The sequence below is a fragment of the Tannerella forsythia genome (assembly GCF_001006485.1).
Classification (GTDB): domain Bacteria; phylum Bacteroidota; class Bacteroidia; order Bacteroidales; family Tannerellaceae; genus Tannerella; species Tannerella forsythia.
Genome location: NZ_JUET01000119.1, coordinates 1 through 115343, shown reverse-complemented (window position 1 = coordinate 115343; position 115343 = coordinate 1). Strand labels below are relative to the sequence as shown.

At 45.7% G+C, this 115343-nt stretch carries 100 protein-coding genes, 6 tRNA genes and 2 pseudogenes (1 of these 108 running past the window's edge); 37 read left to right on the top strand and 71 right to left on the bottom strand.

All coding sequences use genetic code 11. The features are described 5' to 3' along the window. Positions 1 to 774 carry the 3' portion of a glycosyltransferase family 2 protein gene (locus Tanf_RS11115; protein ID WP_046825903.1) on the top strand. It extends 219 nt beyond the left edge of the window, so 774 of the gene's 993 nt are visible here — the last part of the coding sequence; the start codon falls outside the window, past its left edge; its stop codon occupies positions 772 to 774. A gap of 138 nt (positions 775 to 912) precedes the next feature. Here Tanf_RS11115 and Tanf_RS11110 read toward each other — a convergent pair whose 3' ends face one another. The 36 genes and pseudogenes from Tanf_RS11110 to Tanf_RS10950 all read right to left on the bottom strand — a co-directional run bounded on the left by Tanf_RS11110 (position 913) and on the right by Tanf_RS10950 (position 40365). Further along, positions 913 to 1998, bottom strand: a complete 1086-nt coding sequence (locus Tanf_RS11110; RefSeq protein WP_046825902.1) for a BF3164 family lipoprotein — start codon at positions 1996 to 1998, stop codon at positions 913 to 915. A gap of 15 nt (positions 1999 to 2013) precedes the next feature. Next, positions 2014 to 2322: an NVEALA domain-containing protein gene (locus Tanf_RS14465; RefSeq protein ID WP_074452703.1), complete on the bottom strand. Its 309-nt coding sequence runs from the start codon at positions 2320 to 2322 to the stop codon at positions 2014 to 2016. 684 nt (positions 2323 to 3006) lie between these two features. Beyond that, positions 3007 to 3114: pseudogene (locus Tanf_RS15665) on the bottom strand (signal peptidase I); the annotation flags it as partial. A 257-nt stretch (positions 3115 to 3371) separates the two neighbouring features. Continuing rightward, positions 3372 to 4595 (bottom strand): DUF4934 domain-containing protein, encoded by a 1224-nt coding sequence (locus Tanf_RS11100; protein ID WP_074452701.1) that lies wholly within the window; start codon positions 4593 to 4595, stop codon positions 3372 to 3374. Positions 4596 to 4791: 196 nt separating this feature from the next. Beyond that, positions 4792 to 5079 (bottom strand): NVEALA domain-containing protein, encoded by a 288-nt coding sequence (locus Tanf_RS14460; protein ID WP_080948632.1) that lies wholly within the window; start codon positions 5077 to 5079, stop codon positions 4792 to 4794. Between the two features lie 236 nt (positions 5080 to 5315). Continuing rightward, positions 5316 to 6209 (bottom strand): signal peptidase I, encoded by an 894-nt coding sequence (gene lepB, locus Tanf_RS11095; RefSeq protein WP_046825899.1) that lies wholly within the window; start codon positions 6207 to 6209, stop codon positions 5316 to 5318. After that, positions 6193 to 7836 (bottom strand): O-antigen ligase family protein, encoded by a 1644-nt coding sequence (locus Tanf_RS11090; protein ID WP_046825898.1) that lies wholly within the window; start codon positions 7834 to 7836, stop codon positions 6193 to 6195. Before Tanf_RS11090 ends, lepB (Tanf_RS11095) begins: the two co-directional genes overlap by 17 nt. Positions 7837 to 7842: 6 nt before the next feature. Next, complete coding sequence (locus tag Tanf_RS11085; RefSeq protein ID WP_236684435.1) at positions 7843 to 8811, bottom strand: DUF1573 domain-containing protein; 969 nt, start codon at positions 8809 to 8811, stop codon at positions 7843 to 7845. After that, a complete protein-coding gene (locus tag Tanf_RS11080; protein ID WP_161794964.1) occupies positions 8798 to 9811 on the bottom strand; it encodes a BF3164 family lipoprotein in 1014 nt (337 codons plus the stop codon). Before Tanf_RS11080 ends, Tanf_RS11085 begins: the two co-directional genes overlap by 14 nt. Positions 9812 to 9927: 116 nt before the next feature. Next, complete coding sequence (locus Tanf_RS11075) at positions 9928 to 10176, bottom strand: NVEALA domain-containing protein (RefSeq protein ID WP_046825896.1); 249 nt, start codon at positions 10174 to 10176, stop codon at positions 9928 to 9930. 272 nt (positions 10177 to 10448) lie between these two features. Further along, entirely contained in the window at positions 10449 to 11534 is a 1086-nt protein-coding gene (locus Tanf_RS11070; protein ID WP_046825895.1) for a BF3164 family lipoprotein, read from the bottom strand. Between the two features lie 78 nt (positions 11535 to 11612). After that, entirely contained in the window at positions 11613 to 12506 is an 894-nt protein-coding gene (lepB, locus tag Tanf_RS11065; protein ID WP_046825894.1) for a signal peptidase I, read from the bottom strand. Further along, the gene (locus tag Tanf_RS11060; protein WP_046825893.1) at positions 12490 to 14142 is read right to left on the bottom strand and encodes an O-antigen ligase family protein; all 1653 of its coding nucleotides are present in this window, start codon (positions 14140 to 14142) and stop codon (positions 12490 to 12492) included. The genes lepB (Tanf_RS11065) and Tanf_RS11060 overlap by 17 nt, the downstream gene beginning before the upstream one ends. Positions 14143 to 14177: 35 nt before the next feature. Then, positions 14178 to 16100: a transglutaminase domain-containing protein gene (locus Tanf_RS11055; RefSeq protein ID WP_046825892.1), complete on the bottom strand. Its 1923-nt coding sequence runs from the start codon at positions 16098 to 16100 to the stop codon at positions 14178 to 14180. A gap of 93 nt (positions 16101 to 16193) precedes the next feature. Continuing rightward, entirely contained in the window at positions 16194 to 16994 is an 801-nt protein-coding gene (locus tag Tanf_RS11050; protein WP_052449097.1) for a DUF1573 domain-containing protein, read from the bottom strand. A 112-nt stretch (positions 16995 to 17106) separates the two neighbouring features. Next, a complete protein-coding gene (locus tag Tanf_RS11045) occupies positions 17107 to 18132 on the bottom strand; it encodes a 6-bladed beta-propeller (RefSeq protein WP_014223829.1) in 1026 nt (341 codons plus the stop codon). Positions 18133 to 18255: 123 nt separating this feature from the next. Further along, positions 18256 to 18489 carry an NVEALA domain-containing protein gene (locus Tanf_RS14455; protein ID WP_041590566.1) on the bottom strand — a complete coding sequence of 78 codons (234 nt, stop codon included), beginning with the start codon at positions 18487 to 18489 and terminating at the stop codon, positions 18256 to 18258. Between the two features lie 263 nt (positions 18490 to 18752). Next, positions 18753 to 19859, bottom strand: coding sequence for a BF3164 family lipoprotein (locus tag Tanf_RS11040; RefSeq protein ID WP_080948626.1), 1107 nt, complete (start codon positions 19857 to 19859; stop codon positions 18753 to 18755). Between the two features lie 45 nt (positions 19860 to 19904). Further along, the gene (locus Tanf_RS11035) at positions 19905 to 20954 is read right to left on the bottom strand and encodes a 6-bladed beta-propeller (RefSeq protein WP_046825889.1); all 1050 of its coding nucleotides are present in this window, start codon (positions 20952 to 20954) and stop codon (positions 19905 to 19907) included. 175 nt (positions 20955 to 21129) lie between these two features. Beyond that, positions 21130 to 22161, bottom strand: a complete 1032-nt coding sequence (locus Tanf_RS11030) for a DUF4221 family protein (RefSeq protein ID WP_046825888.1) — start codon at positions 22159 to 22161, stop codon at positions 21130 to 21132. Between the two features lie 392 nt (positions 22162 to 22553). Further along, positions 22554 to 24419 carry a M56 family metallopeptidase gene (locus Tanf_RS11025; RefSeq protein WP_052449094.1) on the bottom strand — a complete coding sequence of 622 codons (1866 nt, stop codon included), beginning with the start codon at positions 24417 to 24419 and terminating at the stop codon, positions 22554 to 22556. Positions 24420 to 24425: 6 nt separating this feature from the next. Further along, positions 24426 to 24785: a BlaI/MecI/CopY family transcriptional regulator gene (locus Tanf_RS11020; protein WP_014223794.1), complete on the bottom strand. Its 360-nt coding sequence runs from the start codon at positions 24783 to 24785 to the stop codon at positions 24426 to 24428. Between the two features lie 122 nt (positions 24786 to 24907). Next, on the bottom strand, positions 24908 to 25687 hold the full coding sequence (locus Tanf_RS11015; RefSeq protein ID WP_046825887.1) for a polysaccharide deacetylase family protein: 780 nt from the start codon (positions 25685 to 25687) through the stop codon (positions 24908 to 24910). A gap of 32 nt (positions 25688 to 25719) precedes the next feature. Beyond that, complete coding sequence (locus Tanf_RS11010; protein WP_046825886.1) at positions 25720 to 26925, bottom strand: glycosyltransferase family 87 protein; 1206 nt, start codon at positions 26923 to 26925, stop codon at positions 25720 to 25722. Between the two features lie 208 nt (positions 26926 to 27133). Continuing rightward, on the bottom strand, positions 27134 to 28054 hold the full coding sequence (locus tag Tanf_RS11005) for a helix-turn-helix transcriptional regulator (protein ID WP_046825885.1): 921 nt from the start codon (positions 28052 to 28054) through the stop codon (positions 27134 to 27136). A gap of 30 nt (positions 28055 to 28084) precedes the next feature. Continuing rightward, positions 28085 to 28639, bottom strand: a complete 555-nt coding sequence (locus Tanf_RS11000) for a type II toxin-antitoxin system death-on-curing family toxin (RefSeq protein ID WP_046825884.1) — start codon at positions 28637 to 28639, stop codon at positions 28085 to 28087. Positions 28640 to 29106: 467 nt separating this feature from the next. Continuing rightward, positions 29107 to 31215 (bottom strand): dynamin family protein, encoded by a 2109-nt coding sequence (locus Tanf_RS13910; RefSeq protein WP_052449093.1) that lies wholly within the window; start codon positions 31213 to 31215, stop codon positions 29107 to 29109. A 3-nt stretch (positions 31216 to 31218) separates the two neighbouring features. Beyond that, positions 31219 to 33117 carry a dynamin family protein gene (locus Tanf_RS10990; protein ID WP_046825883.1) on the bottom strand — a complete coding sequence of 633 codons (1899 nt, stop codon included), beginning with the start codon at positions 33115 to 33117 and terminating at the stop codon, positions 31219 to 31221. A gap of 1 nt (position 33118) precedes the next feature. Further along, a complete protein-coding gene (locus tag Tanf_RS10985) occupies positions 33119 to 33511 on the bottom strand; it encodes a hypothetical protein (RefSeq protein ID WP_046825882.1) in 393 nt (130 codons plus the stop codon). Positions 33512 to 33517: 6 nt separating this feature from the next. Beyond that, positions 33518 to 34144 carry a hypothetical protein gene (locus tag Tanf_RS10980; RefSeq protein WP_046825881.1) on the bottom strand — a complete coding sequence of 209 codons (627 nt, stop codon included), beginning with the start codon at positions 34142 to 34144 and terminating at the stop codon, positions 33518 to 33520. A gap of 73 nt (positions 34145 to 34217) precedes the next feature. Beyond that, positions 34218 to 35186 (bottom strand): IS5 family transposase, encoded by a 969-nt coding sequence (locus tag Tanf_RS10975; protein WP_046825880.1) that lies wholly within the window; start codon positions 35184 to 35186, stop codon positions 34218 to 34220. 55 nt (positions 35187 to 35241) lie between these two features. Continuing rightward, complete coding sequence (locus Tanf_RS10970) at positions 35242 to 36450, bottom strand: dynamin family protein (protein WP_046825879.1); 1209 nt, start codon at positions 36448 to 36450, stop codon at positions 35242 to 35244. A gap of 89 nt (positions 36451 to 36539) precedes the next feature. After that, complete coding sequence (locus tag Tanf_RS10965) at positions 36540 to 36797, bottom strand: C2H2-type zinc finger protein (protein ID WP_046825878.1); 258 nt, start codon at positions 36795 to 36797, stop codon at positions 36540 to 36542. A 25-nt stretch (positions 36798 to 36822) separates the two neighbouring features. Beyond that, a complete protein-coding gene (locus tag Tanf_RS10960; protein WP_236684434.1) occupies positions 36823 to 37428 on the bottom strand; it encodes a uracil-DNA glycosylase family protein in 606 nt (201 codons plus the stop codon). A gap of 707 nt (positions 37429 to 38135) precedes the next feature. After that, positions 38136 to 39554 (bottom strand): DUF4270 domain-containing protein, encoded by a 1419-nt coding sequence (locus tag Tanf_RS10955; protein ID WP_014223783.1) that lies wholly within the window; start codon positions 39552 to 39554, stop codon positions 38136 to 38138. Position 39555: 1 nt separating this feature from the next. Beyond that, a complete protein-coding gene (locus Tanf_RS10950; RefSeq protein ID WP_041591022.1) occupies positions 39556 to 40365 on the bottom strand; it encodes a glycogen/starch synthase in 810 nt (269 codons plus the stop codon). Between the two features lie 197 nt (positions 40366 to 40562). Between Tanf_RS10950 and panC the strand changes: the two genes are divergently transcribed. From panC to Tanf_RS10935, 3 genes are all read left to right on the top strand, one after another. After that, a complete protein-coding gene (gene panC, locus Tanf_RS10945) occupies positions 40563 to 41402 on the top strand; it encodes a pantoate--beta-alanine ligase (protein WP_046825877.1) in 840 nt (279 codons plus the stop codon). Positions 41403 to 41423: 21 nt separating this feature from the next. Next, positions 41424 to 41774, top strand: a complete 351-nt coding sequence (gene panD, locus Tanf_RS10940) for an aspartate 1-decarboxylase (RefSeq protein WP_014223780.1) — start codon at positions 41424 to 41426, stop codon at positions 41772 to 41774. Between the two features lie 72 nt (positions 41775 to 41846). Then, positions 41847 to 43169 carry an MATE family efflux transporter gene (locus Tanf_RS10935; protein ID WP_046825876.1) on the top strand — a complete coding sequence of 441 codons (1323 nt, stop codon included), beginning with the start codon at positions 41847 to 41849 and terminating at the stop codon, positions 43167 to 43169. Between the two features lie 11 nt (positions 43170 to 43180). On the opposite strand, the gene Tanf_RS10930 is transcribed toward Tanf_RS10935, so the two are convergent. The 10 genes from Tanf_RS10930 to Tanf_RS10885 all read right to left on the bottom strand — a co-directional run bounded on the left by Tanf_RS10930 (position 43181) and on the right by Tanf_RS10885 (position 58679). Next, positions 43181 to 44053 carry a hypothetical protein gene (locus Tanf_RS10930; protein ID WP_052449091.1) on the bottom strand — a complete coding sequence of 291 codons (873 nt, stop codon included), beginning with the start codon at positions 44051 to 44053 and terminating at the stop codon, positions 43181 to 43183. 25 nt (positions 44054 to 44078) lie between these two features. After that, the gene (locus Tanf_RS10925) at positions 44079 to 46331 is read right to left on the bottom strand and encodes a GH92 family glycosyl hydrolase (RefSeq protein ID WP_371706613.1); all 2253 of its coding nucleotides are present in this window, start codon (positions 46329 to 46331) and stop codon (positions 44079 to 44081) included. A 1-nt stretch (position 46332) separates the two neighbouring features. Continuing rightward, positions 46333 to 46683 (bottom strand): non-ribosomal peptide synthetase family protein, encoded by a 351-nt coding sequence (locus Tanf_RS10920; RefSeq protein ID WP_014223776.1) that lies wholly within the window; start codon positions 46681 to 46683, stop codon positions 46333 to 46335. A 58-nt stretch (positions 46684 to 46741) separates the two neighbouring features. Next, positions 46742 to 49282: a S9 family peptidase gene (locus tag Tanf_RS10915; protein ID WP_052449090.1), complete on the bottom strand. Its 2541-nt coding sequence runs from the start codon at positions 49280 to 49282 to the stop codon at positions 46742 to 46744. Continuing rightward, the gene (locus tag Tanf_RS10910) at positions 49272 to 51722 is read right to left on the bottom strand and encodes a cytochrome c biogenesis protein CcsA (protein WP_046825874.1); all 2451 of its coding nucleotides are present in this window, start codon (positions 51720 to 51722) and stop codon (positions 49272 to 49274) included. Before Tanf_RS10910 ends, Tanf_RS10915 begins: the two co-directional genes overlap by 11 nt. Positions 51723 to 51821: 99 nt before the next feature. Further along, a complete protein-coding gene (locus Tanf_RS10905) occupies positions 51822 to 52991 on the bottom strand; it encodes an OmpA family protein (RefSeq protein WP_041590550.1) in 1170 nt (389 codons plus the stop codon). Positions 52992 to 53210: 219 nt separating this feature from the next. Beyond that, entirely contained in the window at positions 53211 to 54101 is an 891-nt protein-coding gene (gene rfbA, locus Tanf_RS10900; protein ID WP_014223771.1) for a glucose-1-phosphate thymidylyltransferase RfbA, read from the bottom strand. A 4-nt stretch (positions 54102 to 54105) separates the two neighbouring features. Further along, the gene (locus Tanf_RS10895; protein ID WP_046825873.1) at positions 54106 to 55245 is read right to left on the bottom strand and encodes an adenylyltransferase/cytidyltransferase family protein; all 1140 of its coding nucleotides are present in this window, start codon (positions 55243 to 55245) and stop codon (positions 54106 to 54108) included. 315 nt (positions 55246 to 55560) lie between these two features. Then, a complete protein-coding gene (gene fucP / locus Tanf_RS10890; RefSeq protein WP_046825950.1) occupies positions 55561 to 56871 on the bottom strand; it encodes an L-fucose:H+ symporter permease in 1311 nt (436 codons plus the stop codon). A gap of 14 nt (positions 56872 to 56885) precedes the next feature. Next, positions 56886 to 58679, bottom strand: coding sequence for an L-fucose isomerase (locus Tanf_RS10885; RefSeq protein ID WP_046825872.1), 1794 nt, complete (start codon positions 58677 to 58679; stop codon positions 56886 to 56888). Between the two features lie 160 nt (positions 58680 to 58839). On the opposite strand from Tanf_RS10885, the gene Tanf_RS10880 reads away from it, so the two are divergent. After that, entirely contained in the window at positions 58840 to 59220 is a 381-nt protein-coding gene (locus Tanf_RS10880; protein ID WP_014223766.1) for a YkvA family protein, read from the top strand. Positions 59221 to 59222: 2 nt separating this feature from the next. On the opposite strand, the gene Tanf_RS10875 is transcribed toward Tanf_RS10880, so the two are convergent. From Tanf_RS10875 to Tanf_RS10840, 8 genes are all read right to left on the bottom strand, one after another. Then, positions 59223 to 60029, bottom strand: coding sequence for an MBL fold metallo-hydrolase (locus Tanf_RS10875; RefSeq protein ID WP_046825871.1), 807 nt, complete (start codon positions 60027 to 60029; stop codon positions 59223 to 59225). Between the two features lie 159 nt (positions 60030 to 60188). Continuing rightward, a complete protein-coding gene (locus Tanf_RS10870) occupies positions 60189 to 60815 on the bottom strand; it encodes a LysO family transporter (protein WP_046825870.1) in 627 nt (208 codons plus the stop codon). Between the two features lie 26 nt (positions 60816 to 60841). Next, positions 60842 to 61093: a LysO family transporter gene (locus Tanf_RS10865; RefSeq protein WP_236684438.1), complete on the bottom strand. Its 252-nt coding sequence runs from the start codon at positions 61091 to 61093 to the stop codon at positions 60842 to 60844. A gap of 37 nt (positions 61094 to 61130) precedes the next feature. Beyond that, entirely contained in the window at positions 61131 to 64265 is a 3135-nt protein-coding gene (gene lacZ, locus Tanf_RS10860; protein ID WP_046825868.1) for a beta-galactosidase, LacZ type, read from the bottom strand. 30 nt (positions 64266 to 64295) lie between these two features. Continuing rightward, a complete protein-coding gene (locus Tanf_RS10855; protein WP_046825867.1) occupies positions 64296 to 65807 on the bottom strand; it encodes a RagB/SusD family nutrient uptake outer membrane protein in 1512 nt (503 codons plus the stop codon). 23 nt (positions 65808 to 65830) lie between these two features. Next, the gene (locus tag Tanf_RS10850) at positions 65831 to 68941 is read right to left on the bottom strand and encodes a SusC/RagA family TonB-linked outer membrane protein (protein WP_046825949.1); all 3111 of its coding nucleotides are present in this window, start codon (positions 68939 to 68941) and stop codon (positions 65831 to 65833) included. A gap of 318 nt (positions 68942 to 69259) precedes the next feature. Further along, on the bottom strand, positions 69260 to 70843 hold the full coding sequence (locus Tanf_RS10845; RefSeq protein ID WP_046825866.1) for a tetratricopeptide repeat protein: 1584 nt from the start codon (positions 70841 to 70843) through the stop codon (positions 69260 to 69262). Positions 70844 to 71293: 450 nt separating this feature from the next. Further along, a tRNA-Pro gene (locus tag Tanf_RS10840) sits at positions 71294 to 71371 on the bottom strand. Between the two features lie 262 nt (positions 71372 to 71633). On the opposite strand from Tanf_RS10840, the gene Tanf_RS10835 reads away from it, so the two are divergent. The 11 genes from Tanf_RS10835 (at position 71634) to Tanf_RS10785 (ending at position 77143) form a co-directional block, all read left to right on the top strand. Further along, positions 71634 to 72446: a purine nucleoside phosphorylase I, inosine and guanosine-specific gene (locus tag Tanf_RS10835; protein ID WP_014223757.1), complete on the top strand. Its 813-nt coding sequence runs from the start codon at positions 71634 to 71636 to the stop codon at positions 72444 to 72446. Positions 72447 to 72465: 19 nt separating this feature from the next. After that, the gene (locus tag Tanf_RS10830) at positions 72466 to 72963 is read left to right on the top strand and encodes a prolyl-tRNA synthetase associated domain-containing protein (RefSeq protein ID WP_046825865.1); all 498 of its coding nucleotides are present in this window, start codon (positions 72466 to 72468) and stop codon (positions 72961 to 72963) included. A gap of 96 nt (positions 72964 to 73059) precedes the next feature. Continuing rightward, positions 73060 to 73830, top strand: a complete 771-nt coding sequence (locus Tanf_RS10825) for an SGNH/GDSL hydrolase family protein (RefSeq protein WP_046825948.1) — start codon at positions 73060 to 73062, stop codon at positions 73828 to 73830. A 366-nt stretch (positions 73831 to 74196) separates the two neighbouring features. Continuing rightward, positions 74197 to 74269: transfer RNA gene (locus Tanf_RS10815), tRNA-Gly, on the top strand. Positions 74270 to 74391: 122 nt separating this feature from the next. Continuing rightward, positions 74392 to 74473: transfer RNA gene (locus Tanf_RS10810), tRNA-Leu, on the top strand. Between the two features lie 12 nt (positions 74474 to 74485). Beyond that, a tRNA-Leu gene (locus tag Tanf_RS10805) sits at positions 74486 to 74569 on the top strand. 118 nt (positions 74570 to 74687) lie between these two features. Further along, positions 74688 to 74927, top strand: coding sequence for a 50S ribosomal protein L28 (rpmB, locus tag Tanf_RS10800; RefSeq protein ID WP_014223753.1), 240 nt, complete (start codon positions 74688 to 74690; stop codon positions 74925 to 74927). 24 nt (positions 74928 to 74951) lie between these two features. After that, positions 74952 to 75140 (top strand): 50S ribosomal protein L33, encoded by a 189-nt coding sequence (gene rpmG, locus Tanf_RS10795; protein WP_014223752.1) that lies wholly within the window; start codon positions 74952 to 74954, stop codon positions 75138 to 75140. Positions 75141 to 75165: 25 nt separating this feature from the next. Beyond that, positions 75166 to 75321: a DUF4295 domain-containing protein gene (locus Tanf_RS14445; protein ID WP_014223751.1), complete on the top strand. Its 156-nt coding sequence runs from the start codon at positions 75166 to 75168 to the stop codon at positions 75319 to 75321. 172 nt (positions 75322 to 75493) lie between these two features. Further along, complete coding sequence (gene galE, locus Tanf_RS10790) at positions 75494 to 76528, top strand: UDP-glucose 4-epimerase GalE (protein WP_041591018.1); 1035 nt, start codon at positions 75494 to 75496, stop codon at positions 76526 to 76528. Positions 76529 to 76549: 21 nt separating this feature from the next. Then, positions 76550 to 77143 carry a hypothetical protein gene (locus Tanf_RS10785; RefSeq protein ID WP_014223749.1) on the top strand — a complete coding sequence of 198 codons (594 nt, stop codon included), beginning with the start codon at positions 76550 to 76552 and terminating at the stop codon, positions 77141 to 77143. Between the two features lie 622 nt (positions 77144 to 77765). On the opposite strand, the gene Tanf_RS15655 is transcribed toward Tanf_RS10785, so the two are convergent. From Tanf_RS15655 to Tanf_RS10745, 9 genes and pseudogenes are all read right to left on the bottom strand, one after another. After that, complete coding sequence (locus tag Tanf_RS15655; protein ID WP_236684433.1) at positions 77766 to 78014, bottom strand: Abi family protein; 249 nt, start codon at positions 78012 to 78014, stop codon at positions 77766 to 77768. Between the two features lie 66 nt (positions 78015 to 78080). Continuing rightward, a pseudogene (locus Tanf_RS15650) lies at positions 78081 to 78251 on the bottom strand (Abi family protein); the annotation flags it as partial. Positions 78252 to 78318: 67 nt separating this feature from the next. Next, complete coding sequence (locus Tanf_RS15645; RefSeq protein WP_236684437.1) at positions 78319 to 78471, bottom strand: hypothetical protein; 153 nt, start codon at positions 78469 to 78471, stop codon at positions 78319 to 78321. A gap of 353 nt (positions 78472 to 78824) precedes the next feature. Further along, positions 78825 to 79151 (bottom strand): RteC domain-containing protein, encoded by a 327-nt coding sequence (locus Tanf_RS10775; protein ID WP_046825863.1) that lies wholly within the window; start codon positions 79149 to 79151, stop codon positions 78825 to 78827. 366 nt (positions 79152 to 79517) lie between these two features. Further along, positions 79518 to 80195: a porin family protein gene (locus Tanf_RS13905; protein WP_161794962.1), complete on the bottom strand. Its 678-nt coding sequence runs from the start codon at positions 80193 to 80195 to the stop codon at positions 79518 to 79520. A 36-nt stretch (positions 80196 to 80231) separates the two neighbouring features. Continuing rightward, positions 80232 to 81461 (bottom strand): hypothetical protein, encoded by a 1230-nt coding sequence (locus tag Tanf_RS10760; RefSeq protein WP_140230595.1) that lies wholly within the window; start codon positions 81459 to 81461, stop codon positions 80232 to 80234. 7 nt (positions 81462 to 81468) lie between these two features. Beyond that, entirely contained in the window at positions 81469 to 82479 is a 1011-nt protein-coding gene (locus Tanf_RS10755; RefSeq protein WP_046825861.1) for a DUF805 domain-containing protein, read from the bottom strand. A 58-nt stretch (positions 82480 to 82537) separates the two neighbouring features. Continuing rightward, on the bottom strand, positions 82538 to 83098 hold the full coding sequence (locus Tanf_RS10750; protein ID WP_046825860.1) for a hypothetical protein: 561 nt from the start codon (positions 83096 to 83098) through the stop codon (positions 82538 to 82540). Between the two features lie 177 nt (positions 83099 to 83275). Then, positions 83276 to 84388: an InlB B-repeat-containing protein gene (locus Tanf_RS10745; RefSeq protein ID WP_080948622.1), complete on the bottom strand. Its 1113-nt coding sequence runs from the start codon at positions 84386 to 84388 to the stop codon at positions 83276 to 83278. A 222-nt stretch (positions 84389 to 84610) separates the two neighbouring features. Between Tanf_RS10745 and Tanf_RS10740 the strand changes: the two genes are divergently transcribed. The 15 genes from Tanf_RS10740 (at position 84611) to mfd (ending at position 103676) form a co-directional block, all read left to right on the top strand. Beyond that, positions 84611 to 85687 (top strand): PDDEXK nuclease domain-containing protein, encoded by a 1077-nt coding sequence (locus tag Tanf_RS10740; protein ID WP_036788007.1) that lies wholly within the window; start codon positions 84611 to 84613, stop codon positions 85685 to 85687. Positions 85688 to 85693: 6 nt separating this feature from the next. Continuing rightward, entirely contained in the window at positions 85694 to 86962 is a 1269-nt protein-coding gene (locus Tanf_RS10735; protein WP_046825858.1) for an ATP-binding protein, read from the top strand. Positions 86963 to 87064: 102 nt separating this feature from the next. Beyond that, on the top strand, positions 87065 to 88975 hold the full coding sequence (locus Tanf_RS13900) for a tetratricopeptide repeat-containing sensor histidine kinase (RefSeq protein WP_052449087.1): 1911 nt from the start codon (positions 87065 to 87067) through the stop codon (positions 88973 to 88975). Beyond that, positions 88972 to 89583, top strand: a complete 612-nt coding sequence (locus tag Tanf_RS10725; protein ID WP_046825857.1) for a response regulator — start codon at positions 88972 to 88974, stop codon at positions 89581 to 89583. The genes Tanf_RS13900 and Tanf_RS10725 overlap by 4 nt, the downstream gene beginning before the upstream one ends. Before the next feature lie 802 nt (positions 89584 to 90385). Then, a complete protein-coding gene (prmA, locus tag Tanf_RS10715) occupies positions 90386 to 91240 on the top strand; it encodes a 50S ribosomal protein L11 methyltransferase (RefSeq protein WP_046825855.1) in 855 nt (284 codons plus the stop codon). Between the two features lie 101 nt (positions 91241 to 91341). Then, a complete protein-coding gene (locus Tanf_RS10710; RefSeq protein ID WP_041590543.1) occupies positions 91342 to 91581 on the top strand; it encodes a YtxH domain-containing protein in 240 nt (79 codons plus the stop codon). A 14-nt stretch (positions 91582 to 91595) separates the two neighbouring features. Continuing rightward, positions 91596 to 91997, top strand: a complete 402-nt coding sequence (locus tag Tanf_RS10705; RefSeq protein WP_014223731.1) for a hypothetical protein — start codon at positions 91596 to 91598, stop codon at positions 91995 to 91997. After that, the gene (locus Tanf_RS10700; RefSeq protein ID WP_041590542.1) at positions 91960 to 92343 is read left to right on the top strand and encodes a hypothetical protein; all 384 of its coding nucleotides are present in this window, start codon (positions 91960 to 91962) and stop codon (positions 92341 to 92343) included. Before Tanf_RS10705 ends, Tanf_RS10700 begins: the two co-directional genes overlap by 38 nt. A 249-nt stretch (positions 92344 to 92592) precedes the next feature. Continuing rightward, positions 92593 to 93603: a type I glyceraldehyde-3-phosphate dehydrogenase gene (gap, locus tag Tanf_RS10695; RefSeq protein ID WP_046825854.1), complete on the top strand. Its 1011-nt coding sequence runs from the start codon at positions 92593 to 92595 to the stop codon at positions 93601 to 93603. Between the two features lie 584 nt (positions 93604 to 94187). Then, the gene (miaA, locus tag Tanf_RS10685) at positions 94188 to 95105 is read left to right on the top strand and encodes a tRNA (adenosine(37)-N6)-dimethylallyltransferase MiaA (RefSeq protein WP_014223724.1); all 918 of its coding nucleotides are present in this window, start codon (positions 94188 to 94190) and stop codon (positions 95103 to 95105) included. Between the two features lie 26 nt (positions 95106 to 95131). Beyond that, positions 95132 to 95938 carry a 3-deoxy-8-phosphooctulonate synthase gene (kdsA, locus tag Tanf_RS10680; protein WP_014223723.1) on the top strand — a complete coding sequence of 269 codons (807 nt, stop codon included), beginning with the start codon at positions 95132 to 95134 and terminating at the stop codon, positions 95936 to 95938. Between the two features lie 417 nt (positions 95939 to 96355). After that, positions 96356 to 97243 carry an electron transfer flavoprotein subunit beta/FixA family protein gene (locus Tanf_RS10675; RefSeq protein ID WP_041590540.1) on the top strand — a complete coding sequence of 296 codons (888 nt, stop codon included), beginning with the start codon at positions 96356 to 96358 and terminating at the stop codon, positions 97241 to 97243. 267 nt (positions 97244 to 97510) lie between these two features. Then, positions 97511 to 98530 (top strand): electron transfer flavoprotein subunit alpha/FixB family protein, encoded by a 1020-nt coding sequence (locus Tanf_RS10665; protein WP_046825852.1) that lies wholly within the window; start codon positions 97511 to 97513, stop codon positions 98528 to 98530. Positions 98531 to 98538: 8 nt separating this feature from the next. After that, positions 98539 to 100245: an acyl-CoA dehydrogenase family protein gene (locus Tanf_RS10660; RefSeq protein WP_046825851.1), complete on the top strand. Its 1707-nt coding sequence runs from the start codon at positions 98539 to 98541 to the stop codon at positions 100243 to 100245. Positions 100246 to 100328: 83 nt separating this feature from the next. After that, positions 100329 to 103676 carry a transcription-repair coupling factor gene (gene mfd / locus Tanf_RS10655; protein ID WP_046825850.1) on the top strand — a complete coding sequence of 1116 codons (3348 nt, stop codon included), beginning with the start codon at positions 100329 to 100331 and terminating at the stop codon, positions 103674 to 103676. Positions 103677 to 103720: 44 nt separating this feature from the next. On the opposite strand, the gene Tanf_RS15165 is transcribed toward mfd, so the two are convergent. From Tanf_RS15165 to Tanf_RS15640, 5 genes are all read right to left on the bottom strand, one after another. Next, positions 103721 to 104041: a hypothetical protein gene (locus tag Tanf_RS15165; RefSeq protein WP_046825849.1), complete on the bottom strand. Its 321-nt coding sequence runs from the start codon at positions 104039 to 104041 to the stop codon at positions 103721 to 103723. A 135-nt stretch (positions 104042 to 104176) separates the two neighbouring features. Continuing rightward, entirely contained in the window at positions 104177 to 105277 is a 1101-nt protein-coding gene (locus Tanf_RS10645) for a T9SS type A sorting domain-containing protein (RefSeq protein ID WP_046825848.1), read from the bottom strand. Between the two features lie 190 nt (positions 105278 to 105467). Next, positions 105468 to 105553, bottom strand: a tRNA-Leu gene (locus tag Tanf_RS10640). Between the two features lie 17 nt (positions 105554 to 105570). Further along, a tRNA-Gly gene (locus tag Tanf_RS10635) sits at positions 105571 to 105643 on the bottom strand. Between the two features lie 11 nt (positions 105644 to 105654). Beyond that, entirely contained in the window at positions 105655 to 105858 is a 204-nt protein-coding gene (locus tag Tanf_RS15640) for a hypothetical protein (protein ID WP_046825847.1), read from the bottom strand. A gap of 331 nt (positions 105859 to 106189) precedes the next feature. Between Tanf_RS15640 and Tanf_RS10625 the strand changes: the two genes are divergently transcribed. The 4 genes from Tanf_RS10625 (at position 106190) to Tanf_RS10610 (ending at position 108932) form a co-directional block, all read left to right on the top strand. Continuing rightward, complete coding sequence (locus tag Tanf_RS10625) at positions 106190 to 106726, top strand: GNAT family N-acetyltransferase (protein ID WP_014223714.1); 537 nt, start codon at positions 106190 to 106192, stop codon at positions 106724 to 106726. Between the two features lie 8 nt (positions 106727 to 106734). Next, entirely contained in the window at positions 106735 to 107208 is a 474-nt protein-coding gene (locus Tanf_RS10620; protein ID WP_046825846.1) for a DUF4494 domain-containing protein, read from the top strand. Next, positions 107205 to 107870: a YggS family pyridoxal phosphate-dependent enzyme gene (locus Tanf_RS10615; RefSeq protein ID WP_046825845.1), complete on the top strand. Its 666-nt coding sequence runs from the start codon at positions 107205 to 107207 to the stop codon at positions 107868 to 107870. Before Tanf_RS10620 ends, Tanf_RS10615 begins: the two co-directional genes overlap by 4 nt. A gap of 84 nt (positions 107871 to 107954) precedes the next feature. After that, positions 107955 to 108932 (top strand): dihydroorotate dehydrogenase-like protein, encoded by a 978-nt coding sequence (locus Tanf_RS10610; RefSeq protein WP_046825844.1) that lies wholly within the window; start codon positions 107955 to 107957, stop codon positions 108930 to 108932. Between the two features lie 98 nt (positions 108933 to 109030). Here Tanf_RS10610 and Tanf_RS10605 read toward each other — a convergent pair whose 3' ends face one another. After that, entirely contained in the window at positions 109031 to 111511 is a 2481-nt protein-coding gene (locus tag Tanf_RS10605; RefSeq protein WP_046825945.1) for an endonuclease MutS2, read from the bottom strand. Between the two features lie 23 nt (positions 111512 to 111534). Continuing rightward, a complete protein-coding gene (locus Tanf_RS10600; protein WP_046825843.1) occupies positions 111535 to 112956 on the bottom strand; it encodes a PDZ domain-containing protein in 1422 nt (473 codons plus the stop codon). 247 nt (positions 112957 to 113203) lie between these two features. On the opposite strand from Tanf_RS10600, the gene Tanf_RS10595 reads away from it, so the two are divergent. Both Tanf_RS10595 and dnaJ read left to right on the top strand, forming a co-directional pair. Then, positions 113204 to 113788 carry a nucleotide exchange factor GrpE gene (locus tag Tanf_RS10595; protein WP_231964125.1) on the top strand — a complete coding sequence of 195 codons (585 nt, stop codon included), beginning with the start codon at positions 113204 to 113206 and terminating at the stop codon, positions 113786 to 113788. A 27-nt stretch (positions 113789 to 113815) separates the two neighbouring features. After that, the gene (gene dnaJ, locus Tanf_RS10590; protein WP_014223706.1) at positions 113816 to 114967 is read left to right on the top strand and encodes a molecular chaperone DnaJ; all 1152 of its coding nucleotides are present in this window, start codon (positions 113816 to 113818) and stop codon (positions 114965 to 114967) included. 194 nt (positions 114968 to 115161) lie between these two features. Here dnaJ and Tanf_RS10585 read toward each other — a convergent pair. After that, positions 115162 to 115343, bottom strand: a 182-nt coding sequence (locus Tanf_RS10585) for a T9SS type A sorting domain-containing protein (RefSeq protein ID WP_046825287.1), incomplete at its 5' end; no start/stop codon positions are given.

Here is a 115343-nt window from a genome sequence, read left to right as displayed (position 1 = left end):
GGGATGAAACATGCCCAAGGACGTTACTTGATCTTCTTCGACTCGGACTGCATCATCCCGCCCGATTACTTCGAGACGGTTCGGAAAAATCTTCACGACGATTATGCCGACTGTTTCGGTGGACCGGACAGGGAACATCCCTCGTTCACGACAACTCAGAAAGCAATCAGCTATGCCATGACTTCGTTTTGGACCACCGGTGGCATACGGGGCGGAAAAACCCATATGGAGAAATTCAAACCGCGTACGTTCAACATGGGATTTTCGAGGGAGGTTTATGAAAAGGTCGGCGGATTCAAAGATATGTATGGAGAAGATATCGACCTCAGCATACGGATACAGCAGGCTGGCTTCGTAACCAAACTGTACCGGAATGCGTTTGTGTATCACAAACGTCGCGGCAATCTGAAAAAGTTCTACAAGCAGGTGCATATCTTCGGACAGGCACGCATCAATCTCTATAAACTGTATCCCGATTCGCTCAAGCCGGTGCATGCGTTGCCGGCGCTGTGCGTTATCGGGAGTATCGTTGTTCTGCTGTCGGCCGTCTTTATTTCACCCTGGTTCCTGCTGTTTCCGGCCGTTTACCTCTTGCTGCTATTTGCCGATGCATTGCTGAAAACGAGAAGTTTTCCTATCGCAGGACTGTCGGTTGCCGCTTCGTTGATTCAGATTTTCGGCTACGGGCTCGGATTTATCCGTTCTTTTGTCGACAAAATCATTTTCAGGCATGGACTCGAAGATTTGGAAACGTTGAAAAGGGTATACAAATAATTCTCGCTGCCCGATAAAAAAGACTCTCTTTTTTGTTTCGAGAATGGCTTTTATCGGGCAGCAATGTTTCTATTCGGCTCCGTATGTCTTTGATAATCGGATTTAAATCGTTGCGGCAAAGTCTGTAAGAAAAGAATCTTAATCGATTTTGAATTTGACTAGTTTGATTCCCTCGTCTTTTTTATCTCCCATGATTGCGTAGCCGTACTTATCGTTATTTTCAATAACAACATCATACAGACCGTCGTCAAAATGCAGCATCCCGGCCGGATTTCCTTCCCAGTCGAAGACGGCAATCAGGGTACCGGAATTTTTATAGCGGCTATCGTCTCTATATTTGGCATAGATACGGGCGTCGGTACATGCCATTCCCCAAATTCCGTTTACGACGTTTTCGGCACATTGAACGAAAGGATATTTTACGTTCTTTTTCGTTACTTTGTATTCAGGTTCAAAGAAACGTTTCGTAACCGAAGGCCGGATTGTTTCCTTACAGTCGAAAATTTCGAGGATGCATCCGCTCCATGTGGCATGGACGAATTTTTTGCCGTTGGGCTTTACGGCTAATCGCCCCATGTAGGAGAAATAGGAATGTTCGACCGCTATAAATTCGTCCGGTTCGTTTAAACGGGGATATTCGTTACACGTACTGACCGTATCGACAGAGGCTGTTTTGATAAACCGGTAAGAATTCCCGAAGAAACTGCTATAGGCTGTGATAAACTGACCGTTTCCGATCGAAAAACACATATCGCCTCTGGTGTTCTTTGTTTCGGGAGGCAACATGTATTCATTAGCTTCGACGACAATCTCGCCGTTGTGGTTACGGATAGCGTATTCCACCATCTTGGTTTGCATCGCATCGTAACAATAGACTTTGTCTTCTTTCCGATCGGTCGAGTATCCCATAACAGGCCATGAGATTTCGCAGGGCCCCTGTCCGATGGTTCCGAAACTCTTTATATAGGCCCCGCTGTTTTTCGAAAACAAATGAAAGACATAGTCGTTTATATCCGTCTTGCCGGAGCAGATAAGCAATGTGTCGAGTTGATCGATGCTCCCGATATCGAAAATAAACGAATCGTTCAGGCATTCGACAGTTATCTCCTTTGTTTCGGGAAATACGGGAGCAGCATAACCTTCATCTACCGACTCCGTAGAGTTCTTGCACTGAAGAAAAAAAAGAAATAAGGAAAATAGAAATACGATATGCTTGTTTTTCATATGTACAAGAGTTTCTTATTTGCAACTACTAACCGGAGTACCACAAACACTACATACTCCTGAAACAGATACTAAATTATCTCCATAACCGGTACTTTGATATAAAGCATCACATGCACAACATCTATAAAAACAATGACTTTCCGTATTTTCGTCCGTAGTACGACAATCCCCACTAACATTACCTGCTGCTAATGCTTCAATATTTTTTATTGCCATCTCCGAAAGATCGGTATCTTTCTGCATGCTCCTGTTCACTCCGTAGCCTGTAGCTACCATCACTGCGAGGGCAAATATTCCTCCTAAAATTTTTGTCTTCATCATATTTTGGTTTTAAAATTTGTTTTGCAAACATATAGCGTCTTTTTGATGTATCCAAATAATGAGTTGTTCTTTTTGTTTTTTTTTAACCATTTAAAGGGGTATTGTTTTATCATCTAAGTGTGATTTTTTCTTTTAGAACTATTGTCCAATATTAAAGATGATTTTTTTTGTACTCGGCAAAAAAGAAGATGTTTTTTTGAGAAAAGAAATAAATAACTCTACAAAATTGTATATTCCGCCATTTATCGTACTGATATTTTTAACCCAAATTACGCGATACACTGTTCGGCGTTTACCATTAATAATGGACGTATGAATGTACGACAAGGGTCACGTCAGGCTTACAGCCCTCCGCCGAGATGCGATGCCTTTTTCCCCAACACTTCGCATTGGGCTGAATGATCTTGCCCCCTATTTATTAATGGTTAATTGTCATGCCGGGTACATGATTCGGCGTGTAACACGCATAACCATTACCCGAAAGGGCTGAAAGCCCAAATTATTTCAGCCCCATCCCGCAAGGGTGGGGTATCGACATCCGGACCTTGTTCGGAGGGCTGAAGGCCTGAATTAAATTCATGCTTATTGGTTCTATTGCGGAATCTGGGTTTAATCAGGACAATGCTTATAAAGGGAAAGAGATAGGATGTTGCAGATAAGGATATTTGGGGAATCTTTTCTATATTATTGAATGGATTTCATAAAACGTTCCCACCTGATTTGATGGGAATAAGGGTCGATGGATTTCCAGATAAATGATGCTTTGCCAATGATCAGCTCGTCGGGAAGCAACTCCTGTTGTGTTATCCGATTCAGTTTTTGCTCGGCGGCAAAGCCTTTTCTGCCAGAGTGAATCTTATTTTTTAACGCTGGATTCGCATTATTCGTATATTAATAAAGACCGCTCGGTTATTTTATACGAAATTGAATGCAATAATTCTGAAAAACGCGGTCTTTATTATTTGTTGAAATTTCAAAAAAAAACAGAGTTGATTTTCTCCTAATAACGTCTTTATTACTGGCGTATATTCCTATGTGTCCAATAAACATTATAAGTCGTTTTTAAGCTTTGCCATGACTATTATCGGATCACTATCGGCTGATATTTCGCCTAGGCCCTCAACATAAACTTTTTCATCCATATCATTAAAATAAAGATCGGGGAGAATAATATCGACTAAATAATCTTCATGCAAAACTTGGTGTACACATCCGAAAAAATAGGAACTAATATAAAGCCGATCGGGAAAGACAGAAAGATCATTTTTTATCATCTTGGCGTGATAAACTTTTTTGCTTTTTTTGAATTTTACATATTGACGAAAATCACTTTCTTTGATCCATCGTTCTGTATCACTCTCTTTGAAGTAGTATGAAAATGCAAAGATTCTGTCATCATAGATGTTCAGTACTGGAAAAGAAGCCACATGATTCATATTCCGAATATATTCCATCTGTTCTCTCGTCGATTGAAGTCCTACAAACTCACTCATATTATATGTCCCAAAATCAATTTGGAATAAAGGAATTGCTTCCCAATCTTTTAATTGATAAAATCTATTTCCATACATGGGCGAGAAGAAAAGTTCTTCTTTGTTATTAATTGAAAAACACTCATTCGTCATAGAGAAGTAATGGCGCTCTGTTATAATCTTTTTATCAAACAAAACCTTAAAATTATTCTCGCTATCACAGATGACCAAGTCGCCATTTGTATCTTTGTCGTTTATATGATTGTCTATTTGTTGGATTGCGAAGTAGAATAATCCTTTATGTCTCTTTACTGAATTTGCACTGATGTCTGGATAGGACAAGGTTGTGTTTATATAATCAAAAGACAAATTCTTATATCGTAAGATGGATTGTTTTCCGCCTGTATAATTTACAATCTCAATATAAGACTCATCATCATCAATAAAAACAGGTCCTATACGAGAGTATTCACCTGGGCCTCGCCCTTTTTTATTCAGTTTTGTCACTAATAGACCTTCTTTATTAAAAACAAATATAACTTGTTGGCTTATATCTACAGCATAGATGTATTTTTTTTTGATGATGATTTCTCGTATCCGTCCCATTGCATCTCCTGAGTCTATTTGCAGCTTGATGCATTTGATAGAATCTGCAATTTCTGATAATGGAATAAATTCATCTGCTTCCATGGGATGGATATTGATTGTTTCTATCTCAGAAGAAGTCTGGCTATTTCTTATATTGCATCCGTAAAACGCATACATTAAAATGAATAATGTGATTGTTTTTTTTAATCTCATATCAATGTGGATGTTGAATTTATTTATTTTGGAATGTGTGCTGAGATTATTTATAAAAGTTATCTGTCCGAACTTTTCTTTTTAAATTTGATAATTTTCTGTTTTTGTTTTTACATGATTGGTGTATTAATGAGGGCACCAAATTTCAGTCTAAAAAACTATTTTTATGATTTTTGATGCCCCGACTTTCAAATGCTCATTCACAACTGCAAGTACCAAATGACAAATCACATTTAGGCTTTAATCCTGAAGGGCAACATGCCGTACACGATCTGCCAAAAGAGTCAGTCATAGAGCAAGTTCCTCCTGGGCAACCTATTGTATTGCCATCGCCATCGCCTCCTTCAAACCAAGCCAAGGCCTCCACATTGCTCAATGCCACATCTGAAAGATCGGTATCTTTCTGCATGCTCCTGTTCACTCCGTAGCCTGTAGCTACCGTCACTGCGAGGGCAAAGACCCCTCTTAGAATTTTTGTTTTCATCATATTTTGATTTTAAAATGTGTTTTGCAAATATATGGCGTTTTTTTGATGTATCCAAACAATGAGTCGTTTTTTGTATTATTAACAATTTTAACACTGTTATATTGTTATTCATTATTCAAAGACTGTATTCTTCTCTTAAATTTACCGTTAAGAGCATCGTACTTGAATGAGAAAAATCACGAAGATAAATTTATGGGATCGTCACATGGTAGATTATTTCAAAATGGGCGACATCAATTTATGATTTTCATAAAACGTTTCCATCTGATTTGATGGGAGTGAGGGTCGACGGATTTCCAGATAAACGATGCTTTTCCGATGATCAGCTCGTCGGGGAGCAGTCCCCAATAGCGTGAATCCTGGGAGTTCTCGACCTTGTCGCCGCCCATAAAGTAATAATCATGCGTAAACGTGTAGTAGGTAATCGGGGTGTTTCCGTCGCGCAATGTATCCTTTTCGATACGTAGCGTGCGATCGGTCTCCCATTCGATGATTTTCCGATAGACAAGCGCTTCTGTTCTGCCTAATCGGATACGGTCGCCTTTGCGGGGAATGTATAGAGGACCGAAATTTTTGATATTCCATCCCAATACGGAATCTCCCGGAAAAGTATCATAAATGCCTTTGGGTATTTCCTGCCGTGTCGTCCGACTTAGTTTTTGTTCTGCGGCGAGATTACCGTAATGTCGGACCGTATCGGAGTTCATGCGGTAGAAACCGTTCACGATACGCAACGTATCGCCCGGCAATCCGATGCAGCGTTTGATGTAACATTTAAACATATCCATCTCGATTTTATCCCATCCGTGAGGGTGGGGGATATGAAAAACAACTACATCGTTATGTTTGACATGGGTGTATCCGGGAGTGCGTCTGATTTTTACTTTTTTTCTTTCGAGGGCATCGAAAAGATCGAAGAGACGCGCTCCGTAAGCCAATTTATTGACTAAGACATAATCGCCGGGAATAATGGCAGGTGTCATCGAATCTGTGGGTATGCGGTATGACCCAAACACGAACACACGCATGAGGAGGAATCCGATGATGATCATCGAGATGCCGTTGAATACGTTCAGGGCGATATTTAGCACTCTTCCGAGCTGTTGTCGTTTAGTTTTTTTTATCATCGGTCGCATTTTTCTTTTTTAGTATTTTTTCGACTTCGTCACGCATCTCGTCAATGGCCGTTGAGTGTACTTTGGCTTCTTTCTTTAAAACAATCGATGCAGCCCATTGCATTTTTTCAGGCGGATAACCGGCCGCAGAATCGGCATACAACTTTGTGAGCAAATAGTACGGATAAATCCTTTCGGGTATCAGATAGGTTGCATTCATATAGCATGCTTCCGCCTTGCGATAGGCTCCCATTTCGTGATAATTACGTCCTTTGACATTATAAAACATCGGATCGCAGCTTATCCGGAGCCCACGTGATAAAATGCTGTCAGCCTGTTCGTTCCGTTTTTCAGCATTAAGCGTCACTGCATACTCGAAAACGAATTTCGGATCATGATTCAACTGCGGATAAAGACGAATATAATCATCGATTATCTTGGAGTATGCCTTCATCGTATAAAAGGGACGTATCTTTTCCCATTCCTTACTTGCCCGATGATAAGAAAGCCATTGCATTATACAAATCGATAAGCCGGCGACCAGAATAAATACAGCAAAGGAAGTAAAAATAAAAATTTGGCGGTTTTTAGAAAACTTCGATAAAGAAAACTCTGTTTGAGAGATACAAATTGTTGCAAGCAGTACCCAAACTACCAAAAACTCCCACAAATAATAGGGATATGATGCGATTGCAAAAACAGACAGGCTTAGAAAACTTCCGGCAGCTCCTGTATGTTTGTTTTTTATTCCATGACAAATAATCAGCCCTGTGAGGAAAAGGAACAAAATACCGCCTGCTATTCCTTGTTCGAGAAAAATACGCAGGTATTCATTAAACGCATATTCAGGGCTTCCGGCAACATGTTTTTCTATTGCGGAAGCTTCTCTTTCTTTAAAATAATTCATCTGCGATTGGGCATACGCTGCAGGAAATCCACCGAGACCAACATTTTTCAATGAGGTATTTTGGATAGCCAAGGCCGTTATTTTCCATATAAATAATCGTCCGTTGGCAGAATCTTTTTTAAATTGATAGATGCCATAGATGACTCCGCCGGATAACAAGCAAAACAATGCGATGCATAAGACGGCTCTTCTCCGGTATTTTTGATATAAGTCTTTCAACTTGTCTGTTATTCCGGTCTCATATATCACAACGAGCATACAACCGATAACAGCCGCACCCCATGCGGTACGACTTAAGGTAGCCGGAAAAACCAACAGACAAACCATACCGATGGAGAGAAACACATGTCGGAGAATCTTCTTTCTTTTCCTGAAATAAAGCCAGTAGTGGAAAGTCAAAGGAAACATCAATGCAATAAATCCACCATACGGGCCGGGATTGAGAAATGTTCCGGTAGTCTTAAACAACTGATGCCCGGAAGGAAAGAATCCGTATAGCTGACCTAACCCGATGATTGCCTCGACAAAACCGACGATTAAAATACCATAGACAGCCCCTTTTGATAGAGCCGGGAAAAAGAAAAAGCAAAGCCTGCATAAGCCCCATAAGATTCCCATCTGAATAATCGTCAAAAGCGATTCGGGGGCAAGAGACAAACGATAGTCGTATGTTAAAAAAATGATGACAATAAATACAAATGCAATTATATCTATTCGATTATACTTAATCACGATCTTTTAATTTGTCTTTACTTCCCCTTTTAAGTTTATCGTTAATGGCGAAGTGTCCATATTACCGTAGATAGAGACTGTTTTATGGATAGGCCCCTTCTTATCGGCATGATAGGTGAGATTAATTTCGGTGGTGTTACCGGAAGCAACAGGTCGCTTAATATAGTCAATATGTACGCATCCGCATGATGTTCTTGCGTCATGTATAATAAGCGGTAATTTCCCGATATTACGTATCGTAACGCAGATTTTACGGCTGTCACCTTCTTTTAAAGAACCCAGATCGAACTCCGTTTTGTCGGCTTCTATTCGGGTTATTCCCGACGGTTGAACAGATGGATTATGCTTACCGTTTGAAATGGTAGACAGATAGATATCTCTGATCTTCCGGTTATGGACCGGGTTGCCGATACAGATTACTTTATTTTCTTTGTCTACCAGAAAGCATTGATACATCTGATGAGAAGGGAAGTGATTGATCCGGTTCATTCTATTCTGCTTATCGATGCAGACCGGGATATGGATGCTATCTCGTCTCAACAAGAATGAGATTTCACGCAGATCTTTAGGATAAAAAAAGAATAATACTGGAACTGCACCATTTGTTAAAGAATCAACTTCAGTAATAAATTCTTTCCATTTATGTAATTGAAGTTTACATTCCGTACAACCAACAGAATCGACATACATGATAATTTTATAATCCGAAACCGATATATTATATTTGACTGTGTCTTTTCCATATTTCGTGAAAATAAGTTCTTCCGGAAAAATGATCTCTTTTCCCTGCCACGATTTGATCATCTCTTCTATCTTCTTTTTCGTAGTATTTCTTCTACTACATGAACAAAGAGATAATCCTATAGCCAAATAAAACACGCCAATATGTAAGATTCTTTTTAGTCTTTGACTAATCGTGATTTGGCGTATAGGTTGTTTATAGCGCAGCAAAATAATATTACTATAATAGTTCATATTCTATTAATATGCCTTCTGGATTATAAGCAATTCCATAAATAGAATGAGTCTCTCTATTATATCTCATAGAATAAAGAGGAATATCTAGTATATATCGCTTGACAGGATTACCATTCCAATCATATATGAGCAAATTTTCACAATGATGATTTAATGTTCCGAATTTATTAAATGTTTTGCCCGAATACAATGCATAAACATACTTGTCATCACAGTCTACAGCGCAGAAGCCTACTTTGTTATTTTTTGAGAAAGCAATATTTCCTTTTTCTTGAATCTCAAATATAGGAGCATAATAAAGTATTTGTTTATATTCTATTATTCCATTATTATTAATATGACAAAAAGAAAGAACACCATGCTTTTGTGTAGCTGCAATCATTTTATGATTGTCAGGCGAATTAGCCATCAAAGTACTGATGTATAATATGGAAAGTTGGGTCTTAGGAATGTCTTTTGTTTCTTCAAATATCGGAAAGTCCACGGTTGAAATGGTTTCTCCCTGTTTGTCTATATGCGCTAACCAATAATCGTTGAAAATACCTGTCGCTATATAGTTCGTATCTATGCAGTTCACCATAAACAAGCGATTCGGCGACTTGATTTTCTCTATTTCTTTTATTATTAACCGTGTAGACATGTCTGATGAAAATTGAATTTCATTGATTTTCTTTTGCGATATGTCGAAAAATACGATTTTATCGTTTTTGTATTGAAAACTGCCGGGCATCCCGACGTCATGAGGACCAGAACCTCTTTCTCCTCCTTTTATCATGCTGCGCGATAAAGGATCAACGAGGTTAAACATATTTTTTACTTGAGTGTCATAGATAAAATAATTGCTGCCGACTTGGATTGCATCGGCCGGTTTTAATATTTCGTAATCTTCTAATTGGATGATTCGAGATGGTTTAATTTTTTGCTCTTCTCTTTTGTTGAAGTGGACAATTGGGTCATTGATTTTATCAGAGCAAGATGTATAAATGTGTATCAACATTAGACTTAAGATGTATTTAACCCACATTGATTGTCTCATTTTTCCAGTTAGTTGTATTAATCAAACAGCCAATGAGAATATGTAATTTTTTCACACATCCTCATTGGTTGAAATTACTATAAGTAAAATTCACCTTCTACAAATAGATCATTCGGATCGTTTTCTGTTGGAGGATAATAGCACCAGCAAAAAGAGCACGTTTCCATACAAGGAAGAAATACATCAATTTCTCCAGCCAAAGCTTCTACATTTTTCAATGCCATCTCCGAAAAATCGGTATCTTTCTGCATACTCCGGTTCACTCCGTAGCCTGCAGCTACCATCACTGCGAGGGCAAAGATCCCTCTTAGAATTTTTGTCTTCATCGTATTTTGGTTTTAAAATTTGTTTTGCAAACATATAGTATCTTTTTGATGTATCCAAAACAATGAGTTGTTTTTTGCATTATTAACAGTTTTAATACTGTTGTATCATTATTCAAAGACCGTATTCTTCTCTTATCTTAAATTTACCGTTAAAAGGCATCGTACTTGAATGAAAAAAATCACGAAGATAAATTTATTGGATCGTATTTGACTCCGTATGTCTTTGATAATCGGATTTAAATCGTTGCGGCAAAGTCTGTAAGGAAAGGATATTAATCGATTTTGAATTTGACTAGTTTGATTCCCTCGTCTTTTTTATCTCCCATGATTGCGTAGCCGTACTTATCGTTATTTTCAATAACAACATCATACAGACCGTCGTCAAAATGCAGCATCCCGGCCGGATTTCCTTCCCAGTCGAAGACGGCAATTAGGGGACCGGATTTTTTATAGCAACTATCGTCCCTATATTGGGCATAGATACAAGCGTCGGTACATGCCATTCCCCAAATTCCGTTTACGACGTTTTCGGCACATTGAACGAAAGGATATTTCACGTTCTTTTTCGTTACTTTGTATTCAGGCTCAAAGAAACGTTTCGTAACCGAAGGCCGGATTGTTTCCTTACAGTCGAAAATTTCGAGGATACATCCGCTCCATGTGGCATGGACGAATTTTTTGCCGTCGGGCTTTACGGCTAATCGCCCCATGTAGGAGAAATAGGCATGTTCGACCGCTATAAATTCGTCCGGTTCGTTTAAACGGGGATATTCGTTACACGTACTGACCGTATCGACAGAGGCTGTTTTGATAAACCGGTAAGAATTCCCGAAGAAACTGCTATAGGCTATGATAAACTGACCGTTTCCGATCGAAAAACACATATTGCCTGTGGTGTTCTTTACTTCGGGAGGCAACATACATTCATTAGCTTCGACGACAATCTCGCCGTTGTGGTTACGAATAGCATATTCCACCATCTTGGTTTGCATCGCGTCGTAACAATAGACTTTGTCTTCTTTCCGATCGGTCGAGTATCCCATAACAGGCCATGAGATTTCGCAGGGCCCCTGTCCGATGGTTCCGAAACTCTTTATATAGGCCCCGCTGTTTTTCGAAAACAAATGAAAGACATAGTCGTTTATATCCGTCTTGCCGGAGCAGATAAGCAATGTGTCGAGTTGATCGATGCCTCCGATATCGAAAATAAACGAATCGTTCAGGCATTCGACGGTTATCTCCTTTGTTTCGGGAAATACGGGAGCAGCATAACCTTCATCTACCGACTCCGTAGAGTTCTTGCACTGAAGAAAAGCAAAGCAGGAAAGAAGCAGAAAAAATACATGTTTCTTTTTCATATCTTATTTATATTTACTGCTGCAAACTTACGACATTTTCGTAATATAGACAAAAATATCTCGCTTATTTTTGCCGTATTACCGAATAGATTTCATAAAACGCTCCCATCTGACTTGATGAGAATCAGGATCGATAGATTTCCAGATAAATGACGCTTTTCCAATGATCAACTCATCAGGAAGCAATCCCCAGTAACGTGAATCTTGTGAGTTTTCGACCTTGTCACCACCCATAAAATAATAATTGTGTGTAAATGTGTAGGATGTAATCGGGGTGTCGCCATTATATAGTGTATCGCGTTCGATATGTAGCGTATGTCCGGTTTCCCATTCGATGATTTTTTTGTAGATAAGCGTTTCCGTTCTACCCAATCGGATGCAGTCTCCTTTGCAAGGAATATACATGGGTCCGAAATTTTTGATATTCCATCCCAATACGGGATCTCCCGGAAAAGTATCATAAATGCCTTTGGGTATTTCCTGCCGTGTCGTCCGACTCAGTTTTTGCTCGGCAGAAAAATTACCGTAATGCCTGATTGTATCGGAGTTCATGCGGTAGAAACCGTTCACGATACGCAACGTATCGCCCGGCAATCCGATGCAGCGTTTGATGTAACATTTAAACATATCCATCTCGATTTTATCCCATCCGTGAGGGTGGGGGATATGAAAAACAACTACATCGTTATGTTTGACATGGGTGTATCCGGGAGTGCGTCTGATTTTTACTTTTTTCCCTTCGAGGGCATCGAAAAGATCGAAGAGGCGCGCTCCGTAAGCCGGTTTATTGACTATGACATAGTCTCCGGGGATAATGGAGGGGGTCATCGAGTCGGTCGGTATGTGATACGACCCGAACACGAACACACGCATGAGGAGGAATCCGATGATGATCATCGAGATGCCGTTGAATACGTTCAGGGCGATATTTAGCACTCTTCCGAGCTGTTGTCGTTTAGTTTTTTTTATCATCGGTCGCATTTTTCTCTTTTAGTATTTTTTCGACTTCGTCACGCATCTCGTCAATGGCCGTTGAATGTACTTTCGCTTCCTTTTTTAGAACGATCGATGCGGCCCATTGCATTTTTTCAGCCGGATAACCGGCAGCAGAATCGGCATACAACTTTGTGAGCAAATAGTACGGATAAATCCTTTCGGGCAGTAGACAGATCGCATTCATATAGCATGCTTCCGCCTTGCGATAGGCTCCCATTTCGTGATAATTACGTCCTTTGACATTGTAGAACATCGGATCGCAGCTTATCCGGAGCCCACGTGATAAAATGCTGTCGGCCTGTTCATACCGTTTTTCAGCATTAAGCATCACTGCATACTCGAAAACGAATTTCGGATCATGATTCAACTGCGGATACAGACGGGCATATTGGTCTATTATGTTCTTGTATGCCTTCATCGTATAAAAGGGGCGTATTTTTTCCCATTCCTTACTTGCCCGATGATAAGAAAGCCATTGCATTATACAAATCGATAAGCCGGCGACCAGAATAAATACAGCAAAGGAAGTAAAAATAAAAATTTGGCGGTTTTTAGAAAACTTCGATAAAGAAAACTCTGTTTGAGAGATACAAATTGTTGCAAGCAGTACCCAAACTACCAAAAACTCCCACAAATAATAGGGATATGATGCGATTGCAAAAACAGACAGGCTTAGAAAACTTCCGGCAGCTCCTGTATGTTTGTTTTTTATTCCATGACAAATCATCAGCCCTGTGAGGAAAAGAAACAAAATACCGCCTGCTATTCCTTGCTCAAGAAAAATACGCAGATATTCATTAAACGCATATTCAGGGCTTCCGGCAACATGTTTTTCTATTGCGGAAGCTTCTTTTTCTTTAAAATAATTCATCTGCGATTGGGCATACGCAGCAGGAAATCCACCGAGACCAACACCTTTCAATGAGGTATTTTGGATGGCCAGGGCCGTTATTTTCCATATAAATAATCGTCCGTTGGCAGAATCTTTTTTAAATTGATAGATGCCATAGATGACTCCGCCGGATAACAAGCAAAACAATGCGATGCATAAGACGGCTCTTTTCCGGTATTTTTGATATAAGTCTTTCAACTTATCTGTTATTCCGGTCTCATATATCACAACGAGCATACAACCGATAACAGCCGCACCCCATGCGGTACGACTTAAGGTAGCCGGAAAAACCAACAGACAGACTATACCGATGGAGAGAAACACATGTCGGAGAATCTTCTTTCTTTTCCTGAAATAAAGCCAGTAGTGGAAAGTCAAAGGAAACATCAATGCAATAAATCCACCATACGGGCCGGGATTGAGAAATGTTCCGGTAGTCTTAAACAACTGATGCCCGGAAGGAAAGAATCCGTATAGCTGACCTAACCCGATGATTGCCTCGACAAAACCGACGATTAAAATACCATAGACAGCCCCTTTTGATAGAGCAGGGAAAAAGAAAAAACAAAGCCTGCATAAGCCCCATAAGATTCCCATCTGAATCATCGTCAAAAGCGATTCGGGGGCAAGAGACAAACGATAGTCGTATGTAATGCATACCATACAGATAAAGAGCAATACAGAAATATCTACGGTATTCAGGTTATATTTTAAACGCATATTGATTCGTTGTTCGAAGATTTATCTATAATTCATTATCTAAAAAACACCTGTTTTTCATTCTCATAGATAAATAATTGTTCTTCGTATCCTCTAGTCAAGTTTCTCAACCATAATAATGCATTATAAGGAGCTTTATAATACAAAGCATTAGTTTCTGCCTTCTTTTTTCCTAAAGATTTCCATCCCCAATCTTTGTCAATATGGTAGAACAATTCATATTCATCTCCAATACGAATAAAATTATCATCATTTCTTGGTATGAATTGTAGTTTTTTTACATCATATTCCTTTTGCAGATCAATGATTATCGATTTGTTTTTTTCAATGCTTCTGTAAAATGACAATGGATCATTATCATGCATTTTATCTGACAAGATCGGCTTTTCATCAAGAACCCGATAAGAAATCGTATCTTTCATCTGTAAGTCTTGAAAAAATAATAATTCTGCGATTTCCAAATGGCAATCTTTTGGGGCAGTACATCTTATGTATCTTATTCTTCTTGATGGTTTAATTGTATAATTGTTGTAATTTGTTCGGATTGTGTCTGTTATCTCGAATAGGTCGTTTCCTGTAGAAGATGTTGGCATTTTGATATCCTGTATCTTTAGTCCGATTGCATTATCTAAATGTTTAATTATACGCTGAGGTAATTTTGTTTTTCTTGTTATTTTAATTAACTGAATTCTGCTTTCATCCGGAATAAAATAACGTACGCTCTTTCCGTCAAAATGGAAAGGAAAACTGACTGCGTGTAATTTATTCTGATAATTGTAATACAGGCTATAAATCATATCAGGACCAATATTGTAAAACTCAGCAACTCCTTTCTCTACATTTGCCGCATCAACCGGTAATAAAAAATGCCTTGTCAGAAAGACTTGACCTTCTACAATATTGGGCTTCAATATTAATGTAGACTTGCCATAGTAATCTGCTGTAATATCTTTTAATATTGGATTGTCCAAAATTTTCGATAAAAAATGCCCATTGAGATTTAGCTCATTCTTCTCTTTAATACTATATGTTTGTCGATATATTTTCCACTTGGGTCTTATATCATCATCATTATTCCCTTTTTTTATGTGGACATCCTCTATATCTTTCTCGAGCCAAAAAGGAATTGTTGCGTCTGTTTTATCTCTAATAGAATTCCAATAGTGAGCTTGACTTAATTTATCTGCATAAAACAATATGTCAATATTTACAGGTATGCCTAATGCCCGCATCATATATGCAAAAAAGGCAGTAGATTCTTTACATCCTCCTACTTTGTTTTTCAAGAGAAAGAGAGCGTCATAAACAGGTGGTTCCGCCGGTATCTTGTAATTGTTTGGAAATCCGTGTTTTGTAATGTGTCGAACTAACGCATTGCAACACTCGAGCATATCAGTTCCTTTATAGAGAGAATCTAAGACAGGAGAAAATTCATTATAATAAGCTTCTTTCCATGCTTGGAGTGGCTCATTGCTTATCCGATATGGAAGAATTGATTCACAAAATTCTTCGAATGAATAATGTTTATTCCATTCCCTGTGTCTCCAAATCTTAAATGAGAAATCAATATTATTGATTATATATTCAGACGTAATAACATGACTGTCAAAAATCTTTTCTGTAAGATCAGATTGTCGGGCATAAATAAAAGCTTCTAATGAGTCTTCTTTTGTGAAGTGATTGTCTCTTACAGACTTAGCTTTAAGTGTTTCCCATTTATCGTGATGAGGTATCTTATAACTGAAATGTATTGGCATATTCTTTATCAAGAAACGAGCAGCCTCTAATTTCAATGGCTCATTTTCATAATGTAATAACACCTTTTCTAATTCTCTCCGATTATTACCGGCAAACTGTAATGCTGCCTCCAACTCTGAATCTTTATTTTTACAAGAATGGATAAAAATAGCTAGAATAAATAAAAAAAGATATTTGATTAAGGGAGAGAGTCTTTCCATATGACATTATTACAACTAGTTTACAAGATACCTACATTATAGAGGAGAATGAGCTTTAATCTCAAATATGATCTATTCTAAGTTGACAATCTCTTAATCTTTTACCTCGCCCTTTAGATGTACTATTAAAGGTGAAGAGTCTATATTGCCATAAATAGAGACTGTTTTATTGATAGGCCCTGTCTTATCAGCATGATAGGTAAGATTAATTTCGGTGGTGTTATTGGAAGCAACAGGTTGCTTAATATAGTCAATATGTACGCATCCGCATGATGTTCTTGCGTCATGTATAATAAGTGGTGATTTACCAATGTTACGTATTGTAATACACGTTTTTGGACTATAACCTTTCTTTAGTACTCCTAAATTGATCTCCGTTTGATCAACTTTTACTTGGGTGATTCCCGATGATTGAACAAGCGGACTATACTTACCGTTTGATATGGTAGACAGATAGATATCTCTGATCTTCCGGTTATGGATGGGATTGCCAATGCAGATTACTTTATTCTCTTTGTCCAACAGGAAGCATTGATACATCTGATGAGAAGGGAAATGATTTATCTGATTTAGTCTATTTAGCTCATCAATACAGACTGGAATATTAATACTATCTTGTTTTAATAACAAAGGAATCTCACGTCGATCTTTAGGATAAAAAAAGAATAATATCGGAACTGCATCATTTGTCAAAGAATGAACTTCGGTTATAAAATCTTTCCATTTATGTAATTGTAGCTTACAGCTTGTACAGCCGACTGAATCGACATACATGATGATTTTATAATTCGAAACCGGAATGTTATACTGAACTGTGTCTTTTCCATATTTCGTGAAAATAAGTCCTTCGGGAAAGATGATTTCTTTTTCTTGCCATGATTTAACCATCTCCATAATCTCTTTATTCTTATTGTTCCTATGACAGGAAGATAGAATTATAGTGATCAAGACGATAAATATCTTCAAGATTACAAAGACATGTGTTTTCATTATGGAATAATATACATTAGTCTAATAATTCCTTTAAATCAAGATAAGCGAACTGAATGTCGTCGTCTAAAGACATGATAAGTCGCTTATTCTCTTTGTCGTAACAAAAATCAGATATATGATAGCCTGTTTCTATTGTTTTCAAATAGTAGCCTTCTAAATCAAAAATAATAAATTTAGTCGGCAGATAATCTTTGGATAAGCGATCACCACCAGAATATGAAGCTACTATTTTATTTTCACAAAAGACCACTCCCCCAAAATGATAAAGTTGATCTTGCTCTCCATTCTTCCAAGAATTTCCATATATATTACACATTAAATTACCGTTCAAATCCAAAATAGTGATCAAATCATGATTGTGATAGCATTCGATATATTTATCGTTTTCAATAGATACAGCCAATGCTATACGCTTCTTTTTAATTTTAGGATGAGTATATTTAATAGGAGTTATATTATCTGTTTGCATATTCCATTTTGCAATAAATTCGTTATAGCCAGAATTGCCTGTAGGAACGATAATTCTTGCAAAGGAAAGCGTGTCATTAACAAATTCATATTCACTTGGAAATTGAATCTTATTTATTTCTTTTTTAATATCAGGTGTATACAAAGGATTGCTAAAAATGCTGTCTATTTTATAACTGAATATTTTCAGCTTTCCATGATCAGATAGATAAAATTCTCTTTTGTCCTCATTAGTTGCAATGTACCCCATGTTAGTAATTTCACCAGGCCCTTGCCCTCTAGGCACTGCATTCATCACATGTTCAAAATTATTATCTTTATTCAAAATGCAAATTAACATATCCTGAGAGCGATAATCTGCTATAATTAAGTATTTATCTAAGAGAAATAGCCGATTAATCGCACCAATCATAGTTTTGTCTTCTGGGATTAGTATTTCTTTAACTTGGTCATGTACATCTACAATATTGTTCTTTCTATCCTGATATTTCTCGGTTTTAGAGTTGCTTGTGCAGCTTGTAAGTATTATAGCAAAATGCAAAAGTAATAAAACTATTCTGTTCTTTTCCATAAAAATACTTCTTTTTTGATGATTTTATATAATATATGGAGAGGGTTTTGTCCTCTCCATATTCATTTAATTTAAAAAACTTTGCTCAATCTTTTTCCAAAGAGAGTGAGCGTTATGAGCAATCTATTTTGCTTCTCTGTAACAAGGATACCAATCATAGCACCAACATCCATCCCCATTAGCAAAGCATCCATACTCACAATCCGCTAATTCTCCGCTTGCTAATGCCTCTACATTGCTTAATGTCATATCCGAGAGGTTGACATCATTTCGCATACTTTTACTTTTGTCCACTCCGTAGCTTACCGCTACCATCACTACGAGGGTAAATATTCCTCCTAAAATTTTTGTCTTCATTGTATTTAGTCTTTAAAATTTGTTCTGCAAACGTATAGCATGTTTTTGATATATCCAAATGTTTGTCTTGTTTTTTTTACTTTTTTAACTTTTAAACCCTTGCCATATTACCGAATGGATTTCATAAAACGTTCTTATTCGGTTTCCGAAAAAAACATATAGAGGAGCAATTATAGTTTATACTCTACCCATATTCCTTCGGGGTTATAGGCAATTCCATAGATGGAGTGATTTCTTTATTCCTCTATATGTCTACAAACTGCTTACTGCCCGATTTTTGTCAGTATCTCGCTGATATCGTATTTATGAAGGACTTCATCCTCAAGATCGAACGTGTAAAGCGTACGGTTGCGGAGATCGATATCGAATGTCGTGATAAAATGTTGTAATTTCAGTTCGGCTAAAGGCTTACCCTCCCAATCGAACAAATAAATGCAGGGTAATTTTTTTCTGCCGGTTTGATAGGTCTTTGCATCTTCATTGATATACACAACTCCCCAAAAATCAGGGAAAGTCGCTATGTCGTTAAACGTATAGATTCGTTCCCATAGTTTTTTGTTCTGAATATCTTCGATATCGTCTACTTTATCGCCGATACAGAGGGTTCGGGTAAACATTCCGTCGAGCGAATACATGTTCAGATAATTCAGTCCGACAGGCATTTCTACGACGATATTGCGAGCCGGATTGAATTTGGTGATGGTCGACAAGATGTTGATATCTTGCATTTCTTCAAGTTTAACGCAATTCAATGAATCAAAAACAGCCGGATGCAGTTGTTTGTCTCTTTCGATAAGATATCTGGTCTGCTGAGTCTGCTGATGGTTGGCTTCTTTGCAAAAATAGCGCGCGGAGTCGATGATAAAGAAGTTAAACAGAAAAGGCGGCAATGAATCCCGCATAAGATGCATGTCGAGCTTTCCGGTTTTAAGTGTTTGCGTAATATTGGCATTGAATACTCTCCCTCTTTGAAAGTCGTAGATGCCGGCATGCAACTCATCCCGCTCGTTGAAAAAAGTAGCCGAACTCACCCAGGGAGCCTGAATAAATTCGTTCGGACCATTTCCTTTCGTTAGCAGGCTACCCAAGTAATCGTATCGGGGCAAGGAATAACAAGCCCAAAGATTCTCTTGTCCTTTTCCGGAAAAAATAATCATCGTATCGCAAATCTGAATATCCTGTATACCGATGATGTCGATATCGGGAACCGTCTCGCCCGAAAGGGTAAAAGTCTGAGAAAATTCTTTTACATAAACGATCTGATCTTTGAATCCCATAAAAGAAGTGGGAGAGGTCTCATGCGAAATTTGACAACTTGATAACATGGAAAAACCCATGATTACGAACCATAAAAATACGTTTTGTTTCATCTGTTTCAGGATTTAATTTATAATGAAGTGTGTGTATTATGTTAGTTAATCCAATAATCCGTTTAAGTCAAGGTATGCGAATTGAATCTCATCGTCTAACGACATAATAAGCCGGTTATAGTCTTTATCGTAACAGAATCTGACAATATGATAATCTGTCTCCAATGTTTTTAGATGATTTCCATCTAGATCGAAGATCAAAAATTTGGTTGGAAGATTAATCTCTCTTTTGTTTATGACGAATCGATCATCTCCTGTATAAAGGGTTATAATTTTATCTCTACAGAACCATACATTCGTGTGGTAGCCTCTGGGCCTCGGATAGTCTTTGCCCCATTCCGGTCCGTATGTATTACAAATTAAATTACCGTCGAGATCGGCAATGGTCATCAAATCGTGGTTCGTATAACTTTCTACATAAAGATTATGTTCTTCAGATGCATCAAACTCATATCGTTTCTTCTTGATATCAGGATGTTTATACGGCATAGGGTTTATTTTATCTGTTTTCATATTCCATCGGGCTATTGAGAGATTAAAATCAGAATTACCCATAGCGATCATTGTGTTTATTATAGCCAGTGTATCATTGATATAAATATAATTTAGAGGAGCAATACTGTCATTTATACTTAACCATGTTTCAGGCTTATAATTTTTATTTTGAATAATACTGTCAAGATGATAACTGAAAATTTTCTTCTTCCCATGATCGGAAACATACAGCAAACGTTTATCCTTATTAAACACAATATGTCCGATTCGTGTAATTTCATCGGGCCCAATGCCCCTGTCTGCGGTACCGGTTATATAACGATACGTATTTTTATCGAAAAAAAGAAGTTGTTTTTCGTACGATTGATAATCGCAAATAATCAAATAATTATCGATTATATAAGGCCATGAATGAGTATTTATCAAAACATCTTCTTCAGGGATATGAATTTCTTTGATCCGTTCATGTACATTGACAACATGATCGCCTGCGTCGTAATGTTTTTCGGTTGTTTTACTCCGTGTGCAGCAAGAAAATGTAAAGGTTATTATTATACTTACAATAACTACTAATGTGTCGGATATAACTTTTATTTTCATAGTATTTTGTTTTTTTTATCTGATTTTTCTACAAACATACAAGTTATGACGATAAGCTCCAAATAGCCGACGACAGTTTTTTGTTTTTTTAAGACCTTGAAATGACTTCATTTATCACAAACACCACTTGGACGATAAGGATATATATCCGCTTCTTTTTCCGGCTTTTTCTTTTTTATCCGAAACGGAAAACGTCATACTTCATCTTGTCATCATCGGGAAATTCCGCGTTGGGATGGTCTTTGATGATAAAAAAGCCTTTTTCAAAAACGCCCCATCCTCCGTTCAGATTGTACGTGTCGTTCGACAGGGGGAATTCATCTATTACGTTTAAGTCCTGATCGAAGACCGTCAGAAATAGTTGCTTCTTAAAAAGCTGCTTATCAATCGCCATTCCGGCGGTAAAATCGATTCCATTTACATGAAGCCTGTAATAACGCTTCCTGTACGGGTCGTAATTGACTTCGTAGAAGTGAACATTTTCGATCAAATGCCGATACCAGTCTTCCATCGTGACCGAATGTGTTTCCGACGCCGTATTACGCGTATAGCGGCTGTCTGCTCCGTAAGTTTTCACGATTCCGCTGTGCAGGTCGATGGTGTACACATTCGAGTTAAAAGGAAAATTGTAGATCACCAGCGGAAAATGGTAGGTGACGTTAGGATGTTGCATCCATCCGTATAGATGTCCGACTCCTTGCTCGGCGCCGGTATACGGAAGGACTGTTTTTTTGTGTTTCTCCTGCCGTAAATCGGCCTCGTTAATGTAAAATATAGGTTCATCTCCCATTTTAAGGGTGACGTAATACATTGATTGGCTGTGTGTGTTGACATATAATTGGATCGAAGCGTTCGAATAGTTCGATGTATTGATGATGTATTCTCCTTCGTCGACCGTTAATTCGTGTTTTTCGTGTATGATGCCGGTCGTGTCGAGCAAGTAAACGATTTTGTCCGCCAAAATCCAGATCGAATCCGGCGATGTGGCGTATAATCCGTTTATTTCGCCGGCAACCGCCTGTCTTCCTTCGCGGTAGAGCTTTATATCGCGGACAACCCCGTTTGTAAAATCAAAAACGTCTAGAGCATGCGTTTGATCGTTATAACCGATTAAATAATCGTTCGTATTCAAGCTGAATGCCGCTAGGGTATGATAGTGGGGCAATGACGTATCGTCGAGGTCGATAGACAATGTATCTTTTTCCATTCCGATGATGGTTTCCGGGCTTTTTTTTTTTCTCGGTCACTTTCTTTTCGTGCGAACATGCGAGTATCATCAACACGCCGGCAAGGATTAAACAGAACTGTTTCATTTCGTTTTATTTACGCGTATATGTTTTGTTGTAGGGGTTGTGCCCTGTACCGCTTACTTTCGGCGCGTCAAAGATACGTATCAAAAATGTTTCGTGCATCGCTATGGGGATATTATTCCGTCGCTTGCCTATGATATACTCGCTCTCCTTGTCGGTAGGGGCTCTTGCTCTTATCTTTAGCGCGTTGTTTTTCTATACTTCTTCTACATATCGAAAGGGTGTGCCGAAAAAACGTTTCGGGCACACCCTTTTGAAATCGATCGCTTAGTAATTAGTAATCTGAGAACTAATTAAACTTCTTCTTAATTTCTTCGTTTCGGGCGCGTTCGTCGGCTGTCGCGTCCAAGGTAGTGATGATAATAATTTTCGAAGCGGTTTTATCCTTATGTTCCATCTGCCGGTTCTCCGTGTTCAGTACGTGTATGTTTTCAATCTCTGCGGGAGGGATGCTTTTCATCCGTTCGGAAAAGATTTCTTTGCCGTTCAGATAGTACCTGATAGGAGCCTGCCTGCTTTGTGTCTGCCGTGTCGTGTCTTTCTGTATGGAGCATACGGCTCCTTTGGTTAAGCGGAAGTTAACCGGTACAGTATATTCGACCGATACGGGTTTGCCGCGCTGTTTTCCGGGCTTCCATCGGGGCATCTCCTCGATGAGGCGAACTGCTTCTTTGTCTAACAACGGATCGACGCCCTGAACCACCTGTACGTCGGCCGTGTTTCCGCGTTCATCGATGATGAACTGACAAACTACGCGCCCCTGAATGCCATTTTCCTGCGCGATCACCGGATATTTGATATTCCGGGCGATATATTGCATCAAAGCGGCTTGTCCGCCGGGAAACTGAGGCATCTCTTCCACAACGGTAAAGATCGGTTCACCTTCGGATCCGGTTGATGGTTTGCGGTCGTTTCGTGTGGTTTTCTCGGAGGAGGTATATCCTACAACGACGATCTCATCGAGGTTTTCTTTTTTACGTTTCATCTCGATTTTCCCGACATCGCCCGAAGCCTTCGGTACAAGATGTACCGGCGCCATTCCGATATATGAGAAGTTCAACGTGTCTCCGGCCTGCATGCGAATCTGAAATCGTCCGTTCTCGTCGCTGATCGTGCCGCTGTATGTTCCGCTGATGAGGATGCTCACGCCTTGCAGCGCTCCCTGCCCGTCGACTACGGTACCCGATACGACGAGGGTGTCTTCTTTCTTCGTGTCGGACAGGTTTTCCGTATGTCCCTGCAACATGGGCAGAGAAGCGTCGAGCAACCCGGACATACGCTCGGTCATCGCGCCCGCGTTATTGGCTACGAGCAGCAACAATGCCAAGGGTAGCACTAAGGTGTAGGCCACCAGCTTCACTTTGGGCGATTGCTTGGCGTTAAGCATCCGGATGCGCTTTTTCAGCGGCGAGGTGTTGAATTGATTGGCGAGCGCGGCCTGCACGGGCTGATGCGCCATGCGTAATAAATGATACTGGTAGCTGCGAGCGTCGGCTCCGTCCTTCACCACGCGATGGTCGACGAGAAATTCGAGGTTGCTGTGAATTTCTTTCTTGAGCATCCATGCCATCGGATTAAACCAGCAGACGGCACAGGACAGCTCGGCCAGCAAGATGTCGAACGAATGATGCTGACGGACATGTATCTGTTCGTGTGCCAGAATCTCTTTCAGTTCTTCTTTCCGGTGCATCTCGGGATGTATAAAAATCCAGTTGAAAAACGAGAAAGGAGTAGCCGGCCGCTGCAATCGGCTGACGCGTGCGCCCTCCATCTCTACCTGTGGACTGCGCCACCGTAACCATACGAGCTGCGTCAGACGAACCATCAGCCGCAACAACAGAAATCCCGTCACCGCAAGATACAGCCATAGCGCGTAATCTCCCAATGAGTAGGTCGCGGGAGCTTCGACCGACGGTGTCACCGTCAGTTCCGGCATATATTGCGTATATGTAAACGCCGCTTCGGTCAGTGTGTGGCTACGCACAAACCATTTCGAGAAGTCGGTAAACGGATATACGACCGACAAGAATAAGATGCCTTGAAGCAAATACCGTCGCAAGGTAAAAAACGTGTCATTCCGATAACACCATCTGTATACCATATAAAACACAGCGATAGCCGCGTTTACCTTCAGTAAATAAGTCCATGTTTCCATCGTTTTCTATTTTTGTTTTTCGATAATACGGATAATCTCTTTCAAATCATCGGCCGAAATCTTCTCTTCGCGGGCGAAGAACGAGACCATTTCTTTGTACGAGTTCTGAAAATAATCGCGAATAAATCCCGACATGAATTTACGTTTGTATTCTTTCTCCGAAATCAGCGGTTTACACAAGTTCGTCGTTCCTACACGCCGCATCTTCAAATATTTCTTGCGATCCAGATTTTTAATGATGGACGCAAAGGTCGTGTAAGGCATGAGCGGCTTTCCGCTTTGTTCGTGATAGCTACGAATCGTGCCCTCCCCCTGTTGCCATACAATCAACATGGCTTCTTCTTCTTGTTGTGTTAATTTTTCCATGATTACAATCGTTTTATGTTACTAATCGAACGCGAATGTACGAATGTTTCGTAATGTTGATGCGAGAGTGATGTTAAAAGATGTTATTGGCCGATATTTTTTTCGTATCGCCCGTGAAGAAGTTATGACGTGGGGGGTAATGTTTCAATAAATTCGCGGAATGTTCCGAATGGTACGTTTCGTTTTCGGAAGAAACCGATCAACTTATCCAAACGTATTTCGGCATTATTTCCGGCATTGTGCGTGACCGTATATGGTAGTCCTTTGATTTGCTGTATGGGCATGAACTCCCACGGATGAAAGTAGGTGAGCAGGTAGCCGTCGTGCTTGTATGTTCGGAGTGCCAGTCGTCGGTAGAGGGCTCCGGGCAGGTGATGAAAAGACAGCCAGAAGAGCGGGAAACGTATGTTCGGAGTTGTTGAGGCGGGCAGTTGAAGCAGTCCGTTCTGCCGGAACCAAGTGCGCGGTTCGTGCCAATGATTGTATCGTCCGGGCAGGAAGGTGGGGTTGAGGGAAGAGTTGTAGGTGTATCCGGCCTCGACAAGCGCAGCGTCCGAGACGTTGGCCATGCGGGGCATGCGGAAGCCTCCGACGCATTGGCCGGTGAGTGTCTCCAAAAAGTCTTTCGAGCGTTTCAGGTCTGCTTCTTCAAAGGCGCTGTGCGCGTAGCCATGCGAGGCTATTTCGTGTCCGCTCTCACTGATCTCACGGATCAGCTCGGGAGCGTTCTCCGCAAAGCGGGCGGTGCAGAAAAACGTCGCTTTTACCTCATGGCGGGAAAGGCCGCTCAAAATCTTCCGGCAACCTTCGGACGAGATGCGGATCTGTTCTTCCCACGACAGTGACAGGCCGTATTCAAACGGCAGGTCAAATTCTTCGATGTCAAAACTAAGCAGTATCATAGGCAATTAGATGGCATGTTCTCTCTCTTTGGTTATTCTTTGTGGGAGGAAGGGCTGAACTCAGGCGTCCGGTTGTCTGCCGCGGCATAATCGCGGGTCATCATCTCATAGATCAGCTTGAACCAGATCAGCACACACGGCAAAGCTTTCAGCGCATAAGGTTGAACGTAAGGCCGGTAGAGGAATGCAGGAAAGAGGTCGGACGGTGACATGCTGGTCAGGACAAAGGCAAAGATAAGCAACGCGATGTCTCCCTTCGGACGCTTCCACGGAACGCCCCGGAACCAAACAGCTACACCTGTCAGGGCGATAATGTAACTGCTCGACTCGCTACCGGTACTGAACAGGACAACGAACAGCATGACGGAGACTAAAAACATCCGTCGGAACGTCGGAGAGGCATATTGCCCGGTGCGCAGATAGGGCAGGGCGAAAAGAATCAGTCCGGGGATGATCAGCCACATGTCGGAATAGTCAGGGTTGCCTGATATTTTCCGTACGATGCCCAACAACGAGATATTTTGGAAAAGAGAAAAATGGTTGGCAGCATTCTTGGCGATTAAGTCCGGTAACCATTCGCCGTATTGACGGAGGATGTATTCGGGAGAAGAATACAGCATGGGCAGCGCGAAAAACACGAGGCTCCATCCGATCAGGGAGAGGATCAATTTTGTTTTGCGGTGCGAGAAAAAGAAAAAGGCCAGTCCCACAATGCCGTAAATCTTAACAAACAGGCCGATGACAATCAATAAAGCCGCCCATACCTCCTTCTCTTTTTCGATACAGACGAAGATAAGTATGAGCATCGCGCCAATAACAATATTGAACTGTGCCAAACAGAGTGCCGTGTACAGTTCGTTGGCGCAAAACCACATGATGAACAGAAGCTTTTTGCGCTCGAAAGGGAGTGTGCGTATGGCTATGAACAGCAAAGCGCTCATGGCTGCAAGCCACAGCAGGTATCCGAACTTTACCGGAAAGAGGGCAAACGGTGCAACAATGAAACTGAACGACGGACCGTAATGGTTGATGTCGTGATAAATTTCCGGATATTCGGCATAGAGTGGCATTTGGTGTAAGACATGCCAAAATACGTTTCGGAAGATGATAAAATTATTGTTGGGATGTTTGAGCAGCCATGCTGCCAGCGTAGCCATGCCCCATACAACGCCAACAGTCGTGTAGCGGTTGAAAACAGGATGGCGAAAGACGTTCTTGATGTTTTCTCTCCAATTCATGAGTACTTGCCCTCTTCTTAATTTTGACAGAAAATAGTTCTTTTTGAGTATCCGTTGACTGATGCGGCAAATATAGCTGTTTTTGTATGGATGTCCGTTGTTTTTACATAAATTATATTTTGTTTGTTTTGTCGGTAAAGAGGAAGGGGGGCATGAACGCCTCCGTCTTGATTTTCATCAGGTCCTATGCAGAATTCGGCATAGGACTCTATCCTTCCCGGTACAATGCGTGCATTTCTTCGACCATGTAACGAAGCTCGCCTCGTACCCATTCGGGCGAGAGAAGTTCGACTTCGGCACCGTGCGAGAGGACTTCCTGAAAGAAGTCGTACGTCGGATAGAGCCGGTATTCGAAGACGGAATAGTCTGTATAGCGTTCCACCTCATTCTGCGAAGGGTGCAACGGCAACGAACGGAAATACTTGCGTTTATTCCCCGCCTCGGAGACTTTCAGACGGATCGTTTCCACATCCAACTCTTCGGGGACGACAATCACCCCGAAAGCATCGGCAAAATACGTTTCCGCATCAAACGTATCGGGGAAGACGAACGATTCGTCCGTCGGTTCTATCCGTTTCATCCGGTCTAAGGCGTATGTCCGTATCTTCCGGCACTCCGGCTCGAAGACCACCACATACCAGCGTTGCCGGCTCACTTTTACACAGTACGGATCGGCCAGAAAGGTTCGGGGACGCTCACAATGAAAACTTTGATACGTCATTTGCAGACGCCTGTCCGTCTGCATTGCCTCGATGATGGTCATCAGCAATTCGTTACCCGAAGGGATGCGCTCGAACAGGATGCGCGCTTTGAGCTTGCGACTCTCCTGAATGATGTTGTTGACCGCAAACGAACTCAACAGCCAGCTCTTGATATGATCTTTGCTGATGTCGTCCGTATTTTCGATACGATAGGTATAGCCGCTGCTCGCGTTGCAGATGATATTGAGGTCGAACGTCTCTTCGATAGCCCGCTTGTAATCGTCGAACGTGCGCTTGGGCAACGGCCGGCCGTCGTCGTTCAGCGAAGAGTTTTCCCACGCTTCCGCCAGCTCTTTGTACGTGATACCTCCCGTGCGGAAGAGCCGGTCGATGATCCAGATGTATTTCCGGAATTGATGCTTTGCCATAGAACGATCGTTATATTGATAAATTGCTTGTTATTCGTTGTTTGCATTGATCAGGCAGACCGTCAGCCGCACCATCAGGTCTTTCTCCTCGGCGGGACTGCATGCAATCATCAGCGTAAGCGCCACTAATGTGTTGTCCGCAATACGCTTGCTGCCATTGTTTCGGTAGAGCAGGCCGTTGTGATGCATAAACCACAGAAACAGCATCGCGGCAATACGCTTGTTGCCATCGCTGAACGAATGGTTCTTTACCACCAGATAGAGCAGCATGGCCGCCTTCTCTTCGGCCGACGGGTATAGCTCCCGGCCGTCGAACGTTTGATAAATCTGTCCGATAGAGCTGTGGAACGACCCGTCTTTCTCGTTACCGAACAGCGGGCTACCCCCAAACCGTTCCTTCAGGCTATGGATGGCTTCCATCGCCCCCCTGTATGTGGCGCGAAACCGAGGAGGACCGCTCACGGCCTCCACCTCGATTTCACGATAGTCGTACTGATCCAACAGATCCAACGCATAACTGTAATCCGCCACGACCTTATGCAGCGAACAGCTCTCCGCAGTAACTATTTGTTCTTTTTCTGTCATCTATATCCGTTTATCTATGTATATTTTGTCCTTATCGACACCGCAAAATTACGTATAAGCTACGCAGAAAACCCGCAGAGGGGGGGGCAGAATGAAATTATTTAAATGAATATCCGTGTTTGTACCTAAAAGCTCCATTAAACTATTTAATAACAATAATTTGGACGTATGGATTGGAGCAAGAAATAAATTTCTGTATATCAGTAATATATAATTAATTTTAGGCATATATACGGACATTCATAATTATTTAAATGAATATCCGTGTTTGCACCTAAAAGCTCCATTAAATTATTTAATAACAATAATTTAGACGCATGGATCGGAGCAAGAAATAAATTTCTGTATATCAGCAATATATAATTAATTTTAGGCATATATACGGATGTTCATTTTAAACTTTCAAGAAGCATTGTAGAATAAGTAGTGTATGCTTTCAGAACATTATTACCTCTGTGAATAAAACATTATAGAACTGTCAATTTCAGCCCAGCAAGTTCTTGTACCTGCGCGGTGATAAGTGCTTTTTTCTCTTCCAACTTTTTCCGCTTCTCCTCTACGTTATGCTGTTGTTTTTCCTTATTTTCTTTTTGAGAACGGACTCTTGTTAGTTGTTCTCTAAGTGGTTCGATTAGCTCCTTAACAAAACGACTACGTACAAACTCTATAATTTTGTCCTTGCTCTTGAATGCATGCTTAAGATAAGGTTCTGGATCAAAATCTCTGCTTAAAGAACTAATATAATCAGAAATCTGAGCTACATTATCGCCATGAGAGAAAACGTTGTTCGTTTTTTCCAAAATACCGAATGTTGCTCCATTAAGGATTCCGCCACAGATTTCGACAATAACATCTCCCCAAGTAACTTCTTCTTCTGTGTCAGACTCAGAAGAGAACAAATCACTCTTTTCCATCTCCATGTTCATTCTATTCTGAGTGGACTTTATAAAATAACGAGAATCGAAATCAGGCAAATACCTCAACAAGATTTCTTCTGCATCAGAGAAGAAATCAGCAACACTTCGCTTCAACTTCCTTTCACCTTCGTCGGAAAGTTGCTCTGTGGCACGCTTCAGTTTCCTTGTTGTTAGACTCTGCAATTCCCTGTCAAGTCTTGGTAGTATACTCTTAACACTCTTTAAACATCCCCATTCATTCTGAACGATATTTAGCATTCGGTTACATGAAGCATCCACAAGGTCCTCCAATTCATTACCACCTTTTCTTACAAGATTACGAATTTCTGCATCAAGATCCTCTCCCAGTGAATTGATTTTCCTAGAGATTTTTCTATCAGCCTTTGCCAGCTGTTCTTCTCTTTCATCAAGGTCAGAATCAGACGCAGAAAGGAGTGTAATCTCATTAGACAGCAATTTGATTTCATTCTCATTATCCGACTTCAATTTGTCTCCGGCAGCAAGAATCGCATTCAGTGGCTTTGCAAAAAGAATCTTACCCTTCTCATTGTCTATCATATTCCGTACGGCTTTAATAAACTCATCCAAATGACTCCACTTATACATTTCGTCCTGCGTACTGATGCCAAAGTTAGAGCAATGACGTTTCCATGCAAAGTCAAAGCTATCCATCGAACTAATCTTACTCATCGGCAATTCAGACAGCAAGGCCATCTCGGCAGACAATGGGATTGGCTCAACATCATCAAGAATCTCAACAAGCGAACTGTCATTACATTCGCGACATGCCTTTCTAATCTCCTGCTTCACATAATCCTTTATCTGGTTTTCATCCTCAGGATTAGTCTCACTACAGTAAGGAATATCATATTTATTGATACCCACAAGCACTTTACCTATACCACACTGGCGTACATTCTTGAAAATAATATCCCTATCAGTGGCATCGAACGGGCGACCGGCATAAAGCATCATTATAACAACATCCGCCTTTGCAAGAAAAGCCTTGGTACGCTCTTCACGTGAAACAATAGGATCATTGAAACCCGGAGTATCCACCACTTCAACCCCCTTCAGATATTCATGAGGATAATAAATGGTGACAGATTTCGTAAAGGAAACATACTTACCGTCAGCGCCAACATATTCTATAAGTTGGTCAAAACGGTCCTCTTTTGTTTTACCGAGATAACTATTCAAAGAAGAGCCCAATTTGCTTGCCTTAGATACCAATTCCTTTGCTGCCTTTATTTTTGAAGCATCAAGTGCATCAACAGCATCATTCTCATTTCGCGAGGCTTGCATCTTCTGTTCTGCCCATTCATCTGCGGTATAGAACTCTGCGACAATGCGCTCTTTCTCTCCATACGTGATAACCGAAAGTGCAGCGGTCATAGGTGTAGTAGCTGCAGGGAGAATGTCATCCTTAAAGACGAAGGAATTCAAGAAGGTTGACTTACCACACTTCATCTGACCGATTACACCAATCGTCAGTATATCCTTCTCTATTTTCTCTTTTATCTCTTCCAAAGAGATAATTCCTTTATCAGCTGTAGCTTCCTTTGTTGCAGGAATCCATCCATATTCCACAGCCTTCGTTGCAAATTTAATGAGCTGCTGTTTCTTAACCTGCAACTCCTCAAACATATTGTGTTCCATACATTACAATTCTTTTGTTACTTTCTTGTATTGTTTCAGGCAGTCATTGATATTCTGCCATGCTGATTTAATATCACACAAATCGGACCATTCTTGCTGAATATCACTTGCCTTATCTATACGGTCACTAACTTTATGAATAACATCATTGAGCCTATCAATTGATATTTGATCAATTAAGCCTACAAAGTCATTATATTCATCTTTTGACATTTCAAAACGATCGCTTCCAAAAAAATGGGTTTCCCATCTCGGAATATCACAGAGTTGCTCGCAATTTTGGCGGAGTAAATTGATACTCTCATTAATTTCCTCAATAAGATTATCTCCATCATAATACAATTTATTATACTTCTTTTGTCCCTCGTCAACAAGCCCTATAAAAATACTTGAAAGTTCGTCTAAGTCCTCTTTAACATCAGACATAAATGCCTCGCGAGACTTAATCTTCTTAACATTATGAATTGGATTCATAATATCCTCAATAGGTGCTTTAGCTGAAAATCTGACAAATTGTTCCACTTTCAGTTCTTCGTCTGCCAAGGTCTTCTTAATAAGTTTCTCCACTTTCTGTATCTCGGATTCAGACTTAGTGTCTACCTTATTAATCACAACATATAACGGCTTATTGAGTTTCTCCTTAATGATAGAAATAGAACTACGATTTACTGTACCCGCATTCACGTCGAACACCCAGAAAAGCGCATCGCACTCATTAATGACGTCAATAGTACGTTCACGATCCTCACTGTCGTTTGAATTAAAACCTGGCGTATCAAGAATACTTAATCCTTTGAGATTAGGATTCTTATAGGTCATCACAAAGTACTTGATAAGAGAAGAGACACCCTTTACTTGGTCAAGAATCTCCTTTGAAACCTTTTTGAAGGTACCTTCTAAAATCTCTTTACGTTTCCCATCACCAGAAATAAAACTATACGAAACAGCTGAACCACCTGCAATATATGTAGGAATGGCTGTCGTCGCCTTAGTACTTACTGGCAGTTTAGGAATATTCGGATTATCTTGGGAGAGAATTCTATTAACTATAGAAGTCTTACCGGCAGAGAACTCACCCACGAAAGCAATCGTTGTTTTACCATCCAACCAACATTTACGCTTTGTAGCTGTCCACTGGTCGCAACTATCCATGATATACTGCTTCTTTGCATCGAGTGCTTTATCTCCTTTATAGTCATTCCATGACATTCCATAACTCTTGAAGAGGAAAGTGTTTAAGTCTATATATGAACCTTTCACAAATGATTCAAAAGCAACAATACGCTTATACAGTTTCCGTGTATCCTCCGTACTGATTTCCTTTGCCGAAAGAATTTCCTGAATGAAGTCCAAAGAACCCATCTTGAGTTTCAGTTCTTCCACCTTATCATCAAGCGCCTGACAAACAGAAGAGAGTTCATCTCTCAGGCTTGTCGCGTTCTTCTTTTCCTTGCTAAGATTATTTTGAAGTTCAGCAATGTCATCATCCTTCAAACGGACCTTTTTTTTCAAGTTAGAGATGTCATCTTCATTGTCTTCAATCTCTTTTTCAAGATCCTCGATTTTCTTTTTCAGTTTTTCAGTCTGAGCTAGCTGTTCCTTTACAGTATCATCTAACTTTCCATCAATAGCATTTTGTAACTGCTTATCAAGTTGCTCACATTGGTCATTGGCTTCCTTTAATAGAGCCTGATATTTGGACTCTATCTTTTCTATCTTGCCCTCCAATTCAGAGTCGTCAAGAACCTTCTTAACTGTTTCTGCAAGTTTTTTCTTCAGTTCTTCATTTTCAGTTTCTAACTGAGAAATGTTACTGCTGGATGACTTGTTGGAAAAATAAATCCAAAGGAAGATGACAATAATAATATCTATAATGACACATACGAGCATTGTTGTATCCATACTATCCCATCTTTTCTTTCATGAGAGAAATCTGTGCAGCTTGGGCTTCACAGGCGTCTTTATATTCCTTAACCTTACGTGCAAGATCATCATTCTGTTGACGCAGAGACTTCAACTCGTGTTTAGCTTTGTTGAGTTCGTCCTCCAAGTCGTCTTGTTCATCATCATTCTCTTTTGCCTTTCTACGAACCTTTTCCAACTCTGAGAGGAGGTCTTCGATTTGACGCTCTGCATCCTTGTTACGCTTACGGAACTTCTCATTCTCAGCATAGAGCGTATCCAGTTCTCTCTGTTTGGCATCATTCTTTGATGAATTACCTACAATTTTGTCTTTAAGAGCTACGCCAGCAATACCACCAACGACAAGCCCACCAATCAATTCTATCATTTTCATTTAATCTTATAAAGTTAATAGCATCGTTTTATATTCACGCAACTGACTCATTCTCTGCTCAAATTGTTCCTTCTGCTCTTTACACTCAGTCTTCAACTGATTCAAGGCTTCAGTCTTCTGACCAATCAATTCTGTAGCCTCCTCGCCCAGAGATTCTCTAACTGTATTGACAAGTTGTTGAGAAATCTCACACAGTCTGTTCTTGAAATCGGGAGACAAGGACGAATCAATATAATTGCGTATTGCACGGATACGCTGCGGCTTAGAGAGAAGTTTATCTGTAACAAAACCTACCATAGAGTCTATCAGCCCCTTATCACTACCAACTCTTGTAGACAGCCTTTGAGCTCCATTCTCGATAGTCTCGTACTTATCAACAGCCTTTGAAGCAAGACTAACTGCTTTTTCAATTCTGTTAACAGTTCTTTTGTTAGAAATAATACTCCCCACATCCGACACTGTATCGACAACGTCAATCGCTTTGTTACCAGCAAGTGCACCCTCTGCAGCTGTGGCAACAGCAGCAACACCACCAGTTGAGGCAACTACAGCAACAGTGCCGACTGCTGCTGCAGCAATGACACCAACCTTAATCCAGCGATCATATTCATGTCCCATTGAATTCAAATCCATATTATAACTCAGACCGACTTTGTTGCAACGGTAGTCAAGAGGTTATTTTTCTTTTCTGCCGTTACGCAGTTAATTAAGATACTTTGTAAGCATCGGGCATACCTGTCCCGATGAATTTGTTTAACATCAAACATTTGAGTTTTACTTCGGTTGTCTGATTTTTCAGTGTTCGGGCATCTAATTCTCCGCCGAAAATCGTCTTATACCGGAACATGGCTACTTCGTTGAGACTTCGTCGGTGGTAGCCGTTTTCCTGTTTCCAACGCTTGGAGCCGTGTTTGTTTATCTCTTCCACGGCTCTATTGCGCTGAATCAGATAATCGGGCAAAGGTGTCTTTTTACTACCCTTTTGTATTACCGCATTTTTGGGAGGCGGGATAATCTGAAGAATGTCGCTTCCCAAAACTTCCCTGAATCCGAACTTGTCGTATGCCCCGTCCCCGGCAAATCGTTTGATATTATTCGTCTTATCCTTCAACATATTAGCTCCTACCGAAGCGTCATCTTCATCGTTACCAGTTAATTCTACCGACAGGATTTCCTGCGTATCCAAATCAACGCACAGGTGAAGTTTTTGCCACGTGCGACGCTTGGAATAGCCGTGTTTACGCACTTTCCATTCGCCTTCCCCATACACTTTCAATCCGGTGGAATCTATCCCCACTGCTAATTTCTCGCCTCTTGCCAACCTGTCCCCGATTTCTACGGGAAGGCTGTTCTGTCGGCGGCAAAGCGTGCTGTAATCCGGTACGGGCAAATGACTTTTACCCATCAGCGTAAATAAACTTTCAACAAAACCCGTACTCTGGCGTAGTTTCAGCCCATAATTGATTTTCAACAACAGGCAGCATTGGATAATACTGTCGCAATAAGTCTGTTCTCCAACTATCTTTTGCTTCTGGGAAGCTTTCTCCCATTCATTCAGTACCGAATCATTTATCCATAAAGTCAGACGTCCCCTGTTGCATAAGCTTCGATTGTATGCTTTCCAATTTCTTATTTTGTATGTATCTTTGTGCGGGGGTGTTGGTAAGGTACTCATATGTATCTACATTTTTAGTTTGCAAATACAAAAATATACCAATAACCCCTATTTTTTATACCGTTGCAACAAAGTCACTCAGACCTGTCATCTGGATATTAGAAATATCCATATTCTCCAATGAACTCAAGGATATTTCATTTTCCGTTCCTCGCTGTCGGTTTGCCTTCTCACGGATAGCATTCTGCACACCATTTCTATAACTATTCATTAACAAAGATGCTGTACTATTGATTACCATAAGCGCATCATTGTCAAAATCAGTACTCTTACCCGTTACGAGTGTATTGAGTTTATCGAACACTGTATCTTCAAACTTACGAGTAGTAGTACGCTCCTGCTCTACAATATCATCAGACACCGACTCAACAAGACGCTCTATATTGCGCTTAATCCTCTTAAGTTCTGATTGACTCTGCAGAATAGCTTCATCTAAATTCTTGTCAGAAGAAGATGCCGACATTAAATCCTCAATACGATCAGCCATGAACTTCGCAATATCTTTTAGGCGTTGCTCATCGACACGTCTCAAAATATCCTTTTTCTCATGCTGAATAGCATCAAACAATGAATATAAATCTGAAAGTAAGTCTTTTGTAGCAGATACAACAGCTACCTGTTTCAAGGGGATTTCACAGTTCTTGCTAATGTGTGCTTTAGCTGACTCGATATCTCCTTCTGATTTGGTATCACTTTTGGTAAGCACCAAATAAATAGGTCGTTGAGACAACTTAATCATCTCAATAAAATCTGTCAGAGAACGAGTTATCTGCTGATTAATATCAGTAACGAGCAGTATTCCATCAGCCTTAGGAAGAAAATTCACAAGGGTCTGTCTATGCTTAGGATTAGGGGAAGAAAGTCCCGGAGTGTCAACAATGATAGTAGAAGAAGGTACGCGTGTAGATGTATCGAACACGGTTACAACTTTTGCATCTGCCAGCGCATCGTTCTTCAAGTCACTTATCTCAGAAACTTCTATACGATTGCCATCTGCATCAATCACCTCTGCACGACAAGTGTCACAACCAAAATGTACTTCATAGATGGTTGCAGTAGTTGGCTTCGTTGCACTTTCCAAACTTTTACTATCTGTCAGCGCATTGACAAGCGTTGTCTTACCCGAACTAAACTCGCCCACTAAAGGAAGAATTATATTTGCATTCTCCTGCTTTGAGCGCAGTTCTATTAATGATAATTCTTTAGCAATATTGCTAAGACCTAAAAATTCAGCTATGCTTCGTAATTGTTCAATCTTATCCATGATAATTTAATATGTAATTGTCATCTATCATGCTTTCATCTATATATATAGTACAAAGATAAATAGATTAATATCTCTCTTCTCCTTTCTCACAACGCCGGGGCGTGTTTGCCGTGATTGCTTCCTTTAGGATGGCGGGGGCAGGGACCGATTACCATCGCAGCGATGGTGGGATACTCCTTTCCGCAATGCTTGCAGGTGTATATTTTCTTTTCTCCTCCTTCGTAAAGTTTGTGCTTCACCCGGTTAGACCCGTCCGGATGACGCGGACAAAGTCCGTTCGTCAGTTGTTGTACGCTTGGATACCGCTTTCCGCAGTATTCGCAATAAAAATTCTGTGTTCCCATACATTATATATATATTAATCGTTTGTTATTTCATGTCGCGGATAAACGTGGAGATGGCTACATGCCAATATCCGGTTGTAAATGCGGCCGAAGGATGGGTGATGGGTAACAGTCGCACGGTATGACCGTTGCGGAGATCGTACGCCCATGTCTCGATGCTGTCGCCCTCGGGCAAGATCAAGTCGTCGAGCTGTCTGCCCCGTTTAGGAAGGTTGTCATACAGCCGTTTGCCCCATACCAATACGCCATCGGGTCGATAAGTTTCCAGCACTTCGAAAAAAGCCGCTTCGGAATCGGCAAACTCTTGTCGTGTCGGTTCTTTACGCGGCCCGGAGATCGGACTTTGCACGTAGTTATAAAAGAGGATCCGGTTCCACCATTGTTCTTTTTCGGCCAGCGAGAGCGGCTTTCCGGCCAGTGCCCGCTCGAACTTCGTATACGTATTCATAAACCCTTCGTGCTCGCGGTCAGGCTCGAACAACAGGCGGATGATACGGTTGGTCATGCCGGAGTCGGCATCACACGGGTTAGCGCAGTAATGACTTTCGCCCAGCGCCATCATTCTTTTTCCTTCTATGCCCATCGTGTATGCGCTGCCTACCCACGGGGCGAATCGTACGTTCTTCATCATATTGTTTGTTTTGTTTTGAACTGTGACCGAAAGGCAAAAAAGAGAGGGACACGTCCCAACTTCTGCTATTCACCCGGTTCGGTTCTGGAAAACCTTGGAGTCTGAATAAGTAAAAGCACAGTCCATGCCCCTTATGCAGGGTGCATCATATGCTTCGACAAATTATTCTCAGACTCCCTTGTTGAATTTTCCAGATTTAACCGGGTCTAATAATCGGTCTGCAAGTTTTGCAAAATATTTTCAGCGTCTTATTGTCGCATCTTTATCATTTTTTTACACTCGTGCAAAGTAAATGATTTTATTCTGACGCAACAAATAAATCGGCTGTTTTTTTTTGCATGGACTGTTTTTCTTTATCTTAGCTCCGTCTTCCCGACTTTTCTCCGGGTTTTCAGTCACAGTTCATTCATCTTTGTTTACATAATAAATTCGTTATTCTTTTTATTAAAACGATGCAAAGGTAGGCGTGAGGTGCGCAGGAACACCGCAGAGGTTGATAAAAAAAGAGATTTTTTGCGTAGCCACGCAAAAAAAATCACAGGGTAAAATGTCCTATCCGGATTCGGAGGTCTGTCCGTGTTTAAGTCTTTTAGAATTTGGACAATCTGAAATGAAAATAAGCTGAGAGAGCCTATGTTATTCTTCCAAGCCCGTCGTGAGGCTTGGACAAGAACCGTCCCCCATCCCGTGAGGGGCGGGGGGATCAATCACTTGCCTGTATATTTGTTGGAAACGACAACGATCTTCATATGTTCCTGATCAATCGGGAATTTTACCCCCGAAAGCATCAGGTAATTATGGATTGCTCTTGTGTAGTAGCCCGTTACATTTCCGAATCGATCCGTTGTAGTTGCAAAGTCTCTTTCTACAGGCACGATCAGAAGGCGAAGGTCTTCATCCGGTTTTTCTTTAATGTGTATATTCAGTAAGTTGATGATGTTCGAAAAATAATACGTCCGGGTTGCCGGGTCATAGCCATACTGCGTGCTTACGCGTGTATTGTCCCTTGAGAGGAAGGTGGTTGCATTATTTTCGATGCTCCGGTTCTCAAAGAATGTCCGTAGCGAATCTTCGGGCATAAGCATCAGATAGGGAGGCGGAGACATCGCGTACTTCCAGTTCTCTTGGGGATCATATTTCAAGCTGAGCATCAAATTGTTTGTGAAACGACCTTTTATGGTCTTGGCAATTTCCCGGCTCGGAATCACTAAGCGGGGATAAATGCCGGCAGGTGTTTTAACATACGCATATTGATCGTTCGGCGTCAGCAATTTCTCCTCGTCGGTATGCAGGAATCGGCTGTGCTGTATCACTTCCTTCGTAACCTGAAACATGACGGAGTCACGTACCAGCGTGTCGTTCTTACTGCTCTTCGGGCGCCGATAATAAAAATACAATTGCGTATCGCTTACATTCAAAATATTTCCACTTCCGTAATCGGTCGTGATATATAATCCCGGGAAAAAACGGTTGAAAGCTTCTTGGGTAGCAAACGATGACGGGTTGTTGACCGTTTCGTTATAAAATCGGGTGCCCCATTCTCGCGGCAACGCGATCTTTAGTGCGTACCTTGCCTGTTTAATCTCCCTGTTCGTTTTCTGGTCTTTCCGTCCCGTTGAAACAGAATCGCTAAAGCAACCGGATGTTGTATATACTTGTGTTCCAAACACATTTTGCATATCGCAGTAATCTGCGGGATTAAGGTTGGTATAATAGTTCTTTTCGATAGGTTTGTTGACCGCATACGCTCTGGCTCGCATCAGAGCCTGCCCGTCTCCATTCCAGAAATAGAAGCGGATATTCAACTTCACCGAATCCACCTCTCCCTGGTGAGGTTTATGAGGGAACCGGTAATTTTCAGCGCAATAAAACTGACACAGATAGTCTGACTTCAAATGTCCGTATAACGGGTCATAGATTTCCCCCAGCAAGCCTCTTGTGGTTTTGGCATAGAGCGAGTCCCGCTTCACGGTGGAGGCCGTCATCCGAAACGTATCGGTATAGACCGTATTACGATCCCCCTGCGGTTGAATCGTAGAACCGACCAAGGTCAAGTCGTCGTTGCATCCGCTGAAAAGTGAAATTCCTCCTAAGAGCAGGAGGGCTGCTGCATGTTTTATCTTCATCTTATCTCTTTAAAATCGTATTATAAAATTCGTTATAGGCCTGAACATAATGTTCCGTATTCTGATAGGGAAGAAAACGTTTCTTGCTTTGTGCGATAAATTCTCCTAACCGTTTGTCTATTTTCGAACTGCCCTGTATGATTCCATCCGAAAATTGGACTGCTAATTTGGAGAGCGAGATGCAATCATTTTTTTCGAGTATTTTCAAGTCTCTTGTTGCGGCTCCGTCTTGTTTCAGTTTTTTGCTCAGGTCTTTGTTTAGGGTAGACTTAAATGATTTATCATAAATGGAGTACACCACTTTCGTACGGGCAAAACACGGGTCGTCTGAATACATTCGTTTCAGATACAGCGGAGCTAAGGCCGTGAACCAGCCGTGGCAGTGAATGATGTCGGGAATCCACCGAAGTTTTTTGATCGTTTCAAAGACCCCGCGCACATAAAAGATGGCGCGTTCGTCGTTATCCTTAAATCCGTTTCCCTTTTCGTCGGAGACCGTCGCTTTGCGTTGAAAGAAGTCTTCGTTATCAATAAAATAGACCTGCATCCGCGCTGATTGAATCGAAGCCACCTTGATGATTAACGGATGATCGGTATCGTCAATGATCAGGTTCATCCCGGATAACCGGATGACTTCGTGCAGTTGATTACGGCGTTCGTTGATGCATCCGTATTTGGGCATGAACGTTCTGATTTCGCATCCTTGTTCCTGTATCCCCTGAGGGAGATGGCGACATATATTCGCTATCTCGGACTCCGGCAGATAGGGGGAGATTTCTTGAGCGATAAACAATATTTTCTTAGCGTCCATTTTTTCGGCAAAATAAAATCGACCACAAAGGTAGTAAAAAAAACGGTTAAACGGTGCTTTCATTTTCAGAATGAATCTTAAAAGAAATGTATTTGTTGCCGAAGAGACGGTGTTATGTTCAAGTTATTTTGTTGCTTTGCAGTCGATTTTTGGAACGTAGGGTTCAGCTTTTCATAAGTAACTATAGCTATTTAGAAATGAAGATAATAAATTGTATTGCAGCATTGAGGTCCACTTTGGATGCCGAACGCAGTGCCGGCAAGCGTGTGGGATTAGTGCCTACGATGGGTGCATTGCATGCCGGTCATTTGAGTCTGGTAAACCGTTGTGTGGAGGAGAATGATGTATGTGTGGTCAGTGTGTTCGTCAATCCCACTCAGTTCAATGACAAACGTGATCTGGAGACGTATCCCCGCACCTTGGAGCAGGATTGTGCATTGCTCGAGAAAGCCGGATGCCGGTATGTCTTTGCTCCTTCGGACGAGGAGATGTATCCCGAACCGGACACCCGTGTGTTCGACCTTGGAGCAGTGGCTACGGTGATGGAAGGTGCTTTTCGTCCGGGGCACTTCAACGGAGTAGCTCAGATTGTCAGCAAGTTATTCACGATTATCGAACCGGATCGGGCGTATTTCGGAGAGAAAGACTTTCAGCAGATCGCCGTGATCCGATCGATGACCCGCCTGTTGAAGCTGCCTGTAGAGATTGTGCCCTGTCCGATTGTGCGCGAAGCGGACGGGCTGGCACTGAGCAGCCGCAACGTACGTCTGACGTCTGAACAGCGGCGGATTGCTCCGGTAATTTCGCGTACGTTGAAAGAAAGTTGTATCTTTGCAGCCTCAAGAACGGTGGAGGAAACGAAAGCATGGGTAACGAAAACGCTGAACGAGCATCCGCCGTTGCGTGTCGAATATTTTGAGATCGTTGATGCAACGAGTTTGCAGCCGATTCGTTCATGGGACGAAACGGCCGGGGCGGTTGGATGTGCGGCTGTTTATTGCGGTGATGTGCGGCTGATTGATAATATCAAATATTAAATTAAAGGGAGAAAAAGGAGTATGCTTATCGAGGTGTTAAAATCGAAAATTCATCGGGTGACGGTCACGGATGCCAACCTGAACTACATCGGCAGCATCACGATCGACCGGTCGTTGATGGAGGCCGCCAACCTGATCGAGAACGAGAAAGTACAGATACTGAACAATAACAATGGCGAGCGTTTCGAGACCTACGTGATTGCCGGCGAGCGCGATTCGGGGATTATTTGCCTGAACGGAGCGGCCGCGCGGAGGGTACAACCCGGCGATATCGTGATCATCCTTTCGTATGCTACGATGGATTTCGAGGAGGCGAAAACTTTCAAACCGGCTGTCATTTTCCCCGACACGGCAACGAATAAACTGAAATAAAAGCGTAACGCATCGGGCGTTTAAAAGAAAAGGACAGGTCTGCCGGCACAAGACGACAGACCTTTTTTATCGATGTATACGAACAGACATATCTGGAATATAAGCTATCCGATCTTTCTCAGTTTGCTGGCGCAAAATGTGATTAACGTAACGGATACGGCCTTTTTGGGGCGTGTGGGCGAAGTGGAATTAGGCGCTTCGGCCATGGGCGGGCTGTATTATATCTGCGCCTTTACGATTGCATTCGGGTTCAGTACAGGTTCTCAGATCGTGATCGGCCGCCGGAACGGCGAGCGGAATTTTCCGGCCATCGGCCCTGTGGTGATTCAGGGCATCCTGTTTCTCATGGCATTAGCGGGGGGGCTGTTTCTGGTTTCGCGGATGTGGGCAGGTAATCTGATGCGGCTGATGATCTCGTCGGGAGAGATTTGGAACGCGACGATGGAGTATCTCGACTGGCGGCTGTTCGGGTTTTTCTTTTCGTTCGTCAATGTCATGTTCCGCGCCTTGTTTGTCGGAATAACGAGAACGAAAGTGTTGACACTAAGTGCCGCGGTGATGGCGGTTGTTAATGTTATGCTGGATTATCTGCTGATTTTCGGCCATGCCGGACTGCCGAAGATGGGTCTTCAGGGCGCGGCCATCGCGTCGGTGGCAGCCGAGGCGTTTGCCGTCGGCTTCTTCCTTGTCTACACCTTTCTGACGGTCGATCGCCGGAAGTACGGTTTGAACCGTTTCCGTTCGTTCGACCTGAAGCTGCTCCGTCAGGTACTGAACATTTCGGTATTTATGATGCTGCAATATTTCGTGTCGATGAGTACCTTCTTCCTGTTTTTCATTGTCGTGGAACGGCTCGGACAGCGTGAACTGGCTATTGCCAACATCGTCCGGAGCATCTACATCGTGATGTTCATTCCGGTCAATGCATTGTCTACAACGACGAACACGATGGTCAGCAACCTGATGGGAGCGGGTAAGTTCCCGATGGTGATTCCGCTGATTCGCCGCATTGCCGGAATCTCGATGGGCATCATGCTCTTATTCTCGGCCATGCTCTCTTTGTTTCCGGAAACGATTCTTTCGATTTATACGAACGACGTATCGCTGATTGCATCGTCCGTACCGTCGGTTTATGTCATTGCTTTGGCCACATTGTGTTGCTCGGTGGCGAGTATCGTGTTCAGCGGGGTATCGGGTACGGGAAATACGCGTTCGGCGTTTGGGCTTGAGATGATCGTTCTGGTCGTCTACACCCTGTTTATTTATGTTTCGGGTATTTGGCTTCAACAGCCCGTGCATATCTGTTTTATTGCAGAAATCGTCTACTTTTCAGGCTTATTGATCGTCAGTGTCGCCTATTTGCGCTGGTCGGCGTGGGACAGGAAGAAAATATAGGGGCGGGTGCGCTAAAAACACCGGATATAGGCTAACGAATAGCTGTCGTACAGATTGTCGTACATTCCGTGCTTAAAGCGTATGGAGATGATGTTCTTTTTAATTTCGTATTCAAATTTGGTGCGCAAAGTAACCGGATGATCGCCGTTGTTTTTGTAGCCGTAGAATCCCGAATAATCGGCCGCGAGCGATACGTTGTATAATTTCACGCTCATCCCGAAGCCGTAGAGCAAGGCGTCGTTCTGGCGATGCACAAGGTCGTTCGTCATCCAGCAATAGAAGCCGAGCAGGCCCTGCAAGCGCAGCGCTGCCGATCCGTCGGCATTTTGAAGCAGGTTGCGGCCTGCTGTCAGATCGAACCAGTACGAGGCCGCATCCGTATAACGGGCATCGGCCAGGCGGCCTCCGCTGGCCGTTTTCAGGTTGGCGCTCACCATCAAGTCACACCAGCGATCGCTGCGAAGCACCTGATAGAACGAATGAATCAGCACGTCGCCGTAACAGCGGAAGGGAGGTTTTGTTTCTGCGGCACGACGCTCGAGCTTCACAGCCTCCGTCGTCTCGTAATTTTCCGTGACGACTCCGGCTATTTCCACCCCCGCCTTGCCATGGGCTATCGGAATAAAGAGCCGGGCGAAGAGATCGCTCGTCTTATCACCCGCATAGTAATGATAGTCTCCTCTCAGTTCCAACTCCCAGCGTGTACCGATACGACCGCTCCGCAGTTCCGAAATCGGGAAAGCATTTGGCCCGAAATAACGTGGGGTATAAATCAGCAATTTCATCCGTTCGCGCCAATCTTCGTCTTCGCCTTGCGCAAAGAGTAGGAAGGGGATAGCAAGCAATATGATAACAAGTCCTTTCGTTCTTGAAGAAACATTCATTCGTTTACGTTTTTGGGGTGCAAACTTACAAAAAATCTGCGGGTTCGGATCCCATAGTAAACTCCAGCACTCCGCCGGCCGTTATCGCGGCGAAGTCGATGTACGATTTATCATACGGAGCGCCGTTCAGCGTAACCGACCGGATGTATTTATTCGCCGCGCTGTTGTTCTTGGCGACGATCCGGAACGTCTTGCCGTTGCCGACTTGCAGCGTGGCTTCGTTCACCACGGGGCTGCCGAAGAAGTAACGTCCGCCGGCAGGTTCTACCTGATACATGCCGAGGGCCGACAGGACGTACCATGCCGACATCTGACCGACGTCTTCGTTGCCGCAAAGTCCCGCGGGACGGTCGGAATAAAGGCTGTCGAGCACGAAACGCACTTTCTCGGCCGTCTTGGCGGGCTTACCGATGCACGAATAGAGGTAGAGCACGTGATGGCCCGGCTCGTTGCCGTGCGCATACTGGCCGATCAGTCCGCTGATGTCGGGCGAGGCATCCGCACCCATATCGCCGGAGACGATGAAGAGCGAGTCGAGCTTCTGCTCAAAGGCTTCGCGACTGCCGAACAGTGCGACCAGTCCTTCCACATCGTGCGGTACGAGCCACGTGTATTGCCATGCCGTTCCCTCGGTATAATCGTTCTCACGGTGCACGGAGTGGAACGGATCGAACGGTGTACGGAAATTCCCCTTCGAGTCTTTTCCGCGCATAAACCCGGTCGACGGGTCGAAATAATGCGTATAAGCCTTGCTCAGCTTCGTGAAATAGGCGGCATCTTCTTCCTTACCCATCTGTTTGGCTACTTGCGCCACGCTCCAGTTCGCAATCGCGTACTCCATCGTTTTGGCTACCGACTCCACTTCCTTATCGAAGGGGATATAGCCGTATTCCTTTATGTAACCCTGACCTCTTTCATCGAGCATGGCCGAGGTCTTCATCGCCTCGAAGGCCAGCTCCTTATCGAATCCGTCGAACCCTTTCAGCACGGCGTCGGCTACCACGCAGATGCCCGGATTACCGACCATGCAATCCGTTTCGTTCGCCATCAGATGCCAAACGGGCAGTTTGCCCTGCTCCTGATAAATCGCCAGCATGGTGCGGACGATATCCGACATTTTCTCGGGGTGAATCAGCGTCATCAGCGGATGTGCCGCACGGTAGGTATCCCACAGCGAGAAGGTTGTATAGTTCGTAAATCCGGCCTGAGGGTGCACGGCTTTGTCCGTCCCGAAATAGTCCTTGTTGACATCGCAGACCTCCGACGGAGCAATCATCGTATGATAGAGTGCGGTGTAGAAGATGCGCTTCGTGCGTTCGTCGGCATCGATCATCACCTTGTTCAGCTCCTCGTTCCACGCCTTGTCGGCCTGAGCCACTGTCCCTTCGAAGTCCCAGCCCGGCAGCTCGGCCTGCAGATTCATTTTCGCATTCTCGGCGCTCACGGGCGAGAGGGCTACTTTCACGTAGATCGTCTCGTTATCTTCCGTCTCGAAGAACGCCTGTCCGTAGGCTGCCGATGCCCCCTCTTTCAGTTCTTTCCGCTCCTGCCGGAAGCCTTTGAGCGGCTTCGAGAAGACGGCCGTGAAATAGATGCGCTGATCGTGAGCCCATCCCTGCGAGCAACGATAACCCGATACGGTCGTATCATTTTCTTGCATGACGACACCATCGACCGGGCGATCCCACCCGATGCCGTGCTCAAGGTCGAAAATCACTTGGGCATCGGCCGATTTCGGGAAGGTGAACTTATGAAACCCGACGCGCTTCGTGGCCGTCAGTTCCACATCGATGCCGAAGCGATCCAGCCGCACGGCGTAATAACCGGGGCGTACCTTCTCCGTCGATCGGCTGAACAGCGAATAGATGCCCGAAGCGGGATCGCTCAGGTCGCCGCGTGTCAGTTTCACCTCGCCGACGGCCGGCATCAACGAGATATCGCCGAGGTCGCCGATACCCGTCCCGCTCAGGTGCATCTGTCCGAACCCGATAATCGTCGAGTCCGTGATATGATAACCGGAGCACCAGTCCCACCCCTGACTGTAATTCGTCGGGCCCACTTGTACGAGCCCGAACGGAACGTTCGCCCCGACGAATACATGCCCATGATCGCCCGTCCCGATGTACGGATCGACATACTGTGTCAGATTTTGTAAGGATGAAGGCTGACCGCCCTCCTCTCCGCCGCTGCGCTTGCAGGCCGTTGCCACGATGGCGAGCATCAGGAAGCCCCACGCGCCGGCCGTTTTCATTTTTGGCAGAATCTTTGTTTGTCTCATTTTACTCATTATTACGTTTAACTAATTCATCTGTCTGTTCTTTCCTCTCAAGTTTCCCATTTCTGAAAACGAAAAACGTGCTTACCATGTGCTCATTCAGGCTCGCATAAAGACCTTCCTTGTAGCATAACACTTCAATCGTATCGCCATCTTCCGTGTATAGTTCTTCCTTAAAAGGCTGACCGTACTTTTCCAAAATAAACGCTTTGCTAACTCCCAGCTTGATGTCTTCGTTCCGGAATCGGGACGAACTCCTGAAAATGGAACACCCCGACAGCATCAGGAAGAACAGCACTGTCAGAGCAAGCATTTTCATCCGGCAGATTGTGCTGGCTGTAAAATTGGCTTTCATATCGAATCATTTATAAATAAAACATTCCTGCTAATTCTATTCATTCTCCATCCTAAATTCAATCCCGATAGAGATCGTTCCACCACGAAGCGTCTCCCTTCAACCATTTCTCGAACCACGCAAAGATCGATTCGTTCCATTTCAGGCGTTTCTCGTAATCGAGGATCTGGTGATTCTCTCCTTCAACCTGAAGGAGTTCAGCCGGCTTGCCCAAAATCTTCAGGGCGGTGTACATCTGAATGCTTTCTCCGGGCGGCACATTCGTATCGGCCGTACCATGAACGAGTAAGATCGGCGTCTTGATCTTATCGGCATGGAACAACGGGCTCTGATCGACGTATAACTCCCGGTTATTCCACGGATAACTGCCGGCGCTGGCTGCCGTGCTGTACGAATACCCCCAATAGCCTTCGCCCCAATAACTACTGATGGAGCTGATGCCCGCGTGCGATACGGCGGCGGCAAACATATCCGTGCGCGTCTGGAGATACATCGTCATGAAACCTCCGTATGACGCGCCCATACATCCGATCTTCGTGGAATCGACAAAAGGATGTTCGGCGATAAACTTCTTCGTCCCTTCGATGATATCGTCCGACGAACGCCGTCCCCACGTATTGACGTGCAAGGCAGAGAACCGCTGGCCGAATCCGGTGGCGCCACTTGGTTGAAGCACGTACACGACATAGCCCATCGCCGCGTAAACGTGCATCGGGTAACGGCTTTCGAAACGTCGCTCCACAGGCGAAGTGCCTCCGTAATAATATACAATCATCGGATACTTTTTCGTGGCGTCGAAGTCGGGGGGCAGGTAATAGTATCCTTTGATTTCGGTACGATCCGAATTCATGAAGTTCCAGTTCTGCACTTCGCCGAGCGTCAGTTGCGACAGCTGCCGCCGGTAAGGATCGGCGATCCGGGTCATTCTTCCTGTCCTTACATTATATATATAGGCACGTGTCGAGTTGGAAAGGCTCACTCCCGAATAAGCAAGCACGGGAGCATGTTCTGCGACTTCAAACCCGTTCACCACTTCTTCTTCGGATGGCAGGCGCGTATATCGTTTCGTATTCAGATCGTATCTATACAGGCAAACACGGTCTTCATCTTCCGCCTGAAAGTAAATCGTCCGGCTGTCGGCGCTCCATTGCCCTCTCATCAGGCTCGGATTAAAATCCTTCGTGATCGGCTCGATCTTCTTTGTCGATAAATCCATCAGAAAAGCCTGCGTATCGTAGCTGTTGGCAATTTGCCCCTCGGCTACATTCAGCCCGATCCCGCCGAAAGACTCGGGAGCGCCCAGAATCAAGAGCTGCTTTCCGTCAGGCGAAAACCGTGCGTAGGATGCGAACCGATCTTTCCACCACAACGTATCGGCCGTCATCGTCTTGAGGTCGAGGCGGAACAGGGACGATTTACGGAAAGGTCGTTCCGTGATCGTCTCTTCGGTAGTCGAGAACAGGATATAGCGACCGTCCCGGCTCACGTCGTTTAACTGCGTGTGATGTGCCCCGAAGGTCAACTGGCGGGTCAGTCCCGTCGCTAAATCGTAACGATAAATAAAGGCGTGGCGCGGTTTATGTCCGGCGCGTTCCGTCAACGTATGCATGCGGAAAATGTTTCCCGGCTTCTCGTCCGTTTCATCGGCTTTTGTGTAGAACAACGCTTTCTCGTCCGGCGAGATCAGGAACGATTCCTCCGGAATATCTTCGGCTAATATCTCTTCTTCGAGCGTTTCCGGCCGGATCGCGATAAGACGTATCCGTTCGTCTGCTTTCGGATGGTAAACCAGACGCTCGGTTCTCGGCATCCATCGTAGACCGCGCTTTTGTCGGTCTGTATCGATCGTTACCCGTCGGCCGGTTTGGACATGGTACAGTTCTGTGGAGTAGGAGGTTCTCTTTCCATACGACTTGGTATAGGAAATCAACACATAATTTCCCTGCGGAGATATCGACGTTCCGCTCACACGTTTTCCCTTAATGATATCGTCCAGCACGATCCGGCGTTTCGAATCATGCGAGACCAACCATCCGGCCGAACTCTTTGCGTCGTTTTCGAGCATTATTTTCAAAGTCGTCCCCGCGTTTGTTGCCGACGGAGAGAATAACTTAACTACCACCCGGGCGGCCTGCGGATACGGAGCGAGCGTAGCGGATAACTCCTTCGCCTGAGCTTGTGACTCTTCGGCGGTCGTCTTTGTCGAAACCGATGTGCCATTCACAAACAGCTCGGCCAATGCAGGGGTAACGACCTTCACCTTCACTTTTCCGTATGCTTTTCCGTGCACATAGAAAGAGAAAAGTTGTACAAATGGCTTCTCCGTTCCTGAAGCGAGATGAAACAGTCCGGCCGTATCGGCTTCGTATGGCTGGGTAAAGGCCGCTTGTTCCGGCACCGTCAGATTTAGTTTCAGTAACCTCTCATGATTAAACGAGTTACCTTTCTGGTCGACCGAGTCAACGGCCAACGGTTGGTCTACTTCGAGCGGAGCGACTCCCCGCAGCGTCGTCAAAGTTGCACTCTGTGCCGAACCATGGATAAGACCCAGTACAAACAGCAGACCCGTCTGACATGTACGATTGATTTTATGTTTCATATAAGTTGTGTTTTATGCGATTCATTTTCAGGAACCGTCCTTTCCGTGCGGTGACAATCAGTACGGCTACTATACCGGCTATGATATACAGATAGATAAAGAGGCCTTGGATACTGTCGTTTTGCCCGTACGAATGCATGCCGCTCAGGAAATAGTTCACCCCGAAATACGTCATTAATACCGAAGCAAAGGCTATAACCGAACACAGATTGAGCGACCAGAGGTTGTACCATTGAGGCAGTAGATGGAGATGGGTGACCATCGTATAAACGACGATCGTTATCAACGCCCACGTCTCTTTCGGATCCCATCCCCAGTAGCGTCCCCATGATTCATTGGCCCATACGGCGCCCATGAAAGTACCGATCGTCATCAACATCAGCCCCGCAAGTAAAGCGATTTCATTGATGATACCCAGTTCACGGAACGACCGGGCGTGATGTTTTATCCGCTCTTTTCCGAGTATGCTCATCATCGTCAGGCTCGTTATTCCGATCAGACAGGAGATGCCGAAAAAACCGTAAGCCATCATGAGGACAGCTACGTGAAACATAAGCCACGGCGACTTCAAAACGGGCACTAACGGATTGATCTGCGGGTCCATCCAATTCAGCCCCGACACGAACAGGATCACGCCGGCGAACAGGGTGGCTAATGCAAAAGTCATCGGGTTGCGGCGCATAAACAAAAAGCCGGCCAAAGCGGTAGCCCATGCCATATAAACCATCGTTTCATACGAGTTACTCCATGGGGCATAGCCTCCTATAAACCATCGAAATCCCATACCCAGAATATGAAACGCAAAGACTGTTCCCACCCCCAAGGACAGTACCCCGAGCATACGGCGAATCCATCGGGAATCTTTAAAGAACAAGATAAACGAAAGCAATAGCATCATCCCGCCCAAAGATAAATAACCGATCTTGCATCGACGGAACGGATCCAGTTTATTATACATCACTTCCAACCGGATGCGGTCCGCATCGATGTCGATCGTACGACTCTTTTCTTCCTGATAGTTTCTGATCCTCTGCAACGCATCGTCAGCCTTGCTCCAATCGCCCGACTTCAATGCCCGCCTCACCTCCGAGAGATATGCTGCAAAACTCTGCGAAACAAACACCGAATCGGCTCCGCCGTATGCCGATAAATCGTCTCCCGGAGCATACCAGCGGCTGTTGGTGTCCGTCTCATGCGGGAAGATGCGGAGCAGCTGTCCGTTTGCTACTTGATGAAAGATATTGATCTGTTCGTCCAGCTTGATGAGGTCTTTATCGAATCCCGACCGCTGTGTCGGTATTTTTCGGTAAGCTTCCTCAAGGCGCACCTGTAACTTATATGTTCCATCCGGATGGAACAGCTCGGCATAGGCGCATTCGCCTTTTGTCAGGTCATAATATGCTGCCAGTTCGTTATCCGGCAATGCCATGAAAGGCACATACATCCACATCTCCGGCATAGTCAACAGACTCAACAGAAAACGATCGGCGCTTAGCCCGTCGATTGTACTCTTTTTATGCAATTTGCGCAATATCTCGGACGAGAATGTATGGACCGGGATCATGCGTCCGTTCATCGATTGTACCGGAAGCGATCCGAACCGCGCGAGGTGCTCGTCTGGAATATGGATTTGCAAGACTGCTTTCTTCATTGCAGCCCGATCCGGCATGCTCCATACGCTGACAGGAAGCATGCAGGGCAGGAAAAGAAAAACGGTCGTATGATTTTTCAGTTGACTGATCAACCGGCGTATACGACTGTTTCGTCCCACCACACACCCGATGAATCCGACCATGAGTAAAAGATAGCCTGCATACGTCACATTACGTCCCGCCACGTCTTTGTTGACGGAAAGAATCGTGCCGCGCTCATCGGGATCGAACGATGCCTGAAAGAAACGGTAGCCTTTTACATCGAGCACATTATTCATAAAGACACATTCCCGATGCACCTCCCCATCATCAACATAAACGAGTAGATTGCTTTCGTACGACGAGGGGCTTGTGGAGCCGGGATAACGGGTCAAGGTAAATCGTTCCAGTTCGATCTCGAACGGTAAGGGATCCATCCGTTGTCCGTGATTGGAACGAATATGAATCCGGTCCTTCTTCTCTCCTTCTCTCAGATGAATCGTGCCTTCTACACCGAACAGATGCGATATGACGGATCCTGACAGGATGACAACCCATGAGAAATGCACGAGCAACATGCTCCAACGCTTCTTTTGCAAGAACTGTCGCCGTCGTATAATGGCCGCAAAGTTGGCGATCAGTAAAAGCTGAAGGAGAAAAAATAAGGGAGAATAGTAGATCAATACTTTAGCCAATGTCGAACCATGCGCTTTCTCGATGAGCGTTGCTGCCGAGAGTCCCACGGCATACATCGTGAACAACAGCAACATCGTTCGATATGAAGACATTATTTTTTCAATCGGAGACATATGTTGTTTATAGCGGTGACAAAGCTACAAAAATATAAAGACAAAAAAAAGCCGATGGAAGAAATCCACCGGCCTTTTCGGTTATGGTCTTACGATTGATTATTTATCGTCTGTATTCATGATAACCACACGGTTCCAAGCATTTTCAGCATACGGCTGAACTGTATCACCCATCCACTCAATAGAGATATTGTCGGAAGAGATACCGTATTTGTCGATAAGCTGTTTCGCAACCGCTCTTGCACGTCTTTCAGAAATGCCTTTGTTGTAGTCCGGGTTACCTGTCTTTCTGTCTGCATAACCAACCAACTTGATCGGCAAGCTGTGTTTCTTTGCATATTCGGCTGTATTGAAGATGCTAACTTCCTGATGTTTGTCGATTCTTGCGCTGTTCAGACGGAAGTAAACTACGTTTTGCAGATTTTCACGCGGTTCTTTCACTTCCGGGCACTTCGGACATTCCGGACAGAATTCCGGACGTTTGCTCAACTCAGCATTTTCAGCACGCAATGCGTTGATCTGAGAATTCAGGTCGTTCAGCAAATCGTAATCCATCGGCTCAAGTACTTCAAATTCTTTTCTTCCGAGATTGAAGTTCAGACCCAACATAGCCTGTACCGGACGGTCGTAGCGAGGACGTGCGTGAGAATCCCAGTTCCAGTGCTCCCCCAGCAGGGTGTATTGTCCTTCTAAGAACAAATCCACACGTTTGCCCAGACGGAACATGAATTGAACACCCCCGTTGATCGATGCCGACTCAGCTCTCGGGAAACTGTTGTTATTTTTGTCGCTATAACCCGGGCGAAGTGCGTAACCCAGACCTACGAACGGAATGAAGCGGAACACTTTCGATTCTTTGTAAGGAGCCCAGAAATTGGTTACATCCCACATGATGTCCACATGCGGATTGATCCACCAGAAATCTTGTGCGTTATCGCTCTTATAATCTTTTACATAGCTGTAATTTTTCATCTTACCGCCATTCACTTGCAAACGGAAGGCCATGTATGGGTTGTACCATTTACCGATAGAGATCGCTCCCGACGGGGCAATACGATCGGCAAAGTCGGCATTGCCGTTCAAGTCTCCAAACAAGATGTTTCCACCTCCGGCCAACGAGATAAACATGTTATCCGTTGCCTTGTTTTTCTTAAAGTTCGTTTTCGAACCGTTCTCGGTGCTGAAGCCTACCTGCGGCTGGTATTGCTGCGCAGAAACAGACAATGCAGCTCCGAATAACATCGCTAAAAGTAATACCTTAGTCTTCATAATCTATTCATATTTTATTAAACAATAACCTATTATTATATCTATACATTTGCTAATACACATTTCGCGGCAAAGGTAATCCTTTTTTTCTTCCAAACAAATAAAATATGTATTTTGTTCTGAATTTTTTTCAATGCCTTCGCTACTCTTTCTTATGTTGATCACCAGATATCTATGAATCCGTCTTCCCGTTTCTCATACGAGTGTTTGATGGATGTTCTACAGACTGTTCTGACTTTCCATCCATAGTTTCATCAAATATTCTCCATACGGATTTTTCATCATCGGTTCTGCATTTCTTTTCAACTGATCCGTACCGATCCAACCCTGCCGGAAAGCTATTTCTTCTACACAAGCGATTTTCAGCCCCTGCCGCCGCTCAATCACCTCTACAAAAGTGGAAGCCTCGGTCAGAGAGGTGTGGGTACCGGTGTCCAACCATGCAAACCCACGCCCGAGCAGCTCGACTTTTAGTCGTCCGCGATTTAGAAATGCCTGGTTCACCGAAGTGATTTCCAGTTCTCCGCGAGCTGACGGTCGAACGTTGCGAGCTATTTCGACCACCTCGTTCGGATAGAAATAAAGTCCGACAACGGCATAGTTCGATTGCGCATGTTCTGGTTTTTCTTCAATGCTCAGTACGTTCCCTTGCTTATCGAACGTCGCTACGCCATATCGTTCGGGATCGTTTACGTAATAACCGAAGACGGTTGCATTTTGTTCTTCGCAAACGTTAAAAACTGCGGTTTTTAACATTTGTGTAAAACGTTGCCCGTAGAAAATGTTATCGCCCAATATAAGGCAAACATCTTCTTCTCCAATAAAATCCGCCCCAATAATAAACGCCTGTGCCAATCCGTCGGGCGAAGGCTGTTCGGCATATTCGAAGCGGACTCCCCAGTCCGATCCGTCGCCTAACAGACGCTGAAAACCGGGTAAGTCCCAAGGAGTAGAGATAATCAAAATATCCCGTATACCGGCCAGCATGAGTACCGATATTGGATAATATATCATCGGCTTGTCGTAGATAGGGATCATCTGTTTCGATATCCCTTTTGTGATGGGGTACAGGCGTGTCCCTGAACCTCCGGCTAAAACAATTCCTTTCATCTTGTTATCCTCTTCTGATACGTATTTGAATGGCCTTTTCGACAGGCTGCTCACTGACGAAAACGAGATAGCCTCCGCCGCCCGCACCGCTTATCTTCCATCCCAATACCTTTGATTTATATGTTTCTAAAACAGTTGACACTTCGGAGATGATCATGTTGGGGAACATAGCCACCTGCGCCTCGAAACTGTCTGACGCTGCCTTTCCCCAAGCGATTACATCTTTTGCTTTCAACGCTTGCCAACATGCCTCGGCCGCCTGACTCAGGCGCTGTGCATCGGATTCGTTGATGTGCGTGTCTGCAAGTACGTCGTATTCGGCATGACGCGGAGACAGAGGGACAAGCCACAGACGCTCTTCGATCCATCCCAACAGATCACGATCGGTTATCGATTCGATCGATTCCGGCCAGTAGTCTCCGTTATAGTAGAGCCGGTTCAATCCCGGCAGCACAATACCCAGCGAATCCTGTGAGCCGCTGACGTATTTCGTTCCCGGCGGATTCTCAAAACAGAATAAAGTACGCGCCAGTTTTTCTTTATCTCCTTCCGGAAGATCCGCCTGCCATAATTCGATTGCTTTTTTACGTGAGCTTGTCGACATTCCGCTACGATCGTTGAATTCGTAGTCCGGTTCGATACTTATTGTCAGAACAGCGCCGGGGCAATACTTGCTGACGGAAGGTTGATCGAGCCAACCTCCGGCCAGATCAAGCCGATAAGGAATCAGACATTCTTTCCGTAACGCCGTTGTTGAACGAACGGGCAGACCGCCGTGCGGAATCCGTTGACTGACGATGTACCGAATGCCCAATTCTTGGCATAGCCGCTCCTTAGCCGGCGTATGTCCGTCGCTGTTGACGAAAAAGATATCCGGCTGCAAGCGTTTCAGATCTTCGACGAAGTCAAGCACTCCGCTACCGCTGTTCACCCATGCCTCTTTGACACTCTTCAGGGCTCTGACCATGTAAAGACGTTCGTCTTCCGTGTGAATCGTTTTGCGTGCTTTCAGTTCATGGATGGTTTTGTCGGAGCCGATGCCGACATACAAGTCTCCGTGCGTGGCCGCTTCTTCAAAAAAAGCAACGTGCCCGCTGTGTAGCATGTCGTAACATCCGCTGACAAAAACTTTCTTTTTTCCCATTCTTCGTATTTCTTATTCTCTTATAAGTAAGTATTCAATATTCCATGCAGTAAAGCAGTGAAATGATTAAGGCGTAAAGAAGAGTGAAAAGCACAAAGTTTATACGACCTTGCCACATTACTTCTTTACTACGTTACTACGGGACAAATGTATAAATTTTCCTGTTTATGTGCCATCTTTTCAAAAAATACGACTTAAAGTACAGGTGAACGGCACAACGATATTTTTCTATACACTGCAAAAACGAAGTTTCCCGGGAGAGGTGCTACATGCGAGCGATAACCTCCGGGAAACAATTCGCTATGTGTCTTAGTATTAAGCTACTTCCCTCGAGCGAAATGTACGAAAGCCGTAGGCGGCAATCACGACAAAACAAACCAGCGGTAAAGCGAACGACAAATTAACTGCCGGAAAGCCCCCGAGAGTGTCCATATCAATGATGGCGGCCTGCAACGGCGGCAGCACCGATCCGCCGAGGATGGACATGATCAGTCCGGCGGCTCCGAACTTGGCATCTTCACCAAGCCCTTTGAGCGCAATACCGTAAATGGTCGGGAACATCAGTGACATACAGGCCGACACCCCCACGAGGCAGTATAGCCCCTTGATGTCACGGAAACCGATGACGCCGAGCGTCAGCAGACCACCGGCAACGGCCAGAATCATCAACAGTTTTCCGGGATTGAGATACCTCAGCAGAAATGTACAAATGAAACGGCTGCAACAGAAAATCACCATCGCAGCTATGTTGTATTGCTGACTTAACACTTCGGCATTTTTCTCGGCCATGCCCTGTTCCATAAAGATTCGTGTGCCATACTGAATGATAAACGTCCAGCACATGATCTGCACACCGACATAGAAGAACTGCGCAATCACCCCTTCACGATAGCGGGGAAGCGAAAAGATGCGTCGCAGTGTCGGAAAGAAATCGATGGCGTGCGACCGGTCGGCATTCTTCGGCATCTTCACGAAACGGATCAGGAGAAACATCGCAAGAATGACGACGCCGATGATAAGGTAAGGCGTGATCAACACCCCCAAATCATACTGTTTGACAGCTTCGAACCGAGCATCGTCGAGCATCGAACGTTGCGCCGTATCCATCGGGTCTAACCGTGCCTGAATAAATGTCATGGCCACGAACATCCCCATCAGCGAGCCGATCGGATTGAACGACTGGGCGAAGTTAAGCCGCTGTGTGGCCGTCTCCTCCGTTCCCATCGAAAGGATATACGGATTAGCGCTCGTTTCGAGGAACGAGAGTCCGCAGGTCAGAATAAAATAAGCGATCAGAAACGGGTAATAACTTCCGGTCATCTTAGCCGGAAAGAAGAGGAATGCACCGGCGGCATACAACGCAAGTCCCATCAGGATACCGGCTTTGTACGAATATTTACGGATAAAAATCGCAGCCGGAAAAGCCATCGCAAAGTAACCTCCGTAGAATGCGACCTGAACGAGCGCTCCTTCGGTCACGCTGGTGCGGAATATTTTTGAGAACGCCTTGACCATCGGGTTGGTGATGTCGTTGGCAAAGCCCCACAGGGCGAAACAAAACGTAATTAAAACGAACGGGATGACATAGCTCACCCCGTCCTTATGTAAGATCGACTGTTTCTTCATGGCCTGCTCTTCGTTCAATATTTCCCGTAGAGCGGACCGTAAGAGCTGCAGGCGCGATAGTCCGCTCCTTCCTTATCCATACCGAAGGCGTTCCATGAAGCCGGCCGGAAGATATCGTCTTCTTCCACGTTGTGCATACAAACGGGGATCCGCAACATTGAGGCCATCGTGATCAGGTCGGCGCCGATATGTCCGAAGCTGATGGCTCCGTGGTTGGCTCCCCAGTTGTTCATGACCGAATAGACGTCCTTGAACGGGCCTTTGCCGGTGAGTCGCGGTGCGAACCACGTCGTCGGCCAACCCTTGTCGGTACGATCATCGAGGATTCGGAATGATTTCTCGTCGAGGTCTACCGTCCATCCTTCGGCCAGTTGCAGTACGGGGCCAAGGCCTTTGACGATGTTCAAGCGCATCATCGTGCACGGCATTCCTCCTTTGGTCAGGAATTTCGAGGAATAGCCCCCACCGCGGAAATATTCGCGATTAGCAGGCATCCAAGTCGTAGCGTCGAGGCAAGCCTGTGCTTCGTCTTTTGTGATCTCCCAGAACGGTTTCATCACCGGCTTTCCTTTCTTGTCGCTCTGCTGGCCGGAGCCGTCGAGGGTCGCCGCTCCGGAATTGATCAGGTGGATGATTCCCTGTGCCGCTTTGCCGGTCAGCTTTTTACCGGTTACACGCAGTACGGCTTCGGGACTCCAGTACGTTCTGACGTCGGCAAAGATTTGCGCCGTATTCGTCAGCAGATAGCCGAACAGCATGGCTGCTCCGTTGAGCGAGTCGTTCTCGGTGGCCAGAATGAATGGCGCGCGGATACCGCTCCAGTCGTATGACGAGTTGAGGATCGCCTCCGTAAAGTCTCCGTTCGGATAGAAGTCCGTCCATTGGCGCTGCCCTTGAAAACCTGCAACAATTGCGTGATGTCCGAGGGCTTCTTCACCGAATCCGAGCGATTTGAGTTTGGGATTACCCACCATCAGGTCGCGCACGATCAGGGTCATCTTAACAATAAACTCCCAATCTTTTTCGTGCTCGGCTTTCGTCTTTGCCAAGTCTTTGCGGTTAATGATATCTTCGCCTTGCTTGCAATTTTTCTTTGCCCACGCCAACGCTTTTTTATATTCTTCTTTATCGTAAATATCGTTCTCCATGCGACGGATGATTTCGACCTCATCGACTCCTTCGCAACGCATACCGAGGTAATTCTCGAAGAAATTCGAATCGACGATCGAACCGGCAATTCCCATACATACGGCACCGATCGACAGGTACGACTTGCCGCGCATCAGAGCGACCGCCATCGCTGCACGTGCAAAACGCAACAGTTTGTCGCGCACATCGGCCGGGATGTCTTTCGCATCAGCATCCTGCACTTCATGTCCGTAGATGCCGAAGGCCGGCAGTCCTTTTTGCGCGTGAGCTGCCAATACGGCTGCCAGGTAAACGGCTCCCGGACGTTCGGTCCCATTAAATCCCCAGACAGCTTTCACCGTGTGCGGGTCCATGTCCATCGTTTCGCTTCCGTAGCACCAGCAGGGGGTGACGGTAATCGTCACCGCCACGTTCTCGCGTCTGAACTTTTCGGTGCATGCGGCGCTCTCGGCCACCCGTCCGATGGTTGAATCGGCGATCACACACGCAACCGGTGTGCCGTCGGGGTATTGCAGCGTCTTTGTCAGTAGTTTTACGACACTTTTCGCCATATCCATTGTCTGTTTTTCGAGTGATTCGTGCACTCCTCCCATTCGTCCGTCAATCGTCGGACGAATCCCGATCTTCGGCCATTCGCCTTGGAATCTATGTTCTCCCATGTCTGTTCAATATTTTATCATGTTTCTAATCGATTCTCCAAAAATGCCGTCAATATTACATACGTTTTCCGGATTTTGCAAATCTTTCTTTCCGATTCTATCCTTATTCCGAAAATAATGTATTATCTTTGCCTTGACAAAACAACAGAAACAGCCTGAAATGGACGAATTGAATAATGAAAATCTGCCCATTCGACGCCTTGAAGAAACAGGTTCGTACAGTAAATATTACGATGACAACCGTTTTTGGCGCAAAGTTCGACGTATCGCTCGAAAAGCCGGTACGAGTGTGCTGCGTCCCGTGCTTCTCCTTTATTATATGATGAAGAGCGAGCATGTGCCCTTACGTGACAAGGCTTACATTGTGGGGGCGTTAGGCTATTTTATTCTGCCGATCGACCTTGTTCCCGATCTTATTGCCGGACTGGGCTATACGGACGATTTGGCCGTCATCGCCATTCTGATGAAACATCTCAAAGACAATCTTACCCCTGAAATAGAATTGCGCGCTGACGCTAAGATACGCGACTTGCTGGAGTAGTCTCACGAATCGATCTCGAAGAGAGGGGAGGGAGTCGTGCGCTTGAGCGTAGTCAGGTGTACATCTTTCCCGACCCGTATCCCTTCTTCCGAAAGGCGTAAATCCACCGTTTTATAGGCCAGGTCAGGATGGTTGTTTTCGCGACTCAAATGGCAAAGCCAGATGTTTTTTAAGGTTGGCGTATAATGAGTAGCCAGAAAGTCAGCAACTTGACGATTGCTCAGATGTCCTCTCGGACCGGCTACACGCTCTTTAAGGAATTCCGGATAATTTCCATAGTGCAGCATCTCTTCGTCATAATTTGCTTCTAACACCAGATGATTAGCCATTTGTATATATTTGCTGACCGTGTCCGTGATATGTCCCACGTCGGTAGCAATTGTCAGGCGATGACTGCCGTAAGTAATCAGATAACCGACGTTATCGCTGCTGTCGTGTGGTACTTCGAAGGCTTTGATCCGGAAGTCACGGATCATAAACGATACTTCTTTCTCGATCATGCGGCGCGAATGAACCAACGTTTCCTCGACATATCGGCTGCGGGCGATGCCCTCATGCACGGCCTCGGTGGCATAGACGGGGATGTGACAACGTTCACCCAGACAGCCGATCGTCTTGATATGGTCGGCATGGTCGTGCGTCACAAGTACTCCCATAATCTTTTCAAATTCGATCCCCCGGTCTTTCAGCACTTTTTTAATGGTTCGGATGCCGATGCCGGCATCAATCAGGATGCCGTAATCGAATGTACCCACATAATAACAGTTTCCGCTGCTCCCGCTGGCCAAGCTCAAAAAAAATAGCTTCATCGTTCCCCTTGACGCAGATGTTCACATCCGCATCCCATTTTTTTGCCGCAAAAGTACGTATTATTTCCCTATGTGCGAAATCTCCGTCTTCTCATGCACCACTTGTAACGGGCTGGATTTTGGTATCGCTTCGGCAGGCTCAGCAACACAGACGAGTGTTTACAATGCGCAAAAGAGGCTCACCGCAAATGGGACGGTCAAATCAACGAGTATACCATGCAGGACGGCTATAAAGACAAAATCTTTGCCTGAATATCTTGTAATGACAGGCAGAGTAGTATCCATTGTTGTCGCACCACCGGCACAGATCGGAGCGAGAGGACCAAAGAATCGAACCCATAAAGGAGCCCCCAAAAGCGCCATCATTTCTCGAATAATATTAGTTATTAAAGCAATCGTACCCAGTTCCGCAGCCGATTGTACACCCAATGAAACGGATTTCAGATCAGTAATCATCACAGACGATAAAGAATAATAGGCAAAGCCACTCGCTACGGCTAAGCAATCATAAATGCTCCATTGGGAAATACAGAAAGCCGCTAAAGTCGAAAAAAGGAGAGTGCCTATTATCGTAGCGACCGGCACCAATAGTAATTGCAAACGTACCGTCTTCAGTATTTGCATGATATGTTTATCACTTCCTACTCCTAATCCAACTTGAAGCATCAAAAAATAGAGAATATAACGTGTCGGATCATCCTCGATGCGAATATCGTAAGTATCCAATATCCAACCCGTCAGACATCCAGCTACGAAAAAAGCAACAACAATAAGGCTCCCTCTCATCTGTTATCAAAAATATAAAAATCAGACTATGATTTATTTTTGAAGAAATTCCGATATACGATCCAAGCTCCCCAAACACTACCCAATGTACCGGCAAAAGCCAGCCATAAGGCTTGCCCTCCCAATGCCGGGAGATTACAAATTATCTCACGATTATTTCCTACTGAAATTCCGAGAGAAAAAAGCAACAAGTAGACAGTCCAACCCATCAGGTTGCTGAATCGCCTAAGTGTCAATCTCTTTCGAAACAGATACCCCAAAGCGATTCCGGTAAACATAAGCCCTATTACAACAAACATATAATTTTACGCTATTCTATCTCAGCAATTTGGTTTTTGATATTAATTCATCCTGTTCCCGTATCGGCACAATCAGAAAGCCGTAATTCTGTTTCACCGGGGTAATCGTATATTCCGGATGCGTATGCGCCCCCCACGTCGTATCACCTCCAACTCCCATTTGCCGGCTGTCAATATTAACCCATACCATGGGTTGCTTTTGAATGCTTCCGCCATGCACACGCTTGGTCCCAGAGGGGATATATTTCAGCGCTTTCATCGGAAATTTCCATGCACTGACACTGAGAGGCTCGTCGGTTGTGCGGATTAACAGTCCCACGCCTTTATCGTTTTGGAGAGCCGCCCAACGTACATCTGTCTTATTAGCGGTCTCCTGAGCTCGTACATACGGATGATATTGTTCCCAAACCGATGCACTGTACAAGTCGACCAAAGCGCTGTTTTTGCGATCCCAATAATTTTCATGAGGTCCTCGGCCAAACCAGGTCATGTTTTCAAACTCTTCTTTAAGGATCATATACATTCCCAGACGGGGCATCTCCGGAAGAGGGTATTCGCCCGGTTCAAATACAAAGTTCACCTTAATAACTCCATCTGCGTAAACAGTATATGTCACACGACATATAAACATTTGTTCCGGCATCGCATAAGAAGCAGACACCATAGCCTTCTGACGGTCACGCGAAAGCGTATATTCAAAATCCTGCAGTATCAGTCGCTCTCCGGCTTCATTCCAGATTGCGCAACGTTCTCCGGTTTTATTGGCAACATCGTTGTCCGTCATCGGACGCCAGAAGTTCGGACGCAACCCTTCGATCAGAAATTCCTTATCTCCGGTAACATAACTGACCAACTCGCCATTTGTCTTAGAGAAAGACAATGAAATGCCAGCCATCTGAAAGACCACCTTTTCATCCAAATCTTGACATGTCAACACCCCTTGGACTGGAGTCTCTTCCGATATCCTCGTTCCCGGTAATAGCCATTGGGCGGCAGAAACCGTATGTCTCGCAGGAATCAGTGGAGTAGCAGTTCGTGTATAAGCTGTCAGATGAAGGAAATATTCGGTGTTGGGATCCTTGTGGAATGAAGGTAACGGCAGTTTCACGTTCATACTCTGATGCGGTTTGATGGAAGGGACGTCGAGCACTCCTTCGTATAATATGCGACCATCCGCTTTAATTTTCCATTTATAATCATAGATATCTGCGTCGATAAAATCGTGGCGATTGGTGATCCGGATAAGATCGGACGAGAAAGGCACACTCTCAAAATGAATATAGCGATACACATGTTTTACTTCCCAGATATGAGGATGCAAACTGCGATCGGCTGCAACAAGTCCGTTGGCACAAAAGTTCGAATCGTTCACAATACCCACAAACCCCATATCTCCACCATAAGCCCAGATGTCACGACCATCATCGTCTTTCCGTGCAAAAGTCTGATCTACCCAATCCCAAATAAAGCCTCCCTGCAAATTATCATATTTATAAATTAAATCCCAATAATCTTGCAAGTTTCCCACGCTATTACCCATCGCATGGGCATATTCACATAAAATGAAAGGACGTTTTTGCCGTTCGTTTACCCATTGGCGCAAAGCCCAAATACGGGCATACATCGGACAATAAATATCGGACAAACCCGCCATGTGTCCTCCTTCGTACTGAACGGGACGACTCGGATCGCGTCGTTTAGCTTCATGATACAGATTTTCAAAATGCTTCCCATAGCCCGATTCATTACCCAAACTCCAGGTAATGACAGATGTAAAGTTTTTGTCACGCTCCATCATACGCATCATGCGCTCCCGAAAAGGAATGTCCCAATTCTCCCAATCGGCCAGCGTCTGAACCGAGGGATGATCGGACATACCGTGCGATTCGATATTGGCTTCGTCAACCAGATAAATGCCATATTTATCGCATAACTCATACCATTGAGGATAATTAGGATAATGCGAACATCGTACCGCATTGATATTAAACAATTTCATCAAACGAATATCTTCCTCCATGCTTTCGACGGTGATTGTACGCCCCGTATACATGTTATGCTCGTGCCGATTCACGCCTTTGATAAGTATAGGTACGCCATTCAGCAACAACATGCCGTTTTTTATCTCAACAGTGCGAAAACCAAAACGATGTGCAAACGATTCCGTCACTCTTCCTTTCCGATCGACCGTTGAAACCGTGACGGTATATAAATCTGGCGTTTCGGCAGTCCAAGGTTTCACTTGTTGAAATATTTTCCGGAAAGAAAGAAGAGTATCCGATTGATTTCTTGCTTTCAAGCGAGAAGAAGCGATCAATTGTTTATTGTCGTCAAACACATTCAACTGTATTTCCGTACCACGAACCTCCCTCCGGTTGTCCAGCAACACATCGATTTCGAAGTTCCCATCTACATAACGATTCGTCAGTGACGCCTTCACTTCAAAGTCTTTGACCCGTACCGCGGGACGTGCAATCAACATAACATCGCGTTCGATTCCACTGTAACGCCAATAGTCTTGTGCCTCAAGGTAAGAACCATCACTATACCGATAAACCTCTACCGCAAGACTATTCAATCCGGGCTTCAGGTACTGATTGATCAAAAACTCAGCAGACAGACGACTATCCTCACTATAACCGACAAATTGACCATTCACCCAGCAATAAAAAGCTGATTCGACCCCACCGAAATGAAGTAGAATATCGGATCCATCAAAAGACTCCGGTATCCGAAAGCTTGTTTTATACGATCCGACAGGATTATATTCTTTGGGAACATGAGGCGGATTGGGAGGAAAAGGGTAACGCGTATCGGTATAGATCGGTACGTCGAAACCCTGCAACTCCCAACTCCCCGGAACTTGTATATCAGCCCAATCCGCCACATCGTAACGATCTTCATAAAAAAAGACAGGACGAGAAGCCGGATTTTTCGAGTAATGGAATTTCCAGGTCCCATTCAATAAATATGTTCGCAGTTGGGAGCTGTCTTGAAGCAAAGCTCCTTCTTCCGATGCATAAGGAACGAAATGGGCATGCATAGTCTCCCGGTTCAACTGATTCACAATCTGATTTTCCCACTCTTTGGATTGTTGGGCAAACAAGGTCGCAGGGAGCCACAGGAAAAAAATCGCAATACTCTTCTTCATAATACGGGGATATTACTCAAAAAAACACTATCAATCTATTGCATTATTCGAATTGATTTCCTGAATCGGAATCGGATAAAAATTATGTTTGGACGGATCAAAGTTCGAGCGTCCAGCTGCATGCAATACCTCTTTCGTCTTTCCCCAACGACGAAGATCATAGAAACGCATATTTTCCAAAGGAAATTCCAGCATACGTTCATGTTCAATCTGTGCGCGCACAGCTTCACGAGTGGCCCCCTTCATCGCAGGCATACCTGCACGCTTACGCACTTCATTAACAAGAGGGATCGCTTCAGAGGTACGGCCAAGCTCATTCAAAGCTTCCGCCTTCATGAGCAAAACATTCGCATAACGCATCAAAACAATATTCGGAGCAAAATATGCAGCACTCAAACCAGCCGCATCTGCCGGCATATATTTACGGAACACCTGTTTATCAGCACCTTGAAACCATTCGTCATAAGTCTTGTCATACACGCGTTTTGCAACAGTATCATTGAAATATTCATCCTTAAAAAAGAGCGTTTCATACAAACGACCGTCATAACGACCGTCTGTCGCCGTCTTACCCTCTTTTTGGTAAGCTTGTATCAGCAGATCCGTCGGGAGTACCTCATCCCACCCCTGCAATTCGGAACAGCCGATAAATCGATGAAGCTGGGTGCGGTAACGCGCTCCATTGGCCGTACTTAATGTAAGTTGTATCTCAAAAATACTCTCTTTCGAATTTTTATTTGTGCCATCGAATAAGGTACGCAACTCTTTCACCAACTCGTATCCCGTCACCCGGTTCAATGCCTCGACAGCTGCATTTAATGACGCATCTTTCCGACCTGTTTCTTCGTATGCTCTTGTCAGATGTGCCCATCCGAGATAAGCATAAGCTGCTCCCTGAGTAGCTCGTCCAACTGTTTCGGAAGTTCGGTTGGCCGGTAATGCTGTTGCTTTTTTGAAATTATCGATAATAAAATCCCATGCTTCGGCACGAGTAGATAACGGTTTATCCAGCTCGGCCACCGAAGAAATATATTTGTCTCGAATAACGATCTGTTCCCAGTTCAATAATAATTTCATATGATAATACCCCCGTAGGAAATAAGCCTCGTTCTGTATCATTGCACGATCGGCCTCCGTTATTTTATCAGCCGGTATATGGGGTAGATTTTCAATGACCTGATTACAATAATTAATACCATAGTAATTATCCCGCCAATAAGCAGAGAATTGAGAATTGCCGTTCGTGTAATTAAAATTTGCCAATTCGATCCAATTCGGATAATTATATGCATCCGATCCCGGCTTGATAATATCTTCGCGATAAGCTTCTACGGGGAAAAAAACCTCAGGAAATTCCCATGTATCGGTAGAAGCTTCCAATTTCGAATATGCAGCGGCTAATCCGGCTTCCGCATCCGATTTATTTCGCCAGAACGACTCGGAGGTCAACTCGTCGGGGGAACTGACTGTCAAAAAATCATCACAGCCCGTAAGGATACCGGACAATAAAAGAACAAACGTTATATATCTAATTTGTATCATGATTATGATGTATTAAGGAGTTATTAAAATGAAAGTTGCAATCCCACAATATATGATCGCGTGAATGGATAGATATGTGTATCCACTCCGGCATTCAAGACATCCGATGTCGGATTGGCAGCGCTCTTACGTGAAAATTCGGGATCGATTCCCGTATAAGGGGTAATTGTAAAGAGATTTTCTACACTGGTATAGAGACGCAGATTTTCCACTCGTAGTTTATGCAATACGGATGGCGAGAACGTATATCCTAGTTGTAGTTGGCGCATGCGAATGTAATTGCCTGTTTCAAGAAAACGGTCTGATTCACGCGCATTCCCGTTCATATCCTGCAATATCGCACGAGGAATATCCGTTCGCTTATTCTCAGGAGTCCAGGCATTCAGTGTTGTTTCCAGGAAATTAGAGCCGGAGCTCATACCTTCGTAAAAATAACGATTCGCATTGTATAATTTACCGCCCCAGCCTCCGCCAAGCAAGAAGGAACAGTCCCATCCTTTATAGTCAACACCGAATGTTAGATTAGCTTCGACTTTAGGAATAGCAGCCCCACAAAATTCTTTGTCTTCTTCATTGATCACGCCATCTCCATTTATATCGGCAAAACGGATATCTCCCCCCTTCGCATTCGGCTGCAAGCGTTCTCCCTTATCGTTTTTATAGGATTCTGCCTCGGTATCACTTTGGAATATACCTTCGGTACGATATAAATAGAACCCTGCAATCGGATACCCCGCTCTCGTTTGTGTCGGAAAATGTTCCGTTCCCCATTTCAGCCCATCACCGTAAAGAGCTTGCTTCGGGTCTGACAGCTCAACAACTTTATTGGCCGTAGTCGTTAAATTGAAACTTGTATGATATTGAAGAACTCCGACTTTATCCTGCCAACTCATTTCCAACTCAATACCGGTATTGCGTATCTTCCCGACATTCATGACGGGATCAAATAATCCAACCGAAGGAGCAAGTTTTTTAGTAATCAGCATATCTTCCGTCCGATTGTAATAATAATTTGCTGATCCGGACAATTTTCCGTTAAACAACCCGAAGTCAAATCCTATATTTTTCGTATCTGTCGTTTCCCACTGCAGGTTACGGTTAGCCAATCCTCTCGCTGTACTGCCCGGCCAAGGTGTCGAACCTGAACCTTGTACATAACCTCCATATAAATTATTATAAGTAGAGATCAATGCCTGAAAATCGTAATACCCTAAAGCTTGCTCATTCCCAAGCCGTCCCCAACTGGCACGTAATTTAAGATTACTGAACACGCCGTCCTTCGGGAAAAAGCGCTCTTCAGAAATACGCCATCCCAATGCAACCGAAGGAAAAAATCCCCAACGGCTGTCACGACCAAATTTGGAAGAACCATCCTGACGGAATGTCAGCTGTAACATATACTTACCGGCATAAGCATAGTTCAGTCGTCCGAAAAAAGACACCCTACGATATGCATAGAGGGAACCTTCACCTGTATATGTGCCCCCTTTTCCGGCGTTAATGGTCCCGAAATAAGGATCAAGAAATCCGCCCGGTTTCTCATGAGTGACAAATTTTCCGTCCTTCACTTCATGTACCAGCGTCTTACCTTCTACCGAGACGCTATTCCAAGTATAATCCTGCAAAGTAACAGAATTTCCGGCCATCGCATTGACCGAATGATCGCCGAATGCCTTATTCAATGTTAGGATATGATCGATTACCTGTTCTTGCCAATAGGAAGAAGATTCGGTATGTAGCGGATATTCTGTCGGTGATTTGACATCTGCGACATACGGAGGCGTATGATAGTTATACCGTTGATGATCTCCACGATAAGAATAAGCAGAACGAAAATTGAGCCACTCTGTAAAGTGAGCTGTGACCGAAGCATTTGCCGTTATATGATATCTGTTCGTGACGGCTTTCCGAAAATGATGATCAGCCAGAACATTCCGATTACTCGGTAGTCCATTCCTGTTTGTCAGTCCATATCCATAACGTTCTGATTCATCATAAACAGGCACTAAGGGTGAAATCATGTAGGCCTCTTTCAATGAATATTGCGGCTGTAAACTCCGGGTTGCACGAAGACCGATGTTGGCTTCAAATTCGAAAATGTTTTTCCGTCCCGACAGTTTCATTCGTGCATTTTCCTGTTTGAACCGATTACCTAATAATACCCCTTTATCATCGGCATGGCTGAAGGAAACAGCATAACGAGCCTGTTCACTTCCTCCGCGCAGACCAACCATGTAATGTTGTGAGAGACCGGTACGAAATAGCTCATCCTGCCAGTTCGTATCCGAATTACCGGGATTCGTTATATACTCTGGCAGTTCAATAGCTTTGCTGGGAAACTGCAGATTGTAATTCTCATACATCTGCCTGTGTACCTGTACATATCCCTTGGCATCAAGCATCGACAACCGATTGGCGACATGCACCATACTAAGCCATGTGTTAAAATCGACCCTCAGCTCTCCTTTTTTTCCATTCTTGGTCGTTACGATAATCACTCCATTAGCAGCGGTAGAACCGTAGATAGCGGCAGCAGCACCGTCTTTAAGCACCTCCATTGAAGCAATATCCTGCGGATTGATATTATTGATATTCCCGGGAAAACCATCGATAATATACAGAGGTTCATTATCTCCGAAAGATTTTACCCCACGAATTTTAACCGATACTCCGGCGCCCGCATTTCCTCCCGACTTACGAATATTCACACCCGAGATTTTGCCCTGCAACGCCTCTGCCGGATTTGTTGTTGCACGGCCGGCCAGTTCCTCCACATTCACCGAAGAAATTGCACCCGTAAGATCACTCTTTTTCATTGTTCCGTAACCGACAACAACAACCTCTTCCAAAACCTCGGTATCTTCTTTTAGCCGAACAATGATATTTGACTGTCCATCGCAGGTTATCTCCTGTGTAGCAAAGCCAATATACGAAAAAATAAGCACATCGCCCTGTGAAGCCCTAATCTCAAATTGTCCATTCAAATCTGTTATCACTCCTTCAGTGCTTCCTTTCTTGACCACATTTACACCGATAGCCGGCACATTATGATCATCATACACCACTCCTTTAATTAAGACTTGCTGTGCTATACTCCACGAAGGTAAGAGGAGAAAACACAGTCCTACAAACATTGTTTTAAAATTTAAACCGATACCTAATCGATTCTGACTTTGCGTTACTATCATAGTATTTCAAATTAAAATTTTTGACAAGATTAGATATTTAAGGTTCATTTGTCAAGTTTTTTCAATCCTATTTTATGTCTACAAAGCCCATTAAAAGGAATTATTTATATCTACAAAAGAAAAAATAAAATACTTTTTATCAGATATATAATCATTACAACATATACTACATTATGATCTTTTGTATAGATTCAAAAAAACATTTATCTACACTTAAGAACATACCCAAATTGGTAATCAACTTTTACAGACGAATGAGATCATCTATATCTGCTTCATATACTCTGTGAGGCTGTCATCTGTTTCGAGATTCAAGTGTTTTCGCAACCGATAACGCGCCATATTGACCGTTTTAGGTGTCGAATGAATGATGGATGCAATTTCTTTCGTCGACAATCCGACACGTAGCAAAGAGGATAAACGTTTCTCATTTCCGGAAAGATTAGGGTGAATCTGTGAGAGACGTTCGATAAACTGCCGGTTTATTTCGTCGATTAAAACTCCCGTTTCCGTATCACGGGCGCTGAATTGTGATATATAGGTATAAATATTGCGTAAATGACGTTCACTTTCGGCAGGCGAAAGCTTATATCCCGCTTTTATTTTTTCCTGTATCTGTGCCAATAAATCATTCCGGCTACGAATAAAAAAAGCAAGATTGGTCAACTCTTTCCGGTGGTGCTCAAGTTCCTGCTGTACAGTCTGCGCCTCATGCTCAGACTCCTTTAATTTCAGTGCCATCAGTTCTTTTTCATGATTTTCGAGTTGCCTGGCCGCTTCAAGCAACACCAATTTCTTCTTCTGCCGATAGTGATATACCGCATAAGAGAGTGCGAGCATAAGGACAATTACAGCCAATACAGCGATAGATACCCACAAACGGAGAAAGTCGATTTGATACGCTTGCTCCCGCATAATTATCTGCTGCTCCTTATCACGGAGGTGCTTTTGTACGATATTCAATTCGATTTGTCTCATTTCATTCATCATCAATAATTCCTTTTCTGCCCCATAAAGTAGCAGCAGATAGGCATATGCGTTCTTGTAATCTTTTCGAGCTTCGTAAACCCACGACTTATAACGATAGTTATCTGCCACCAGTTCTTTTGCATTGATTTTTGCGGCATAGCTCACGGCCGTATCCAGAACAGCCAAAGCATGTTCATAATCTCGTGCATAAAAATATTGTGTGCCGAGGTTATTGTAATTTTCACCTAAAGCCCAAATCTTTTCCAAGGTCCGGTTAATCGCAATCGCCTCGTTTAACAGAGCTACTTTTTCAGTACTGTTTCCCTCATACAAACAAAGATTATTCAGGTTGGCTGCCAACGATGAGAGATTGTTCATCTTACGATTGATGCTCAAAGCCGCCTTAAAATTTTCTTCGGCGCGAACATTATCCGGTTTCTGGATATAAACTAATCCTCTTGCATTATAGCAACGGGCCAAATGAAGCGAATCATTCTGTGCCCGGTAAATATCGGCTGCTTTGTCCACGTACATAAAAGCCTTATGCAAATCTTTCAGTTTCAAGTATGCTCCGGACAAGTGAAGAAATATGCAAGCCTTCAGATGCAGACTGTCCGGCGGACAAACCTCCATTGCATGAGTCAATATTTCAAAGCCGATATTGAAATCGCCAAGACTCATATATGCTTCACCGAGGATAGCTTGCCCCATCGTACTTCCCCCCGTATCTCCTACTTTCTGCGCTTCGGTAATGGCCTGACTCGAATAATATATTGCTTTGGACGGGTCGGCATTTAACATTTCTTCAGCCCTATCAAGTAATTCCCGAATCTGAGAACGACGGTATTCGTCATGAGAGGGAACCGATAAACAGATCATCCAACAAAGCGTTACTCCAATTGACTTACGAAAGAAGCTCGTCTGTTGTTTTTTTCGAGAAAACGACATGTGTCCATATTTTGACTTGTGCTTTGAAAACATACTCCCCGGCGGGTGCTTATGTATTACGATTGCAAAGATATTGTGTTTTTTTGATATCTCAATATCTGCTTTTTATGTTCGAAACCGGTATGTTCGGTTTATCCGTGTCAAGAATAGCGATGGCTGCCATATCTTTAGTTTAATACGGTGGGATTGAAAGTGCCGAGGCTTTTTGGGCTCTTGTTACTCGGATATGCATTTGCTCAATTTTTGCTCAATATCAAGGCTACGAAAAATACACGTTATTACCCAAAAAGCAAGTGTATTGACAAAAGGATTCATTCGTTTTTGAGCATAAAAAAAGCCTCAAAAGTCTCTACTATTATGACTTTTAAAGGCTTCTCCTGATGGTCGGGGTAGCGGGATTCGAACCCACGACCCCCTGCTCCCAAAGCAGGTGCGCTAACCGGACTGCGCTACACCCCGAAATCAATACAACAATCCATTATTTATTGCGGCTGCAAAAGTACAAAAAGAAATGAAAACCGGCAAAAGTAACGTCTTTAATGTTTATTGTTTAAAATTGTTGTGTTTTTATTCACAAAAACTACAATAACATAATAGTGCAAAAAATAATACGAAATAGATTCTTTTGTTCTGATAAAAATTTAGAGACAGAAAAGATTTCATTGCGGATAAAGATGAATTTTATTACTTTTGCGGAGTGAACAAACGAATTTCGAATTAGATGAAAACAACGTATCAGGAAGCTGCGGATTATCTGGCTCCAAAGATCAAAGGAGAGCCGGAGACAGCGATTATTCTCGGTAGCGGGCTGGGAGCGCTGGCCGACAGAATTGAAGAAGCGACGGTTATCCCATATGCTGAGATTCCTCATTTCATGAACTCTACAGCCATGGGGCACAAGGGTTGTTTAATCTTCGGGATGCTGGGGGGGCGGCCGGTGATGGCCATGCAGGGACGTTTCCATTATTACGAAGGATACACGATGCAACAAGTCACTTTTCCCGTGCGTGTGATGAAGTTGCTCGGTGTGAAGAATCTGCTCGTTTCGAATGCGGCGGGAGGCATCAATCAGACGTTTCATGTAGGCGATCTGATGATCATCCGCGACCATATCAATATGCTGCCGAACCCGTTGATCGGTCCGAACAATGAGACCTTCGGGACCCGCTTCCCGGATATGACCCGCGCCTACGACCGTGAGCTTATCAAGCACGTCGAGGCGATTGCCGAAGAACATCATATTCCACTCAAAAAGGGCGTGTATGTCGGCCTTACCGGTCCTTCGTATGAGACACCGGCCGAATATGCGTTTTATGGCAAAGCAGGCGGCGATGCTATCGGCATGAGTACGGTTCCGGAAGTGATCGTTGCCCGTCATGCAGGACTGCGTGTCTTTGGCATGTCGGTCATCACGAACGAAGGATACCATTTTGCAGATGATTTTGAGAACGACGGTGACGAAGTAGTCAAAGCGGCCAACCGCGCCACAGATGTCATGACGCGGCTCTTCTCCGAGTTGATCAAACGAATCTGATGTACCTCTCTTGCAAACGATGAACGGAGACCCGCGTCTTTACGCATTGCTGGAGCAACTCGGTATCAAGTTCGAATACCTTGAACATCCGCCTGCCCCGACGATCGAGATCGCCAAACAATATTGGGCCGGGCACGATGCGAAGCACTGCAAAAACTTGTTTTTCCGCAATCATAAGGGAAACTGCCATTATTTGGTCATTCTCGATTGTGATTGTGCGATGGATATACATGCCATAGAAAAACGACTTGGACAGGGAAAACTTACCTTTGCTTCCGAGAAGCGAATGGTGAAGTTTCTTGGCGTTACCCCCGGTTCGGTAACACCTTTCGGACTGATTCACGACGAAACGCACCATGTACATGTTTTTCTTGACCGTAACTTGCAGAAAGCTTCGCGATTGAGTTTTCATCCGTGCATCAATACGGCTTCGCTCATCCTCTCGAACAGCGATTTCATGCGTTTTATGGATCATGTGCAGAATACATACGAATGGATCGATTTGTATGATCTATAAAAAAGTGAAGAGTGAAAAGTGAAGAGTGAAAAGTGAAGAGTGAAAAGTGAAAACTACGAATAAATATAACGAACAAAAAAATAAATAATGAATACGATGAAGACAAGACGAGATTTTTTGAGAAACACAACATTGGCCGGATTAGGTATGTTATCCCTCCCTGAATTGGCCAAAGCAGTAGTTAACGAACAACACAGCGTTTCAGCTCCCAAAATTACGGTCAAAAACAATGCCGTGATCCTTTTTCAAGGCGATTCAATCACCGACTGCGGACGAAATCGGGAGGCCGTCGATTGTAACACGTTCGATATGATGGGGCCCGGCTATGCATTATTGGCAGCAACACAACTGCTCAAGACATATGCCGACAGGCAACTCAAAATTTACAATCGTGGTATCAGCGGGAATAAGGTCTATCAGTTGCGCAACCGTTGGGAAGTCGATACCTTGACGTTTATGCCCGATATCCTGAGTATTTTGATTGGTGTGAACGATTTCTGGCATACGCTTTCGAGTGGATACAAGGGAACGGCAGAAACGTATGAAAATGATCTTCGCGATCTGTTGAATTATACGAAGGAGAAGCTTCCTCATATCCAGCTTGTTTTGGGCGAACCTTTTGCTCTTCGCGGTGGCTCGGCCATCGACGAACCGAAGTGGTTCCCGATGTTCGATGCATATCGAAAGTCGCTAAAAAAGTTGGCGAATGAATTCGGAGCAGTCTTTGTGCCTTATCAGTCAGCTTTTGATGCGGCGATGAAGCTGGCTCCTGCCCGATACTGGTCTGTAGATGGCGTACATCCCGACCTGCCGGGGCGTCAACTGATGGCTGATGTGTGGTTGGAAGCAACTGGTTTGAAAAAATAATCGGCTGCAAAAACGTCTGATAAGCGGCATTTTGCCATTATTCCAACAAGCATTTCAAAAAAAATAGTGGCAGAATGCTTGCAATATAAAAAAAAGACCATATCTTTGCACCCGCTAATCATAAAAATACGTAGCGAGAATAGTGCGGAAGTAGCTCAGTTGGTAGAGCACCACCTTGCCCAAAAGATAAAAGGTTCCAACCTTGGCAAGGGAAAAGCGACATCGGCAGACTGCAAATGCGTAAAGAAAATAGTGCGGAAGTAGCTCAGTTGGTAGAGCACCACCTTGCCCCGGAAAGATAAAAGGTTCCAACCTTGGCAAGGGAAAAGCGACATCGGCAGACTGCAAATGCGTAAAGAAAATAGTGCGGAAGTAGCTCAGTTGGTAGAGCACAACCTTGCCAAGGTTGGGGTCGCGGATTCGAGTTCCGTCTTCCGCTCACGATGTAAAGGAGGCTTCTCCTCTTTTTTTGTTGCTGCAAAGCCGGGATACGGGGACTCTCCTTGACAAAGGATGTACGAAGAGCGAGAAGCGATCGCCTTGAAAAAAAAATTGAAGTAAGCCCAGGTGGCGGAATTGGTAGACGCGCACGTTTCAGGTGCGTGTGTCGAGAGGCATGCAGGTTCGAGTCCTGTTCTGGGCACCCCTTCAATATGCGCAGGTGGTGGAATTGGTAGACACGCTACTTTGAGGGGGTAGTGCCGGCAACGGTGTGTGAGTTCAAATCTCATCCTGCGTACGTAAGAAGAAGACGCGTAGCGTTTTTTCCTCCCTTACCGAGGGGATAAGAGGAGGAGGTCGCTTTTGGCGTCTTTTGTGGATAAAAACAAGAAGAAAAAAAATAAAGTAATAAAGCAATGTCTAAGATTTGTCAAATTACCGGAAAGAAAGCGATGTCGGGGAACAATGTCGCACATTCGAATGTACGGACGAAGCGTAAGTTTAATGTGAATTTGTTTACCAAGAAGTTCTATTGGGTAGAGCAAGATTGCTGGATTCGTTTGAGCATATCGGCTGCCGGCTTGCGTCTGATCAACAAGATCGGTTTGGATGCGGCCATCAAGAAAGCTGCCGATAAGGGATATTTAGGTGCATAACGTAGATAGAGGAGGAAACAAACAATGGCAAAAAAAGTAAAAGGAAACAGAGTGCAGGTCATTCTCGAATGTACGGAACATAAGGAAAGCGGTCTTCCCGGAATGTCGCGTTATATCACAACAAAGAACCGTAAAAATACGACGCAACGGTTGGAGTTGAAAAAATATAACCCGATTTTAAAGAAGATGACCTTACATAAGGAAATTAAGTAATAATTTTTTATAGGAGATTTGAACCATGGCAAAAAAAACGGTGGCAACCTTTAAGTCGGGAGAAGGCGGACGTACTTATTCCAAAGTGATTAAGATGGTAAAATCGCCCAAAACGGGTGCATATATCTTCCAAGAAGAAATGATTCCCAACGACTCGGTAAAAGATTATTTCAAGAAGTAACGACACTTCAATAATCACTGTAAGATTTATTGGACAACCCATACAATGGGTATAAGTCACAGCAAAGTCCGCTTTGTTGTGATTTTCTTTTTCTATGAGCTCTCTTCAAAAGAACAACATTACGGAACGAAATAAATTACCTACCTTTGGCGATAAAAAACTCAACTCTTTTATGACGAAAAAAATATTAGTGACAGGCGGAACCGGATACATCGGTTCGCATACGACGGTAGAGCTTCAAAACGCAGGCTATGAGGTGATCAGCATCGATAATTTATCCAATTCGGAGATCGGTGTGCTCGACGGTATTGAAAAGATTACGGGGAGGCGACCTGCTTTCGAGGCGGTTGACTGTAACGATAAGGAAGCATTAGACCGGGTGATGACCGATCATTCGGGTATTGAGGGGATCATTCACTTTGCAGCCAGCAAGGCGGTAGGCGAGTCCGTACAGGAACCGTTGAAATATTATCGCAACAACCTTGTTTCACTGATTAACTTGCTTGAACTGATGCCCAAGCATGGTGTTAAGGGGATTGTTTTTTCTTCGTCGTGCACCGTTTACGGACAGCCGGACGCCGGCCATCTGCCGGTTACTGAAGAGGCGCCTATTCAGCCGGCCTGCTCACCTTACGGCAATACGAAACAGATCAACGAGGAGATCATACGCGATACGATTCATGCCGGAGCGCCGTTTAAAAGCATCCTGCTGCGTTATTTCAACCCGATCGGTGCACATCCTTCGGCCGAAATCGGCGAGTTACCCATCGGCATTCCGCAAAACCTCGTTCCTTTCCTGACACAGACCGCAGCAGGTATACGTAAAGAACTGTGTGTCTTCGGAAACGACTATGACACTCCGGACGGCTCCTGCATACGGGACTACATTAACGTGGTAGACTTGGCCAAGGCGCATGTCATTGCCATTGACCGGATGTTGAACAATGCCTCGAGCAAGCCGCTCGAAATATATAATCTCGGCACAGGGCGCGGCGTTTCCGTACTCCAACTGATCCGCACATTCGAAGAGGCCACAGGCGTCAAGGTACCTCATAAGATTATCGGACGTCGTGAAGGAGACATCGAGAAAGTATGGGCAGACCCGAGACACGCCAACGAAACGCTGGGCTGGACAGCTCGGGAGACATTGGCCGATACGCTTAAATCGGCATGGGAATGGCAAAAGAAATTATGTAACCGTTTATAACCTCATTGCAAAACGAATGATATGAAAATGAGACTGTTTATTACAGGTCTGCTTTTGTTGTCAGGCATCCGGCTTTCCGCGCAGGAAATGACGAAGTACGGCATCAAATCGGCTGTCATCAAAAAAGAAGTGACAACCATGGGACAAAAGATGCAGAATACGCTTTATTTCGACGATTACGGAAAAAAGGAGGCGGCCGAGCTACATATCAAAGTGACGAATATGGATAAGCTCATGCGTACCATTGTCGAAGGAAAGACGAACGTAGCCATCGATTTGGAGGAGAAAAAAGCTTACCGGATGCCTGCATCTGACGAACCGAAGAACTACCGTAATCTGACGCAGGAAGACAGGACGAAATACAACATCAGGGAAGGCGGCGAAGAAGAAATAGCCGGTAAATTGTGTAAAAAATATACGCTCGACATTCCGCAGGGAGACACGAAGTTCCAGGCGACGGTCTGGATATGGGAAGGGATCATGCTGAAATTCGAATCGGTCAACGAGGGACAAGTAGTCGTCACGGATGAAGCCAAAGAAATCAGAGAGAACGAGACGATACCGGCCGACAAGTTTACGATTCCGGAAGGGTTTACCGTTCACGAACAGAAATAAGCCGAAAAGGACATAGGACGATGGCCTTGCTTGTTTTCAGGCGAATACGTCTAAGACCATGGACGCTTGGCTCGGAGGGGCTGCCGACCAGCTTCAGGGACAGATATCGAGTGCCAAGATACCGCTAACTTCTCCGAACGCATCGAGCAGAAAAGTTCATTCCCTATAAAATGATTGCCGGAATAAACGGGCAGTGGGTATTTTACTATATCTTCAAACGGCTCCTCTTTGTCGTCATCGGGGTCTTTACCGCTCCTTTCACCTGCTTGTGGGCTGTCTATAGAGTTATCAGGGCTTTTCGATAAGAGGTGGCAAATTCTCCAACTAAGGGTTGGAGTTTTTCTAATCTTTTTTTGCGAGACTCGAAGAGTTTCTGCAACCAATAGTTGCAGAAACTAAATCAAGGGAGATACTCCGAAACCGGAATACCTCCCTTTTGATTTGCTGCATCTTGTGTTCTCTTCATTTCGGTTCCCTTATAAATGAAGAACGCCCCTCAAGTATGCTGTCTTTCGACGCGCCTGAGAGGCTTATTATCTTTTAGTTATAGAACTGTCTAATCTGAAAACCGCTATAAAGGTACGACTTTTTATCCAACAAACAATACTCTTGCCGATTATTTTTAATAGTTCCACATTTTTTCATTCATCCAGTCCGGCTGAAATCCCATTGCATTAAGGGATGCTACTTCTTGATATTCTGTCAATAAATCTTTTAGCCGATGTTTGAAAGTGGAGGTGGGATTTGCTGTTTGTAACATATAATTCAGCATACACAGAAAATAATAGAGTTTGCTTCTTTTTACCGTGTCTGGGCTACTTACCCAGTCAAGGCTTTTGGAAAAAGCCAATTTTTTAGGTACGATGTTCATATCCCTGTTCCAAAGCCTTGCATGATGGGCACATATGTTACGTACATAATTTATTGTGTGAAGCCACGAACAGAACGTCTTGGGCGGCAAGGAAAAATAGGAGGCAATGCCGTTTATATCGGCACGGAGTTTCAGTCCAGTACAGATACGCGAAAGGTGATTGAAATACATGACCTCAACGCTCATCCAAGATGGCGGATTTATGGGGTTGTTATATTTATTGCAGTAATGCTGAATGAAAACCTCTGCCTTGTTGTTGTGTAACTGTTCCTTAATATGCTTTGAATATCACCATATACATCTATCATAACTGTCCTCCCGTCACGCAAAGTAATGGTCTTGGAAGGAGTGAATATTTCCGGTCAAACACATATAGATTATACACCATATCCCAAGTAACGCCTTCACGAAAAGAATCAAGTATCTTTCCGCTTTCCTTTTGCTTGTACGGTAGCATATAGGCACTGAGACGGTAGTAATTGATATTGGAAAGATGTCTTTCCGTACGTTGTTTATCGGAAATGACCATTCCTCTCGACCTCAACAGTTCAACCTGCTCAGTATATGTTAATGGTGGTTTGTTATAAATTTCCATATTCTTGTATTTCAAACGGAAGCAAAAGTACGGATTTTTGATGCGTTTTTACCATGTATTGCAGAGAAAACGAACACTAAACCCTTTCCGAATTCCCCAAAGAATACAAGGAACTGCTTCCGGCATCCAAGGATATAGCCAAGAAATTGGAACTGTTTATCAAAGAATAAGACAATGGGAGATATTCCGGTTCGGAGTATCTCCCATTGTTTCACTTACCGCTTCTTGAATTTTCCGCCTTTCAAGTCGCTCTCCACCATCCGCTTGTTTAGTTTCTCCCGGAGTTCGTCAAGGAAATAGGTGCGGCTGTCGTCCTTGCGGCGCTTCATGTTCATATAGACATTGTAACAGTTCTTGACTTCCACGCTGAAGATTTCAGAAAAGGCGTCTGACAATTCCTCTACACCGATTTTACCAATGTTAATGCAGTCGTAGGTGTCAAGGGCGTAAAGGAGTTCGACCAAGTCGGTTGATTTACCTGTCCAACGGAGTTTCTGGACTGGTTTGACGGGCAACGCAGGAAGAACTCCCTGCATCCGCATCTTCAACAATTCCAGTTCCGTGTCAATGACAAAGAGTAGCTCCGATATATTTTTTCCCCATTCCGTTTGCGGAGGACGATGCTTCGTCGAGAGATTGCAGGCGGAAGCGTGTGTAATGAAGTGTACGAAACAGCGAGGGAAACGACTCTTCCACTTCACAAAGGTTGATGATTTCATCGATGAAGCCGTCCGTTACAGTACGCAATTCTGCTACAGTCAAATTGTCCGGGAACAATTTCCCAAACGAATGGGTTTCAACAAGTCTTTTCATTTTTATTCGATTGAAGTTTGACATATACAAAATGAGAGCGCACTGAATCCGCCTTGCCACGGTTCCCATGCGCTCTCCTTATTCTATTTCGATGTTCAGAACAGATAACCTACGCTTAAAAATGTATTGCGTGTGTGGACGGTGCCGCCTGACACAGAGAAGTTCTTTCCGTTGGCTTCCGTCAGTCCAAACTCTCCACCGATGCCAAAGACTATTTTTCCGTTGTCGGCATACAAGCCGAACGCTAAGCCCGCATCGAACGGATTGAGCAGTTTGTCACTGAAAGTCTGCTTGCTGTCCGCCCCCGACACGCTGTAATTGCCCGCCACGCCGTAAGCGAAGAAAGCACCGAGACGAGGTTCGAAGTTCCATTTGCCTAAGTTGATTACATAGCCGCACGTCACGGGAACCTGTATGTAGGCAGCGTGTACAGTCAGTTCACGACTACCGCCCGTCTCATCCGCGGAAAATCCTTTCATCGACATCTCAATCCCTGAATGGATACGCCAATTGGGATTAAAGGCGTAGGCAAACGTCAGACCCGCAGCACCGCCTAACACCGATTTGGTACTTTCCGACTTACCGTTGGAGGCATCGAAATCGAGCGAAGCGATGTTCAGGGCAGCTTTTACGCCCCATTGCGTACGATTTTTCCCCTCTACCTTTTCCTGCTGTTGCGCCTGCATCGTTCCGGCAACTCCAATCATGCACACTGTCATCAGCGCAATCTGCCTTGCGAATGTCACCGATAGAATCTTGTTTTTCTTTTTCATATCCATTTTTCTTTATGCTCCCTTTCCGGAAGTGGATTATTCATTCTTTTTCTCTGTCGTTTCCCAATAAAGTACAGGGCGTTTACGCTGCGCATCCCACTGCCACGGTGCCGTATCGTCTGTACCGAACGGGAAGCCCGGTATATACCGCTGTTCTTTCTTGTCCAACCCGTCGGGCAACCGCCACCACGATTCTTCCTGCGTGGCAGACAGGGAAACGGCGCGTTTGGGCGACAGTTTCTTTGTTTCCAGTAATTTGTCGTTTACATAGCGACGAATGGGTATCTCCTCACAGTAGTAAAATTGGAAGATGGGAGCTTCCACTCCCGTGATGCCCAATATAGCTTGCGGAAAAGGTGATGCCTGCGCAAACGCTTTGCCGTCACCCCTGGCTTCCAGTTCCTTGTTAAGGGCTACGCAGTGGTACACTACCGACGATTCTGAACGCAGAATTGAGACAAGTCCGTTGGCTGCCCCCACAACCTTTATCAATCCGCGACCCTCTTCGTCGGTTTTACCGAAAATCGAAGCCGTAGAATAACAATAGGAGATGCGCTTCGTGACTAACGGCAGATTGCCCGGAGCGGCACTCATACTCATACCTTTACTGCCCACGCTGATGCCGAAACTTCCCTTGACACCTTTCCCGTTTCCAGCGGCGATGCCTGCTGCCCGTCCCTGTGTTACACGGATGGTGCCATCGGAATAGCAGTGCGAAATGTTGCCGTAGTTGATGCCTGCGACACATCCTCCAAACTGCCCTTTCTCATAGACAAACAGGTGTTTTGTTTTCGTTTTCGCGCCGCTCTTGATGTATTCGCAGGTCAAATCGACAGATGAGACGCAACAAGTGATAAGGCCCATGTTCACACCGGCGAAGGCTCCGATATACAGAATGTCGAGCTTGTCTGTATAAGTTAATTTGCCCGTTATGCGCAGATTCTTCACCACACCTTTTTCACCTATCAGCCCGAACAGCCCAACGCACGCCGTGTTGTCCGTATCGGTGGAAAAGCCGTTGATGGTTATCGTGTGGCCATTACCGTCGAGCGTTCCGTCGAATGCCGTCTCTCCATCCTTGTCCATCCGTCCGATAGGTACCCAGTCGTCAAGCGTCAAATCGTTTTTCAATATGTACGAACCGCTCAGAGTTTCCCTGTCCGTACCGATAGCGGCCAGCTCCTCTGCCGTGCGGATTTCCGTCTGCCCCATCGCCGAACCGATAACGGCAACGAGCAGGGCGGTCAGTATTACTATTCTTTTCATGATGATTTTATGTATTGTCTGTATTGTATTTGGTCTCCTTTTCCGCTGCGACACGATTGGCAACGGCATACACCAACAGCGACAGTGGTACAATAATTTGGAGTTTGTCCACAAAAAGATCAGGATGTTCTCGTAAGAAGAGAACTTCGATTGGAGTCATACTCCAAAGTGTAAGGATAACGCTGCAAACGCTTGCCGCCATCAGCACATAGTTTGCCAGCGGCAAACGCCCTTTTCTTGCCAGCAGCAATCCGCCGTAAAGGATAAAAGCAAGGAATAGCATAATATTCAATACAAATCTCATATTAATATGGAAATCGGTTATTACTGTAGTCCACCGGATTTCCAAGATGAGCAGGAGAACATACGCGGCAATTATCCATCCGCCCACCGTGCGGGAGTAGTCCCTCTTTTGCAGGAAGGCGATTCCCATGATGATGAAAGAGACGGAGACTAAAAAATTACCCAAAAGAGTCAACAGCATGTTGAGTTGATCGGTACCGGTGTACCACCGGTTACTGAATACATCGACAAGGTTCAGCAAACACATATAGATGCTGAAAACGGCGAATGCCGTCAGCCACATCAGTGCCTTTTGTCGCAAATCATATTTCGGGACATTCCCCGTTGTCTCGTCGGGAGGGCTGCCATAGCGATTGTCGCCCGCGCTGCCGTCCAGGCACATCAATACGATGAGCCAGATGCCGCCTACAAAAGGAATAAGACTGACGAGCATCCACCAACCGCTACGACCCGTGTCGTGCAGGCGGCGTACACCGACCGCCATGGCCGGAACCGTCGTCACGGCATAATAAATCGCTATCAGTTTGTACATGAATATCAGCCTGTCGCTGTCGTGATCGAAAGAATCGCCAAACAGCCCCGTGAGCAGTCCGGCGACAAGCGCCCATGCCATTGCGAACAGCAGGTTGAACAACACAAACATCCAAAACTCTTGCCGGCTTGCCCGGCCGCTGAAATCGGCATACTGCCGAAACGCTTTAATAAACCATTTCATAATTTCTTCCTTCTATTTTATGCTCCACTATCCGGAGGCGTGTTAATACTACATTTCTCTAATTCCACACTACATTCTTTTTATCAAAAATACCGCCCTTCACATGAATTGTGACATGTGCACCGTTCTGTACGGCAAATTCATATCTTTCCAATCGGCCGTTAAGTCCAACGACTGAATTTGTCTGTAACAGGTTGTTTTTCATCTTTAGAGGTATGGTTACGGACTCTCCGTTTTTTATTGATGCAATCTCTGTCTTATTAAGATATATAATTGTAGGCACAAGTACCGTAACAGGGCTTGAATCGCGGATGATTGTCAATGAGGCGGGTGTCTGCAAAGTAACATTGGCAGTAGTAGCCCAGCGTTTTTGTTCATTCGCTTCTTTTTCAATAGTTCGGTTCGCTATTCTGTCAGTTAGCCTATTCAACAGATATTTCAATATGCTGAAAATTACCGCCACTATAACAATGATGACCCATTCAGGCACAGAGGAAAAGTGAAGCTTTACTAAAGCTCCTAGTATTATTGCTGTAACCGTTATGAATAATGTGCCTACAAATGATATTTGTGACGCCCACCACGCGCCCTCGTACTTTTTCCACCAAAAGAACAACATACTTTTTCTGTTTTATGCCCCCGCTGCCGGAGGCGGGTTAGTTATAATCGATAGTTTGGGGACGACTGTCCGTTGTTGACTTTCGTTCATCTCGAAAAGTAAATATCCGATGTGCCTCCACCGGCTTGGGCTCACGTAAAAAGAATTTTGTATCATCATCTCTTCATGGGGTTAGGTTTAAAAAGCACGAATAGCACGGGTAGACACGCTGCTTGATTGAGCATAGGTTTTGTTCCTTGCTACTACGGATTTCAATTGGGGAACATAAACGAACGCCGTGCGATCTGATTTTTCCGTCGATGACCAGTATTGGGGCAATGTCAACGGTTTTCCTCCGGGAATGGCTTCGAGCCTTGCATTCAGTGCGGCATTTCCGAACAATAAATCGCAAAGAGTCTTCAACTCGTTAATAGCAGGAAGATACCAACCGTCACCCTTTTTGGTACACCATGAAAAGGCGGGATACCATTTCTCCCAATCTCTCCATTTCTTAATCTTTTCCAGATTTTTAGCACCATCGTTCTCGTCTTTGGCATTCGTGAGTTTATAAACAAAGCCTGTTGCAGTAACTGGCATCCACCATCCGCCCGCATCTTTCACATCGTGTGATACAACCAGTCCATTCTGCTGTGCAGTTTTCTCACGAACCACTATTCCCATACAAGTCTTACCATTGTTCAGCTCTTTGGAGAAACTGCCGTCGCTGTAATAATAATCGCCGATTTTCGGACTTTCTGTAACTGTTCCGCCATTCTCTTTCCACTTGGCATAAAGGGTAAAATTGGCCGTTACACCGCTTACGTTGTAGGGGAAATCTACCTTATTGGTAAGAGCTGCTTCCTTGTACCATCCCTCGAAAGTATGGTTCGCCTTTGCCGGCGGAGTGGGTTCTGCCAACGTGCCGCCCTTGAGTACCTGCATGGCGTGATTGTCGCCCTCGGCGGACCATGCGCCACCGTTCAGATCCCACGCCACCTGCCAGTATTCGGCAACGGCTTCCGCCTGCCACTTGGCACGCAGGGTGAGGTCGCGCGTTACGGGCGATTGGAAATTATAGGCGTTTGTGCCGTCGGCCGACCAGCACACAAACACAAATCCGGTTTTTGTCGGTGCGGGCGACGGAGCGACAGCCGTCTTGCCTTTTTCCACACGCTGCGCCTCCGGCACGGGCGTGCCGCCGTCGGCGTCGAACGTCACGGTGAAGTACGTTTTCACTTCTTCCTTGTCTCCGCAGGAGGCAAGTCCCATTGTGATGATGCCCAGAAGGGCGATAAACAAAATCCGTTTCATAACCTTACCTTATTAATTATTAATATGTGTTACATTCTTCTGTATCATGTTGCAAAATTACCCTCTCTCCACAAGCGCCAATACCCCACTTGTGGGAGTTTTTACCGTCGGGAGACAAAAAATGCACATGAAAGCGGGAAATCGGAGAAAAGTTTCTCGGTTACGGACGAAAAACAGTATCTTTGCAATAAAATAATCGGTTATGGACGACAGATTGCCATTATGATAGACAATAAGCATATTCTTCATTACAGCAAAAGCATCGACTTGCTTTCGGATGCCAGACAGATCATCGATGAGGCAAGAACCGTCGCATACTCTGCGATCAACCTCACTCTTGTCCAAAGGAACTGGCTTCTGGGAAAAAGAATATCCGAAGAGTCATTGAAAGGAGAGGATAGGGCTAAGTATGGTGCGGAAATCATCAAGAAGTTAGCAAAGCAGCTTACCGCCGAGTACGGCAACGGTTTTACCAAAACCAATCTATACAGTTTCATGGACTTCTACCGTGCCTTTCCTGACATTTTCCACACGCATGTGGAAAATTCCCTCCATTGGTCGCATTACAGGACGCTGCTTCAAGTGACCGACCCCGTTGCAAGGGAATGGTACATGAATGAAGCCATCCGGGAGACTTGGAGCGTGCGGACGCTCCAGAGAAATATCTCCTCGCAGTATTATCACCGTCTCCTGCAATCGCAACACAAGGAGTTGGTCGAGAAAGAGATGCTGCAAATCACCGCTCCGCTACAGAAGACCGATAAACTGGAGTTTGTCAAGAATCCGGTTGTGGCGGAGTTTCTCGGACTTGCTTCCCTGCCCGACTTTACCGAGACAGAACTTGAAACGGCTATTATCAATAACCTCCAGAAGTTTCTGATGGAACTCGGCAAGGGGTTTGCCTTTGTCGCCAGACAGCAGCACATCCATACCGGGAAAGATGACTATTACATAGACCTTGTGTTTTATAACTATATCCTTAAATGCTTCTGCCTGTTCGATTTAAAAACGACAAAAGTAAGTCATCAGGACATCGGACAGATGGATATGTATGTCAGGATGTATGACGAACTGAAAAGAAACGAGGGAGATAACCCCACGATGGGGATTATACTCTGTGCCGACACTGACGAAGACATCGCACGGTATTCCATCCTTCATGGGAACGAACAGTTGTTTGCCTCCAAGTACAAACTTTATCTGCCCTCAGAGGAGGAACTCCGTGCGGAAATAGAAACCCAGAAGCAGTTGTTCTACCTTCAGCAGGAAGAGAGGAAGAAATTTTCTGGAATAAAATAATCGGTTATGGACGAAAAATTGCAGACGCTCCGGAAATACAACCTGTGGGATTCCGCCCCGTTTGACTTCGGATACGAGCGAAGCGGATATACGGACAAAATTGCGGCTTACATGGGCAACCGCCTCATCAAAGTGCTCGTGGGACAGCGGCGTGCAGGCAAGAGCTACCTACTGCGCCAAGTGGCGCGGCGACTCGTGGAGGACGGCGTGAAGGCGGAAAACACGCTCATCATCAACCGCGAGTTGTCGGACTTCGACTTCCTTGTCACCCATCAAGACCTCGAAGAGTTGCTCAGGCTCTATAAGTCGGAGCTGAAACCGGAAGGGAAAGTCTATGTCTTCATCGACGAGGTGCAGATGATCGAGGGATGGGAGAAAACCGTAAATTCCTGTTCGCAGGACTATGCCGAGGAGTACGAGGTGTTTGTCAGCGGTTCCAACTCCCGCCTGCTCTCGGGCGAACTCGCCACGCTGCTCTCGGGTCGCTATGTCTGTTTCGAAATACTCCCTTTCAGCTTTTCGGAATACGCCGGCATCAGCGGCAAGGTGGCGGACAAGGCATGCTACACGGAATACATGAACGGCGGCGGACTACCCGAACTCTTCGCCCTGCCGCACCCCGAACTGAAACGCAACTACGTCGCTGCCGTCAAGGATACGGTGCTGCTGCGCGACATCATCCAACGCCACAGTATCCGCGCCCCGAAGCTGCTCGAAGACATTTTCGTGTTCCTGGTGAACAACGCCTCGAACCTTGTATCGGTGAGCGGCATCGTAAACTATTTCAAGAGTCAGGGACGCAAGACGAGCTACGATGCCGTGTCGAACTACATCGGCTACATCGAGGACACATTTCTGGTACATCGCTGCGACCGCTACGACATACGGGGCAAAGACACCATCGCGGGCAATGCGAAATACTATGTCAACGATCTCGCCTACCGGAACTATCTCTATCCGGGCTATGGCTACGGTTTCGGCTACCTGCTCGAAACCCTTGTTTACTTGGAGTTGCGCCGTGCCGGATACGATGTCTATACGGGCGTGGCGAAAGGGAAGGAGGTTGATTTCGTCGCCCGTAAAGCCGACAGGATCGTCTATCTGCAATGCGCCTACCTGCTTGCTGACGAGGCGACGGTGGAGCGGGAATATTCTGCGCTCGAAGCCATCGCCGACAATTTTGAGAAAGTCGTCGTTTCGCTCGACGACCTGACGCTCCCGCTGCGTGAGGGCATCCGCCATGTGCAGGCGTGGAAATTGGCGGAACTGTTATAAGGAAAACGGCAATTGTAACGCAAAAACTCCCACAAGTGGGGTATTGCGTTTCGGACGAGGGACATAATTTTGCAAAACATTAAACATCAAATTCCCTGCAAGATGAAGAGAACAGCCGCCATCCTCCTGCTCGCGCTCGTCGCTCTCTCTGCTTTTGCGGAAGAGAAGAACCGCTATGCCGACTCGCTGCTGCACATCGTGCAGACGAAACGGATGACCGACCTCGAACGGGCGAAACTATATGCCGACATCACCGAGTCGTACTGTGCCCACGACATGCCCAACACCTTCAAATACGGCACGATGGGCTTGGAGGCCGCCCTGCGGTGCGATGACAAGGCACTGATATTCCGTTTCTACAACTACATCGGCTCGACCTACACCTACCGTTGCTCCTACGACACCGCCAAGGTATATCTCGACCTGCAAGTCGCCGCAGCAGAATCCTCCGGTAACAAAAAACTCGTGCAGAAAGCATGGCAGGCGGCGGGCAACTTCTACGCACGCCAAGGGCAATTCATCCTCGCCGTGGAGAGTTATCTCAACATATTGAAACATTTCGACGGCGACGAGAGCAGCCGCGACTACATCATTGCCCATGGCAATATCGGCGAGTGCTACCGCCGTATGGGCAATCCCAAGCGGGCATTGCACTATTTAGAACGGGAACGCGTACTGGCGGAGCAATACGGTGAACCGACCGGCATCGGACAGTCGTACTGCGAACTGGGCTATGTGTATCTGGCATTGGGCGATGCGGACAAGGCGCTGGAATGCATGTTGAAAGTGAAGCCGAAAGAACGGTCTGCACCAGTCAATTATGCAGACCTCTGCGAAGCCCTTGTCAAGGCCTATCTGATGAAAGGAAAGTATCAGGAAGCCCTCGCGTGTGCGGCCGAATGCAAGTATGCTGCCCAGTGGTTGGGCGACCCGTATATCCATACGCTCACATGGAACATCTATGCCGACATCTACCGTGCGCAGGGTCGTTACGACGAATGTCGTACTGCCGCACTGAAAGCGTGGAGCATCGACTCGGTGTCGATCAATACGGCACCCGTTTCGGCGTTTAACATCGCCTTCGCCTCAGCAATGCTCGGCAGACGGGACGAGGCTGCCCGTTTCTTCGGCTTGTATGACCGCATGATGAACGAGCGAACGGACAGGAACTACCACGAGGCACTCTCACAAATGGAGGTCGTGTATGAAACCGAAAAGAAACAGCAGCAGATAGCCTCTCTCGAAAAGGAAAGGGGCTTCTATATAGTAATGGGAGTGTCGGGCGCGCTCATCTTCCTGATTGTCTTCGGGTTGCTTTTCTACCGCCATCGCCTCAACCGCGGGAAGCGTGAACTTGCCGAACGGAAGGTGAAGCAACTGGAACAGGAAAAACAGCTTGTCGCCACACTCGCCCTCTTGGACGGCGAGACGGCCGAGCGTACCCGCTTGGCACGCGACCTGCACGACGGATTGGGCAGCATGCTCTCGGTCATCAAGTTGCACCTGCATGGCATCCGGAATTTCTCCACACTGACGGAAGCGGATACCGAACGACTTGCCAAAGCTCGTGTGATGCTCGACGAACTGGCGGTAGAACTTCGCCGCGTGGCGCACAACCTGATGCCCGAATCGCTCTCACATTGCGGTCTCAAGGCTGCATTAGAGGATTTTTGCCGCTCCATTCCGATAGCAGACTTCAGGTTCTTCGGAGAGGATACGCACCTCGACAACCGCCTCGAAGTACTCATCTACCGCTGCGCCTACGAACTTGTCAACAATGCAATGAAACATGCCGAAGCTTCACGTATCAATGTGCAACTGACCGTCGATGCACGCCTCGTGTCGCTTTCCGTGCAGGACGACGGCAGGGGTTTCGACCCCGATACGGTAACCTATGGGGCAGGCTTTACCAACATACGCAACCGCATCTCAGCCTACAACGGCAAAATCAGCGTCTATTCCTCGCCCGGCGCAGGCACGGAAGTAACCATCGAAATAGAACTCGCATCATGATACAAGTACACATCGCGGACGACCACCGCATGCTGGTCGAGGGATTGCAGGCAGCCATCGAGGATTCGGGGATAGCCAAGGTTGTGGATACCTCGCACACGCTCGCCGCCTGTCGCATCACGCTTCGTTTCAGGCATCCCGACGTGTTGCTCTTGGATATCTCCATGCCCGACGGCAGCGGTATCGATTTCTGCAAGGAGATGCACGAGGCATATCCCGACATGAAGATTCTGATGCTCACCTCCTACGATGAATACACGATGGTGAGCCGCGCCGTCGCCGCCGGAGCATCAGGCTACATCCAGAAAAACGCCCTCTCGGAAGAGGTGGTGAAAGGCATCGAGACCGTCATGACGGGCGACACCTATTTCAGCCGCGACATCGACCGCATGATGAAGAAGCGCATCAACCATTCCGTATGGCTGACTGCCCGCGAGCAGGAGCTGCTGCGCCACATCGTGGACGGCTGCACCAATCAGCAGATTGCCGACCGGATGTTTCTCAGTGTCGAAACCATCAAGACCTACCGCAAGAACCTCATCTTCAAACTTGGCACCAAAAATGCGGCGGAACTGGTGCAAATCGCCATCCGCGATAAGTGGGTGTGAGAAACGATTCTCCTTCTTCAAGCGAACGGGATATGCTGTTTTCTGCATATCCCGTTCGCTTTTCTTCCGAAACGCCACTTCTATCCATATCAACGCCACAAGTACGCAGTTATCTCAAACCTCTAACATACACGGTTTCTTTGATTTACTTTTGTCCGTGCACCGCTGTTGGTGTCATTAAATACGTAGTAATTTCTAAAAAAAAGCTTTTTACGACCGGTTCTTCTGGTCGCAAATATGTTGTAAACGATCGATGATGTCATCCAGCTGTTGCTGTTGCTTTCGAATCTGTTTCGGACGAAAGTAAAACCAATTCAGCATAATCCAGACAATGATAAGACAGGTAGGCAACATGGGCTTTCCAGAGAGGCATGAAAGCAACATATTCATACATGTAAAGAAGTAGTCCAACCGAAAAAAAAAATAAAATACAAATTCAGCACGATCGTTTGCATAACCCGCTGCTTCTTTTATTTTCTCATCCGTTAGATACGAAAAGAAGTAAAATGTTACAACATGAAGTGAAATAAAAGTAAAGCAATCAGATAAAATCTCAAACACTCCCAAACGTTTTTATTGATTGTGGGATATTTCACATAGGGTCAATTTCGCAGTTTCAAAAAGGGATAATATATTCTTAGAAGGAGCGTTTTTAGCTGTTAAAAGTATGTAATTTCCGGCGTAATTTAGCTAAAAAAAAAGAAATAGAAAATTTTGATACGACAGATTTGAACAAGTATAAAAAAATCTAACGGATATCTCCCCAATTGACTATCTTTGTCGGACTGATGAAGCATGCATTATGGATTATTATGAATTTCAATTCAGCTACATCTCGCCTGTAGCTATAGAAATGATCAACGATATTTTGGCAACCGAACTGGGAGTCGTCGGGTTTGAAAGTTTTGTCGCTGACGAAAACGGGTTAAAAGCCTATATTCCCGTTTCCGCTTTTCAGCCTGACGCCCTGGCAAATTGCCTTTTCGCTTTTCCGCTCGAAGACACGGCCATTCATCATACGTATACGTTGATTGCTGCTCGGAACTGGAACGAGGAATGGGAGAAGAATTACTTCCAGCCCATCCGTATCGGCAGGCAATGTCTCATTCGTGCATCGTTCCATCAGCCGGAAGAAGGGTATGAGCAGACCATCATCATCGACCCGAGAATGGCATTCGGAACCGGCAACCATGCCACCACCTATCTCATGCTTTGCGAAATGCTGTCGCTCGACCTGCACGGCAGGGAAGTACTCGACATGGGGTGCGGCACGGCCGTACTTGCCATTTTGGCTGCTCGCAAACAAGCGCGCCGTGTGGTGGCTGTCGACATCGACGAGTGGGCATACCGTAACGCGCTTGAGAACTGCCGGCTCAACCATACGCTCGATATACGGATAGAACAGGGCGGAGCAGAATGCCTTCCGCAGTGCGGCACGTTCGATTATATCTTTGCCAATATCAATCGAAATATCCTGCTGAATGACATCCGCCATTATGCTCCGATATTGAAGCCCGGCGGTTGTCTGTACATGAGCGGCTTCTACGAAGAAGATCTCTCTGCGATAGAACAAGAATGCCGCCTGAACGGATTAACGCTCCTTACGCATACCTCCCGCAATCAATGGGCTGCCGTTCGAACCCAAAAACACGAATAACGGTAATTCATAAATAATATTAAATCATATTCATGTCGTTTGAATCACTGAAAAAAATGCGATATTTGTAATAGTATTCATGTTTTTATAATGTAACTGCGATGAACAGAAATATAGATTCCCAATTACTATCAGGCTTACTGTCAGGCCTCGTGATAGGAGCTGCAGTAGGGGTAACCGTAGGCTACCTAGTCGCAACGGAAAAAAGAGGACCGTTATCCGACGAATTAAACGAATTGATTGGGAATGTGAAAGACGGATTTCAGTGGGCTGTCTCCAAATTCAAAGGAAACCGTGTACATGAAGCCCTCGAAAGTACTCAGGTAATTAAAGTAAAATAGTTCTTTATGAATTTATGAAAATGAATGCAGAGCATTTCTTTCGGGAATTAAAGAGAGATATCACCACTTACGGTGAATTAAAATTCGAGTTGCTCAAAGTAGGAACGTATGAACGGACAGGAAAAGTCATTGCTGTTCTTGCCTATGGCCTGATACTGCTTATCCTTGGATTCTTTCTGAGTCTCTTTGTTTTTCTTACACTTGGTTTTTTTCTGGGAGAGTGGCTTGATTCGAAAGGGACCGGTTTCTCAATTGTGGTGGGCATTTATCTTTTGATGATTGGAGGAGTCGTTCTTTTCAAGGATAAAATCCAGACTTTCGTTTTGAATACCGTAATTGCAGCATTGATTGCCAATGACCATAAAACCGATGAAACCGATGAACAAAACATCTCTGAAGCAGACCCCACTGAGTAAATTACAGGCTGATAAACAGCGTCTCCACCTGTTGTGCCGGATACAGGAGCAGAAACTGAACGAAGAAGTTCTGTATATGCGTGAAAATGCAGGCCGTCTTCTCTTCTCGGGCATATCTGCACTTTTCTCTACCTCCGGCTCATCCAAATCGGAAAAGAAAAAAAACGTCCTTTCTCCGGCTTCGTCTGCCGCTTCGCTTTCGTCGCTCCGACCGGCCGATATCTTGTCGTTAGGTACCGGCATCTTTCCTTATGTCTGGGAATTGGCACAACCTTTGCTCATCGCCTGGGGGATCAGGCGGGCTAAGAAATGGATCGGACATTTGTTCTCTTCAAAGAGAAAGTAAATGGCCAAAATTTAATTTATGTTATGAAGCATGTTTTTCTTCCCGAACAGGCTTCAAACGAAAAAAAATTCATACCTTTGCGCCCGTAAAATCAAGGCAAAAAGATTAAACATGAAGCGTATTATCATGGTTTCAACAATGATCGCAAGCATATTATCGGTATGCGTATCATGCGCTACCCCTTGTGGCTGTTGAACAGAAAAGTCAAAAAAGCATTATATTTCAAACTTTTTTAAAAACTATACAACAATGACAAAAGTAGGTATTAACGGATTTGGCCGTATCGGACGTTTTGTGTTCCGTGCCGCCCAAACAAGAAATGACATTGAAATCGTTGGAATTAACGACCTCTGTCCGGTAGATTACATGGCTTATATGCTCAAGTACGATACCATGCACGGTCGCTTCAAAGGAACCGTTGAATACAGCGTGGAAAAAAGCCAGTTGATCGTCAATGGGAAAGCGATTCGCGTCACCGCAGAAAAAGACCCGGCCAACCTGAAATGGAACGAAGTAGGTGCCGAATATGTAGTAGAGTCTACCGGGCTGTTTCTGACAAAAGAAAAAGCTCAGGGACATATTGATGCAGGCGCAAAGTATGTCGTGATGTCGGCTCCGTCGAAGGATGATACGCCCATGTTTGTTTGTGGGGTGAACCACAACGCATACGAGAAAGGAACGAAATTCGTATCGAATGCTTCTTGTACGACCAACTGTCTGGCTCCTATTGCCAAAGTGTTGAACGACAAGTTCGGGATCAAAGAAGGCTTGATGACGACCGTCCACTCGACCACAGCAACCCAGAAGACCGTAGACGGTCCTTCGATGAAAGACTGGAGAGGCGGACGTGCTGCTTCAGGCAACATCATCCCGTCTTCGACCGGTGCGGCTAAAGCCGTAGGAAAAGTCATTCCGTCGTTGAACGGTAAATTGACAGGTATTTCCATGCGTGTGCCGACCTTGGACGTTTCGGTTGTTGACCTGACGGCCAACCTCGAAAAACCGGCTACGAAAGAAGTCATCTGCCGGGCTATGAAAGAAGCTGCGGAAGGTGAACTGAAAGGGATTCTGGGATACACGGAAGACGCTGTCGTTTCTTCCGATTTCCTTGGCTGCGAACTGACATCGATCTTCGACGCCAATGCCGGAGTATATCTGACAGATACCTTCGTGAAGGTGATTGCATGGTACGATAACGAAATCGGCTACTCGAACAAAGTGCTCGATTTGATTGCCCACATGGCCAAAGTAAACGGATAACCCGTTTTCGATTTATCGCAGAGGAGGGTGTGTCTGAACGCAAGGTTTGGGCATGCCCTCTCTATGTATAAGAATACGAGCAATGAAAGCCATACCGAAAAAACTGAAGCAAATCCGTAAATTCACCGATTGGTCAACAAATTTCCTCCCCGGATTAAAAAAAATAGAAAGTTAAATAAATATAAAAACAGGATTCCGGAGAAACCAATCCGGCTTTTTTATGTTATCTTTATAGCGATGTTAGGATTTTCGCATCCCTTTCATCTTTATGTCTAATTTAAAATCAGGAGCGATGAAAGCATTTTTTTCGAAGAGTCTTCTAAAGACCCAAACAGGGAACAATGACATCGCAAAGAATGACCTCTATGCGAACAGGGATTATTATTGCGAAGGTCAGGAAGTTCGGATTGAAGTATCCGAAAGCGGCGCAAACGTCCGGGAGGGCAGCGCAGGTGTAAAAGTAAAAAAACAAAAGTTTTCCGCCTGCTATAACATGTTCTTTTAGTGACGGTCAACTCACTTAATGGAAGGTTCGTCCGATTTGGGCATTTTCCGTTTTCTTCTTACATTTGTACGACTGAAAAATGGGAACGTACGAACTGATTACGATCTTAGGGCCAACCGCATGCGGCAAAACAAGCTTTGCCGCAGCATTGGCCGCGGATTTGAATACTGAAATCATCAGCGCCGATTCGCGCCAGGTTTACCGTCGAATGGACATCGGGACCGGCAAAGATACGGAGGACTATACGGTCGGAAAGAAAAACATTCCGTATCATCTGATCGATCTTTGCGAACCGGGCACGAGATACAATGTCTTCCGCTATCAACACGATTTTTTCCATATATTCGATAATCTCAGACGGAAAGGTATTACCCCGATTTTGTGTGGAGGGACGGGCATGTATATCGAAGCCGTACTCAAAGGTTACAAGCTGCTCGATGTGCCGCCCAATCCGGAACTGCGCGAATCGCTCAGAGGCAAGTCGCTCCGAGAGCTTGAAACGATGCTGTCTTCGTACAAAACGCTGCATAATAAAACGGATGTAGACAGCGCCCAGCGAGCCATTCGAGCCATCGAAATCGAAGAATTTTATCAAACACAGGCGCCCGACCGGAACGAATTTACACCGATAAACAGTCTGATCATCGGTCTTAACATTGATCGCGAACAACGACGCCAACGTATCACCCGACGGCTTCATGTACGCCTCGAACACGGAATGATCGAAGAAGTGCAGTCACTTCTTGATTCGGGTATCGCACCGGACGACCTGATTTACTACGGTCTCGAATATAAATTTATCACTCTGCATCTGATCGGCAAGCTGACTTACCGCGAAATGGTCGAACAATTAGAGATAGCCATTCATCAGTTTGCCAAGCGACAAATGACCTGGTTTCGCGGTATGGAACGACGCGGATTTACGATTCACTGGATCGATCAGGCATGGTCGACGGAAGAGAAAATAACCCGATGCAAGGCGCTACTTATGGCATGAATTGACTTATTAAACATCATATCACAATGACTATTGAACGATTAACAAACTCGGAGAATTTCTTTTTATTAGCCGGTCCCTGCGTTATCGAAGGGGAAGAGATGGCATTACGTATCGCAGAAAAAATCGTCGGGATCACTCGAGAGCTTCATATACCATACGTTTTCAAAGGTTCGTATCGTAAAGCCAACCGTTCGCGCATCGATTCGTTTACGGGTATCGGCGACGAGAAAGCGCTGCGTATCCTGCGTAAGGTGGGCGAAACTTTCGACATTCCAATCGTTACGGACATCCATGAGACGTATGAAGCCGCCTTAGCCGCCAACTACGTGGATATGTTACAGATTCCCGCATTCCTCTGTCGTCAGACCGATCTGCTCGTTGCCGCGGCAAAGACCGGAAAGATCGTCAACATCAAAAAAGGACAGTTTCTTGCGCCTGAGTCAATGCGGTATGCGGCACAGAAAGTGGTGGATGCAGGCAATCCGAACGTGGTCCTTACCGAGCGCGGCACGACTTTCGGCTATACCGACTTAGTTGTCGATTTTCGCAGTATCCCCAAGATGCGGCAATACGGCTTCCCCGTGATTACGGACATCACCCACTCGTTGCAGCAGCCCAACCAAGCATCGGGCGTTTCGGGCGGGCTGCCCGAAATGATCGAGACGATCGGGAAAGCCGCCGTGGCGGTAGGTACAGATGGGTTGTTTATCGAGACGCATCCTAATCCTTCACAAGCCAAGTCGGACGCAACCAATATGCTTCCGCTCGATCTGTTGGAGGGCCTTCTGACAAAACTGGTACGGGTACGTCAAGCGGTACAGTATCCGTAAAAATAAAAAAAAGGAAAATTTTCTTTTCTCCCGCTGAGTATTCCTTTGTAACAACTTCATTTTTTGCGATTGATTAAACAGCATCCCCCAAAATGAAATACTCTTAAAAGTTTCAGGGTTGGACTCCGGAAGACCAAAATAGCGATTAAAAACTCAATGCGAAATAATGTCTTGCCTCTTTGTGAACAGAGAACTTTACATGCGTCGAAGATATGCACAAAAACGGATCGGATGTGCATTTTCTTATTTAAAAACATTGAAATCCGAAATCATTCACTACTTTTGCAAGCGATAACGCAGAGATGAAAACAGGTCGAAACTGTTTGCAACGGGCACTTTAACATGTTTCCGAGGCTGTTCCAAAACATATAACGACTTTCTATATATTCGCAAGCGATTATTTACATAAAATAATATATACGAATGAAAATTATTGTATTGGCCAAACAAGTGCCAGACACTCGCAACGTCGGGAAAGACGCCATGAAAGAAGACGGCACGATTAATCGCGCCGTGCTCCCCGCCATCTTCAATCCGGAAGACCTCAATGCGCTGGAGCAAGCATTACGTCTCAAAGAACAACATCCGGGTACAACCGTAACGATCCTGACCATGGGGCCGGGACGTGCGGCAGAAATCATCCGCGAAGGGTTATATCGGGGAGCTGATGACGGCTATCTCCTGACCGACCGTGCTTTTGCCGGGGCGGATACGCTCGCAACATCGTATGCACTCGCCATGGCTATCCGAAAAATCGGATCGTACGATCTGATCATCGGCGGACGACAGGCTATCGACGGCGACACGGCACAGGTAGGCCCTCAGGTGGCCGAGAAACTCGGACTGACGCAAATTACGTACACCGAAGAAATTGTCAAGATCGAAAAGAACCGGATCACGGCCAAACGTAAAATACCCGGAGGCATAGAGACGGTCGAAGCGCCACTCCCCATTGTTGTAACGGTCAACGGATCGGCCGCACCGTGCAGGCCGCGTAACGCCCAATTGGTGCAGAAGTATAAACGGGCATTGGGGGCGCAGGAGAAAGCCGAGCAAACGAAAAACGGTGCAGCGCTGCCCTATGCCGAGATGTATGAGAACCGTCCGTACTTGAATATCATCGAATGGTCGGTAGCCGACGTGAACGGCGATGTGGCGCAATGCGGCTTGTCCGGCTCTCCGACGAAAGTGAAAACGGTCGAAAATATCGTTTTCCAGACGAAAGAAAATAAATCGTTTACCGAATCGGACGGTGATATCGAAGAGTTGATGAAAGAATTAATCAATAACCATACGATCGGATAAAGGGAGAGAAAAGTAGTTAGAGTAATTTAAGGTAGTAAGACAATGGCAACCAAGTCTGTTGAACAGTTAATCGTATGGCAGAAGGGGTACGAATATGTACTTAACGACACAAACTACATGAACTACACGGACTACATTAGTTACTTTAACTACTTTAGCGGCTTTAACTACATAGACTACATGGATGATATGGATTACATGGATTACATAGACTACATTCATTACATGATGACTACATTATTAAAATAAATAAGTAAATATCTGCATATGAACAACATATTTGTATATTGCGAAATAGAGGGCGGCACGATTGCCGATGTCAGCCTTGAATTGCTTACGAAAGGACGTTCGCTGGCTAATCAGTTGAACTGCGGCTTGGAGGCTGTCGTGGCGGGAAACAAGCTCGACGGGGTGGAAAAACAAGTGATGCCGTACGGCGTGGATGTGCTGCATCTGTTCGACGACGAGAGACTCGACCCGTACACCTCGCTGCCCCACACGTCGATATTGATTAAGCTCTTCGAACAAGAGAAGCCGCAGATTGCTCTTATGGGAGCAACTGTCATCGGCCGAGACCTTGGACCGCGCGTATCGTCGGCACTGACAAGCGGACTGACGGCCGACTGTACTGCGCTCGAAATCGGCAAGCACGAAGACAAAAAAGCCGGCAAGACATACGAAAATCTGCTCTACCAGATACGTCCTGCGTTCGGCGGAAATATCGTCGCGACGATTATCAACCCCGAACATCGTCCGCAGATGGCGACCGTGCGCGAAGGGGTGATGAAGAAAGAAATATTCGATGCCAACTATCAGGGCAAGGTTATCAAACACGACGTATCGCAATTCGTTTCCGAGACGGATTATGTCGTGCAGGTAATCGAACGCCATGTCGAAAAGGCGAAGCACAACCTGAAAGGCTCGCCGATTGTTGTCGCCGGCGGTTACGGCGTCGGCTCGAAAGAGAACTTCAAGCTGCTGTTCGATCTTGCCAAAGAACTGCATGCCGAAGTAGGCGCATCGCGTGCTGCCGTCGATGCGGGATTCACCGATCACGACCGTCAGGTGGGACAGACCGGCGTTACTGTACGCCCCAAACTGTATATCGCCTGCGGAATCTCCGGACAGATTCAACACATCGCGGGAATGCAGGAAAGCTCGATCATCATCTCGATCAACAGCGATCCCAACGCCCCGATCAATGCGATGGCCGACTACGTGATCACCGGCACAGTCGAAAACGTGATCCCCAAAATGATTAAATACTACAAGAAGAACAGTAAATAACGATTATCATGGCAAACTTTTATTTAGATACCCCCTCGTTGCGTCATCACTTGCATCACCCGCTGATGCGGCGGATTGTGGAATTGAAAGAACGCGAATTTAGAGATAAAGACGAATACGATTATGCGCCGATCGACTTCGACGATGCGATGGACAGCTACGAGCGCGTGCTCGAGATGGTCGGCGAGATCAGCGCCGAAGTTATTGCCCCGAATGCCGAGAGCGTTGATCGGGAAGGCCCCACGGTAGCCAACGGACGAGTAACCTACGCCCGCGGCACACAGGAGAACCTTGATGCCGTGCGTAAAGCCGGGCTGATGGGCATGGCCATGCCGCGCCGTTACGGCGGGCTGAACTTCCCCATCGTGCCTTATATCATGGCTGCCGACATTGTGTCGCGTGCCGATGCCGGATTCGAAAATCTCTGGGGATTGCAGGATTGCGCCGAAACCCTTTACGAATTCGGGAACGAGGAGCAGCACAAACGCTATATCCCCCGCGTGTGCAAAGGGGAGACGATGTCAATGGATTTGACCGAACCCGATGCCGGTAGCGACCTGCAATCGGTGATGCTTAAAGCAACGTTCGACGAGAAAGAGAACTGCTGGCGGCTGAACGGCGTGAAACGCTTTATCACTAACGGCGATTCGGACATCCACCTTGTGCTTGCTCGCTCGGAAGAAGGAACAAAAGACGGACGCGGCCTTTCGATGTTTATATACGACAAACGCAATGGAGGTGTGAACGTCCGCCGTATCGAAAATAAGATGGGTATCAAAGGATCTCCTACCTGCGAATTAGTGTTTAACAATGCGAAAGCCGAACTGTGCGGTGAGCGACGGCTCGGATTGATCAAATATGTCATGGCTCTGATGAACGGCGCCCGTCTGGGTATTATGGCACAAGCCGTAGGACTGTGCGAAGCGGCCTATCAGGAAGGATACACATATGCGCAGGAACGTCGGCAGTTCGGCAAAGCCATTTTAGACTTTCCGGCCGTCTACGAGATGGTCGCCATGATGCGTGCCCGTACCGATGCCGTACGCGCCATGCTTTATGAAACGGCACGTTTTGTCGATGTCTATAAGGCGCTGGACGACATTTCGCGCGAACGCAAACTTACGCCCGAAGAGCGCCGGGAACAGAAGAAATACGCCAAGCTGGCCGATGCGTTCACCCCGATGGGCAAAGGCATGTCGACCGAATTTGCGAACCAAAACGCCTACGATGCGATACAGATTCACGGCGGGTCGGGTTTCATGAAAGATTATGCCTGCGAACGTCTCTATCGCGACGCACGTATCACGAATATTTACGAGGGAACGACACAGCTACAGGTCGTTGCGGCCATCCGCCACGTCACCACCGGCACGTACCTGTCCATACTTCGCGAATATGAGGCGATGGAATACAAGCCCGAGCTCTTGTCGCTGAAGCAAGACCTCATCGCTATGACCGATACGTACGAGCAGTTAGTCACAAAAGTGACGGGAGCGAAAGACAACGAATACCTCGATTTCCTTGCCCGGCGCCTTGTTGAAGCAGCTACCCATTGCGTGTTCGGTTACCTGTTGCTGCAGAGCACCCATACGGACAATTCGTTTCTGTCCTCTATGCAGGTCTATCTCCGCTACGGCAAAGCGGAGATGTACAAAATCCGTTCGTTTATCGAAAACTTCAGCATCGAAGATTTGAAGGCCTACCGCAGAGAGTAAAAACAAGTGGCTATATACTTAGCCATGAGAAAGGCGTGTCGGCAATTTGCCGAGCACACGACTTTTGCCCCTGTTTTTCAAGCATGGATATTAAAGAACTACTCTCTGTTTACGCTGCTCATCCGCAAATTAACGCTATCGGATCACTGTCGGGCCGGGACGAAGCGCGGAGCGTTCTGCTTACCGGATTGAACGGTTCGGGGGGAGCCGTAACGATCGCTTCACTCTTCAGGCAGAGAGGCGGTTGCTTCCTGTGCCTGATGAATGACCTCGAAGAGGCCGGATACTTTTATAACGACCTGATGCAACTCACGGGAGGGAAGCAGGTGTATTTCTTTCCATCGGCTTATCACCGGCATATTAAATACGGTCATACGGATGCGGCGGCCGAGATTCTGCGCACCGAGGTGCTGAGCATGCTTCAGGCAGACGAACCGTCGTTTATCATCGTTTCCTATCCGGATGCGGTAGCCGAGAAAGTACTGTCGAAAAGTATCCTTCGAGAGAATACCCTGATGATTCATGCCGGTGAAAAGCTGGACCCGATTTTTGTGGCCGATGTGCTCGATACGTATCACTTCGAGCAGACCGATTATGTGTACGAACCGGGACAATATGCGATTCGTGGCAGTATCATGGATATCTTTTCGTTTTCGAACGAATATCCGTACCGTGTCGATTTCTTCGGGAACGAAGTGGATTCGATACGAGCGTTCGATGTGGAGACGCAACTGTCGAAGGAAAAGCTGAACGAGATACGGATTATTCCCGAAATAAGTCGCTACGATACGGCCAACCATCAGCTGGCGGAGTTGTTGCCTGCCGGCGCTACGCTTGTGACGCATGATATGGAGTGGTGTCGTGAACGTATCGACAGTCTTTGGGAAGAAGAGCCTGTCAACAAAGACGATGAAGGGTTTGCCGATCGTGAGGCGATGCGTCGGAAACTTGTACGGGCCGACGATTTCGTGCAAGCAACAGCATCACTGAGGCATATCCGTTTTCATGCCCGGCCGGACGATGCATCTGCAGTTCTGCGTATCGACACTTCGCCGCAGCCGCTTTTTCAAAAGAATTTCGAGCGCGTCAGCGAGGCGTTCAAACAATATATCGCCGATGGATATACGATCTATCTGCTTAGCGACAGTGAGAAACAGATCGAACGCATCCGCGCCATTTTTGAAGACCGTGGCGAAGCGATTGCTTTCACCGCGGTCAACCGTGCGCTGCACGAAGGTTTTATAGACCATTCGTTACGCTGCTGCTTCCTGACCGATCATCAGATTTTCGGACGGTTCCATAAGTACAACCTCAAGAGCGACAAGGCGCGTAGCGGGAAAATAGTGCTCTCGCTCAAAGAACTGAGTCAGTTCACTTCCGGCGACTATATCGTGCATATCGATCATGGCGTCGGGCAGTTTGGCGGACTTGTGCGTACGGAGGTGAACGGCAAGATACAGGAAGCCGTCAAGCTGATTTACCGTAACAACGATATCCTCTTCGTCAGTATTCATGCACTTCATAAACTGTCGAAATACAAAGGGAAAGACAGCGAAGCGCCGGCGCTGAACAAGCTGGGCAGCGGTGCATGGGAAAAGATGAAAGACCGCACGAAGAAGAAAGTCAAAGATATCGCCCGCGACTTGATCAAACTCTATGCGCAACGTCGACAGGAGAAAGGCTATGCGTTCGGTCCTGACAGCTTCATGCAGGATGAGCTTGAAGCCGGTTTTATCTACGAAGATACGCCCGATCAGATGAGGGCGACGGCCGACGTCAAAGCCGATATGGAGCGCGAACGGCCGATGGACCGGCTGATTTGCGGCGATGTCGGTTTCGGCAAGACGGAGGTCGCGATCCGTGCGGCCTTCAAAGCCGTTGCAGACAATAAACAGGTGGCTGTGCTTGTGCCTACGACGGTGCTGGCTTTTCAGCACTATCAGACGTTCAGCCGGAGACTGAAGGATTTTCCCTGCACCATCGATTATATCAGTCGTGCACGGACGACCGGCGAGATTAAAAAGACGCTGGCCCGGTTGGCATCGGGCGAGTTGAATATCCTTATCGGCACGCACCGGTTAGTGAGCAAAGATGTTAAGTTTAAAGACCTCGGGCTGCTGATCATCGATGAGGAGCAAAAGTTCGGCGTGTCGGTCAAGGAGAAGCTGCGCCAGCTGCGAACGAATGTCGACACGCTCACCCTCACGGCCACGCCCATTCCCCGTACACTTCAGTTCTCGCTTATGGGAGCACGCGACCTGAGCAATATCACGACGCCTCCGCCAAACCGTTACCCGATTCAGACGGAGATCGAACGTTTTCATGCGGACATTATCCGTGAGGCGATCGAGTTCGAGATGAGCCGCAACGGACAAACGTTCATCATCAATAACCGCATCCAGAACATTTATGAGATCGAGGCGCTTGTACGCCGCGAAATACCCGGCGTGCGTGTGGCTGTCGGACACGGACAGATGGAACCCGAAAAGCTGGAACGAATCATTCTCGATTTCGTAAACTACGAGTACGATGTGCTGATCGCCACGACCATTATCGAGAATGGCATCGACGTGCCGAACGCCAATACGATTATCGTCAATAACGCTCATCAGTTCGGGCTGTCGGAGCTGCATCAGTTGCGCGGACGTGTCGGGCGAGGGAATCGCAAGGCGTTCTGTTACCTGCTTGCTCCTCCGCTCTCGACGCTGCCTCCCGAGTCGCGCCGCCGCCTGCAGGCCATCGAGAGCTTCGCCGAGCTGGGAAGCGGCATGCACATCGCCATGCAAGACCTCGACATCCGTGGGGCAGGGAATATGCTGGGGGCCGAACAGAGCGGCTTTATCGCCGATCTGGGCTATGAGACGTATCAGAAGATTCTGGAAGAAGCCGTCGACGAGCTGAAGGCCGATGAGTTTGCCGAGTTGTATGCGTCCGACCCTCAGGAAAACAACGGCGACCGGTATGTTCGTGAAACGTTTGTCGAGAGTGATCTCGCTCTGATGTTCCCGCCGACGTATATCCCCAACGATTCGGAACGCGTCGGTATTTACCGGGAACTCGACTCGATCGAGAACGAGGAAAAACTGGCCGGCTTTGTCTCTTCGCTGCAAGACCGCTTCGGACGGATACCGACCGAAGGCGAGGAGCTGATACGCATCGTCGGGCTGCGATGGACAGCCCGTCGATTGGGGATCGAGAAAGTCATCCTGAAAAAAGGTATGATGGCGCTCTATCTGCCGACCGACAGGGACAGTCCTTACTACCAAAGTCGTGCATTCGGCAAGCTGTTAGGCTACGTGCAACGCTATCCGCGTGTCTGCAATCTGCGCGAACAAAACGGAAGAAGAAGCGTGGTCATCAAAAACGTTACGAACGTGGCCGCTGCCGTCCGATGCCTGAACGAGATGGAAAGCATCGTGCCTGAAGAATGAATAAACCCAGATTCCGCAATAGAAGAAATAAGAATGAATTTAATTCAGGCTTTCAGCCCTCCGAACAAGGTCCGGATGTCGATACCCCACCCTTGCGGGATGGGGCTGAAATAATTCGGGCTTTCAGCCCTCGTAAACCCCGCAGAGGCGGTGAGTTGTTGAATTGTTGAGATGTTTATTTGTTTAGTTGTTGATTTGTTGGCTCCGCTGATTGCTGAATGCTGACTGCTGATTGCTGATTGCAGAAAGAGCCCTGAAAGGGCGAGATAATTCAGCCCAATGCGAAGCGTTGGGGAAAAAGGCATCGCATCTCGGCGGAGGGCTGTAAGCCTGACGTAACCATTGTCGTGCATTCGTACGTCCATGATTAATGGTAAACGCCGAACAGTGTATCGCGTAATTTGGGATAAAGAAAGGTAACGACTTTATGAATTTACGCCCGTTACAGAAGGGAAGACCTTCCGCAACGGGCGTAAAAGTATAAGTTTCGCGTCGTGGATTTACCTTACGACGATTTTATGCCCCTGTCTGCCGACAACGACAATATAAAGCCCTTTGGGCAGAGGAATCCGATTAATGCCGGCGGCCATACGTCGCTGTTCGACTAATTGTCCTCCGAACGTATAGACAGCTACGAGAGCAGGCTGTTCGTTTTCGATTACGACGGCGCCCTCTGCCGCATAGACCTTGCCCGGCTTCTGGAACACGAGGTTCGAGTGCGGATTTCCGGCTCTGTAGGAATAGGCATATTCGTCATGCCTCAGTTTTTTCCACTTCGTCTCACCTTTTTCTTTCAGATAGGTAATCTCTTTAGACAGATAGCCCTTCTTCTGGAAAAAATAATCTGTTTTTACCCATGCGTCCGGCGCTCCCCAAATCATTTTTCCACGGTGATAATACCGCAATTCTGTATAACCACCCTCGAAATAAGAATAATAGAAATCGCCTACACGGTATCGGTTATCTGCCGAGTCGACAACATATTCATCTTTTGCTTTCAGAAACTTCAGTTTTGCCAACCGACCTTTTTTGTCAAGGATGTATTCGATGGAATCATTGGAGATATATCCGCTGTCGGTCATTACATATTTATAGGTAAAGATTTTATCAAGTGATCTAGAACCTCCCTCCAATTTGTATGTTTTATGTTTCAGCAACCGTCCGTCTTGACCGTATTCGTATTCGTCTACCAGATTTTCTTTCGGTTCCGTGATAACAACGCCTGTAACCGGATCTTTATGTCCCGGATAATAGCTCGACAAGGAAAGCAGCCGGCCTTTATCCGAATATTTTGAGATATACGAAGTGATCATTCCCGTTGCTGAAAAAATATAGGCCGTATCGATCAAAAGATTTTTATTGAATTTTTTAATGGAAACGGTTAGGGGATACGGTGGATCCACAATCCCTACATATTCTTTTATACGCATCGTGTCCGCTAAAATTCTCGGTTGTCCGAACTTTGTATTTAACGGATGACCGGGGCCTTCAGGTGATTCACCGAAACCATGTATGGTTTGTGCAAATAAAGAAGGAGCCAAACATAACAGACCTATAGCATGGATTATAATCAGCGTGATTCGATAAAAAAACTTTTTCATATTATTATAATTTAAAATTTTAACGAGGCAAAGGTAATGAATAAAGCAGATTGCTGTGCTCTGTGAAAGTTAAAAAAAAAATAATAATTTAGTCCCGATAGTTCAAACCTTGCTTTAGTGTGCGAATAAACAAAGCTTGTCGTATGAGAATCTTTTTTTTAAAGATATGGAGGCTCAATAGAGTAGAGTGTACTCGAAGCGGGACTTGAACCCGCACAGCCATTACTGGCCAAGGGATTTTAAGTCCCTCGTGTCTACCAATTCCACCATTCGAGCCAACGATTTTTTTCGTGAGCGGAAGACGGGACTCGAACCCGCGACCCCAACCTTGGCAAGGTTGTGCTCTACCAACTGAGCTACTTCCGCGTTATCTTCTTTTAGACTTCCGTAAACTGAGTTACTTTCGCGTTGTTTTCTTTTGCTTTTGCAGTCTGCCGGTTTTTGCATTCGTCTTGCCAAGGTTGTGACCTTTTATCTTCTGGGGCAAGGTTGTGCTCTACCAACTGAGCTACTTCCGCGTTATTTTTTTTGCTTTTGCAGTCTGTTCGGTTTTGCATTCGTCTTGCCAAGGTTGTAACCATTTATCTTTTTTGGGCAAGGTTGTGCTCTACCAACTGAGCTACTTCCGCGTTGTTGCTACTTCTGCGAAATACGGTTGCAAAGATAGATGAAATTTTTGTTCTGCCCAAAAAGAAAAAAGATTCATCTTCGAAATATTCCGTTCTTATGCACTCAATCATCCGAAAAAGTTTCTTCTCAAGCTGCGCCGATAATTGTCAGTCAGGTATAAAAGCAGCTTCCCGATACGGTTCATAATTTATACGGGAAACGCTTTGCCACTCCGAAAATAAATCATAGTTTTGTCACGAAAATCAACTGCAGGTTCGTGACGCGAAAGAGCCTGAAAAAACGATGGAAAAGATAAAATTGAATAAAACAACGGAGCTTCGACCGCTTCAACAATCGGATGTCTCGGATATCTTTCATGCGATTGATACGCAGCGCGAATATATGCGTAAATGGTTGCCGTTTGTCGAAAGGACGCACAGCATCGAAGATACGTTGAAAATTGTGCGGGCGGCTGTCAATGATGCGGATCGCGGAGATTATACGTTTGTGATCGTGTGTGAGGGCCGGTTTGCCGGTTTGATCGGGTTTAAAGATACCGATAGAGACAACTGTAAGACAGAGATCGGCTATTGGCTTTGTGAGGAATATCAAGGGCAAGGACTGATGACGCTTGCCGTGAAGGCACTGTGTGATTTAGCCTTCGGAAAATTGAAGATCAACCGTATACAGATCAAATGCGCTGTCGGCAATACGCGCAGCAAACGCATCCCTTTGCGATTGGGTTTTAGGTATGAGGGAAACGAACGCGATGGGGAACGCATGGCCGACGGCCGGTTTACGGATTTGGATATTTACAGTAAGTTACGAACAGAAAAGTAGAAGAATGAATGAACTGGTTTGAGTGCAAGGTGTCGTATGAAAAGGCGATGGAAGGGGGGATGCAGAAGAAAGTGACGGAACCTTATTTGGTAGATGCCATGTCGTTTACCGAGGCCGAAGCCCGTATTATTGAGGAGATTCGTCCGTATATATCGGGTGAGTTTACCGTAGCCGATATTAAGCGGGCACGGTTGAGCGAGATCTTCTATAACCCTCAGGGAGACCGTTATTATAAGGCTAAAGTATGCTATATTACGCTCGACGAGAAGAGCGGAGCGGAGAAGAAAACAGCGGTGCAGATGCTGGCGCAAGCCTCGTCGGTCAGAGAGGCGATCGAGGTCATCGACGAAGGGATGAAAGGCACGATGGCGGATTATGAGATCGCTTCGGTGGCGGAAAGTCCGTTGATCGATGTGTTTCCGTTCTCCGAAGATGCAAAGGAGAGACAGGCTGTGATGCTCAAACAAGACGTTGAGGGATGAAAATTGCAGACCGTTTGGCGCGTATCGGGCAGACGATTCCGGCAGGCGTTACGCTTGTAGCCGTTTCCAAATTTCATCCGGTCGATGCGTTGCAGGAGGCTTACGACTGCGGACAGCGCGTGTTCGGCGAGAGCCGGGTACAGGAACTGATGACAAAGCAGCCGGCACTGCCCGCCGACATCGAATGGCATTTTATCGGAACGTTGCAAACGAACAAGGTCAAATACATCGCACCGTTTATTCATGTGATTCAGAGCATCGACTCCCTGAAGTTGCTGGCCGCCGTGGATAAGGAAGCGAAGAAATGCGGTCGCCAAATCCGGGTTCTGATCGAAGTGCATATCGCGGAAGAGGCCTCGAAGCACGGATTTACTCCGGACGAATGCAGGGAGTTGTTTGCGCGAGATACGTTGAACGCTTACCCGCATATCCGGGTGGTCGGGCTTATGGGAATGGCCACGTTTACAGACGATGAGACGCAGGTGCGTCGCGAGTTTCGCAAGCTCCGTTCGCTGTTTGAAGAATTGCGCTCCTTGCCTTCTGCGGGAGATGATTTCAAGGAACTGTCGATGGGGATGAGTGATGATTATCCTCTTGCTTTGGAAGAGGGGAGTACGATGGTGCGCGTGGGAACGAAGATATTCGGTAACCGCATATATTAACTCCTGTTCTGTCATTTTACAGGACGGAATACGGGAAGTATCAAAAAAATATTTAATTTTGTCGTTCGAGAAAAAGAAAAGAATATGATCCGTACAGAAACGAAATACGCGGGGCTGACGTTGAGGAATCCGCTGATTATAGGAAGTTCGGGGCTTACGAGCAAGGTAGAACGAAACAAAAGCTTTGAAGAGGCAGGTGCCGGAGCGATTGTGCTCAAGTCCATGTTTGAAGAACAGATCGAAGCGCAAAGCGACGTATTAATGCAAGAGGCGGCTGACTATCCGGAAGCAGTGGATTATGTGCGTCACTATGTCAAAGCTAATCAGAGTGAAGAATATTTGACCCTGATTCGTGAGACGAAGGCGCAATGTACGATTCCGATCATTGCCAGTGTGAATTGTTACAAGGCCGATACCTGGGTGGATTTTGCCCGTCAGATCGAAGCAGCTGGAGCCGATGCGCTGGAGCTGAATGTGTTTTACCTCTGCACCGACTTGTACGCCACAGGACAGGAAGTGGTTAACGTTTATACCTCTATCCTCAAGAAGGTGAAGGAACAAATCTCTATTCCGGTGATTATGAAGATCGGGAAAGGTTTCAGTAACATTCCCGCGGTGGTGAATTTGTTGAAAGGTCACGGAGCAGACGGAGTCGTACTGTTTAACCGTTACTATCAGCCTGATATTGATATTCATTCATGTCAGATCACGTCCGGACAGGTATTTAGCAGTCATTCCGACTTGAGCGACACGCTCCGCTGGACGGCGCTTGTCTCAGGCATTCTTCCGGATGTTTCGTTGGCGGCATCGACCGGTGTGCATGAGTGGAAAGACGTCATCAAATGTATCCTTGCGGGAGCGTCGGCCGTGCAACTATGTACTACCGTCTACAAAAACGGCATGGAGATCGTTACACAAATGCTTACCTGCCTCGAAGAATGGATGGCGCAGCAAAAATATCAGTCGATCGACGAATTCAAAGGACGCTTGAGCTTCTCGAAAGCCCCGAACGCATCGAGGTATGAACGTACACAGTTCATGAAATACTTCGGTTCTGTGTAAAACCGAACCCGGAAAAGGGGAATGGTATTAGGCTACCGGATGAACCGATAGGGTAGACATTCCGTTCCCTTACTTCTTCTAATAAAGAACAAACAGTCCTATTCCAAATCAATAACGGTGATTCCGGCACCTCCGAACTGTATATGTTCGTCCTGAAAACGTTGGATGCCGGGTACGGTCGAGAGGTATTGGCGGATGAGTTGGCGAAGAATGCCGTTGCCTGTTCCGTGCAGGATGCGCACGCGTGAGACACCGATCTGAATAGCATCGTCGACAAAATACGTAACGGCCTGCAAGGCTTCGTTGCCGCGCATGCCCCGTACATCGATCTCCTGCTTGAAATGCAGCTTTTTCTCGTGCATCGCATCGGCCGTTTGCGCACTGACGAACGTATGATTGCGTACTTCTTTTTTCAGCTGGCTGCGGCTGACCAGTTCGAGCTGATCGGTTTTTACCGTGCTCTTAATCATTCCGAAGGCTACGACGGCCTGCTTCCCTTGCAACTCGATCACGGTGCCTGTGGTTGTCTGCCCTTTCAGGCGGACGGTATCGCCTACCGCCAGTTTTTTCTCTTCGGGCGCCGGCATCACCTTCGGTTCGGTGACGGCTTCGGGTTGTTTGCGACGTGCCTGCCGTTCGCGCAATTTCTCCATCTTCCGGGCAATGCGTGCATCGTCTTCCTGTGTTTGATGCACCGTTTCCTTAAATTCGCTCAGTGCCTGACGGGCGATGCGTGTGCGTTCTTTCTCGGCCTGCGCTTCTTTGATTTCGCGGATCGTCTGTTCAATCTTCGCATTGGCTTCGCGGATGATTTGCTGCGCTTCGTTTTTAGCCGTCTGTACGATTTCCTTGCGCTGGCGATTCACGGCATCGAGGTCTTTCTCGTAGCGTGCCGTCAGTTCTTCGAGGCGTTTCTCCTGCCGGCGGATATGCTGGCGTTTATTCTCCCAGTATCGTTTGTCACGCACGATGTCCTGCAGATACTTATCCATATCGATGTAGTCGCTGCCCACTTTTTCCGACGCTTCGGCAATCACCTCTTCGGGCAATCCGATTTTACGGGCGATCTCGACGGCAAACGAGCTGCCGGGATGGCCGATCGAGAGCTTGAAAAGCGGCTGCATCAGGTGGCGATCGTATAGCATGGCGCCGTTGAGCACGCCCTCGTGGTCTTCAGCATACTGCTTGAGGTTTTGATAATGCGTTGTGATGATGCCGAACATTTCCTTGCGGTTGAAACGTTCGAGCAAGGCTTCGGCCAGCGCACCGCCCATGAGCGGTTCCGTGCCGCTGCCGAACTCGTCGATAAGCAACAGTGTACGCTCGTTGCCGTGCCGAACGAAGTATTTCATGTTCGTCAGATGCGAACTGTAGGTGCTCAGATCGTTCTCGATGCTCTGCTCGTCGCCGATATCGATAAACAGGCGCTCGAAGATTCCGGCTTTCGACTGTTCGTGAAGCGGGATCGGGATGCCGCATTGAAGCATGTATTGCAGCAGCCCGACCGTTTTCAGACAGACTGATTTACCGCCGGCGTTAGGGCCGGAAATGATCAGCAGCCGCCTTTCGTCGTCTATGGTAATATCAAGCGGGACAACCGGTTTGCCTTGCCGCCGGTGCGAGAGTAAGAGCAGCGGATGCACGGCCTCGCGCCAGTCGAGTAGCGGCCGGTCGGTCAGTGCCGGCTTGATGGCCTGAATTTGTCCGGCAAAAATTGCCTTCGCGCGGATAAAATCCATTGTAGCCAGAAAAGCGTACGATTGCAACATGTCCGGTATCTGCGGACGGATGAGGTCCGTAAATTCCGTCAGAATCCGTACAATCTCGCGTCGTTCTTCGCTTTCTAACTCGCGGATGCGGTTATTCGCTTCCACGATGGCTTCCGGCTCGATGAAAACCGTCTTGCCCGTTGCCGACTCGTCGTGCACGATGCCCCGGATTCTCCGCTTGAAAGCCGGCGTCACAGGGATCACTAATCGTCCGTCGCGCATCGCCGGCGTCACATCCTTGTCGACAAATCCTTCCGACTGTGCTGAGCGCAGAATCGATTGCAGGTTACGCGAGATGCTACCCGTCGTGGCGATCTTCTCCCGGCGTATGCGGGCAAGCTCTGCCGATGCGCTGTCTTTCATCTGCCCGTACCGGTCGAGCATGCCGTCGATCTGCCGGACAAGGGCGGGGAAAACCGGGACGCCGGCCGCCAGTGCCGCCAATGCCGGATAGTTGATTTCGTCGTTGTCGTCTGTCGGTTTAAAAAAGGCGGTGATGTCGCCAATCGTTTGCAGGGAGCGTTTCAGGTCGAACAGTTCCGCTTCGTCGATAAATGTCCCTTCGGGTCGGATACGGTTCAACGCCCGGCGTACGTCGATGAAGTAGTTTGCGGGGAACGGACGTTCCCCCTGTAAGATACGAACAAATTCATCGGTTTGCTCAAGTCGTTCCGATACGGTGACCATGTCAGCCGAAAACCGGATCTCTTCCGCCAATTCTTTGCCCAACGGGCTCAGGCACTGTGCACCGATCAGCCCGCGAATCTTATCGAAACCGAGCTTATGCTCGAAATTCTCCGGATAGGTCACGAGTCCCTTCGCTGTTCGATCAATCAGTTCAGCTCGATGGTTTTCTCCGAACGAAACTCCGGACGGATCGTATATTCGAGCTTTTCCGTGCCGCGACGCAGCTGGAACGTACATATATTCGTGCCCGAGGGGTTCACGTACGGCGCAAAATAATAAAGGTAAGAGAAGGCGGTTATGTTTTTGTCGTTTGCAAATGTTTTGGCGATCTGCGTATAGTTGAATTTATCCCAGAACATGCAGTTCGGAAAACCGTTGGCATTCGTAAAGCGCGTACCGCTGTCGCGATATTTCAGGGTGTTGGTGATAAACTGGCGATAAGCTGCCGTAAATTCGTCTGCCGTATGGTCCATCCGTTTTCCTTCGATCCGGTCGATGAGGTCGCCTTTTTGGATGCCGGCTTTCGAGGCCGGAGAGCCGTAATCTACATCGACCACCCGATTCAACTGATAGATACTGTAACGAATACCGGTATAGTTGTAATTCTTCTTTGTCAGGATAAACTGCGCGTTACGCTGATATTTCACATACGGAAACTGCATACTCATCAACGGGATATGAATCGCAGCATATTCTTCGATCGCGTAGGGACTGCTCATCAGCTCATTTGCCTCGCACTCCCACAGCACACGTCCCGGAATGTGACGCTGGTCAATGAAACGAATACCGAGTTGCAACACATATTCGGCCTCCGATTCGGGAGTATTTGCATTGTAAAAAGGAAACTGTGTCACTTTGTCGCGTGTAATGTCATAACGGAATACAGGCGCCTGTTCTTCCGTCTCTTTGCTTTTCTTTTTGAAGTTCGGGTTTTTGTCGAACGTATAATACGTATGAATCAGAAAATCGGGATCGAGGGTGTTCTGTTGCAGTCCTTTTTTCGTCAGTTCCGATTTCAGCGTTTCATTGATGATCGATTCGATTTTCGAGACCGTATGATCTTCTACATCGTTAAAATTAAATGTCTTAAATTGAGAAAACTCGATCGCATCATCCGTTGTTTTTGTCGTAAACGGACAGACAAACAGACGATCGTGCGTATTTTCGACACTATACATCGAGAATGCCGTTGCCAATTGATCTTCCCCTAAGGCTGTGGTCGAATAACATTCTTTTTCGAGAGTTACGGGGTGTGCCTGATTCGCAAAATTACGGATCACCAACTTGATTTCGCGGGTATCCATATCCGTGATCAACGAATCCACATCATCGAGCGTAATCTCATCGATCCGCATTCCGTTGATGCCTTCGATAATATCATTCTGTTTCAGACCAGCCTTCTCGGCAGGCGAATTGGGATATACTTTCATGATGACCGGCCTGTCTTTTCCCCAATTCTTGTTACTGCTAAACTCATAGCTGAATCCCAAACGACAGCTTACATCGTCTTGTGCTGGAGAGGTGAGGACATGACAGGCAAAAAGAGCCAAACAATAAAACTTCTTCATAAGTATAATGTATTGAATATGTACTGACAGTGTTTGCCACTGTTTATTTTAATCGCACAAAGGTAAAGATATTTTTTTTCAAACGAAGGGCTTGGCAATATATTTGATCATAATTAAAGATAAAAGCCATGCAGGCAGTACGATGGTACATGGTGCCATCGGTGCTCCGGCATGTGGTTAAAGAGTGTAATTCAATAGATATAAACTAAATATAGTAGAGATGAAGAAGCAAACACAGGCAGAGAAAATGCAATGTGAGAACGGTTCGGAGGTGACAAAAGAGCAGGAAACCACTGCAAATACGTCAGAAAAAGACGATGCGACTGACAATGTGACGGGAGCAGAGGGTGCTGCGCCCGGCAAAGAAATATCGAAAGAAAATGAGTCTGCCGATTTTGAAACGAAATATAACGAGCTGAATGATTCGCATCTGCGTTTGAGAGCTGAATTCGATAATTACCGCAAACGTACCTTACGTGAAAAAGCCGATCTGATTAAGATGGGAGGCGAAACGGCATTGACGGGCCTGCTTCCTGTTGTCGACGACTTTGAGCGGGCGCTCGACACAGTGAAAAATACGGAGGAAGCAGGTGCTGCCGTTGCCGAAGGAGTGGAGCTGATCTATAACAAGTTCATGACCTATCTGGCTCAGCAGGGCGTGAAACCGATCGAGGCCGTCGGACAGCCGTTCGATACGGAACTGTTCGAAGCGGTTGCCACGATTCCAGCCTCCGACGAAGCGCAGAAAGGCAAGGTAGTGGACTGTGTACAACGGGGATATACATTGTATGATAAAGTCATCCGACATGCCAAAGTCGTGGTTGGAGAATAATAAGAGCAGACATAAAGATTAAAGGAAGTGGCAAAACGAGACTATTACGAGGTATTGGGCATAAGTAAAGATGCGACGGCCGACGAGATCAAGAAAGCGTACCGGCAGAAAGCGATCCAGTTTCATCCCGATCGCAATCCGGGCGACAAGGACGCTGAAGAGAAATTTAAGGAAGCGGCCGAGGCATACGATGTGTTGAGCAATGAGGAAAAACGGCAGCGTTACGACCGGCTTGGACATGCAGGGGTCGGCAGTTCGGCAGCAAGTGGTGGGTTCGGAGGCGGCGGGATGTCGATGGAAGATATCTTCTCGCAGTTCGGCGACTTGTTTGGCGGGCATTTCGGCGGGTTCGGCGGATTTGGTTCGTCGTCGTCTCGTTCTCGTGCCGTACAACGCGGCTCCGACCTGCGTGTGAGGGTCAAACTGACCCTGAAAGAGATTGCGACCGGGGTAGAAAAGAAAATCAAAGTCAAGAAGTATGTGCCGTGTTCGTATTGTCATGGCAGTGGCGCGGCCGACAGTCAGGCGATCTCGACCTGCTCAACGTGCCACGGCAGCGGCTTCGTCACGCGGGTGGCCAGCACGTTTCTCGGTCAGATGCAGACCCAGTCGACCTGTCCGACTTGCGGAGGCACGGGCGAAACGATTACGCGTAAATGTGCGCACTGCAACGGCGAAGGAGTTACACGCGCCGAAGAAGTCATCACGTTGAATATCCCGGCGGGAGTCGGTGAAGGCATGCAACTGTCGATGAGCGGTAAGGGAAACGCCGCACGACGGGGCGGAATAAACGGCGACTTGTTGGTTGTCATCGAGGAGGAACGTCATCCGGAGCTGATTCGCGATGAGAACGATCTGGTATATAACCTTCTGCTGACTATTCCACAAGCTGCTTTGGGCGACTCGGTCGAAGTGCCCACGGTAGACGGGCGAGTGAAAGTAAAAATTGAACCGGGCACACAACCGGGCAAGGTGCTTCGCCTGCGAAACAAAGGCCTTCCTTCTGTAAACAGCTATGGGACAGGTGACTTGTTGATTAACATCAGTGTCTATATCCCCGAAAAGCTTACGGAAACGGAAAAAAGCAAAATCAAAGAATTAGCCGGCGCGGAGAATTTTCAACCTTCACCGTCTATCAAAAACCGGATATTTAATAAGTTCCGTGACCTGCTCGATTGATTGACCGAAAAGGCGGGAACACAAATTCCGGGTACACGATTCGGCATGCACCGCGCATAACCATTGCCGACAATTAAATCAGCACTTTAACAACGGAAAAAAGAGGGGGGATGTCGTTTTGACATCCCCCCTCTCTCCATTAAACACCTGACAGTTTCTGGCCTTTCACAAGGCTTTAAGCGAAGCTGTATTTTTTATTTCACGATCACCTTATGCACCGTACCGTCTTTGAGTGTTACCACATATACGCCGCGTTGCATCGGGACGGACGTATCGCCTTCGGACAGTTCGATTCTCCGAACTAACTGGCCGGCTACCGAGTAGATGCTCGCGATATCTTTACGCTCTACGCGGATATAGATCGTCTCGCCGTGCG

What these genes read in the sequence shown, in the direction of transcription:
- Tanf_RS11100 (WP_074452701.1), bottom strand. Translation starts at nt 4,595, where the DNA reads ATGAGATTAAAAAAAACAATCACATTATTCATTTTAATGTATGCGTTT.
- Tanf_RS11015 (WP_046825887.1), bottom strand. Translation starts at nt 25,687, where the DNA reads ATGATACTGCTTAGTTTTGACATCGAAGAATTTGACCTGCCGTTTGAA.
- Tanf_RS10660 (WP_046825851.1), top strand. Translation starts at nt 98,539, where the DNA reads ATGGCAAACTTTTATTTAGATACCCCCTCGTTGCGTCATCACTTGCAT.
- Tanf_RS10615 (WP_046825845.1), top strand. Translation starts at nt 107,205, where the DNA reads ATGAAAATTGCAGACCGTTTGGCGCGTATCGGGCAGACGATTCCGGCA.
- Tanf_RS10750 (WP_046825860.1), bottom strand. Translation starts at nt 83,098, where the DNA reads ATGTTGTTCTTTTGGTGGAAAAAGTACGAGGGCGCGTGGTGGGCGTCA.
- Tanf_RS13900 (WP_052449087.1), top strand. Translation starts at nt 87,065, where the DNA reads ATGAAGAGAACAGCCGCCATCCTCCTGCTCGCGCTCGTCGCTCTCTCT.
- Tanf_RS10760 (WP_140230595.1), bottom strand. Translation starts at nt 81,461, where the DNA reads ATGAAAAGAATAGTAATACTGACCGCCCTGCTCGTTGCCGTTATCGGT.
- Tanf_RS14465 (WP_074452703.1), bottom strand. Translation starts at nt 2,322, where the DNA reads ATGATGAAGACAAAAATTTTAGGAGGAATATTTGCCCTCGCAGTGATG.
- lacZ (WP_046825868.1), bottom strand. Translation starts at nt 64,265, where the DNA reads ATGAAGAAGAGTATTGCGATTTTTTTCCTGTGGCTCCCTGCGACCTTG.
- Tanf_RS10865 (WP_236684438.1), bottom strand. Translation starts at nt 61,093, where the DNA reads ATGTTTACCGGAATCGCTTTGGGGTATCTGTTTCGAAAGAGATTGACA.
- fucP (WP_046825950.1), bottom strand. Translation starts at nt 56,871, where the DNA reads ATGAAGAAACAGTCGATCTTACATAAGGACGGGGTGAGCTATGTCATC.
- Tanf_RS11045 (WP_014223829.1), bottom strand. Translation starts at nt 18,132, where the DNA reads ATGGAAAAGAACAGAATAGTTTTATTACTTTTGCATTTTGCTATAATA.
- Tanf_RS10965 (WP_046825878.1), bottom strand. Translation starts at nt 36,797, where the DNA reads ATGGGAACACAGAATTTTTATTGCGAATACTGCGGAAAGCGGTATCCA.
- Tanf_RS10975 (WP_046825880.1), bottom strand. Translation starts at nt 35,186, where the DNA reads ATGAGTACCTTACCAACACCCCCGCACAAAGATACATACAAAATAAGA.
- Tanf_RS11055 (WP_046825892.1), bottom strand. Translation starts at nt 16,100, where the DNA reads ATGGAAAGACTCTCTCCCTTAATCAAATATCTTTTTTTATTTATTCTA.
- Tanf_RS10705 (WP_014223731.1), top strand. Translation starts at nt 91,596, where the DNA reads ATGAAAATGAATGCAGAGCATTTCTTTCGGGAATTAAAGAGAGATATC.
- Tanf_RS10740 (WP_036788007.1), top strand. Translation starts at nt 84,611, where the DNA reads ATGATAGACAATAAGCATATTCTTCATTACAGCAAAAGCATCGACTTG.
- Tanf_RS13905 (WP_161794962.1), bottom strand. Translation starts at nt 80,195, where the DNA reads ATGAAAAAGAAAAACAAGATTCTATCGGTGACATTCGCAAGGCAGATT.
- Tanf_RS11085 (WP_236684435.1), bottom strand. Translation starts at nt 8,811, where the DNA reads ATGAACTATTATAGTAATATTATTTTGCTGCGCTATAAACAACCTATA.
- panD (WP_014223780.1), top strand. Translation starts at nt 41,424, where the DNA reads ATGCTTATCGAGGTGTTAAAATCGAAAATTCATCGGGTGACGGTCACG.
- Tanf_RS10610 (WP_046825844.1), top strand. Translation starts at nt 107,955, where the DNA reads ATGATCCGTACAGAAACGAAATACGCGGGGCTGACGTTGAGGAATCCG.
- Tanf_RS10755 (WP_046825861.1), bottom strand. Translation starts at nt 82,479, where the DNA reads ATGAAATGGTTTATTAAAGCGTTTCGGCAGTATGCCGATTTCAGCGGC.
- Tanf_RS11025 (WP_052449094.1), bottom strand. Translation starts at nt 24,419, where the DNA reads ATGGAAACATGGACTTATTTACTGAAGGTAAACGCGGCTATCGCTGTG.
- Tanf_RS10825 (WP_046825948.1), top strand. Translation starts at nt 73,060, where the DNA reads ATGAAGACAAGACGAGATTTTTTGAGAAACACAACATTGGCCGGATTA.
- Tanf_RS10735 (WP_046825858.1), top strand. Translation starts at nt 85,694, where the DNA reads ATGGACGAAAAATTGCAGACGCTCCGGAAATACAACCTGTGGGATTCC.
- Tanf_RS11060 (WP_046825893.1), bottom strand. Translation starts at nt 14,142, where the DNA reads ATGCGTTTAAAATATAACCTGAATACCGTAGATATTTCTGTATTGCTC.
- Tanf_RS15655 (WP_236684433.1), bottom strand. Translation starts at nt 78,014, where the DNA reads ATGAACATCGTACCTAAAAAATTGGCTTTTTCCAAAAGCCTTGACTGG.
- Tanf_RS11075 (WP_046825896.1), bottom strand. Translation starts at nt 10,176, where the DNA reads ATGAAGACAAAAATTCTAAGAGGGATCTTTGCCCTCGCAGTGATGGTA.
- rpmB (WP_014223753.1), top strand. Translation starts at nt 74,688, where the DNA reads ATGTCTAAGATTTGTCAAATTACCGGAAAGAAAGCGATGTCGGGGAAC.
- Tanf_RS10935 (WP_046825876.1), top strand. Translation starts at nt 41,847, where the DNA reads ATGTATACGAACAGACATATCTGGAATATAAGCTATCCGATCTTTCTC.
- Tanf_RS10905 (WP_041590550.1), bottom strand. Translation starts at nt 52,991, where the DNA reads ATGAAGACTAAGGTATTACTTTTAGCGATGTTATTCGGAGCTGCATTG.
- Tanf_RS10950 (WP_041591022.1), bottom strand. Translation starts at nt 40,365, where the DNA reads ATGGACGCTAAGAAAATATTGTTTATCGCTCAAGAAATCTCCCCCTAT.
- Tanf_RS10885 (WP_046825872.1), bottom strand. Translation starts at nt 58,679, where the DNA reads ATGGGAGAACATAGATTCCAAGGCGAATGGCCGAAGATCGGGATTCGT.
- Tanf_RS10850 (WP_046825949.1), bottom strand. Translation starts at nt 68,941, where the DNA reads ATGTTTGTAGGACTGTGTTTTCTCCTCTTACCTTCGTGGAGTATAGCA.
- Tanf_RS10930 (WP_052449091.1), bottom strand. Translation starts at nt 44,053, where the DNA reads ATGAATGTTTCTTCAAGAACGAAAGGACTTGTTATCATATTGCTTGCT.
- Tanf_RS11000 (WP_046825884.1), bottom strand. Translation starts at nt 28,639, where the DNA reads ATGACAGAAAAAGAACAAATAGTTACTGCGGAGAGCTGTTCGCTGCAT.
- panC (WP_046825877.1), top strand. Translation starts at nt 40,563, where the DNA reads ATGAAGATAATAAATTGTATTGCAGCATTGAGGTCCACTTTGGATGCC.
- Tanf_RS10985 (WP_046825882.1), bottom strand. Translation starts at nt 33,511, where the DNA reads ATGAAAATGATAGAATTGATTGGTGGGCTTGTCGTTGGTGGTATTGCT.
- kdsA (WP_014223723.1), top strand. Translation starts at nt 95,132, where the DNA reads ATGACTATTGAACGATTAACAAACTCGGAGAATTTCTTTTTATTAGCC.
- Tanf_RS11110 (WP_046825902.1), bottom strand. Translation starts at nt 1,998, where the DNA reads ATGAAAAACAAGCATATCGTATTTCTATTTTCCTTATTTCTTTTTTTT.
- Tanf_RS10625 (WP_014223714.1), top strand. Translation starts at nt 106,190, where the DNA reads ATGGAAAAGATAAAATTGAATAAAACAACGGAGCTTCGACCGCTTCAA.
- Tanf_RS10620 (WP_046825846.1), top strand. Translation starts at nt 106,735, where the DNA reads ATGAACTGGTTTGAGTGCAAGGTGTCGTATGAAAAGGCGATGGAAGGG.
- Tanf_RS15640 (WP_046825847.1), bottom strand. Translation starts at nt 105,858, where the DNA reads ATGGTTACAACCTTGGCAAGACGAATGCAAAACCGAACAGACTGCAAA.
- Tanf_RS13910 (WP_052449093.1), bottom strand. Translation starts at nt 31,215, where the DNA reads ATGGAACACAATATGTTTGAGGAGTTGCAGGTTAAGAAACAGCAGCTC.
- Tanf_RS10830 (WP_046825865.1), top strand. Translation starts at nt 72,466, where the DNA reads ATGAACGGAGACCCGCGTCTTTACGCATTGCTGGAGCAACTCGGTATC.
- Tanf_RS10845 (WP_046825866.1), bottom strand. Translation starts at nt 70,843, where the DNA reads ATGATCTGTTTATCGGTTCCCTCTCATGACGAATACCGTCGTTCTCAG.
- Tanf_RS11050 (WP_052449097.1), bottom strand. Translation starts at nt 16,994, where the DNA reads ATGGAGATGGTTAAATCATGGCAAGAAAAAGAAATCATCTTTCCCGAA.
- Tanf_RS10665 (WP_046825852.1), top strand. Translation starts at nt 97,511, where the DNA reads ATGAACAACATATTTGTATATTGCGAAATAGAGGGCGGCACGATTGCC.
- Tanf_RS10710 (WP_041590543.1), top strand. Translation starts at nt 91,342, where the DNA reads ATGAACAGAAATATAGATTCCCAATTACTATCAGGCTTACTGTCAGGC.
- Tanf_RS11005 (WP_046825885.1), bottom strand. Translation starts at nt 28,054, where the DNA reads ATGGCAAAGCATCAATTCCGGAAATACATCTGGATCATCGACCGGCTC.
- Tanf_RS10920 (WP_014223776.1), bottom strand. Translation starts at nt 46,683, where the DNA reads ATGAAAGCCAATTTTACAGCCAGCACAATCTGCCGGATGAAAATGCTT.
- Tanf_RS11080 (WP_161794964.1), bottom strand. Translation starts at nt 9,811, where the DNA reads ATGTTGATACACATTTATACATCTTGCTCTGATAAAATCAATGACCCA.
- Tanf_RS15165 (WP_046825849.1), bottom strand. Translation starts at nt 104,041, where the DNA reads ATGGACGTACGAATGCACGACAATGGTTACGTCAGGCTTACAGCCCTC.
- Tanf_RS10835 (WP_014223757.1), top strand. Translation starts at nt 71,634, where the DNA reads ATGAAAACAACGTATCAGGAAGCTGCGGATTATCTGGCTCCAAAGATC.
- Tanf_RS11020 (WP_014223794.1), bottom strand. Translation starts at nt 24,785, where the DNA reads ATGGAAAAATTAACACAACAAGAAGAAGAAGCCATGTTGATTGTATGG.
- Tanf_RS10875 (WP_046825871.1), bottom strand. Translation starts at nt 60,029, where the DNA reads ATGAAGCTATTTTTTTTGAGCTTGGCCAGCGGGAGCAGCGGAAACTGT.
- Tanf_RS10725 (WP_046825857.1), top strand. Translation starts at nt 88,972, where the DNA reads ATGATACAAGTACACATCGCGGACGACCACCGCATGCTGGTCGAGGGA.
- Tanf_RS10880 (WP_014223766.1), top strand. Translation starts at nt 58,840, where the DNA reads ATGGACGAATTGAATAATGAAAATCTGCCCATTCGACGCCTTGAAGAA.
- lepB (WP_046825894.1), bottom strand. Translation starts at nt 12,506, where the DNA reads ATGATAAAAAAAACTAAACGACAACAGCTCGGAAGAGTGCTAAATATC.
- Tanf_RS14445 (WP_014223751.1), top strand. Translation starts at nt 75,166, where the DNA reads ATGGCAAAAAAAACGGTGGCAACCTTTAAGTCGGGAGAAGGCGGACGT.
- Tanf_RS11010 (WP_046825886.1), bottom strand. Translation starts at nt 26,925, where the DNA reads ATGAATTGGAGAGAAAACATCAAGAACGTCTTTCGCCATCCTGTTTTC.
- rfbA (WP_014223771.1), bottom strand. Translation starts at nt 54,101, where the DNA reads ATGAAAGGAATTGTTTTAGCCGGAGGTTCAGGGACACGCCTGTACCCC.
- Tanf_RS10700 (WP_041590542.1), top strand. Translation starts at nt 91,960, where the DNA reads ATGAACAAAACATCTCTGAAGCAGACCCCACTGAGTAAATTACAGGCT.
- Tanf_RS10980 (WP_046825881.1), bottom strand. Translation starts at nt 34,144, where the DNA reads ATGGATTTGAATTCAATGGGACATGAATATGATCGCTGGATTAAGGTT.
- Tanf_RS10600 (WP_046825843.1), bottom strand. Translation starts at nt 112,956, where the DNA reads ATGAAGAAGTTTTATTGTTTGGCTCTTTTTGCCTGTCATGTCCTCACC.
- Tanf_RS11030 (WP_046825888.1), bottom strand. Translation starts at nt 22,161, where the DNA reads ATGGAAAAAGATACATTGTCTATCGACCTCGACGATACGTCATTGCCC.
- mfd (WP_046825850.1), top strand. Translation starts at nt 100,329, where the DNA reads ATGGATATTAAAGAACTACTCTCTGTTTACGCTGCTCATCCGCAAATT.
- lepB (WP_046825899.1), bottom strand. Translation starts at nt 6,209, where the DNA reads ATGATAAAAAAAACTAAACGACAACAGCTCGGAAGAGTGCTAAATATC.
- Tanf_RS10645 (WP_046825848.1), bottom strand. Translation starts at nt 105,277, where the DNA reads ATGAAAAAGTTTTTTTATCGAATCACGCTGATTATAATCCATGCTATA.
- rpmG (WP_014223752.1), top strand. Translation starts at nt 74,952, where the DNA reads ATGGCAAAAAAAGTAAAAGGAAACAGAGTGCAGGTCATTCTCGAATGT.
- Tanf_RS10785 (WP_014223749.1), top strand. Translation starts at nt 76,550, where the DNA reads ATGAAAATGAGACTGTTTATTACAGGTCTGCTTTTGTTGTCAGGCATC.
- Tanf_RS10925 (WP_371706613.1), bottom strand. Translation starts at nt 46,331, where the DNA reads ATGAGACAAACAAAGATTCTGCCAAAAATGAAAACGGCCGGCGCGTGG.
- Tanf_RS10775 (WP_046825863.1), bottom strand. Translation starts at nt 79,151, where the DNA reads ATGCGGATGCAGGGAGTTCTTCCTGCGTTGCCCGTCAAACCAGTCCAG.
- Tanf_RS10990 (WP_046825883.1), bottom strand. Translation starts at nt 33,117, where the DNA reads ATGGATACAACAATGCTCGTATGTGTCATTATAGATATTATTATTGTC.
- Tanf_RS10870 (WP_046825870.1), bottom strand. Translation starts at nt 60,815, where the DNA reads ATGAGAGGGAGCCTTATTGTTGTTGCTTTTTTCGTAGCTGGATGTCTG.
- Tanf_RS11035 (WP_046825889.1), bottom strand. Translation starts at nt 20,954, where the DNA reads ATGAAAATAAAAGTTATATCCGACACATTAGTAGTTATTGTAAGTATA.
- Tanf_RS15645 (WP_236684437.1), bottom strand. Translation starts at nt 78,471, where the DNA reads ATGCTACCGTACAAGCAAAAGGAAAGCGGAAAGATACTTGATTCTTTT.
- Tanf_RS10960 (WP_236684434.1), bottom strand. Translation starts at nt 37,428, where the DNA reads ATGATGAAGAACGTACGATTCGCCCCGTGGGTAGGCAGCGCATACACG.
- Tanf_RS10855 (WP_046825867.1), bottom strand. Translation starts at nt 65,807, where the DNA reads ATGATACAAATTAGATATATAACGTTTGTTCTTTTATTGTCCGGTATC.
- Tanf_RS10745 (WP_080948622.1), bottom strand. Translation starts at nt 84,388, where the DNA reads ATGAAACGGATTTTGTTTATCGCCCTTCTGGGCATCATCACAATGGGA.
- Tanf_RS10910 (WP_046825874.1), bottom strand. Translation starts at nt 51,722, where the DNA reads ATGTCTCCGATTGAAAAAATAATGTCTTCATATCGAACGATGTTGCTG.
- Tanf_RS11040 (WP_080948626.1), bottom strand. Translation starts at nt 19,859, where the DNA reads ATGAAACAAAACGTATTTTTATGGTTCGTAATCATGGGTTTTTCCATG.
- galE (WP_041591018.1), top strand. Translation starts at nt 75,494, where the DNA reads ATGACGAAAAAAATATTAGTGACAGGCGGAACCGGATACATCGGTTCG.
- Tanf_RS10895 (WP_046825873.1), bottom strand. Translation starts at nt 55,245, where the DNA reads ATGGGAAAAAAGAAAGTTTTTGTCAGCGGATGTTACGACATGCTACAC.
- Tanf_RS10955 (WP_014223783.1), bottom strand. Translation starts at nt 39,554, where the DNA reads ATGAAGATAAAACATGCAGCAGCCCTCCTGCTCTTAGGAGGAATTTCA.
- Tanf_RS10595 (WP_231964125.1), top strand. Translation starts at nt 113,204, where the DNA reads ATGCAATGTGAGAACGGTTCGGAGGTGACAAAAGAGCAGGAAACCACT.
- Tanf_RS11070 (WP_046825895.1), bottom strand. Translation starts at nt 11,534, where the DNA reads ATGAAAAAGAAACATGTATTTTTTCTGCTTCTTTCCTGCTTTGCTTTT.
- Tanf_RS14455 (WP_041590566.1), bottom strand. Translation starts at nt 18,489, where the DNA reads ATGAAGACAAAAATTTTAGGAGGAATATTTACCCTCGTAGTGATGGTA.
- prmA (WP_046825855.1), top strand. Translation starts at nt 90,386, where the DNA reads ATGGATTATTATGAATTTCAATTCAGCTACATCTCGCCTGTAGCTATA.
- miaA (WP_014223724.1), top strand. Translation starts at nt 94,188, where the DNA reads ATGGGAACGTACGAACTGATTACGATCTTAGGGCCAACCGCATGCGGC.
- gap (WP_046825854.1), top strand. Translation starts at nt 92,593, where the DNA reads ATGACAAAAGTAGGTATTAACGGATTTGGCCGTATCGGACGTTTTGTG.
- Tanf_RS14460 (WP_080948632.1), bottom strand. Translation starts at nt 5,079, where the DNA reads ATGAAAACAAAAATTCTAAGAGGGGTCTTTGCCCTCGCAGTGACGGTA.
- Tanf_RS10915 (WP_052449090.1), bottom strand. Translation starts at nt 49,282, where the DNA reads ATGAAACATAAAATCAATCGTACATGTCAGACGGGTCTGCTGTTTGTA.
- Tanf_RS10970 (WP_046825879.1), bottom strand. Translation starts at nt 36,450, where the DNA reads ATGGATAAGATTGAACAATTACGAAGCATAGCTGAATTTTTAGGTCTT.